General features: G+C 66.0%; 99 protein-coding genes and 1 tRNA gene. 41 read left to right on the top strand and 59 right to left on the bottom strand.

Features of this window, described 5'->3' with window-relative positions; all coding sequences use genetic code 11:
- Both M3I56_RS21755 and M3I56_RS21760 read right to left on the bottom strand, forming a co-directional pair.
- Nucleotides 1-262: GIY-YIG nuclease family protein (locus M3I56_RS21755; protein ID WP_254355769.1), on the bottom strand; the 262-nt coding region annotated here is incomplete at its 3' end.
- Nucleotides 263-333: 71 nt separating this feature from the next.
- Nucleotides 334-1506 carry a GNAT family N-acetyltransferase gene (locus M3I56_RS21760; protein WP_254355770.1) on the bottom strand — a complete coding sequence of 391 codons (1173 nt, stop codon included), beginning with the start codon at nucleotides 1504-1506 and terminating at the stop codon, nucleotides 334-336.
- A gap of 218 nt (nucleotides 1507-1724) precedes the next feature.
- Between M3I56_RS21760 and M3I56_RS21765 the strand changes: the two genes are divergently transcribed.
- Both M3I56_RS21765 and M3I56_RS21770 read left to right on the top strand, forming a co-directional pair.
- Nucleotides 1725-3836 carry an NAD(+) synthase gene (locus M3I56_RS21765; RefSeq protein WP_254355838.1) on the top strand — a complete coding sequence of 704 codons (2112 nt, stop codon included), beginning with the start codon at nucleotides 1725-1727 and terminating at the stop codon, nucleotides 3834-3836.
- Between the two features lie 76 nt (nucleotides 3837-3912).
- Nucleotides 3913-4251, top strand: a complete 339-nt coding sequence (locus M3I56_RS21770) for a P-II family nitrogen regulator (RefSeq protein WP_028207721.1) — start codon at nucleotides 3913-3915, stop codon at nucleotides 4249-4251.
- Between the two features lie 202 nt (nucleotides 4252-4453).
- Here the strand turns inward: M3I56_RS21770 and M3I56_RS21775 are convergent, their stop codons facing one another.
- The 5 genes from M3I56_RS21775 to M3I56_RS21795 all read right to left on the bottom strand — a co-directional run bounded on the left by M3I56_RS21775 (nucleotide 4454) and on the right by M3I56_RS21795 (nucleotide 9488).
- Nucleotides 4454-5629, bottom strand: a complete 1176-nt coding sequence (locus M3I56_RS21775; protein WP_254355771.1) for a porin — start codon at nucleotides 5627-5629, stop codon at nucleotides 4454-4456.
- A gap of 579 nt (nucleotides 5630-6208) precedes the next feature.
- A complete protein-coding gene (locus M3I56_RS21780) occupies nucleotides 6209-6991 on the bottom strand; it encodes an ABC transporter ATP-binding protein (protein ID WP_254355772.1) in 783 nt (260 codons plus the stop codon).
- A gap of 30 nt (nucleotides 6992-7021) precedes the next feature.
- Complete coding sequence (locus M3I56_RS21785; protein WP_028210520.1) at nucleotides 7022-7744, bottom strand: ABC transporter permease; 723 nt, start codon at nucleotides 7742-7744, stop codon at nucleotides 7022-7024.
- Between the two features lie 19 nt (nucleotides 7745-7763).
- Entirely contained in the window at nucleotides 7764-8453 is a 690-nt protein-coding gene (locus M3I56_RS21790) for an ABC transporter permease (protein WP_028207717.1), read from the bottom strand.
- Nucleotides 8454-8711: 258 nt separating this feature from the next.
- On the bottom strand, nucleotides 8712-9488 hold the full coding sequence (locus M3I56_RS21795) for an ABC transporter substrate-binding protein (protein WP_254355839.1): 777 nt from the start codon (nucleotides 9486-9488) through the stop codon (nucleotides 8712-8714).
- 434 nt (nucleotides 9489-9922) lie between these two features.
- On the opposite strand from M3I56_RS21795, the gene M3I56_RS21800 reads away from it, so the two are divergent.
- Complete coding sequence (locus M3I56_RS21800) at nucleotides 9923-10621, top strand: pirin family protein (protein WP_042271642.1); 699 nt, start codon at nucleotides 9923-9925, stop codon at nucleotides 10619-10621.
- 94 nt (nucleotides 10622-10715) lie between these two features.
- Here M3I56_RS21800 and M3I56_RS21805 read toward each other — a convergent pair whose 3' ends face one another.
- The gene (locus M3I56_RS21805) at nucleotides 10716-11285 is read right to left on the bottom strand and encodes a periplasmic heavy metal sensor (protein WP_254355773.1); all 570 of its coding nucleotides are present in this window, start codon (nucleotides 11283-11285) and stop codon (nucleotides 10716-10718) included.
- Nucleotides 11286-11518: 233 nt separating this feature from the next.
- Here M3I56_RS21805 and M3I56_RS21810 point away from each other — a divergent pair, with 233 nt between their 5' ends.
- The gene (locus M3I56_RS21810; RefSeq protein ID WP_028207713.1) at nucleotides 11519-12250 is read left to right on the top strand and encodes a response regulator; all 732 of its coding nucleotides are present in this window, start codon (nucleotides 11519-11521) and stop codon (nucleotides 12248-12250) included.
- Entirely contained in the window at nucleotides 12234-13550 is a 1317-nt protein-coding gene (locus M3I56_RS21815; protein ID WP_254355774.1) for an ATP-binding protein, read from the top strand. Before M3I56_RS21810 ends, M3I56_RS21815 begins: the two co-directional genes overlap by 17 nt.
- A 157-nt stretch (nucleotides 13551-13707) precedes the next feature.
- On the opposite strand, the gene M3I56_RS21820 is transcribed toward M3I56_RS21815, so the two are convergent.
- Both M3I56_RS21820 and M3I56_RS21825 read right to left on the bottom strand, forming a co-directional pair.
- The gene (locus M3I56_RS21820) at nucleotides 13708-13974 is read right to left on the bottom strand and encodes a hypothetical protein (protein ID WP_028207711.1); all 267 of its coding nucleotides are present in this window, start codon (nucleotides 13972-13974) and stop codon (nucleotides 13708-13710) included.
- A 177-nt stretch (nucleotides 13975-14151) separates the two neighbouring features.
- A complete protein-coding gene (locus tag M3I56_RS21825) occupies nucleotides 14152-15831 on the bottom strand; it encodes a diguanylate cyclase (protein WP_254355775.1) in 1680 nt (559 codons plus the stop codon).
- Nucleotides 15832-16593: 762 nt separating this feature from the next.
- On the opposite strand from M3I56_RS21825, the gene M3I56_RS21830 reads away from it, so the two are divergent.
- Both M3I56_RS21830 and M3I56_RS21835 read left to right on the top strand, forming a co-directional pair.
- Nucleotides 16594-18357, top strand: a complete 1764-nt coding sequence (locus tag M3I56_RS21830) for an ABC transporter permease subunit (RefSeq protein ID WP_254355776.1) — start codon at nucleotides 16594-16596, stop codon at nucleotides 18355-18357.
- A 40-nt stretch (nucleotides 18358-18397) separates the two neighbouring features.
- On the top strand, nucleotides 18398-19747 hold the full coding sequence (locus tag M3I56_RS21835) for an AAA-associated domain-containing protein (RefSeq protein ID WP_028205789.1): 1350 nt from the start codon (nucleotides 18398-18400) through the stop codon (nucleotides 19745-19747).
- A gap of 78 nt (nucleotides 19748-19825) precedes the next feature.
- Here the strand turns inward: M3I56_RS21835 and M3I56_RS21840 are convergent, their stop codons facing one another.
- From M3I56_RS21840 to M3I56_RS21850, 3 genes are all read right to left on the bottom strand, one after another.
- Entirely contained in the window at nucleotides 19826-20383 is a 558-nt protein-coding gene (locus tag M3I56_RS21840; RefSeq protein WP_254355840.1) for a hypothetical protein, read from the bottom strand.
- Nucleotides 20384-20388: 5 nt separating this feature from the next.
- On the bottom strand, nucleotides 20389-20901 hold the full coding sequence (locus M3I56_RS21845; protein ID WP_254355777.1) for a hypothetical protein: 513 nt from the start codon (nucleotides 20899-20901) through the stop codon (nucleotides 20389-20391).
- Between the two features lie 341 nt (nucleotides 20902-21242).
- Nucleotides 21243-22325, bottom strand: a complete 1083-nt coding sequence (locus M3I56_RS21850) for a sigma-54-dependent Fis family transcriptional regulator (protein ID WP_254355778.1) — start codon at nucleotides 22323-22325, stop codon at nucleotides 21243-21245.
- Nucleotides 22326-22714: 389 nt separating this feature from the next.
- On the opposite strand from M3I56_RS21850, the gene M3I56_RS21855 reads away from it, so the two are divergent.
- The 5 genes from M3I56_RS21855 to otsA all read left to right on the top strand — a co-directional run bounded on the left by M3I56_RS21855 (nucleotide 22715) and on the right by otsA (nucleotide 27119).
- Entirely contained in the window at nucleotides 22715-23032 is a 318-nt protein-coding gene (locus M3I56_RS21855) for a hypothetical protein (RefSeq protein ID WP_254355779.1), read from the top strand.
- Between the two features lie 307 nt (nucleotides 23033-23339).
- Nucleotides 23340-24725 (top strand): sigma-54 dependent transcriptional regulator, encoded by a 1386-nt coding sequence (locus tag M3I56_RS21860; RefSeq protein ID WP_133181918.1) that lies wholly within the window; start codon nucleotides 23340-23342, stop codon nucleotides 24723-24725.
- A gap of 91 nt (nucleotides 24726-24816) precedes the next feature.
- On the top strand, nucleotides 24817-25038 hold the full coding sequence (locus M3I56_RS21865; protein ID WP_254355780.1) for a hypothetical protein: 222 nt from the start codon (nucleotides 24817-24819) through the stop codon (nucleotides 25036-25038).
- Between the two features lie 163 nt (nucleotides 25039-25201).
- A complete protein-coding gene (locus M3I56_RS21870) occupies nucleotides 25202-25423 on the top strand; it encodes a hypothetical protein (RefSeq protein WP_254355781.1) in 222 nt (73 codons plus the stop codon).
- Nucleotides 25424-25646: 223 nt separating this feature from the next.
- On the top strand, nucleotides 25647-27119 hold the full coding sequence (otsA, locus tag M3I56_RS21875) for an alpha,alpha-trehalose-phosphate synthase (UDP-forming) (protein ID WP_254355782.1): 1473 nt from the start codon (nucleotides 25647-25649) through the stop codon (nucleotides 27117-27119).
- A 154-nt stretch (nucleotides 27120-27273) separates the two neighbouring features.
- Here the strand turns inward: otsA and M3I56_RS21880 are convergent, their stop codons facing one another.
- The 9 genes from M3I56_RS21880 to M3I56_RS21920 form a co-directional block, all read right to left on the bottom strand.
- Nucleotides 27274-27864 carry a hypothetical protein gene (locus M3I56_RS21880; protein WP_028205783.1) on the bottom strand — a complete coding sequence of 197 codons (591 nt, stop codon included), beginning with the start codon at nucleotides 27862-27864 and terminating at the stop codon, nucleotides 27274-27276.
- A gap of 110 nt (nucleotides 27865-27974) precedes the next feature.
- Nucleotides 27975-29381: an MFS transporter gene (locus M3I56_RS21885; protein ID WP_254355783.1), complete on the bottom strand. Its 1407-nt coding sequence runs from the start codon at nucleotides 29379-29381 to the stop codon at nucleotides 27975-27977.
- A gap of 81 nt (nucleotides 29382-29462) precedes the next feature.
- Nucleotides 29463-29966 (bottom strand): YbhB/YbcL family Raf kinase inhibitor-like protein, encoded by a 504-nt coding sequence (locus M3I56_RS21890; RefSeq protein ID WP_254336616.1) that lies wholly within the window; start codon nucleotides 29964-29966, stop codon nucleotides 29463-29465.
- Nucleotides 29967-30152: 186 nt separating this feature from the next.
- On the bottom strand, nucleotides 30153-30602 hold the full coding sequence (locus M3I56_RS21895; protein ID WP_254355784.1) for a very short patch repair endonuclease: 450 nt from the start codon (nucleotides 30600-30602) through the stop codon (nucleotides 30153-30155).
- Between the two features lie 39 nt (nucleotides 30603-30641).
- Entirely contained in the window at nucleotides 30642-31991 is a 1350-nt protein-coding gene (dcm, locus tag M3I56_RS21900) for a DNA (cytosine-5-)-methyltransferase (RefSeq protein ID WP_309249177.1), read from the bottom strand.
- 139 nt (nucleotides 31992-32130) lie between these two features.
- Nucleotides 32131-32430, bottom strand: coding sequence for a hypothetical protein (locus M3I56_RS21905; protein WP_254355785.1), 300 nt, complete (start codon nucleotides 32428-32430; stop codon nucleotides 32131-32133).
- 82 nt (nucleotides 32431-32512) lie between these two features.
- Nucleotides 32513-32785, bottom strand: a complete 273-nt coding sequence (locus tag M3I56_RS21910) for a hypothetical protein (protein ID WP_254336612.1) — start codon at nucleotides 32783-32785, stop codon at nucleotides 32513-32515.
- 116 nt (nucleotides 32786-32901) lie between these two features.
- Nucleotides 32902-32976: transfer RNA gene (locus M3I56_RS21915), tRNA-Arg, on the bottom strand.
- Nucleotides 32977-33161: 185 nt separating this feature from the next.
- A complete protein-coding gene (locus M3I56_RS21920) occupies nucleotides 33162-33344 on the bottom strand; it encodes a rubredoxin (RefSeq protein WP_254355786.1) in 183 nt (60 codons plus the stop codon).
- A gap of 275 nt (nucleotides 33345-33619) precedes the next feature.
- Here M3I56_RS21920 and M3I56_RS21925 point away from each other — a divergent pair, with 275 nt between their 5' ends.
- Nucleotides 33620-35548, top strand: a complete 1929-nt coding sequence (locus M3I56_RS21925) for an ATP-binding cassette domain-containing protein (protein ID WP_254355787.1) — start codon at nucleotides 33620-33622, stop codon at nucleotides 35546-35548.
- A 34-nt stretch (nucleotides 35549-35582) separates the two neighbouring features.
- Here the strand turns inward: M3I56_RS21925 and M3I56_RS21930 are convergent, their stop codons facing one another.
- Together M3I56_RS21930 and M3I56_RS21935 are read right to left on the bottom strand one after the other, a co-directional pair.
- Entirely contained in the window at nucleotides 35583-35936 is a 354-nt protein-coding gene (locus tag M3I56_RS21930) for a DUF86 domain-containing protein (protein WP_254355788.1), read from the bottom strand.
- Complete coding sequence (locus tag M3I56_RS21935; RefSeq protein ID WP_028205775.1) at nucleotides 35933-36223, bottom strand: nucleotidyltransferase family protein; 291 nt, start codon at nucleotides 36221-36223, stop codon at nucleotides 35933-35935. Before M3I56_RS21935 ends, M3I56_RS21930 begins: the two co-directional genes overlap by 4 nt.
- Before the next feature lie 343 nt (nucleotides 36224-36566).
- Between M3I56_RS21935 and M3I56_RS21940 the strand changes: the two genes are divergently transcribed.
- The 3 genes from M3I56_RS21940 (at nucleotide 36567) to M3I56_RS21950 (ending at nucleotide 41467) form a co-directional block, all read left to right on the top strand.
- On the top strand, nucleotides 36567-38558 hold the full coding sequence (locus M3I56_RS21940; protein ID WP_254355789.1) for a DNA topoisomerase IV subunit B: 1992 nt from the start codon (nucleotides 36567-36569) through the stop codon (nucleotides 38556-38558).
- A gap of 39 nt (nucleotides 38559-38597) precedes the next feature.
- Nucleotides 38598-40913, top strand: coding sequence for a DNA topoisomerase IV subunit A (gene parC / locus M3I56_RS21945; RefSeq protein ID WP_254355790.1), 2316 nt, complete (start codon nucleotides 38598-38600; stop codon nucleotides 40911-40913).
- Nucleotides 40914-41008: 95 nt separating this feature from the next.
- Nucleotides 41009-41467 carry a CopD family protein gene (locus tag M3I56_RS21950; protein WP_028205772.1) on the top strand — a complete coding sequence of 153 codons (459 nt, stop codon included), beginning with the start codon at nucleotides 41009-41011 and terminating at the stop codon, nucleotides 41465-41467.
- Nucleotides 41468-41506: 39 nt separating this feature from the next.
- Here M3I56_RS21950 and M3I56_RS21955 read toward each other — a convergent pair whose 3' ends face one another.
- Entirely contained in the window at nucleotides 41507-42457 is a 951-nt protein-coding gene (locus M3I56_RS21955) for a LysR family transcriptional regulator (protein ID WP_254355791.1), read from the bottom strand.
- Nucleotides 42458-42608: 151 nt separating this feature from the next.
- Here M3I56_RS21955 and M3I56_RS21960 point away from each other — a divergent pair, with 151 nt between their 5' ends.
- Genes M3I56_RS21960 through M3I56_RS21970 form a run of 3 tightly spaced genes read left to right on the top strand, consistent with a single transcriptional unit; the run spans nucleotide 42609 to nucleotide 46286 of the window.
- A complete protein-coding gene (locus M3I56_RS21960; RefSeq protein ID WP_254355792.1) occupies nucleotides 42609-43931 on the top strand; it encodes an MFS transporter in 1323 nt (440 codons plus the stop codon).
- 43 nt (nucleotides 43932-43974) lie between these two features.
- The gene (locus M3I56_RS21965; RefSeq protein ID WP_254355793.1) at nucleotides 43975-45240 is read left to right on the top strand and encodes a Zn-dependent hydrolase; all 1266 of its coding nucleotides are present in this window, start codon (nucleotides 43975-43977) and stop codon (nucleotides 45238-45240) included.
- A gap of 23 nt (nucleotides 45241-45263) precedes the next feature.
- Entirely contained in the window at nucleotides 45264-46286 is a 1023-nt protein-coding gene (locus M3I56_RS21970) for a histone deacetylase family protein (protein WP_254355794.1), read from the top strand.
- Between the two features lie 20 nt (nucleotides 46287-46306).
- On the opposite strand, the gene M3I56_RS21975 is transcribed toward M3I56_RS21970, so the two are convergent.
- The 7 genes from M3I56_RS21975 to M3I56_RS22005 form a co-directional block, all read right to left on the bottom strand.
- Complete coding sequence (locus M3I56_RS21975) at nucleotides 46307-47512, bottom strand: chromate transporter (RefSeq protein WP_254355795.1); 1206 nt, start codon at nucleotides 47510-47512, stop codon at nucleotides 46307-46309.
- A gap of 111 nt (nucleotides 47513-47623) precedes the next feature.
- A complete protein-coding gene (locus M3I56_RS21980) occupies nucleotides 47624-49999 on the bottom strand; it encodes an EAL domain-containing protein (protein ID WP_254355796.1) in 2376 nt (791 codons plus the stop codon).
- A 349-nt stretch (nucleotides 50000-50348) separates the two neighbouring features.
- The gene (locus M3I56_RS21985) at nucleotides 50349-51227 is read right to left on the bottom strand and encodes a PhzF family phenazine biosynthesis protein (protein WP_254355797.1); all 879 of its coding nucleotides are present in this window, start codon (nucleotides 51225-51227) and stop codon (nucleotides 50349-50351) included.
- Between the two features lie 137 nt (nucleotides 51228-51364).
- Nucleotides 51365-51829, bottom strand: a complete 465-nt coding sequence (locus M3I56_RS21990; RefSeq protein ID WP_254336593.1) for a RidA family protein — start codon at nucleotides 51827-51829, stop codon at nucleotides 51365-51367.
- Between the two features lie 71 nt (nucleotides 51830-51900).
- Nucleotides 51901-53100, bottom strand: a complete 1200-nt coding sequence (locus M3I56_RS21995) for a PLP-dependent aminotransferase family protein (RefSeq protein ID WP_254355798.1) — start codon at nucleotides 53098-53100, stop codon at nucleotides 51901-51903.
- A 109-nt stretch (nucleotides 53101-53209) separates the two neighbouring features.
- On the bottom strand, nucleotides 53210-54115 hold the full coding sequence (locus M3I56_RS22000) for a DMT family transporter (RefSeq protein WP_254355799.1): 906 nt from the start codon (nucleotides 54113-54115) through the stop codon (nucleotides 53210-53212).
- A 22-nt stretch (nucleotides 54116-54137) separates the two neighbouring features.
- Nucleotides 54138-54833 carry a VOC family protein gene (locus tag M3I56_RS22005; protein ID WP_254355800.1) on the bottom strand — a complete coding sequence of 232 codons (696 nt, stop codon included), beginning with the start codon at nucleotides 54831-54833 and terminating at the stop codon, nucleotides 54138-54140.
- A gap of 194 nt (nucleotides 54834-55027) precedes the next feature.
- Here M3I56_RS22005 and M3I56_RS22010 point away from each other — a divergent pair, with 194 nt between their 5' ends.
- From M3I56_RS22010 to M3I56_RS22050, 9 genes are all read left to right on the top strand, one after another.
- A complete protein-coding gene (locus M3I56_RS22010) occupies nucleotides 55028-56524 on the top strand; it encodes a PLP-dependent aminotransferase family protein (protein ID WP_254355801.1) in 1497 nt (498 codons plus the stop codon).
- Nucleotides 56525-56656: 132 nt separating this feature from the next.
- Complete coding sequence (gene htpG / locus M3I56_RS22015; RefSeq protein ID WP_254355802.1) at nucleotides 56657-58570, top strand: molecular chaperone HtpG; 1914 nt, start codon at nucleotides 56657-56659, stop codon at nucleotides 58568-58570.
- 113 nt (nucleotides 58571-58683) lie between these two features.
- On the top strand, nucleotides 58684-59340 hold the full coding sequence (locus tag M3I56_RS22020) for a chorismate lyase (protein WP_254355803.1): 657 nt from the start codon (nucleotides 58684-58686) through the stop codon (nucleotides 59338-59340).
- 19 nt (nucleotides 59341-59359) lie between these two features.
- Nucleotides 59360-59911 (top strand): DNA-deoxyinosine glycosylase, encoded by a 552-nt coding sequence (locus M3I56_RS22025; protein ID WP_254355804.1) that lies wholly within the window; start codon nucleotides 59360-59362, stop codon nucleotides 59909-59911.
- Nucleotides 59912-59973: 62 nt separating this feature from the next.
- On the top strand, nucleotides 59974-60507 hold the full coding sequence (locus M3I56_RS22030) for an energy transducer TonB (RefSeq protein ID WP_254355805.1): 534 nt from the start codon (nucleotides 59974-59976) through the stop codon (nucleotides 60505-60507).
- A 130-nt stretch (nucleotides 60508-60637) separates the two neighbouring features.
- On the top strand, nucleotides 60638-61570 hold the full coding sequence (locus M3I56_RS22035) for a spermidine synthase (RefSeq protein ID WP_254355806.1): 933 nt from the start codon (nucleotides 60638-60640) through the stop codon (nucleotides 61568-61570).
- Nucleotides 61571-61884: 314 nt separating this feature from the next.
- The gene (locus tag M3I56_RS22040; protein ID WP_254336575.1) at nucleotides 61885-62121 is read left to right on the top strand and encodes a DUF3311 domain-containing protein; all 237 of its coding nucleotides are present in this window, start codon (nucleotides 61885-61887) and stop codon (nucleotides 62119-62121) included.
- Nucleotides 62118-63668 (top strand): monocarboxylate uptake permease MctP, encoded by a 1551-nt coding sequence (gene mctP / locus M3I56_RS22045; protein ID WP_254355807.1) that lies wholly within the window; start codon nucleotides 62118-62120, stop codon nucleotides 63666-63668. The genes M3I56_RS22040 and mctP overlap by 4 nt, the downstream gene beginning before the upstream one ends.
- A gap of 228 nt (nucleotides 63669-63896) precedes the next feature.
- Complete coding sequence (locus tag M3I56_RS22050; protein WP_254355841.1) at nucleotides 63897-65015, top strand: FUSC family protein; 1119 nt, start codon at nucleotides 63897-63899, stop codon at nucleotides 65013-65015.
- Between the two features lie 36 nt (nucleotides 65016-65051).
- On the opposite strand, the gene M3I56_RS22055 is transcribed toward M3I56_RS22050, so the two are convergent.
- From M3I56_RS22055 to M3I56_RS22075, 5 genes are all read right to left on the bottom strand, one after another.
- The gene (locus M3I56_RS22055; RefSeq protein ID WP_254355808.1) at nucleotides 65052-65477 is read right to left on the bottom strand and encodes a VOC family protein; all 426 of its coding nucleotides are present in this window, start codon (nucleotides 65475-65477) and stop codon (nucleotides 65052-65054) included.
- Between the two features lie 263 nt (nucleotides 65478-65740).
- Nucleotides 65741-66700 carry a transaldolase gene (gene tal / locus M3I56_RS22060; RefSeq protein WP_254355809.1) on the bottom strand — a complete coding sequence of 320 codons (960 nt, stop codon included), beginning with the start codon at nucleotides 66698-66700 and terminating at the stop codon, nucleotides 65741-65743.
- Nucleotides 66701-66998: 298 nt separating this feature from the next.
- On the bottom strand, nucleotides 66999-68234 hold the full coding sequence (locus M3I56_RS22065) for a benzoate/H(+) symporter BenE family transporter (RefSeq protein ID WP_254355810.1): 1236 nt from the start codon (nucleotides 68232-68234) through the stop codon (nucleotides 66999-67001).
- Between the two features lie 113 nt (nucleotides 68235-68347).
- The gene (locus tag M3I56_RS22070) at nucleotides 68348-69520 is read right to left on the bottom strand and encodes a VWA domain-containing protein (protein WP_028205747.1); all 1173 of its coding nucleotides are present in this window, start codon (nucleotides 69518-69520) and stop codon (nucleotides 68348-68350) included.
- Between the two features lie 34 nt (nucleotides 69521-69554).
- The gene (locus M3I56_RS22075; protein WP_158757322.1) at nucleotides 69555-70406 is read right to left on the bottom strand and encodes a MoxR family ATPase; all 852 of its coding nucleotides are present in this window, start codon (nucleotides 70404-70406) and stop codon (nucleotides 69555-69557) included.
- Nucleotides 70407-70824: 418 nt separating this feature from the next.
- Here M3I56_RS22075 and M3I56_RS22080 point away from each other — a divergent pair, with 418 nt between their 5' ends.
- Nucleotides 70825-71190, top strand: coding sequence for a c-type cytochrome (locus M3I56_RS22080; protein WP_254355811.1), 366 nt, complete (start codon nucleotides 70825-70827; stop codon nucleotides 71188-71190).
- Nucleotides 71191-71208: 18 nt separating this feature from the next.
- Nucleotides 71209-71604 (top strand): c-type cytochrome, encoded by a 396-nt coding sequence (locus M3I56_RS22085; protein WP_375541770.1) that lies wholly within the window; start codon nucleotides 71209-71211, stop codon nucleotides 71602-71604.
- A 130-nt stretch (nucleotides 71605-71734) separates the two neighbouring features.
- Here M3I56_RS22085 and M3I56_RS22090 read toward each other — a convergent pair whose 3' ends face one another.
- The 3 genes from M3I56_RS22090 to rsxB form a co-directional block, all read right to left on the bottom strand.
- Complete coding sequence (locus M3I56_RS22090) at nucleotides 71735-72169, bottom strand: DUF1841 family protein (RefSeq protein WP_254336556.1); 435 nt, start codon at nucleotides 72167-72169, stop codon at nucleotides 71735-71737.
- Between the two features lie 93 nt (nucleotides 72170-72262).
- Entirely contained in the window at nucleotides 72263-72907 is a 645-nt protein-coding gene (gene nth, locus M3I56_RS22095) for an endonuclease III (protein ID WP_254355812.1), read from the bottom strand.
- 35 nt (nucleotides 72908-72942) lie between these two features.
- On the bottom strand, nucleotides 72943-73788 hold the full coding sequence (gene rsxB, locus M3I56_RS22100) for an electron transport complex subunit RsxB (RefSeq protein WP_254355813.1): 846 nt from the start codon (nucleotides 73786-73788) through the stop codon (nucleotides 72943-72945).
- Between the two features lie 443 nt (nucleotides 73789-74231).
- On the opposite strand from rsxB, the gene M3I56_RS22105 reads away from it, so the two are divergent.
- A complete protein-coding gene (locus M3I56_RS22105; RefSeq protein WP_201693601.1) occupies nucleotides 74232-74864 on the top strand; it encodes a TetR family transcriptional regulator in 633 nt (210 codons plus the stop codon).
- 131 nt (nucleotides 74865-74995) lie between these two features.
- On the opposite strand, the gene M3I56_RS22110 is transcribed toward M3I56_RS22105, so the two are convergent.
- The 3 genes from M3I56_RS22110 to M3I56_RS22120 form a co-directional block, all read right to left on the bottom strand.
- Nucleotides 74996-76303 carry a polyhydroxyalkanoate depolymerase gene (locus M3I56_RS22110; RefSeq protein WP_254355814.1) on the bottom strand — a complete coding sequence of 436 codons (1308 nt, stop codon included), beginning with the start codon at nucleotides 76301-76303 and terminating at the stop codon, nucleotides 74996-74998.
- A 305-nt stretch (nucleotides 76304-76608) separates the two neighbouring features.
- Entirely contained in the window at nucleotides 76609-78471 is a 1863-nt protein-coding gene (locus M3I56_RS22115; protein WP_254355815.1) for a glycoside hydrolase family 15 protein, read from the bottom strand.
- Between the two features lie 176 nt (nucleotides 78472-78647).
- The gene (locus tag M3I56_RS22120) at nucleotides 78648-78797 is read right to left on the bottom strand and encodes a DUF3096 domain-containing protein (RefSeq protein ID WP_081771773.1); all 150 of its coding nucleotides are present in this window, start codon (nucleotides 78795-78797) and stop codon (nucleotides 78648-78650) included.
- A 373-nt stretch (nucleotides 78798-79170) separates the two neighbouring features.
- On the opposite strand from M3I56_RS22120, the gene M3I56_RS22125 reads away from it, so the two are divergent.
- The gene (locus tag M3I56_RS22125; RefSeq protein ID WP_375541771.1) at nucleotides 79171-80328 is read left to right on the top strand and encodes a lactonase family protein; all 1158 of its coding nucleotides are present in this window, start codon (nucleotides 79171-79173) and stop codon (nucleotides 80326-80328) included.
- A 54-nt stretch (nucleotides 80329-80382) separates the two neighbouring features.
- Here the strand turns inward: M3I56_RS22125 and M3I56_RS22130 are convergent, their stop codons facing one another.
- Nucleotides 80383-84855, bottom strand: coding sequence for a DNA translocase FtsK (locus M3I56_RS22130; RefSeq protein WP_254355817.1), 4473 nt, complete (start codon nucleotides 84853-84855; stop codon nucleotides 80383-80385).
- 211 nt (nucleotides 84856-85066) lie between these two features.
- Complete coding sequence (locus M3I56_RS22135; protein WP_375541772.1) at nucleotides 85067-85666, bottom strand: META domain-containing protein; 600 nt, start codon at nucleotides 85664-85666, stop codon at nucleotides 85067-85069.
- Between the two features lie 256 nt (nucleotides 85667-85922).
- Between M3I56_RS22135 and purT the strand changes: the two genes are divergently transcribed.
- The 5 genes from purT to M3I56_RS22160 all read left to right on the top strand — a co-directional run bounded on the left by purT (nucleotide 85923) and on the right by M3I56_RS22160 (nucleotide 92892).
- The gene (gene purT, locus M3I56_RS22140; RefSeq protein WP_254355818.1) at nucleotides 85923-87146 is read left to right on the top strand and encodes a formate-dependent phosphoribosylglycinamide formyltransferase; all 1224 of its coding nucleotides are present in this window, start codon (nucleotides 85923-85925) and stop codon (nucleotides 87144-87146) included.
- 50 nt (nucleotides 87147-87196) lie between these two features.
- Nucleotides 87197-87592, top strand: coding sequence for an MliC family protein (locus M3I56_RS22145; RefSeq protein WP_254355819.1), 396 nt, complete (start codon nucleotides 87197-87199; stop codon nucleotides 87590-87592).
- A gap of 115 nt (nucleotides 87593-87707) precedes the next feature.
- Nucleotides 87708-89354, top strand: a complete 1647-nt coding sequence (locus M3I56_RS22150) for an acetolactate synthase large subunit (RefSeq protein ID WP_254355820.1) — start codon at nucleotides 87708-87710, stop codon at nucleotides 89352-89354.
- Nucleotides 89355-89378: 24 nt separating this feature from the next.
- Entirely contained in the window at nucleotides 89379-90815 is a 1437-nt protein-coding gene (locus tag M3I56_RS22155; RefSeq protein ID WP_254355821.1) for an aldehyde dehydrogenase family protein, read from the top strand.
- A 598-nt stretch (nucleotides 90816-91413) separates the two neighbouring features.
- Nucleotides 91414-92892 carry a DEAD/DEAH box helicase gene (locus M3I56_RS22160; protein ID WP_254355822.1) on the top strand — a complete coding sequence of 493 codons (1479 nt, stop codon included), beginning with the start codon at nucleotides 91414-91416 and terminating at the stop codon, nucleotides 92890-92892.
- A 70-nt stretch (nucleotides 92893-92962) separates the two neighbouring features.
- On the opposite strand, the gene gluQRS is transcribed toward M3I56_RS22160, so the two are convergent.
- The gene (gene gluQRS / locus M3I56_RS22165; RefSeq protein ID WP_254355823.1) at nucleotides 92963-93913 is read right to left on the bottom strand and encodes a tRNA glutamyl-Q(34) synthetase GluQRS; all 951 of its coding nucleotides are present in this window, start codon (nucleotides 93911-93913) and stop codon (nucleotides 92963-92965) included.
- Between the two features lie 9 nt (nucleotides 93914-93922).
- Nucleotides 93923-94804: a sulfurtransferase gene (locus M3I56_RS22170; RefSeq protein ID WP_254355824.1), complete on the bottom strand. Its 882-nt coding sequence runs from the start codon at nucleotides 94802-94804 to the stop codon at nucleotides 93923-93925.
- 299 nt (nucleotides 94805-95103) lie between these two features.
- Between M3I56_RS22170 and dnaE the strand changes: the two genes are divergently transcribed.
- Entirely contained in the window at nucleotides 95104-98661 is a 3558-nt protein-coding gene (dnaE, locus tag M3I56_RS22175) for a DNA polymerase III subunit alpha (protein WP_254355825.1), read from the top strand.
- A 65-nt stretch (nucleotides 98662-98726) separates the two neighbouring features.
- Here dnaE and M3I56_RS22180 read toward each other — a convergent pair whose 3' ends face one another.
- Together M3I56_RS22180 and M3I56_RS22185 are read right to left on the bottom strand one after the other, a co-directional pair.
- Complete coding sequence (locus M3I56_RS22180) at nucleotides 98727-99560, bottom strand: glycosyltransferase family 2 protein (protein ID WP_254355826.1); 834 nt, start codon at nucleotides 99558-99560, stop codon at nucleotides 98727-98729.
- On the bottom strand, nucleotides 99557-100372 hold the full coding sequence (locus M3I56_RS22185; RefSeq protein ID WP_254355827.1) for a glycosyltransferase family 2 protein: 816 nt from the start codon (nucleotides 100370-100372) through the stop codon (nucleotides 99557-99559). Before M3I56_RS22185 ends, M3I56_RS22180 begins: the two co-directional genes overlap by 4 nt.
- A gap of 277 nt (nucleotides 100373-100649) precedes the next feature.
- Between M3I56_RS22185 and msbA the strand changes: the two genes are divergently transcribed.
- Nucleotides 100650-102434, top strand: coding sequence for a lipid A export permease/ATP-binding protein MsbA (msbA, locus tag M3I56_RS22190; protein ID WP_254355828.1), 1785 nt, complete (start codon nucleotides 100650-100652; stop codon nucleotides 102432-102434).
- Nucleotides 102435-102535: 101 nt separating this feature from the next.
- On the opposite strand, the gene M3I56_RS22195 is transcribed toward msbA, so the two are convergent.
- Nucleotides 102536-103618: a glycosyltransferase family 9 protein gene (locus M3I56_RS22195; protein WP_254355829.1), complete on the bottom strand. Its 1083-nt coding sequence runs from the start codon at nucleotides 103616-103618 to the stop codon at nucleotides 102536-102538.
- 377 nt (nucleotides 103619-103995) lie between these two features.
- Here M3I56_RS22195 and M3I56_RS22200 point away from each other — a divergent pair, with 377 nt between their 5' ends.
- A complete protein-coding gene (locus tag M3I56_RS22200) occupies nucleotides 103996-104922 on the top strand; it encodes a glycosyltransferase family 2 protein (RefSeq protein ID WP_254355830.1) in 927 nt (308 codons plus the stop codon).
- Between the two features lie 179 nt (nucleotides 104923-105101).
- Entirely contained in the window at nucleotides 105102-105419 is a 318-nt protein-coding gene (locus tag M3I56_RS22205; protein WP_254336519.1) for a DUF4148 domain-containing protein, read from the top strand.
- A 53-nt stretch (nucleotides 105420-105472) separates the two neighbouring features.
- Here the strand turns inward: M3I56_RS22205 and mnmH are convergent, their stop codons facing one another.
- From mnmH to M3I56_RS22250, 9 genes are all read right to left on the bottom strand, one after another.
- Nucleotides 105473-106573, bottom strand: a complete 1101-nt coding sequence (gene mnmH, locus M3I56_RS22210; RefSeq protein WP_254355831.1) for a tRNA 2-selenouridine(34) synthase MnmH — start codon at nucleotides 106571-106573, stop codon at nucleotides 105473-105475.
- Nucleotides 106574-106609: 36 nt separating this feature from the next.
- Nucleotides 106610-108079: a ribonuclease G gene (gene rng / locus M3I56_RS22215; RefSeq protein WP_028205722.1), complete on the bottom strand. Its 1470-nt coding sequence runs from the start codon at nucleotides 108077-108079 to the stop codon at nucleotides 106610-106612.
- A gap of 8 nt (nucleotides 108080-108087) precedes the next feature.
- Nucleotides 108088-108711, bottom strand: coding sequence for a nucleoside triphosphate pyrophosphatase (locus M3I56_RS22220; protein ID WP_254355832.1), 624 nt, complete (start codon nucleotides 108709-108711; stop codon nucleotides 108088-108090).
- Between the two features lie 125 nt (nucleotides 108712-108836).
- Nucleotides 108837-109307, bottom strand: coding sequence for a 23S rRNA (pseudouridine(1915)-N(3))-methyltransferase RlmH (gene rlmH, locus M3I56_RS22225; RefSeq protein ID WP_254355833.1), 471 nt, complete (start codon nucleotides 109305-109307; stop codon nucleotides 108837-108839).
- A gap of 36 nt (nucleotides 109308-109343) precedes the next feature.
- The gene (gene rsfS / locus M3I56_RS22230) at nucleotides 109344-109811 is read right to left on the bottom strand and encodes a ribosome silencing factor (protein ID WP_254355834.1); all 468 of its coding nucleotides are present in this window, start codon (nucleotides 109809-109811) and stop codon (nucleotides 109344-109346) included.
- A gap of 2 nt (nucleotides 109812-109813) precedes the next feature.
- Entirely contained in the window at nucleotides 109814-110542 is a 729-nt protein-coding gene (locus M3I56_RS22235; RefSeq protein ID WP_254355835.1) for a nicotinate-nucleotide adenylyltransferase, read from the bottom strand.
- A 4-nt stretch (nucleotides 110543-110546) separates the two neighbouring features.
- Nucleotides 110547-111482, bottom strand: a complete 936-nt coding sequence (gene hemF / locus M3I56_RS22240) for an oxygen-dependent coproporphyrinogen oxidase (RefSeq protein ID WP_254355836.1) — start codon at nucleotides 111480-111482, stop codon at nucleotides 110547-110549.
- 337 nt (nucleotides 111483-111819) lie between these two features.
- Nucleotides 111820-113094, bottom strand: a complete 1275-nt coding sequence (gene purD / locus M3I56_RS22245; protein WP_254355837.1) for a phosphoribosylamine--glycine ligase — start codon at nucleotides 113092-113094, stop codon at nucleotides 111820-111822.
- A 123-nt stretch (nucleotides 113095-113217) separates the two neighbouring features.
- On the bottom strand, nucleotides 113218-113946 hold the full coding sequence (locus tag M3I56_RS22250) for a YebC/PmpR family DNA-binding transcriptional regulator (RefSeq protein WP_028205715.1): 729 nt from the start codon (nucleotides 113944-113946) through the stop codon (nucleotides 113218-113220).
- Nucleotides 113947-114272: the final 326 nt, after the last annotated feature.

Here is a 114272-nt window from a genome sequence, read left to right on the forward strand (position 1 = left end):
GGACCGATTCGAGCGTGCGCGCGCCGGCCGCGAGCGCGCGCTTTTCGCGCGGGGTGAGGCGCTTCACCCAGTACTCGGCGCTCGAGGCGCGCGCCCGGTCGGCGAACTCGAATTGCGCGAGTACCTGTACCGGCTTGCGCGAGCGCGTGTAACGCGCGCCCGTGCCGCTCGCGTGCTGGGCGAAGCGGGCGGCGACGTCAATGGCGATGCCCGTGTAGACGCTGCCGTCGGCGCATTCGAGCATGTAGAGGAACCACGGCATAGTTCTGGAAGCGATGATCGTTATGGGCGAGCGTGTCTCAGGGCACGCACCGCGCGAGTTTTACGGCTGAGTCACGCTCGAAAAGGATTGCGCTCATTGAGCTCGTGCATGTAGGCGTGAATGTGGTTCGTCTCGCTTTCGAGAAAGCGCGCGACGGCATCGGAGAACGCGGGATGGGCGAGCCAGTGCGCCGAGCGCGTGGCGGTGGGCAGGAAACCGCGCGCCATCTTGTGTTCGCCTTGCGCGCCGCCTTCGAACACGTCGAGCTTTTCTTCGATGCAGAATTCGAGCGGCTGATAATACGCGGTCTCGAAGTGCAGGCAGGGCACGTGTTCGAGCGCGCCCCAGTAGCGGCCATAGAGCGTGCCGCCTCGACCGTTCTCACCGCGCTGCCAGACCACGAGCGAACTCGCGATCGGCTTGCCTTCGCGCTCGGCGATCACGAGCAGCAGATTCTCCGGCATCGTTTCGCCGATCATGCGGAAGAAGTCGAGATTCAGGTACGGCGAAGAGAAATGCTCGCGGTAGGTTTGCCGGTAGCAGCGGCTGAAAAAGCGCCACTCGGTGTCGCTGATGTCCTCGCCGCGCACGCGCCGCATCGTCACGCCCGCCTCGTGCACCTTGCGCCGTTCGGCGCGGATGTTCTTGCGCTTCTTCTGTTCGAGAGTCGAGAGGAAATCGTCGAAGTCGCGATAGCCGTCGTTGAGCCAGTGAAACTGCACGCCTTCGCGCTGCATCATGCCGAGGCCGGTCAGCGCCTCGGCGTCTTCGGCGGTCGGGAAGAGCACGTGCAGCGACGAGACGTCGGCCTGCTCGGCGAAGGCGAGCAGCGTTGCGGCCAGATGGCGGCGCGCGGTTGCGTCGGCGGCGATCAGACGTGTGCCTTGGACCGGCGTGAACGGCACGGCGCACAGGAGTTTCGGGTAGTACTCGAGGCCGTTGCGCTTGTATGCGTCGGCCCAGGCCCAGTCGAACACGTACTCGCCGTACGAGTGGCCCTTGAGATACACGGGCGCAGCGGCGGCGAGGCGGCCCGTGCGCGTGTCGGTGAGCGTGACGAATTGCGCGGCCCAGCCCTCGTTCGGCGTGGTGCAGCGCGTGGCGTCGAGCGCCGCGAGGAATTCGTGGCGCAAAAAGGGCGTAGGCTGCGCCTGGCGTGCGAGCAGCGCGTTCCATTCGGCGGCGCCGACCTCGGACAGTGAGCCGAGGATGCCCGTGCGATAATCGAAATGTTCCTGTTTCATGCGTGCCCGTTGGCGTGGGATGCGGCTTGGGTGTTTCAGCAGCGCCTGCCGCGGCAAACGGTCATGGTAAAGCAAACGTCCCGAGCGGGTGAGGACCGCCGCGCTTCGTGCAGCGGCGTCAGCCAGGCAGCATCGAGCGGTTTCAATGCGGCATCAAGCAGCCCGAACGTCAGAGCGCGCGCTTTCGTGCGCAGCGCGCCCGCCTCAAGGTTATCGAAATGAAAGAGCGCTTCTTCAATCTCTATACGCACGGCTTTGCGCGCGTGGCCGTGGGCGTGCCGCGCTGCCGTGTGGCCGATCCCGCATTCAACGCCAGCGAGACGCTCGCGCTCGCGCGCGCGGCCGCCGCGCAGGGCGCGGCGCTCGTCGCGTTCCCCGAGCTTGGGCTTTCGGCCTATACCTGCGACGACCTGTTCCATCAGCAAGCATTGCTCGACGCCTGCGAGCGCGCGCTCGCGCAGATCGTGGAAGCGTCGGCGGCGCTGCCGCTCGTGATGATCGTCGGGCTGCCGGTGCGCGCGGGGCATTCGCTCTTCAACTGCGCAGCGGTCGTGGCGGGCGGGCGTGTGGCGGGCGTCGTGCCAAAGAGCTTCCTGCCGAACTACGGCGAATTCTACGAGCCGCGCCAGTTCAGCGCCGCCGATAGTGCGAGCACCGACACCGTGCGCCTCGCCGGCGCGGACGTGCCGTTCGGCGCGTCCCTGCTGTTCGAGGTGCCGCAGGTCGCGGGTCTGCGTTTTCACGTGGAGATCTGCGAGGACGTCTGGGTGCCGATTCCGCCGTCGTCGTTCGCGGCGCTCGCGGGCGCTTCGGTGCTCGTCAATCTTTCGGCTTCGAACGTCGTGGTGGGCAAGGCGGGCTACCGGCAGCAACTGGTGTCCCAACAGTCCGCGCGCTGTCTCGCCGCGTATCTGTACACCTCGGCGGGCAAGGGTGAATCGACCACCGACATGGCCTGGGACGGCCACGCGCTCGTGTGCGAAAACGGCGAGCTGCTCGCCCAATCGGAGCGTTTCTCCGACGACTCGCACCTCATCTTCGCCGATGTCGATCTCGCGCGGCTGCAGCAGGAGCGCATCCGCCAGACCACGTTCGGCGATTCGATCCGCCGCCACGCCGATGAAGTCGCGAAGTTTCGCGTGATTTCGTGCGAGCTGGCGGGCGAGGGCGCATGGCAGCGCGAAACGCTTGCGCTCTCGCGCCGCGTGGAGCGCTTCCCCTACGTGCCGGCCGATCCGAAGCGGCGCGACGAGCGCTGCAACGAGGTCTACAACATCCAGGTGCAGGCGCTCGTGCAGCGGCTTTCGCAGGCGGGCATCAAGAAGGTGGTGATTGGCGTTTCGGGCGGGCTCGACTCCACGCATGCGCTGCTCGTCTGCGCGAAGGCGATGGATCGCCTCGGGCTGCCGCGCGCGAACATCCTCGCGTACACCATGCCGGGGTTTGCCACGAGCGAGCGCACGCTGCGCCAGGCGCGCGAACTGATGGCGCTCGTGGGCTGCATGGCGCGCGAAATCGATATTCGCCAGAGCTGCATGCAGATGCTCGAAGACCTCGGCCATCCGTACTCGGAAGGCAAGGAAAGCTACGACATCACTTTCGAAAACGTGCAGGCCGGCGAGCGCACGAATCACCTGTTCCGCCTCGCCAACTTCAATCACGCGATCGTGATCGGCACGGGCGATCTCTCCGAGCTTGCGCTCGGCTGGTGCACCTACGGGGTGGGCGATCACATGTCGCACTACAACGTGAATGCGAGCGTGCCGAAAACGCTCATCACGCACCTCGTGCGCTGGGTGGCCGAAACGGGCCAGATTGGCCAGAACGGGGAGAGCGGCCGCGACGTGCTCGAAGCGATTCTCGCCACCGACATCAGCCCGGAGCTGATCCCCGGCAAGTCCGATGGCGCGCCCGAGCAGAAAACCGAAAGCACGATCGGCCCCTACGAGCTGCAGGACTTCAACCTCTACTACACGCTGCGCTTTGGCTTCGCGCCTTCGAAGGTCGCGTTCCTCGCGCGCCACGCGTGGGGTGAGCGCGAGGCGGGCGCGTGGCCCGAGAACGCGAAGGTCGCACGCAATCAGTACGATCTCGCGTCGATCAAGCGCAATCTGCGCATTTTCCTCGACCGCTTCTTCCGCCAGAGCCAGTTCAAGCGCACCTGCATTCCGAATGCGCCGAAGGTCGGCTCGGGCGGCTCGCTGTCGCCGCGCGGCGACTGGCGCGCGCCAAGCGATTCGGAGTCGGTGGTCTGGCTCGCCGATCTGGAGCGCGTGCCCGATGAAGCGGGCGTGGCGAGCGCGGCGCCTGCGGGCAAGCCCTCGGCGTGAGCCCCGGCTGCACAGCGTAGAATCCCGATAGGTTCCGAAATTTTCCGACAAATCCGATAACGAGACGAGGTTCGCCATGAAACGCATTACTGCCGTGATCAAACCGTTCAAGCTCGACGAAGTGCGCGAGGCGCTCGCCGAAGTGGGCCTCACGGGCCTGACCGTCACCGAGGTCAAGGGCTTCGGCCGCCAGAAGGGCCACACGGAGCTTTACCGCGGCGCCGAATACGTGGTCGACTTCCTGCCGAAAGTGAAGATCGAGGTGGTGGTCGCGAGCGACCAGGCTGACCAGGTGATCGACGCGATCATCGGCGCGGCGCGCACCGGCAAGATCGGCGACGGCAAGATCTTCGTGACCGACGTGGAGCGCGTGATCCGCATCCGCACGGGCGAGGAAAACGAAGCGGCGGTTTGAGGCTGCGCGCTTTGCTGTGCCGGTCCCCGAGGTACACGAAGCACCTGATGCACCAATAGAAAAGGGGACGGCGCCGCTCGCGCGGCGGCCCGTCCCCAGCATAAAAAACGGTGCGATACCCTTTCGGACATCGCACCGATACGCGCCTCTCGCAGCAGCGTGAAAACGTCGATGTAGCTGTTCGTTCTACACTCGCTTCAAATTAGAACGAGTGCTGGATACCTGCGTACACGCCAACCTGGCTGTGGCCCGGAACCGGGTTGCCCGTGCTTGCAGCCGTACCGAAGTTATTGGCGTTCAGGCCGAAGTTGGCCGTCTTGCTGTTCTGCACCGTGCCTGCCTGGATGTCGAGCAGCGTGCGCTTGGACAGGTTGTACGAGCCGCCGATCGTGTACAGCGTGGCGTTGCCGCCACCGTTGTTCGCGTTCACGTGGTAGACCGCTGCGATCAGCGCCGCAGCCGGCGTCATTTGCCACGTCACACCGCCCCACTCGTGATCGAGCGTGGTCGGCTGGCCGATGATGCCCGGATTCATGCCCGACGAGCGGATGGCTTCGTAGCCGCCCTGAACCTTGAACGCGCCGAGGAACAGGTTGAACATGGCCATGTAATCGCGCGAGTAAGCGAATACGCCGTTGCCGTTACCTTGTGAGGTGGAGAGCGGCGTCTTCGTGCTGCCGTCCAGCGCGTTGTACAGGCCGCCGAGCTGACCATTGTTCGGATTGCGGATTTCATCATACAGGCCGCGGATCTGGAACAACGAGCTCGTGTAGGTCAGTTGCAGGCCAGCTTCGCGACCCGACGGCGTCGTGTTGTTGCCGTTCCAGTTCGTCGCGTTCGAGAACGCGTACTGGCCGTACACGTCAAAGCCGTACCAGTTTGGCGACTGGTACGAAATGTTGTTGCTCGATTGCGGCCAGTTGCGGCCACGGACCATCGAAGCCGACGACCAGTTCGACTGACCGAACGGGTCGAAGTCCCAAATGCCGTTGGAGATGAACAGCATGCGGCCAGCGAGCAGCGTACCGAACTGGTCGTTCGCGACACCGATAGTTGCCCAGCGATTCCAGAGCGAGCCGGCCGAGCCGAGCGAGCCGTTCGCGGTGCTGAAGCTGCCTTCCAGGTGGAACAGAACCTTGTTGCCTCCACCGATGTCTTCAACGCCCTTCATGCCCCAGAGGCTGGTGCCCCAGTAGCCGCTTTCGAGCTGAACCTGGCTGGAGCCGTGGGTGGCTTGACCATTTGCGCCGCTGCCGGCACCAATGCCGTTCATATATGCCACACCCATGTCCAGGCGGCCGTAGAGCGTGACGCTGCTTTGTGCATGCGCGATCACGCCAGCCGACATCAATGCTGCGGCGAGCAAAGCTTTCTTCATCTTCTCCTCCATACCCTGTCAAAGAGTCAACCTTAGTACTGCGAAAGACGTCCGTGCGCTTGGCGGCGCTGCGAACAGAAATCGTCGCGTAAGGGAGAATTACCCCGAGGACCGGCGTACGGGCTGGTGCCGCTGCATGACCCGGGCTGGGTCGTCTTGCAGGTCCCCTGGTTGACTGGCATCTCCCGTTCTTTTTGAAGTGAAACTACTTTTAATGAACTTTGTTTTGCTACTTTGGTTACTAATTTAGCAAAAAAGGTCCGCGCTGGCGAACTAATTCGTGCTCGCACCCCGGGATGTCGTCAAATTGCAATATGGTCTTCCTGGATGGTGGTCAGAGAGGGACTACAAACAGATCGAAAACCTTGCGGGACAAGGGACTCACGTCAATCGAACGGCTGAGTTCAGGATTGCCACTATTGACGGGAGATTTCACAAGGAGTAATGCGAAAAACGCCGTTTTTAGTCATAAACAGCCGGCTTTTCGAGGGTGAAAGACCCAAAAAGAAAAGGCGCTGTAAGCGCCTTGTAAAACTACTTTTACTACATCGCCGAAAGGCGGCGACCCTGCGAGTCGTCTTACTTGAGGCTGCCCGAAAGGAACTGGCGCAGGCGCTCGCTCTTCGGATTGGCGAAGACCTCGGCCGGCTGGCCTTCCTCTTCCACGAGCCCCTTGTGCAGGAACATGACGTGGTTGGAAACGTTGCGCGCGAAACCCATTTCGTGTGTGACCACGATCATCGTGCGGCCTTCCTCGGCGAGCTTCTGCATGACCTTGAGCACTTCGCCCACGAGCTCGGGGTCGAGCGCCGAAGTGGGCTCGTCGAACAGCATGACGTCGGGGTGCATGGCGAGCGCGCGGGCAATCGCCACACGCTGCTGCTGACCGCCCGAGAGGTGCGAGGGGTATTGCTTCTCCACGCGCGGCGCGAGACCGACCTTCTCCAGATAGGTGCGCGCGCGATCTTCGGCTTCCTTGCGCGACAAGCCCAGCACGTGCACGGGCGCCTCGATCACGTTCTCGAGCACCGACATGTGCGACCAGAGGTTGAAGTGCTGGAACACCATGGCGAGCTTGGTGCGCACGCGCTGGAGCTGCTTCGCGTCGGCGGGGTGAAGTGCGCCCGTGCGCTTGTCCGCGCGCGTGGCGACTTCCTCGCCATCCACCACGATGCGCCCGGCGTTGGGCTGCTCGAGGAAGTTGATGCAACGCAGCATCGTGCTCTTGCCCGATCCGGACGAGCCGATCACGCTGATCACGTCGCCGGCATTGGCTTTCAGGGACACGCCCTTGAGGACTTCGTTGTCGCCGTACTGCTTGTGGATGGAGTCGACAAACAGCTTCTGCTTCTGGGAGTTCATCAATTGACCTTTAAACACGCCCTCGCGGGCTCACTTGCCTTGCGGTCGCAGGTATGCGAGCCAGCGGCGCTCCGCGCGGCGGAACAGCCACACGAGCGTGAAAGAAATGATCAGGTACAACAGCGCGGCGATGCCAAACGCGCCGAACGACTGATACGTCGCCGAGTTCACGTCGCGCGCGATCTTCAGGATGTCCGGCACGGTGGCCGTGAAGGCCACGGTCGTTGCGTGCAGCATCAGAATGACTTCGTTGCTGTAGTAGGGCAGGGCGCGGCGCAGCGCCGAAGGCAGGATCACGCGCCGGTACAGCGTGAATTGCGACATGCCATAAGCGCGTGCGGCCTCGATCTCGCCATAGGGCGTGGCCTTGATCGCGCCCGCGAAGATTTCGGTGGTGTACGCGCAGGTGTTGAGCGTGAACGCCAGCAGCGTGCAGTTCATGCCGCTTCTGAAGAACGCGCTCGTCAGTTCGTGGTTGCGCACGATCTCGAGGCTGTATAGGCCCGTGTAGCACAGCAGGAGTTGCACGTAGAGCGGCGTGCCGCGGAAGATGTACGTGTAGAGCCACACGAGCCCGGCGAGCCACTTCTTCTTCGACACGCGGGCCACGGCGAGAGGCACCGAGAGGCAGAAGCCGAGCCCGATCGAGATGACGAGCAGCCACAGCGTGATGGCCACGCCGCTGAAATGGTAGCCGTCGGAAAAGAGATAGTTGCGCCAGTATTGCTGGATCAGTTGGACAAAGTCTTGCATGGTCTTGGCCTCGCGCGATTCAGAGATCCGCCTTGCGCACACCGGTGGAGTAGCGCTTGTCGAGATACATCAGCACGAAGTTGGAGACCGTGGTGATGACGAGATAGATCGCGCCGGCGAGCAGCGTGAAGAAGAAGAAGCGCAGCGTGCCCTTGCCGGCGTCCTGGCTTGCCTTCACGACGTCGGCGAGGCCGATGATCGAGACGAGCGCCGTGGACTTCACGAGCACCTGCCAGTTGTTGCCGATGCCGGGCAGCGCGAAGCGCATCATCTGCGGGAACATGATGCGCGTGAACACCTGCCAGCCCGTCATGCCGTAGGCGTGGCCCGCTTCGAGCTGGCCCCGCGGCACGGCGAGGAACGCGCCGCGGAACGTCTCGGTGAAGTACGCGCCGTAGATGAAGCCGAGCACGACCACGCCCGCCAGGAACGGATCGATGTCGATCTGATCCCAGCCGAGCATGTCGGTGAGGTTGTTCAGCCAGATCTGGATGCTGTAGAAGAGCAGCAGCATGAGCACGAGATCGGGCACGCCGCGAATGAGCGTGGTGTAGAGCGTGCCGGCGCCGTGCGCGACGCGGTTTTTGGAGAGCTTGGCCGCCGCGCCGATCAGCCCGAGCACGAACGAGAGCGCGAGCGACAGCACGGCGAGCTTGACGGTCTGCCAGGTGCCGGCGAGGATCAGCGGGCCGTAGCCTTGAAGAAACATGGGCAAGTCCTTGACGGTGCGCTTCTCACACCGCGAAAGGCGCGGCGCTTTTCTGCCGCGGTTCAAATCCGTTCATGGCCGCGCGGTTTCTAGCCTGGTCGCGCGCGGCCGATGCGATTGCGCTCGTGAGCGCGCCTGTGACTGTATACGAAGCCCGGTGGCGGTCTATCGGGGAGCCCCCGGGGCTTTTGATGTGTCGTGGCGCGAGGCGCGAGCGGTGGTGTCTCGTTGTTTATTTACCTGCGTATGCTTTCCCGTTCACTTGCCTTTGTAGATATCGAAGTCGAAGTACTGCTTCGCGATCTTCTCGAACGTGCCGTCGGCGTGAATCGCGACCAGCGCCGTGTTGAACTTCGCCTTGAGTTCGGCATCGTCCTTGCGCAGACCGATCGCGGTGCCGTCGCCGATCGTCGCCGGGTCTTCCACTTCCGGGCCCGCCCACGCGAAGCCCTTGCCGCGCGGCGTTTTCAGGAAGCCGAAATCCGCCTGGACCTCGTCTTGCAGCGTGGCGTCGAGGCGCCCGGCGATCAGATCCTGGTAGACCTGATCCTGATTCTGGTACGAGATCACGTTCACGCCCTGCGGCGCCCAGTGCGCCTTTGCGTACGCTTCCTGGGTCGAGCCCTGCTCGACGCCCACGTTCTTGCCCTTGAGCGAAGCCGGCGTGGGCAGAAGCGGCGAGCCCGTGCGCGCGAGCATGCGTGCGGGCGCATCGAACATCTTCGCGGAGTAGTCGATTCTCTGGGCGCGCTGCGGCGTGATGGTCAGCGACGACACGATCGCGTCGAACTTGCGGGCCTTGAGCGCGGGGATAATGCCGTCGAGGTCGTTTTCGACCCAGACGCACTTCACGTTCATGCGCGCGCACAGGGCTTTCGTGAGGTCGACATCAAAGCCGACGATCTGTCCGTTCGGCGCTTTGGATTCGAACGGCGCATAGCTGGCGTCCACGCCGATGCGCACGGTTTTCCACTCTTTGGCGGCGGCGCTGCCCGCGATCAGGGCGAGCGCCACGCACACTGCAAACTTCTTCATCATTCTCCTGTCGAGCCGGAGCGAGTGCTTTTTTAGCACTGACTCCGTCCCATGCACGACTGATACGGGTGGCGCGGCGCGGTAAGGGGCGCGCGACCGACGCAAGGCGGACCGGCTCGTGGCCGTTGGCCGCCATTCTAGGCGATCAAAAATGCGGGTCGGAAAGCGCGACGCGCTCCGGCCCCGGTGGCAGCGCGCGCTGGCGGGGCGGGGTCGCCGCCACGGGGTGTTCATCCCGAGCCATCAGGCTCGCGCTGGCCGAAAAGCGCGGTATTTTACCCGAAGCCGGAGGCCGTGCGGGTCTGACGCAGGGCGACGCTGGCAGCGCAGCCCATTGATGTTGCTGGCGAAACGATGCGGTGCGCCCCTGCCGATTGTGCAAGCGGGCCGCCGCCCTTACCTTGTGATATCGACATGATTGACCGGAGATTGCCATGCTGACTATCCGACGCGCCGACGAACGCGGCCACGCCAACCACGGCTGGCTCGACTCGTACCACAGCTTTTCGTTTGCTGACTATTTCGACGAAGCGCACATGCACTACGGTGCGCTGCGGGTGCTCAACGACGACCGTATCGCGGGCGGCCAGGGCTTCGGCGCGCACGGCCACCGCGACATGGAGATCGTGACCTATGTGCTTTCCGGCGCGCTCGCGCACCGCGACAGCATGGGCAACGGCTCGACCATCCGCCCCGGCGACGTGCAGCGCATGAGCGCAGGCACCGGCGTGATGCACAGCGAGTTCAACGGCTCGAAGGAAGAGGAAGCGCACCTGCTGCAGATCTGGCTGCTGCCGCGCGAGCGGGGCGGGGCGCCCGGCTACGAGGAAAAGCGTTTCGATGACGCCGACAAGCGCGGGCGGCTGCGCCTCGTCGCCTCGCCCGACGGGCGCGACGGCTCGGTGACCGTGCAGTCGGATGCCTCGATCTACGCGGCCCTCGTCGACGGCGAGGAGCGCGTCGAGTATGCGGTGCCCGCCGGGCGGCGCGTCTATCTGCATGTCGCGCGCGGCGCGCTGGACGTGAACGGTCAGCGCCTCGAAGCCGGCGATGCCGCGATGATCGAGGCCGAGGCGGGCGTCGCGCTCGCGAGGGGCGCAGCGGCCGAAGTGCTGCTGTTCGATCTCGCCTGAGCCTTTGGCCGAAGGCGGCCGGCGGTTGTCCGCGCCATGAAAAAAGCGCCGCGGGGTGCGAATCCCGCGGCGCTTTGTCACGTGTGTTGCGCGATTACTGCTGCGCGGCCGGTGCCGAAGCGCCGCCCTTGTGGTGCTGCTCCCAGCGCTCACGCATCTGTTCGTGGCGCTGCTCCATCTTCGCGAAGCGCTCCTTGATCGCCGTGCTCACGGTCGTCTTCTGCTGGTCGTTCAGGCCGTTGTAGAAGGCGAGCCACGCTTGCGTGGTTTGCTCGCGCAGCTGCTGGTTCTGCTGCTCGACCTGCTCGTGCGCCGTGTGCATGGCGTTCAGGTCGAGGATCGGCTGGTTCTTCATCGAATCGAACTGCTGCTTCATCTGTTCATGATTCTTGCGCATGGCCTGACCGTTCTGCTTCATCGTGTCGAGCGCGGCCTGCCACTGCTTTTCCTGCGCGGCGTTCAGGTTCAGCTTGTCGTGCAGATTCTTGAAGCCAAGCATGAAGTCGCCGTGCATGCCGGGGCCGCCATGCATGTCCGGAGCGCCGTGCATCATGCCGGGACCGCCCGGGGGCGGCGGGGTCTGGGCGTTGGCGGCGGTGGCGCCCACGGTGAGCGCGAGCGAGGCAGCGGCGATGGCGAGAAGGCGCGAAGTCGTCTTGTACATGGTGATGCTCCTGACAAATCCATGAGGGTTTTATCCGGTCTGGCGCGGCGCCCTGGAAAGTGGTGGCGCTCGCAACCGGTGTCCCTAGCGTATCGACCCGGCAGGCAGCGCGTGTTACGCGGCGGCCCGCCGAGATTACGCGACATTACACGCGCCTTTCGTGGTAACACCTCGTAACCCAGATGGAAGAGCTGTAAGCAAACGGCCCGTGCGCGCGCGTTACACTTCATCCCATGGCTACTCAAATCCTTGTCGTCGACGACGACCTCGAACTACGCGACCTCCTGCGCGACTATCTCGCGCGCCAGGGCATGGAAGTCTCGGTGCTGCACGACGCCGGCTCGCTGGAGCGGCGGCTCGAGCGCGAGCGCCCGGACCTGATCGTGCTCGACCTGATGATGCCGGGCGTGGACGGCCTGACCGCGCTGCGCAAGCTGCGCGCAGCCGGCGACGACATCCCCGTCATCATGCTCACGGCGCGCGCGGACGACGTGGACCGCATCGTCGGCCTCGAACTCGGCGCGGACGACTATCTCGGCAAGCCGTTCAACCCGCGCGAGCTGCTCGCGCGCGTGCAGGCCGTGCTGCGCCGGCGCCGCACGGTGCCTTCGGCGGCGGCGCCCGAGCAACGCGAGCCGTACGCGTTCGGCCGCTTCACGCTCGACTTCCAGTCGCGCACGCTGCAGCAGGAAGGCAAGCCCATCATGCTGTCGGGCAGCGAGTTCGCGCTCCTGAAGATTTTCGTGAACCACCCCATGCGCACGCTGACGCGCGAGCGCCTGCTGGAACTGCTGCACGGTCCCGAGTACGACGGCACCGACCGCGGCATCGACGTGCAGGTGTGGCGTCTGCGGCGCATTCTCGAAAGCGACCCGTCCACGCCGCGCTTTATTCAGACCGTACGCGGGCGCGGCTACGTGTTCGTTCCCGACGGCGAGCAGGGCAACCATGCGCCGGCCGGTTGATTCGCTGTTCGGGCGCCTCGCGGTCATCTTCATCGGCGTTCTGCTGGTGTCGCACGTCGCCTGGTTCACGCTCATGCGCGTCGAACACAATCAGATGCAAACGCGCTACGCCGTCGAGGAAGCGACCTTCCTCGTCGACGCGGTGCGCCAGCACGTCGAGCGCGAGCCCGACCAGCCGCTGCCGTCGCGCGTGCAACTCGTCGATCCGGCGAGTCCCGCCGTGCCGCCGGTCACCGAACGCATGCCCGAACCGCTGCGCCGTTTCATCGACGACGTGCGCGAGCGCATGCCGCCCGGCACCGACGTGCGCGTCGGGCCGCCCGGCGGGCCACCCACGCTTTGGGTGCGCGGGCCGCAGGACGCCCGCTGGATCGTCCTGCCGGGCCAGCCGCTGCGCATCATGCGGCCGCTCGACAAGTTTCTGCCCTGGGTCATCACTATTTTCGGCACCGCCGTGATCGCTGCGCTCGTGGCCGCGTGGATGCTGCAACAGCCGCTGAGCGCGCTCGCGCAGGCCGTCGGGCGCTTCGGCCGCGGCGAGCCCGTGCCGCCCGTGCCCGAACGCGGGCCGCGCGAGCTGCGTCAGCTCACGCTGGGTTTCAACCAGATGGTCAAGGAAGTCGAGCGCACCGAGAAAGACCGTGCTGTCATGCTGGCGGGCGTCGCGCACGATCTCAAGACGCCGCTTGCCCGGCTGCGGCTGCGCGCCGAAATGATGGACGAGCAAAAGGTGCGCGACGGCGTGGTGCGCGACGTCGAGTCGATGGCCCACATCGTCGACCAGTTTCTTGTGTTCGCGCACGACGGCGCCGATCGCAGCGAGCCCGTCGAGGTCGACGACCAGTGCGAGCGCATCGCGCGCAACCACCGCACGGCGAGCGGCGAGGCGATTGCGATCGAAACGCATCTGCGCGCGGGTCCGGAGTTTCGTCTGCCCGCGGCCACGCTCGAGCGCGTGGTCTCGAACCTGCTCGACAACGCGCATGCGTACGGCGCACCGCCGGTCGTGATCGAGAGCGAGCGCGGCCCGACGGGTTTCTCGCTCACTGTGCGCGACCACGGCAAGGGCATCCCCGATCAGGATCTGACGCAGGCGAGCCGGCCGTTCGTGCGCCTCGACCCTGCGCGCGGCGGCAACGGCCACAGCGGCCTCGGCCTCGCGATCGTCGAGCGGCTCGTGCGCCGCGCGGGCGGCGAGCTCTCGATCGGCAACGGCGAGAGCGGAGGGCTCGCGGTGCGCATGACGTTTGCGTTCGACGTGGTGGAGCGCACCATAACCGAAGCGGCGCAGATCTGGTAAGTCGCGTTGGAATTGCCTTGGCGGGAGCCCGCACCGAACGGGTGGGGCATGGCCGGATGCGCTTGACCTGGTACTGACGAGGTTGGACCGGACGTTCGGCCCGAAGGCGGCGCCAGAGCGACGCCAGGATCAGTCAGGTCAGGTTGGGCGCAGCCGCTCAGGCCGTGAAGAGCGTGTCGAGCGCGGCGGCGGCCTCGTTGTCCACCGTGTTGTAGGTCACGGTGTCGGCCTCGAAGATGTAGTGCGTGGTGTACTTGCCGAGGCGGGCAAGAATCTCTTCCTGAATCAGCTCGGGCGTGGCGTCGAGTTTCAGGTACCACGCGGTCGATGACAGGCGCGTCTGGAACGCGCCGTACTCGACCATCAACTGGTCGAACGCGAGCGCATCCTGATCGCGGCAGACAATGACCAGATTTCCCTTCATGCATGCCTCCAGATTTGTGCGGAACACCGAAGTGGCGCCGTTTGAGTCATGCGCACCGTATGGACTGGCGCGCACCGTTCATCCCATGATACCGCGCCTCGCCGGTTGAGCCTGGCGAGCCCCGCAGCCTCGTACGGGCATCCCTCGTGTGATCGACTGCGCAAGCTCGTTGCGCACTCACCAGGTCGGCGCCGCGGCGCGCGGCGGCACGACGCCCTCAGCCGTCATGGCCTCGCAACGGTCGCGCCCTGCCGCCTTCGCCATGTAGAGCGCGAGGTCGGCGCGGCTCATCAGACGCTCGGGCTGATCCTGCGCGGCCGCAAGTTCCGTCACGCCGATGCTCACGCTCACGCTCGCTTCCTCGGGCAGTTCCGCGCAAATGCGTTTGCCCACCTGCTCGCGCAGGCGGTCGAGCACGGCGAGGCCCGTGGCGAGCGAGGTTGCGGGCAGCAGGATGCCGAACTCCTCGCCGCCCAGACGGCCGACGGCGTCGTCGGCGCGCAGTTCGGCGCGACAGGTCTCCACGAAATGCTGTAGCGCGCGGTCGCCCGCCGGGTGGCCGAAGCGGTCGTTGATCTGCTTGAAGTAGTCGAGGTCGGCAATCGCCATGCACAGCGGTTTGCCTGCGGCGTAGGCCGCGTCGATCTCGCGGCGCAGCAGGTCGAGGAAGTAGCGCCGCGAGAGCGCGCCGGTCAGCGCGTCGTGGCGCGCCTCGGCGGCGAGCAGGGCGTTCGCGGCCTGCAGCTGCCCGGCGAGATCGCGGCTCGCATGGTGCAGACGCCGCTCGCGCACCCACGAGACCGAGATCACCGCCGCGAGCGCCGCCGTGCCCGCGAGCGTGAGGAAAATGAGAAGCCGGTCGCGCTGATGGTTCGCGATCAGCTCGGACCACGCATTGACCGGATCCACGAGATGCGCCGAGAGCCCGGAGTTCAGGCCGCCGCGCTGTTCGTAGAGGGCTGGCGCGCGTTGGCCCGGCAACGCGATCATTTGCGCGGCGTCGGCGCGCGGGATCCACGGCGCTTCGCTCAACGCGGTTTGCGATGCCGGGCCCAGCTCGAGCGGCGCGAAGCGCTCGCGCAGATAGGTGTTCACGCGGTCCACCGCGTTCATTTCGGCGACGTGCGAGCCCGGCAAGGCGCGTCCTTCGAGCGCGCTGTCGTGGGCCATGATGATGACGCCATTGTTGTCCGCGACGAAGGTGCCCGGGTGGGTCACCCAGTGGCGCAGCCGCGCGATGCTGACCTTCGCGACCACGGCGCCGACCAGCAGGCCGTCGTCATAGGCGGGCGCCGCGACGAAAATGCCGGGCTCGCCGCTTGCCGTGCCCACGCCGTAGGCTTCGGAGAACGCCCCGAGCAGCGTGTCGTTCAGATACGCGCGCGGACGCATGTCCACGCCGACGTAGGTGATTTTTTCGAGCGCATTGCTCGAGGCGATGCAGATGCCGTTGGCGTTGACGAGCCAGATCGCATCGAGCCCGGAGAAGCCCTGGGCGTCGTGGAGAAAGCGGTCGACCCCGGCGAGCGCCGGCACGCCTTGCAGCTCCTTGCGCCGCGCCAGTTCCGTCGAATCGCTCGACGCGGCATAATGCGCGGCCTCGGTAAGCGCCTGCTGGACGACGCGGGTCTCTGCCATCGTCGCCGGAATGGCGCGCGACATGGCGAGGTCGCTGGCGATCACTTCGGCCATGTTGTCCACGACCGAGCGCATCATCTGGCGCTGTGCGGCGAGCGCGGCCTCGAACTCCTGGCGGACCATGCGGTCCGCGAGCCAGTCGGCCGCCGCCCAGCAGACGAGCGCGACCACCACGACCCCGAGGGGTCCGGCTGCCTGACGCAAGAGTCTCCTGTTCATCGGCCTTCTGGTTCGTGAGTGGTAGTGAGGCGTGGGTATCGGCGCCCGTGGGCGTCGGTGCGCCACCGACGGAGCGTGTCGATTTTACCCCTCGAACGGGGCTGGCGAGCCCGCTCTCGAAGCGTCAGCGCGGCGTTGCAAGGCGGCGCGAGCGGGCGGCGGCGCGAGCGTGGATCGCTAACATGCAAGCCGCATGCCGTCAGCACGGCGATACACGGCGATGAGCGGGGTGGAGGGGGCGTAAGTGTGGACAGAGTGGTTTCGTGCGCGGGGTTCACGCGTGAGCCAGCGTGTGGCGCGCAAGCGACGCCCACTGGCGTTGGCGGCCTGAATGAGGCAGGAGCGGAGTCAGACGCGGCGTCGTTGTGTCATCAAGGCGTCATCGATGCGTCATCACGATGACGTGCACAAGCCGTTCGCGGCGCGTTCTGGAAGCTCTCCAGAAGGCCGGCGAAAGCGCCGCGAAAGCCCGCGTGGTCTGGTTTTCGCGGCCTACCGGACGCGGTTGTGAGTGTCATGAAGGTTGTAGTAGTGTCGTGCCGTTTCAGTCGAGGCAAGTCCAGTCGCCCGCCGCCAGTTGCGACTGCGCGTGCGGTGCGTACCACCGCGGCATCGTCGCCGTGTCATCAACGCCAACGAAATTCTGTGTCCATGCGCCTTGCCTTTGTCGATCCGCCATCCCCGCAGCATCTGCAACGCCTGTCCGGCGGCACGCACGCTATGTCGTCCGCCTTTCTGAAACCCGGCGCGGAGGGCGTCTGAATGGAGTTCAGCTTCAACCTGAACCGCACGGCCAACGCCTCGGCGTGGCGCGTGCTGCCGAACCGCTGGGACTTCGTGGCGTTCCCGCTGATGATCGGCCTGATCGCGATGGCGGCCGTGGGCTTTCACGAAACGATGGCGCCCATCGCCACGCTCAAGACCCAGGTCATCTCGCTCGATCCCGCGAACCTGCCCGAGTACGCCATGCGCACCACGCTGCGCATGCTCGCGGCGATGGTCGCTTCGCTGATCTTCACGCTCGTGTACGGCACGCTCGCGGCGAAGAGCCGGCGCGCGGGCCAGCTGCTCGTGCCGATTCTCGACATCCTGCAGTCGGTGCCGGTGCTCGGCTATATCTCGTTCACGGTCACGTTCTTTCTCGCGCTGTTTCCTTCGCGCGTGCTGGGGGCCGAGCTCGCGGCGATCTTCGCGATATTCACGAGCCAGGCCTGGAACATGACCTTCAGCTTCTACCAGTCGCTGCGCACGGTGCCGCGCGATCTGGATGAAGTCTCGCGCGGGTTCCACCTGACCGCATGGCAGCGCTTCTGGAAGCTCGAGGTGCCGTTCTCGATGCCAGGCCTCATCTGGAACATGATGATGTCGATGTCGGGCGGCTGGTTCTTCGTGGTGGCCTCCGAAGCGATCACGGTGGGCAACAACACGATTACGCTGCCCGGCGTTGGCGCGTATCTGGCCCAGGCGATCGCGGAAAAGAACCTGCACGCCGTGGGCTGGGTGATTCTCGCGATGATCGTGGTGATTCTCGCGTACGACCAGTTCCTGTTCCGCCCGCTCGTAGCGTGGGCCGACAAGTTCCGCATGGAAACCACGAGCTCGGGGGAAGCACCTGAGTCGTGGCTGCTCGACCTGATTCGCCGCACCCATCTCATTCATCAACTGCTCGTGCCGCTCGGCTGGCTCTTCGCCAAGGCAGCGCGCATGCCGATCCAGCTGCCGTCGTTTCCGAACGTGACGTTCGCGGCGCCCGTGGCGCGCGGCCGCGCCGGCTTGCGTGCACGCATCGGCGACGCCGTGTGGGCCGTGCTCGTGATCGCATTGACCGTGTTCGTGGTGTGGCGCGTGGTGGCCTTCGTGCGCACTGGCGTGACGCTCGACGAAGTGTGGCACGTGCTCGGTCTCGGCTTCATCACGCTCCTTCGCGTGCTGCTGCTGATCGCCATCGCTTCGGTGATCTGGGTGCCGCTCGGCGTGCTCATCGGCCTGCGCCCGGCGCTCGCCGAGAAGGTGCAGCCGCTCGCGCAGTTCCTCGCGGCGTTCCCGGCGAACCTGCTGTTCCCGGTGTTCGTGATCGTGATCGTGCGCTTTCACCTGAACCCTGACATCTGGCTGTCGCCGCTGATCGTCCTCGGCACCCAGTGGTATATCCTGTTCAACGTGATTGCAGGGGCCACCGCCTATCCGAACGACTACAAGGAAGCGGCGAAGAACTTCCGTATTCGTGGCTGGCAGTGGTGGCGTCAGGCTATGCTGCCGGGCATTTTCCCGTATTACGTGACCGGCGCCATCACGGCCTCGGGCGGCGCGTGGAACGCGAGTATCGTCGCGGAGTTCGTGCAGTGGGGCGACACGAAAGTCGTCGCGCACGGCCTGGGCGCCTACATCGCGCAGACGACGGCGGCCGGCGACTACCCGAAGATCATTCTCGGCATAGCCGTGATGTCGCTCTTCGTCACGCTGTTCAACCGCCTCCTGTGGCGCCCGCTGTACACGTATGCCGAGTCCCGTCTGCGGCTCGACTGATCGACGACTGATCGAACAACGAATGATCGAAGGTAACGCGATGCAAAATCCCAAGACGCTGAGCGCCGCGCACGGCGATGTGCAGACGGCCCCGAACCCGCCGCGCCTCGGCGAAGAAATTCTGAACGTGAAGGACGTGTGCCGGGGCTTCAACAAGTCCCAGGGCGAGCTGCTCGTGCTCGACGACGCCAACCTCCAGCTGCGCGAAGGCGAGATCGTCGGGCTGCTGGGCCGTTCGGGCTCGGGCAAGTCCACGCTGCTGCGCATCATCGCGGGCCTGATCTCGCCCACGTCGGGCGACGTCACCTGGCGCGGCAAGCCCCTCGAAGGGCCGGCCGAAGGCGTGGCGATGGTGTTCCAGACCTTCGCGCTGTTCCCGTGGCTCACCGTGCTGCAGAACGTGGAAGCTGGGCTTGAAGCCCAGGGTGTGGGCGCACGCGAGCGGCGCGAACGGGCGCTGGCGGCCATCGACCTGATCGGTCTGGACGGCTTCGAAAACGCGTATCCGCGTGAGCTTTCCGGCGGCATGCGCCAGCGCGTGGGTTTCGCGCGTGCGCTCGTGGTCGATCCCAATCTCATGCTGATGGACGAGCCGTTCTCGGCGCTCGACGTGCTGACCGCCGAAACGCTGCGTACCGATCTGCTCGACCTGTGGACGCAAGGCCGCTTGCCGATCAAGTCGATTCTGATCGTCACGCACAACATCGAGGAAGCGGTGTTCATGTGCGACCGCATTCTCGTGCTCTCGTCGAATCCGGGTCGCGTGGTGGCCGAGATCAAGGTGCCGTTCAAGCATCCGCGCAACCGTCTCGACCCGGTGTTCCGCAAGCTCGTGGACGACATCTACGCGAAGATGACCGCGCGCCAGACCGACGAGACCACCAAGAAGGGCCTCGAACTCGGCAGCTGGCTGCCGCGCGTGTCGACCAACCTGATGGCCGGTCTGATCGAAACGCTCGCGATGGCGCCATATCACGGCCGCGCCGACATGCCGGAGATCGCGCGCTCGCTGCATCTGGAAGTGGACGACCTGTTCCCGATCGCCGAAGTGCTGCAGAACCTCGGTTTCGCCGACGTGCGCGAAGGCGACGTGCTCCTCACGCCGCCCGCGCGCGTGTTCGCGGAGTTTGGCACGCAGGAGCGCAAGATGATGTTCGCCGAACATCTGCTGCGCCACGTGCCGCTCGCGGCGCGGATCAAGAAGGTGCTCAACGAGCGGCCGGGCCATCGCGCGCCGCGCGTGCGTTTCGAGCAGGAACTGGAGGACTTTCTCTCCGACGGCGCGGCGGAAGAAACACTCGACACCGTGATCGACTGGGGTCGTTATGGCGAGATCTTCTCGTATAACGACCAGTCGGAAATCTTCAGTCTCGAAGACGTGGAGTCCTGAGCGACACGCTGTTCGCAAGCATAAAAAACGGTCGCGGGGTGAGCTAATCCCGCGACCGTTTTTCGTTCAGGGACGACATTACTGGAGCGTACCCCAGCGCTCCACCGCAGGCTCGGCCGTGGCCCACTTCCAGCCCGACTGGTCCTGACAGGCGCTCGCGGTGAACCACTGCTCGGGCGCGTCGGCTTTCTCGCCGTCCTGCACCGAGAACACGAAGTCCTTGCAGAGCGTGAGGGCGTTGGCGAACGCGCGCGTCACGCGCACCTGGCCGTGGCCGTTCTCCACGGGCAACTCGTGCTTGATGCGCCAGATGTCCATGCCGCCCACGGGCAGGCGCCCGGCCGTCCTGGCGATCAGCGCCTGCTGGTCCGCGTGCATGCTCTTCATGAAGCGGCCGACGGCTTCGTCGGTGGCCGCCTGCACGGCAATGCCCACGCCGATGCCCACGGCAGGATTCGCCGTGACGATGCCGGTGGCCGCCGCCGCAGCGGCGCCGCTCGCCGCGCCGATCGACGAGCAGCCGCTCGCCGCGAGCGCGATGCCCGCGCAGAGCGCGGCCAGTGCGATGAGCTTCACGGGGCGAGCCGTCGACGCATCCTTTGCAACGCGCCGTGCGCGCTTCGCGCGCGCGTTCATGCCATTCATTGCAGCGCACCCCAACGCGCCGTGGCGGGTTCGGCCGAGGCCCACTTCCAGTTGTCGCCGTCACGGCACACCGAAGCGACGAAGAAGGCGCTCGAGGCGGCCTTGTCCTTCGTGGCCTCGTGATCGACGGAGAACACGATCTCCTTGCAGTCGAGCGCACCGCTGCTGATCGTGCGGCTCACCGTGACGCGGCCGTGCTCGTCGTCCTCGATCGGGAACGAGTGCGTGATCGACCATGGCGCGACCGCGCCGACTTCGAGCGGGCCCGCCGCGCGGGCGATGCTGTTCTGGGTGTTGGTGTGCACGACGCGCTCGGAGTACTGCACGCCGGCCTTCGCCGCGGCCACGGCGCCGAGGCCAATGCCGGTCGCCACGGCGGCGTTGCTCGTGACTTTCGAGGCGACCGCCGCGCCGGCGATACCGGCGCCCGTTTGTGCGCCTTCGGAGTAGAGCGAGCTGCAGGCCGAGCACGCGAGGCTCGCCACCGTGGCGAGCAGCGTGAGCGACATGACGCGTCGCCAGCGAGGATGAGCGCAAGGGAGCGGGGGCCCGCCGGCAATCGTTTCCATGACCGCCGCTGACACCGATGGCGCAACGCGCGCCCGTGCACTTCGTTCTTGCATGATGATTCCCTGCCGCTAGCCGGATGGCGCCGCATTGCGCGGATATCCAGCATGTTTTGCTTACTTAACGTGCTGCGGATTGTGCAGCACGGAATTGCTTACGGGGATAGGTAAAGTGCAAGGAATTGCAAAAGGGCGTGCACGGCAGGCCGATCTTTGATCGGCTTGCCGTGCCGCTTGCGCCTCGCCGCGCAACGAGCGTGCCGCAATCAGGCGGGGGCAGGGAATCAGGCTTCGTTCGAGTCCGGGTCGGTGGGCGCTTCGCTTTCGCCATCGTCGGCGCCGTAGCTCCCGAGCCGGTTGTAGAGCGTCTTGAGGCTCACGCCGAGCGTGCGCGCCGCGAGACGCTTGTCGCCACCGCAATACTTGAGCGTGCCGAGAATGATCTGCTTCTGCGCATCGGCGAGCGGTGTGCCGATCCAGACGCTCATGGCGTCGCCCTGGGTGACGGGCTTCTTCACGCGCGGCACCAGCTGCGGATGCGCGATCTCCACGACCTTTTCCGCGAGGATGAACGCGCGGTACACGGCGTTTTTCAGTTCGCGCACGTTGCCGGGCCACGACCAGTTACGCACGGTTTCGAGCGCGCGCTTGCTGAACGCCTTTTGCGAGCCTTCCTGGTTGTTCAGTTCGGTCAGGAAATGCTGCGCGAGCAGTTCGCGGTCGCGCTCACGTTCGCGCAGCGGCGGTGCGCGCAGCGGAAACACGGCGAGCCGGTACATCAGGTCCTCGCGCAGGCAGTTTTCCTTCACGGCCGTTACGGGGTCGCGGTTGGTGGCGGCGATGATGCGCACGTCGCCGCGAATCGCCTCGTTGCCGCCTACCGGAAAGTACTCGCCGGTTTCGAGCGCGCGTAGCAGCTTCACCTGATGCAGCAGCGACATCTCGGTGATTTCGTCGAGGAACAGCGTGCCGCCGCGCGCGTGCTCGAAGTGGCCGTCGCGCGCCTGCACGGCGCCCGTGAAGCTGCCTTTTTCGTGACCGAACAACTCGGCCTCGATCAGCTCGTCGGGAATTGCGCCGCAGTTGACCGCGATGAACGGACCGTCGCGGCGCTCGCTGTGCGCGTGGATCGTGCGGGCGATCAGCTCCTTGCCCGTGCCCGATTCGCCGACGATGAGCGCCGTAGCCTCGGTCACGGCCACGCGCTCGATCTGTGCATAAAGATCCAGCATGACGGCCGACGAGCCGTACAGCAGACCGTACGACTGTAGTCCCGCGACGCGCGCATCCGCGTCCGCTGCGGTATTTCCGTTGTTTTCGCTGTTGCGTTTGGTGGCGGCGGGCGAGCCCGGCTCGATTGACGCCATAGGGATGTTCGTCCTGCAAAGGTAGTGGGGGCGTTCACTTCTTCGCGCATCGGCATGCTTCTGCGCGTATCGGCGAACAGGCCCTGCGATCCGGGGCTGGCCGTCCAGGACAGGTGCGGAACTTGCCGCTCCGACGGCCGCGAGATTTGCGTCTTTGAGGTTGGCATCTCGCTAACGCGTAAGCATTTAACCACTGCCGCGCCTGACAGGGCAATGGACCTGTCCAGGCACACCGCGAGCGAGTGTGGCACGCATCGTGCTGCGGAACTTGAAGCGCCCGGCGCCGTCTGCATTGACAGGGGCGGCGCATCGGCCAACGCCCCGGGCGATGTCATTCGGGTCAACTCGCGTCTTCCGTCTTGGACGAGGCGTATCTGGGAGAGAGCGACATGTCGAAGAACCGCAGCGGTTTGGTAGGAACCCTGGTGACCGTCGGCGCGCTTGGCGCCATGGCGGGCATGCTGGCCTGGCGTTTCTCGCAGCGTCACCGCATGCAACGGCAAACTTTTTATCGTGACCTGAGCCGCTGGGAAGGCGAAGGTGGCTCGCTTGCCGATACCACGGACAGCAACGGACTGGGCCCGGAAATGGCCATGGCCGGGGGTGCCTCGGACTCACCGGGACATGGCAGGAAGGGCCGGATGACGAATGGTGTCAACGGCGCGAATGGCTCGGCTGGCATGCCGTGGCCGTTTCCGCATAGCTAGGCGGGCGGGGCGCGGGCCACGCGAGAGCCGTGCCCGCTAGTCTCGAATGAGTCTATAATAGTGATATCAACAACAATCGAGGTTCGGGCGGCCCGCGGTTGACGGTATTGTTGCCTGGATGTAGCAAAACCGCGCATATTGAGGCTTTTGCCGTCTTGGGCGTGCGTCCGACCGTTTCGTACTCCACTGCAGCGCAATCACGTGCGTCGCGACTTCCGCGGTGCCGGACAACGTTGTCCGGCGCGCTTGCGAAGGGCGCGGCGCTCGCGCTTTGGAGCCATTCACCTATCAAGGCTGACGAGACGCGATGCCACATGTATTGATTGTCGATGACGATGCGGAAACCCGCGAGGCGCTGGCGGCCGTGGTGAGCGAAGACGGGCTCACCACCGCGCAGGCAGGCGACCTGCGCGAGGCGCGCATCCAGCTCGTGCGGCAGACGCCGGACGTGGTCTTCACCGACCTGAAGCTGCCCGACGGCAGTGGCACCGACCTTTTCGAGGATCTCGACCCGCGCTCGGGCGTGGAACTCGTGGTCATCACCGGGCACGCGACGGTCGAGACGGCCGTCGATGCGCTCAAGTCCGGCGCGATCGATTACCTGGTCAAGCCGATCAATCTCCAGCGCGTGAAGGCGATCCTGAACCGCCTGCCGCGCGCGGGCGACCTCAAGGCCGAAATCGGCACGCTGCGCGGCGAGTTGCGCCGCATGGGGCGCTTCGGCCTGATGCTCGGCAATTCGCCGACCATGCAGGAGGTCTACGACCAGATCAGCCGGGTCGCGCCTACGCCCGCCTCGGTCATGCTGGTGGGCGAATCGGGCACCGGCAAGGAAGTGGCCGCGCAGACCATCCACCAGCTGAGCCTGCGTCGCAAGCACGAATTCCTCGCGGTGAACTGCGGCGCGATCTCGCCGAATCTGATCGAGTCCGAGATGTTCGGTCACGAGCGCGGCTCGTTTACGGGCGCCGACCGGCAGCACAAGGGCTATTTCGAGCGCGCCAACGGCGGCACGCTGTTCCTCGACGAAATCACCGAAATGCCGATCGAGCTGCAGGTGAAGCTGCTGCGCGTGCTCGAGACCGGCATGTTCATGCGCGTGGGCACGACCAAGGAAATCGAGACCGACGTGCGGCTGATCGCGGCGACCAACCGCGACCCGGAGCAGGCCGTCGCCGAAGGCAAGTTGCGTCTGGACCTTTATCACCGCCTGAACGTGTTTCCGATCAGCCTGCCGCCGCTGCGCGAGCGCGGCAAGGACGTCGAGCTGCTCGCCCAGGCGTTCCTCGACGAACTGAACGAGCGTCACGGCACGAAAAAGCAGTTTCCCGCGGCGGTGCGCGACATGCTGGCGGCCTACCCGTGGCCCGGCAACGTGCGCGAACTGAAGAACTACGTGCAGCGCGCGCACATCATGTCGGGCAACGACGGCGATTTCACGGCGACGGTGCCGCTGCAGATCTCGCTCTCGAAGCCGATTGCCGGCACGGCGGTGACGATCCCGTTCGGCACCTCGCTCGCCGACGCCGATCGCCAGCTCATTCTCGCGACGCTCGAGCAGTGCGGCGGCGTGAAGACGCGGGCGGCGGAAATCCTCGGCATCAGCCTGAAGACGCTCTATAACCGTCTTGTGGAGTACGGCAACGAAAGCGCCGGCAAGGGCGACGCGCCCGCGCGCGTAGCCGGCGTCTGAGCAGCATCCGCGAGCGCGTCTGCATGGTGCGCTCGCACGGCCGGTACGACGCTTGCAGTGTGAGTTTCGCGTCCATCATGAGGAGCGAAAGATGCCGAGCTGCAAATCCAGTGATGCCGTCCGCGTGAAGCCCTGGCTCGCGCATACCCCGAAGCCCGACGAACCGCCGCCGGATCAGCCCGGCGAGCCCGACGTGCCGCCCATCGGCGATCCGCCAGAGCCACCGGGTGAAGTGCCGCACGCGCGACTCCGATTCGACCCTTCGGTCTCCTCTCGATTTCATCGTTCGCGTGGCGCATTGCCCGCCACGTGAGCGTCTGCTCGCACGGCCCGCCGAAGCCATCAGCTGACCCTGACGGTTTTTATGTACTAGTTACAAAGGCTCCACCATTTTTACCGGCGAATTCACGCGGCGAACCCTAGACTATTAAAAAGCGCCACGGCCGCGTGGCCGCCTTCCCGCTGGAGGCATCGACATGAGACATCCTGCCTTGCGCCGCTCCGCACGTTACACGGGCAAGCGTGGCCCGCGCGATTCGCAAGAGAAAAGCAGTTCGCAACAGTCGGACGCGCCGGACCCCGCAGGCCAGAATCGCGCGGTGCCTGGCGTGCCGCCCGACGGCGAGCACAACCAAGGCGGGGCGCGGGCTGAGGGCATCGAGTACCAGCGCGATCTCGGCTCGGAACAGGACGCCTGATCCGCTTCGAACCGCCGTTCGCCGCGCGCTGTGTGCAGGCCGGTTTCCTGGCCTGACAGATCACCGGGGTATTCCGCACTTGCGTGCTTGCCGCGCGGAATTTGCTCGCGCGGCCGGTTGTGAGAATTGATTTTTGCTCCAGACCCTGCCGAACCGGCACGCGTCTTGCGTACGTACCTGAAGCATCGTCTTCGGACCCAACGAAACAGGAGGTAGAGCCGCAATGGGCAGACTGATCGTGGTATCGAATCGCGTTGCGCCGACCCAGGAGGGCCGTCCCGCAGCGGGCGGACTCGCAGTCGGCGTATTGGACGCGCTCAAGGAAACCGGCGGTGTGTGGTTCGGGTGGAGCGGCGAGACCGTCGCGGAGCCCTGCGCACCGGTCATCGAGCAGCAGGGCAGCGTCACCTACGCGACAGTGGGTCTCACCCGGCGTGACTATGACCAGTACTACAAGGGCTTCTCGAATACGACGCTCTGGCCGACGTTCCACTACCGCAACGACCTCGCGCGCTACGAGCGCCAGGAGTACGGCGGCTACCTGCGCGTGAACGTGTCGCTCGCGCGCCAGTTGCAGCCGCTCATCGAGCCCGACGACATCATCTGGGTGCATGACTATCACCTGATTCCGTTCGCGCGCTGCCTGCGCGATCTCGGGGTGAAGAACCCAATTGGCTTCTTCCTGCACATTCCGCTGCCGGTGCCCGAAGTCATGCGCTCGGTGCCGCCGCACGAAGAACTCATGAAGTTCATGTGCCACTACGACGTGGTCGGCTTCCAGACCGGCGCCGATCGCCAGGCGTTTCTCGACTACGTCGAGCGCGGCGGCCATGGCACGGCGAGCGACGACGGCATGGTCCACGCGTGGGACCGCTTCCTGAAGGTCGGGGCGTACCCCATCGGCATCTATCCGGACGCCATTGCCAAGGCCTCGTCGCAGTTCTCCGACCGCAAGGCCGTGCGCAGCCTGCGCGACGCCATGCGCGGACGCAAGCTGATCATGAGCGTGGACCGGCTCGATTATTCGAAGGGGCTCGCCGAGCGCTTCCAGGCGTTCGAGCGCCTGCTGCAGAACGGGCCGGGCTGGCATGGCCGTGTCTCGCTCCTGCAGATCGCGCCGCCAACGCGCTCCGACGTGCAGACCTACCAGACGATTCGCCGCAATCTCGAAGGCGAGGCGGGCCGCATCAACGGCCGTTTCGCGCAGCTCGACTGGACACCGATCCAGTACCTGAACCGCAAGTACGAGCGCAACCTGCTGATGGCGCTATTCCGCGAGGCGCAGGTGGGTTACGTGGCGCCGCTGCGCGACGGCATGAACCTCGTGGCGAAGGAATACGTGGCTTCGCAGAATCCCGACGATCCCGGCGTACTGGTGCTTTCGCAGTTCGCGGGCGCGGCGGAGCAAATGCCCGGTGCGCTGATCGTGAATCCCTACGACCTGAACCAGACGGCCGAGGCCCTGGAGCGCGCGCTCTCCATGCCGCACGCCGAGCGCGTCTCGCGCTACAACGACATGATGGTGTCGCTGCGCGAGAACAATCTTTCGGTGTGGCGCGATACGTTCCTCGCCGATCTGCGCAGCGTCGCGACGGCGGCTTCGGTCACGGCCAGGGCGCGCAACGCCGCGCCGGCGGGGAAAGCTTCGATGCAGACGCCCGCGCCCGAACAGGCGCAGGGTGCCGCGCGCGCGTAGCGACGCATCGGTGAGAGGCGAGGCGGCGTGCGTGCCGTCCCTGGCCGTCTAACGTTCTCTCGACGCAAATGGATCCACGCGGCGGCTCTTGGGCCGCCGCGTTTTTTTTGCATCCGCGTGATCGGCACGCGGCGATACGCGGCGCGGCGCGCGCTCAGATCCGCTGGCCGCTTGGCGCGGCGAACGGCATCGGCGGGCGGGTCGGATCGAAATCGGCCCAGTGTCCGTCGTGCCATTGGCCCGACGCGCACTCGATATCGGCGGCGCCACCGTCGCGCAGCAACTGCGCGGCGAGATCCTGGTTCTCGTAGCAGACATGCACCGAGAGCAGCACGCCGTCGCTGCGCGTCTCGCGATGCACCCTCTCGTGGTGGGCCGACATTTGCTGCGCAGCGGCTTTCGCCCCCACGCTCGCGCCGATGCGCGCGCCGATCCAGGCGCCCACGCCGGCCGCGATCACGACCGAAGGCAGCGCCGCCGAGAACGCGCTGAAAATCACCACGCCCGCCACGGCGCCCGCCACGGCGCCTGCGGTGATATTGCGGGTGTGATGCGGGTGCACTGCGGCGACCGTGGGCGGCGCGCCCATGGTTGTCCCCTGGACGCCATGGCGCGCATGCTGGCCGCGCGGATTGACGAAGAACAGGTTGACGTCTTCTTCGAGGAAGCCGCCCGCATACAGCTTTTCGGCGGCGGCTTCGGCGGCGGGAAAGGTCGTGAACCGACCGGCGACGATCAGTGACATGGGAAGCCCCCTTTGCCGGATCCGGCAGGTTGACTCGCCGGGCGCGGCCGCGAATGCGGCTCGCCCTGAATCCATGTTAGTGCCTGCGCACGCGCAGGGTTAGGCCGCTTTTAGCCTGGCGTGTGCGCCGCGGTGCCCGGCATCAGGCGCAGCAGGCTCACCACTGCCGCGACGGCGGCGAAGGCCGTCGCCACGTAGAGCGCCATGGTCGGCCCGTGTTGCGGTGCAACGCCGAAGATGAGCGCCACGAGCGCCGCGCCGAGCGTCTGCCCGGTGAGGCGCGCGGTGCCGAGCATGCCGCTCGCGCCGCCGCTGCGCTCGCGCGGCGCGGAAGAGAGGATCTGCCGGTTGTTGGGCGACTGGAACACGCCGAAGCCCACGCCGCACAACGCCATGCGCCAGCAGATATCGAACACCGTGGGATGCGCGCCGAGCGTGGCGAGCGAGAGCAGGCCGAGTGCGAAGAGCGCGAGTCCGATGCCGCCGAGCATGCCCGCTGGATAGCGGTCGGAGAGTGCACCCGAGAGCGGTGCGGCGCCGATGATGACGAGCGGCCAGGGGGTCATGAGGAGGCCCGTGTCGACCTGCGAGAAACCGAAGGTCTCCTGCAGCATGAAGGGCAGCGCCACGAACGCGAGCATTTGCGCGCAGAACGAGCAGACCGAGGTGCTGATCGACAGCGCGAAGACGGGGTTGGCGAGCAGATCGACGGGCAAGAGCGGCGCGGCCTGCGTGAGCTGGCGGCGCACGAAGAACCAGCCGATCACGATCGCGAGCACGAATTCGAGCGCGACGAGGCGATTGCTCTCGCCGTGGCCGAGGCCATCGACGGCAAAGATCAGGAGGCCGAACACGATGGCGTTGAGCACGGCGCTCAAATAGTCGTAGGGCGCGGGATGCCGCTCGTTCACGGGCAGCGCGCGCTGACCCAGCGCGAGCGCGGCGATGCCGATCGGTACGTTGATCGCAAAGAGCCAGGGCCACGGCGCGATGGCGAGCACGCCCGAGGCCAGCGTCGGCCCGACCGCGGAGGCGATCGCGACGACCATCGCGTTGATGGCGACGCCGCGACCGAGCTGCGCGCGCGGATAGATCATGCGTACGAGCGCGGTGTTCACGCTCATGATCCCCGCGCCGCCGAAGCCCTGCACCATGCGTGCGAACGCGAGTTCGGGCAGCGTGGTCGCCAGCGCGCAGCCGAGCGACGCGACGGTGAAGAGCACCATGCCGGCCAGATACACGCGCTTGTAGCCGATGCGGTCGCCGAGCGAGGCGAGCGGCAAGAGCGAGATGGTCACCGAAAGCTGATACGCGTTGACGATCCAGATCGAGCTGGCCGCGCTCGCATGAAGGTGCCGCGCGATGGTCGGCAACGCGACGTTGGCGATCGCGCCGTCGAGCACGGCGAGCGTGATGCCGAGCGCGACCACGAGGATTGCGTAGTAACGCTGTGGGAAGGGCAGGCCGGTTTCGATGTCGGCGGTGGAAGCGGCGGAGCGTTCGGAAAGCGTGGGCATCGACGGGAGAGGCGGCGCGCGATGGGCGCGCGCCGCCGGCTGGACCTTGTTTTCTGATGTTATCTGGCGTTCTCTGGCGGCTTATTTCAGTTCATAGAGCCCGACGTAAGTGGTCGAATCCACCTCGTTCAGATGCGTCATGAAGCGCGCCACCGCGTTCGTCGTTTCCGGCGTGACGGGCAGTTGCGCCGCCTTGAGCGCATGCACGCGGTAGATGTAGCGATGGGGTTTGTCGCCGCGCGGGGGCGCCGCGCCGCCGAAGCCGACCGTGCCATAGTCGTTGCGCACCTGCACGGCGCCTTGCGGGAGCAGGCTGCCGTCGGCCTTGCCAGCGTTGCGGGCGAGCGAGCGCACGTCGGGCGGAATGTTCACCACGACCCAGTGCCAGAAGCCGCTGCCCGTGGGCGCGTCCGGATCGTAGACGGTGAGCGCGAAGCTTTGCGTGTCGGCGGGCGGCTCGTCCCACTGCAGCGCGGGCGAGACGTTGTCGCCGTCGACACCGAAGGCCCGGTCGTCGAACTCCTGCGCCTTCGGCATGAAACCGTTGCTGGGAAAGTCATCGGACCAAAGTCGGAAATCAGCCATCGGGTGTCTCCTTCGCTTGGGATCGTGGGACGGTTGCGCCAGCACGTGTGACGCGTGAAGGTGGGTGCGAAGCCGGTCGATCGAGTTTATCACTGTGGGCTGTTCAAGCAGGGCCAGCTTCGCAGCCTGGCATGCGCGGCGCATCGGCTTGCGCTCACGCTTCGTGTGATGCCTGGCGAGGGCGCGTTATGAACGCGCCTCGAACCAGGCCGACGACTCGTCTTCGAGCCACGCGGCAAGGCGCTCGACGACCGCCTGCGGATCGTGCTGCGCACCACGCAACGCGCATTCCCAGACTACCGCCACGCGCCAGCCCTGGGCCGCGAGCGCGGCGAGTGCTTTGGCGTCGTTCAGACGGTTGCGCGCGATCTTCTCGCGCCAGAACTCGGGGCGCGTTTGTGGCCACTTGAAGAGCGTGCAGTTGTGGCCGTGCCAGAAGCAGCCGTGGACGAACACCACGGCGCGCCGGCGCGGCAGCACGATGTCGGGCCGGCCGGGCAGCTCGCGCACGTTCAGGCGAAAGCGAAAGCCGCGCCGGTGCAGCAGACTGCGGATCAGCTTTTCGGGCTTCGTGTTGCGAGCGCGTATGCCGGACATCATCCGGCTGCGCGTCGCGGTATCGACGACGTCCACCATCGTCTGTCGCCTCGCTTCGGTTGCCGCGGCGCGCGCCGGTCAGCGGCCTTCCGCCGTGGCCGTCGCCGCGTTGCGCGTGACGCGCGACGTGCGTGTCGTGCGCGTGGGGCGCGTTGTGTGCGCAACCGTGGGGACCGTCGTCGCGTCCGCACGCGGTGCTGCGTGCTGTGCGGTCAGCGACGCATCGAGATGCGGCATCATCGTGCGCGCGACTTCGCGCATCACCGGCATCACCACGCTGTTGCCGAACTGGCGGTACGCCTGGGTATCGCTCACCGGGATGCGGAAGGTGTCGGGCAGGCCCATCAGCCGCGCGCACTCGCGCGGCGTGAGGCGGCGCGGGCGCAATCCTTCGCCTTGATAGACGAGGATCTCCGAGCCGTCCTTGTGATAGCGCGCAGAAAGCGTGCGCGTGACGCTGTCGGGAAACGCGAGGCCGTAGCCGAAGCCGTTGCCGGCCGCGCGGTGCTTCTCGGCGTATTGCTGCAGATAGCCCCAGAGCCCCGGCGTGAGCGTGTACTTCGGCTGCACGCGGCGCGCGTCGTGATCGAAGAAGCGCTCGCCGTCCCACGGCAGCAGCGGCTCGCAGCCGTCGGTGCGGTGCAGGATCGTGGCGAGCCGCGGGCCTGCTTCCGGCAGTGCGAGCGCGTCCCATGAGAACGCCGCCGGCTCGCGAAAACCGACGATGATGATGCGTTCGCGATGCTGCGGCGTGAAATGGCGTCCGTCGATCACGCGATAGTGCACGTCATAGCCAAGCTCGTCGCGCAGCACCTGGAGGATCACGTCGAAGGTGCGGCCACGGTCGTGCGAGACCAGGTTCTTCACGTTCTCGAGCAAAAACGCAGCGGGCCGCTTCTCGGCGATGATGCGCGCAACGTCGAAGAACAACGTGCCCTGCGTGGTGCAGGCAAAGCCGTGCGGACGGCCAAGCGCGTTTTTCTTGCTCACGCCCGCGATCGAGAACGGCTGGCACGGAAAGCCCGCGAGCAGGACGTCGTGATCGGGTACGTCGGCGGCGTCCACGGCCGTAATGTCGCCGATGAACGGATGATTCTCGCCGTAGTTTTCCAGATAGGTCTTGCGCGAGAACGGATTCCATTCGCTCGTGAAGACGCACTCGCCGCCGTGTGCCTCGAAACCCTTGCGGATGCCGCCAATGCCGGCGAACAGGTCGATGAAGCGAAAGCGCGCTGCTGCGCCATTGGCGTGAGTGCCGCCTTGCAGCAACTCGCGCAGTGCGGCTTCGAGCATCGCGGGGCAGGGCGTTTCGCCTTTTTCCCAACGCCGCACGGTCTTCACGTCGCGGCCGACGTGTGTGGCGATCTGCTGTTGCGTGAAACGCTTGCGTGCCTGCTGGAGCAGGTCTCTCGGTTCGGCCGTGAGCACGGATGTCCTCGTTAGGGTATTTTTGCGGACATTATGACCGATGGTCGACCCGCGGCACCAGGAATTCCCGATGGGCGTGCGTAGACGAGCGCGGCGCTGGCGAATGCCTGCACGTGCGAGCGTCGAATCCAGGGAGAAGTCAGGAGTGTTGCGGGCCGGCGTTCGCCTGCTTCGCAAGGGCCGCGGAGGCGGAGGCGACGTTCAGCTCGTGCAGATCGAGGATGAGCAGCAGGCTGTCGATTTCACACAGCTGGCCCTTGTTCACGTGACCGGTGTCGAGCAGGCGGTGCAGGCGCTGGCGCCAGTAGAGCGCGGGGAGAATCGGACCGCCGAAGTCGCCGGCGAGCGACAGCGGCATCACGCGACGAATGTGCGCGATGTCCTGGTCGATGAGGGTCGACATCATATGGCCGGCGGGGAGGGGACGAGTGGTGTCCATGAAGGCCATTACGGCACTATTTTTCCCTTCTTTAGGGGGAGTTAACTCAGTACTTACCCCTAACTAGCTCGTCCGATGCCATTTATTCGGCAACCGGCGGCGTCGCGCCTTGCACCTGGGCCGCGCCTTCGAAGAAACGCCGCGTCGCTTCGAACGAGTTCAGCATCTGCTCGGGCCAGGGCGTTTGCAGCATCACGGCCTGGTGGTTCTCGAACGCCGCACCCAGTTGGCGGGCGAGTTCGGGCGAATTGAGGTGGCGCAGCAGCACGCTGACGGCGATGGCGGTGGCCTGACTGGCTCCTGCCGTCTGCAGTTCGGAGGCGGTGAGGGCGGCGACTTGCTTGTTGATGTCCATGGAAAATCTGCTCGGGAAAGAGGGGGCGCGAGTGCGCGAAAGAGACGGGACGGGGATCTGCGAACCGGTTGCGGCCTTCGCGGCCCGGCCTCCGCGGCTCGGCGTGGCCGAGCGGCTGGTCCCCCTGGCAGGAATCGAACCTGCATCTAGCGCTTAGGAGGCACTTGTTCTATCCATTGAACTACAGGGAGCGCGAGGTCGAGCATGGCTCCGTTCGATCGCCATGTTTCCCAAGTGACCCGTCATGGCGCGGAGCGGCGCACGAAGCGGTTCGCCCTTGCGGGTCCGAACTATATCGCGGCGCAGGGCCAAGAGTATAGCAAACGTGTTCGGGCGCGAAAATGACGCCCCGTTGGCTCCGTTGGAGTTGTCGTAATCAGAACTCGACGACGGCGAATTCTGACTTGGCCACGTCGCACAGCGGGCAGCGCCAGTCGTCGGGAATCTCCGCAAAGCGCGTGCCGGCGGCGATGCCTTCGTCGGGCAGACCCTCTTCCTCGTTGTAGATCCAGCCGCAGATCAGGCAGACCCAGCTCTTGTACTCGATTACTTCGCTCACAGCGTGTCCTTCGTCTAGTCGATTCGATGCGCAGCCCGTCATGCGGCCCTTTATCTGGAAGGCCGGGCGGCGCGGGCGACCTGGGATGTTACCGGAAAACGGCGCGCGTGCCGCTGCGCTAAGGGGAAGCTAAACGCGGAGGCCCGACCTGCGCGGGCCGACCTCCGCGGCCCGACCTGCGCGGCCCGACCTACGCGGCCCGGCCTGCGCGGCCCGGCCTGCGCGGCCCGGTACAATGCCCCCTTCAGGTCCACCGCACGCATCGCATTCCATCCATGTCGCTTTACACCATCACAGACGCGCAACTGGCGTTCGGCCACGTCGCGCTGCTCGACCACGCGGACTTTTCGCTTGAAGCCGGCGAGCGCGTTGGGCTGATTGGCCGCAACGGCGCGGGCAAGTCGTCGCTGCTCACGATCGTCGCCGATCTCGCGAAGCCCGACGACGGCCTCGTCACACGCCAGCAGACGCTTTCGACCGTCTACGTGCCGCAGGAGCCCGACTTCGACGCCGACGCCACGGTGTTCGATACCGTCGCCTCGGGCCTCGCCGACGTGCGCGCACTGCTCGACGAATACGACACGGTCGCGCACAAGCTCGCGGACACGCCCGAAGGCGCGGAACACGACGCGCTGCTCGCACGCATGAACACGCTGCAGTCGTCGCTCGATCACGCCGACGCCTGGAGCTGGCGCACGCGCGTGGCCACGACGCTCGCGCAGATCGGCCTCGAAGGCGACGCCCGCGTGGGCGCGCTCTCGGGCGGTATGCAAAAACGCGTGGCGCTCGCGCGCGCGCTCGTCGTGCAGCCCGATATCCTGCTGCTCGACGAACCGACCAACCACCTCGACTTCGACGGCATCCGCTGGCTCGAGGAACTGCTCGTGGCGCAGCGTTCGAGCCTGCTCTTCATCACCCACGACCGCGCGTTTCTCGACCGCGTGGCCACGCGCATCGTCGAACTCGATCGCGGCAAGCTGCTCTCGTATCCGGGCAACTTCTCGCAGTACCAGGAGCGCAAGGCGCAGCAGCTCGAAGTCGAGCGCGTGGAGAACGAGAAGTTCGACAAGCTGCTCGCGCAGGAAGAAGTGTGGATCCGCAAGGGCGTGGAGGCGCGCCGCACGCGCAGCGTCGGGCGCATCGCGCGCCTCGTGCAGATGCGCAACGAGCACGCCGAGCGCCGCAACGTGCAGGGCAACGTGAAGCTCGACGTGGCGCAGGGCGAGAAGTCCGGCAAGATCGTCGCTGAACTCGCTGACGTGACCAAGCGCTATGGCGGCCGCACGATCGTCGATACCTTCTCGTCGACGGTCATGCGCGGCGACAAGATCGGCTTCGTCGGTCCGAACGGCGCGGGCAAGACCACGCTGCTGAAGCTGATTCTCGGCGAGTTGACGCCCGACGAAGGCACGGTGCGCGTGGGCACGAACCTGCAGGTCGCGTACTTCGACCAGATGCGCGCGCAGCTCGACATGGAAAAGAGCCTTGCCGATACCATCAGCCCCGGCAGCGACTGGGTCGAGATCAACGGCGCGAAGAAGCACGTGATGAGCTATCTCGGCGACTTCCTGTTCGCGCCCGAGCGGGCTCGCTCACCCGTGAAGTCGCTTTCGGGCGGCGAGCGCAATCGCCTGCTGCTCGCGCGTTTGTTCGCGCGGCCCGCGAACGTGCTCGTGCTCGACGAACCGACCAACGACCTCGACATCCCGACGCTCGAACTGCTCGAAGAGTTGCTCACCGACTACGACGGCACCGTGCTGCTCGTCTCCCACGACCGCGCGTTTCTCGACAACGTGGTGACGTCGGTGATCGCGTCCGAGGGCGAAGGGCGCTGGCACGAGTACGTGGGCGGCTTCACGGACTGGCAGACGCAGAGCACCCGCGCGCAGGAGATTGCCGAGGCGCGCGCGCCGAAGGAAGCGGCGCCCGCGGCTGCCGCGCCCAAGGATAGCGCGGCCGGACGCAATGCCCAGCGCAGCGTGAAGCTTTCGTTCAAGGAACAGCGCGAGCTGGAGGAACTGCCCAAGCGTATCGAGGCGCTGGAGACCGAGCAGAAGACGATCGGCGCGAAGATCGAAGATGGGTCGATCTTTGCAAAGGACGCGCAGGAAGGCACGCGCCTGACTGAACGCTATGCGGCGATCGACGAGGAATTGCTCGTTGTGCTGGAGCGGTGGGAGGAGCTGGAGAGCAAGCGCAAGTGATGCGAGAGAAAGCGGCCTGATGAAGGCCGCTTTTTTATCTCGCCTTCAGGCTCAAGAGTTGCCGTTCCAGGTCGGGCAAGTCATGCTGAATCGTGCGCCAGACCACCTCGGTATTGATGGCGAAGTAACCGTGCGAGATGCGATTGCGCGTACCGTACATTTCCTGCCATGGAATTTCCGGATGCGAGTCGATGAAGCCGGGATCGTCCAGCATGATGTTTCGCGCCGCCTCACCGACGATTTCAAGGTTCCGCACGACGGCGTCAATGATCATCGGTGTGGCTTGAAACGATTCCAGTGAGACAGATGCGGTGTATTCGCGGACGCGCTCGATGGCCGTGAGGATGTGCTCGATGTAGTCGGATGTGCGTAGATCGTCCTTTTTCATACGGGCACGGCTTCCGCCATGGCGAGCAGCCGTATGCGCTCGGGCAGATCCTTCGGCGTGCGCACGTCGACCGGCACACCGAGCAGCGCCTCTAGCTGCGACTGAATGCGCGCAAGATCGAACAGCGAAGTCTGCGGCGTCGGATCGACGAGCAGATCGAGATCGCTGTCTTCGTCGTCCTCCTCGCGCGCCGACGAGCCGAACACGCGCGCATTCGTCGCGTGATGGCTCGCGACGATCGCGCGGATCTCGGCGCGGTGCGCGCGCAGCGCTTCGGATGGCCTCATGGCAGCTCCACACTCCCAAACAGGGCAACAGGCCCGATGAAATCGCGACGGCACTGCCCGTGCCATCCGCGGCTCATTCTACGCGACTCCCGCCCCCGTCCGCCCCTGGGCCGAACGGCCAACCCCCAAGCAAATTGCCGTGCGGGCCCAAATCAGTACAATACCTCGCGAATTCGAACAACTGCGCGAACCACCGCGCCGCCGCGAGCGCACCTGCCACCGCGGCGCGCAGCCGGTTCACCTCGTTGTTTCGTATCGGTTTTTTTGAACGCTCAACGCGTTTTCCCCGCAGATGTCCACAGGACCTGTGGACAAGCGCGCGGACAACCCCCTGTGGATCACCATGTCAACGAAGAAGTCCAACGCTGGAAACACTGGCTATAGCGAAGCGTCGATCAAGGTGCTCAAGGGCCTCGAGCCCGTCCGGCAGCGGCCGGGCATGTATACGCGCACCGAGAATCCGCTGCACATCATCCAGGAAGTCATCGACAACGCCTCGGACGAAGCGCTCGGCGGCTACGGCAAGCGCATCACCGTGACGCTGCACGCCGACCATTCCGTCTCCGTCGAGGACGACGGCCGCGGCATTCCGTTCGGCTTGCACCCCGACGAGAAGGTGCCCGTCGTCGAGATCGTCTTCACGCGCCTGCACGCGGGCGGCAAGTTCGACAAGGCCGCCGGCGGCGCCTACACCTTCTCGGGTGGCCTGCACGGCGTGGGCGTTTCGGTCACGAACGCGCTCTCGACACGCCTCGACGTCACTGTGTGGCGCGACGGCAAGGTCGCCGAAATCGGCTTCTCGGACGGCAACGTCACGAGGCCGCTCACCACGCGCAACGCCGCGCGCGACGAAAAGAAAACCGGCACGCGCGTGACCGCGTGGGCCGATCCCAAGTATTTCGATTCGCCCAACCTGCCGCTCGGCGAGCTGCAGCGTCTGTTGCGCTCGAAGGCCGTGCTGCTGCCCGGCGTCGAGGTCACGCTCGTGATCGAGAAGACCGGCGAGCGCCAGAGCTGGAAGTACGAAGACGGCCTGCGCGGCTATCTGCTCGAAGGCATGGGCGGCGCCGACCTGCTGATTCCGCTGTTCGAAGGCGAGCGCTACGCCGACGCGCGCACCACCGACGACACCTTCGCCGAAGGCGAGGGCGCCGCGTGGGTCGTGGCGTGGTGCGAGGAAGGCTCGCTCACGCGTGAGTCGTACGTGAACCTGATCCCGACGCCTGCGGGCGGCACGCACGAAAGCGGCCTGCGTGACGGTCTCTTCCAGGCCGTGAAGAGCTTCGTCGAATTGCACAATCTTCAGCCGAAAGGCGTGAAGCTCCTGCCCGAAGACGTCTTTGCGCGCGTCTCGTTCGTGCTCTCGGCCAAGGTGCTCGACCCGCAGTTCCAGGGGCAGATCAAGGAGCGCCTGAACAGCCGCGACGCCGTGAAGCTCGTTTCGTCGTTCTCGCGTCCGGCTCTGGAGCTGTGGCTCAACCAGCACGTCGAGCACGGCAAGAAGCTTGCCGACCTCGTCATCAAGCAGGCGCAGGCGCGCACGCGCGCGGGCCAGAAAGTCGAGAAGCGCAAGAGCTCGGGCGTGGCCGTGCTGCCCGGCAAGCTCACCGACTGCGAATCGACCGACATCGTGCGCAACGAACTCTTCCTCGTGGAGGGCGACTCGGCCGGCGGCTCCGCGAAGATGGGGCGCGACAAGGAGTACCAGGCCATCCTGCCGCTGCGCGGCAAGGTGCTCAACACGTGGGAGACCGAGCGCGACCGGCTCTTTGCGAACAACGAAGTGCACGATATTTCGGTGGCGATCGGCGTCGATCCGCACAGCCCCGACGAGACGGTCGATCTTTCGAATCTGCGCTACGGCAAGATCTGCATTCTTTCCGATGCCGACGTCGATGGCTCGCACATCCAGGTGCTGCTGCTCACGCTCTTCTTCAAGCATTTCCCGCAGCTCATCGAGCGCGGTCACGTGTGCGTGGCGCGCCCGCCGCTGTTCCGCGTGGATGCGCCCGCGCGCGGCAAGAAGCCCGCGCAGAAGCTCTATGCGCTCGACGAAGGCGAACTCGAAGCGATCCTCGACAAGCTACGCAAGGACGGTGTGCGCGAAACGCAATGGAGTATCAGCCGCTTCAAGGGTCTGGGCGAAATGAGCGCCGAGCAGCTTTGGGACACGACGATGAATCCGGACACGCGCCGCCTCTCGCCCATCGTGCTCGGCGACCTCGACTACGAGGCCACGGTCGCGCGCATGACGATGCTCATGGGCAAGGGCGAAGCGGCTTCGCGCCGTTCGTGGCTCGAGGAGAAGGGCAACGAAGTCGAAGCGGATATCTGATACGCGCAGGCGCACACACGATTACGGACTGATTGAAACATGGACGATCTCTTTGCTGAAGTGACGGACGCCCCGAACGGCGACACGCTCACGCTCGGCCACTACGCGGAACGCGCCTATCTCGACTACGCGGTGAGCGTGGTGAAGGGCCGCGCGCTGCCCGACGTCTGCGACGGCCAGAAGCCGGTGCAGCGGCGCATTCTCTTCGCGATGAACGAAATGGGTCTCGGCGACAACGCCAAGCCCGTGAAATCGGCGCGCGTGGTGGGCGACGTGCTCGGCAAGTACCACCCGCACGGCGACCAGTCGGCCTACGACGCGCTCGTGCGCCTCGCCCAGGACTTCTCGATGCGCTACCCGCTCATCGACGGCCAGGGCAATTTCGGCTCGCGCGACGGCGACGGCGCGGCGGCCATGCGCTACACCGAAGCGCGCTTGACGCCCATCGCGAAGCTCTTGCTCGACGAAATCGACATGGGCACCGTCGATTTCATGCCGAACTACGACGGCTCGTTCCAGGAGCCTAAGACGCTGCCCGCGCGCCTGCCCATGCTGCTGCTCAACGGCGCGTCGGGGATCGCGGTGGGTCTCGCAACCGAAATTCCTTCGCATAACCTGCGCGAAGTTGCGGCGGCGGCCGTGGCGATGATCCGCAATCCGAAGATCTCGCATGCGGAGCTCATGGAGAAAGTGCCGGGACCGGACTTCCCGGGCGGCGGCCAGATCATTTCGAGCGAGGCGGAAATCGCGGCGGCCTACGAGTCGGGCCGCGGTAGCCTCAAGGTGCGCGCGCGCTGGAAGATCGAGGACCTCGCGCGCGGCCAGTGGCAACTCGTGGTGACCGAGCTGCCGCCGAACACCTCGGGCCAGAAGGTGCTCGAAGAGATCGAAGAGCTCACCAACCCGAAGCTCAAGCTCGGCAAGAAGACGCTCACGCCCGAGCAGTTGCAGAACAAGCAGACCATGCTCGGCTTGCTCGACGCCGTGCGCGACGAGTCGGGCAAGGACGCGCCAGTGCGTCTCGTGTTCGAGCCGAAGACGAGCCGCATCGACCAGGCCGAGTTCGTCAATTCGTTGCTCGCGAACACGAGCCTCGAATCGAACGCCTCCTTGAATCTCGTGATGATCGGCTCGGATGGCCGTCCGCGTCAGAAGGGCATCAGCGAGATTCTGGGCGAGTGGATCGGTTTCCGTTTCGCCACCGTCACGCGCCGCACGCAGCATCGTCTCACCAAGGTCGACGACCGCATCCATATCCTCGAAGGGCGGATGATCGTCTTCCTCAATATCGACGAGGTCATCCGCATCATCCGCGAGTCGGACGAGCCCAAGAGCGCGCTGATGAGCGCGTTCGGACTCTCCGAGCGCCAGGCCGAGGACATTCTTGAAATCCGTCTGCGTCAGTTGGCGCGGCTCGAGAAGATCAAGATCGAGAAGGAACTCGCGGAACTGCGCGAAGAGAAGGCGAAGCTCGAAGAACTGCTCGCGAACGACTCGTCGATGAAGCGGCTCATCGTGAAGGAAATCGAAGCCGACGCGAAGCAATACGGCGACGATCGCCGCACGCTGATCCAGCAGGAAAAGCGCGCGAGCTTCGAAGCGCGCGTGGTGGACGAGCCGGTCACGGTCGTCGTCTCGCAGAAGGGCTGGGTGCGTGCGCTCAAGGGCCACGGGCTCGATACGCAAAGCTTCACGTTCAAGGCCGGCGACGGTCTCTATGCGGCTTTCCAGTGCCGCACGCCCGACACGCTCATCGCGTGGGGCAGCAATGGCCGCGTCTATTCCGTGTCGATTGCGAATCTGCCTGGCGGCCGCGGTGACGGTGTGCCGGTCACGTCGCTCATCGAACTCGAAGCGGGCACGCATCTGCTGCATTACTTCGCAGCGAATGCGGAACAGCAATTGCTGCTGGCGTCGAGCAACGGCTTTGGCTTCATCGCGAAGATCGGCGACATGGTGAGCCGCGTGAAGGCAGGCAAGGCGTTCATGACGATCGACGAGGGCTGTGTGCCGCTCGCGCCGATGCCGATGCTGCCCGACGCGCTGCAGGTGGCGTGTCTTTCGTCGAGCGGTCGTTTGCTGGTGTTCGGCCTCGACGAGATGAAGACGCTCTCCGGCGGCGGGCGTGGCGTCACGCTCATGCAGCTCGACGACAATGAGAAGCTCGTGCAGGCGCTCGCGATCAGCGCGGCGGGCGTCGTGCTCGTGGGCACGGGCCGCGGCGGCAAGGCGGCCGAGGACCTGATGGCGGGCGCGGTGCTGTCGCCCCAGATCGGCAAGCGCGCACGCAAGGGCCGCGCGCCGGACTCGAAGCTCAAGGTCGTGACGGAGATGCGTCCGGTGTTGCCGCGGTAAAAGAGCATATCCGGCGCGAATCGCGGTGCGGCATGGAATAATGCCGCGCACAACGGCTCGCGCCGCATAACGACACGTTACGAGGGAATTCAAGCATGGGCCACGCGATCGCAGTCGCGCTCTTTCTGCATCTGCTGGGTGTCGCCGTCTGGGTCGGCGGCATGATCTTCGCGCACTTCTGTTTGCGCCCGGCGCTCGAAGACCTGTCTCCGCAGTTGCGCCTGCCGCTCATCGAATCGGTGTTCGGCCGCTTCTTTAACTGGGTGGGCGTCTCGGTCATCGTGATCCTGCTGACCGGCGGCTTCCTGCTCATGCAGTTCGGCGGCGAGCATGCCACCTGGCAACTGCATGCCATGGCGGGCCTGGGCGTGCTGATGATGCTGATCTTCGGGCACATCCGCTTCGCCGTGTTTCCGCGCATTCGCCGCGCCGTGCAAGCGCAGAAGTGGCCCGACGGCGCGCGCGCCGTGGGCACCGTGCGCCGGCTCGTCGTCATCAATCTCGTGCTGGGTATCGTGACGATCGGCGTTGCGGTGCTCGCGCGCGGGTTCTAATCGTTTCTCCTGCAACGTTCGCGGCCCGCGCCAGAGGTTTTACAGGCGCTCCGCGAGCGCATGGCGCTGCATGCAGCGCTCCATCGCGTCGAAGAATGCTTCTTCGGCCGCATTGCGCTTGCGGTCGCGATGCCATAGCAAGTGGATATCGACGTCCACGAGCCCTTCCTCCGGCGGCAGCCGCCACAGGCGCTGCCGCGCCAGATCGTCCCGCACCGTATGCTCGGGCAGGCAGCCAATGCCGTAGCCCGCAAAGATCAGCCGCCGCACCTCGTCCAGACTCGGTGACGACGCCACGATCCGCCCCGTGAAGCCGCGCTGGTCGCGAAACACCGTAAGCGGCGAAAGGCTGTCGCCAATCTGGTCGCTCGTGAAGGAGACGAAATTCTCCGCGAGCAGGTCGTCCATCGTCAACTGCGAGAGCCCGAAGAGCCGGTGATGCCGGCCGCAGAACATCGCGTACCGCTGGCGCAGAAAGCAGCGCATGTCCAGCTTGTCAATGGGCGTGCGGCACAGGCTCAAGCCTGCGGTCGCCGTTTTCTGCAGCAGCGACGAGATGATGTCCGACGAGCGCATCACTTCGATCTGCAGATCGATGCGCGGGTAGGCCGTGTGGAATTCCGCGAGAAATTCGTCGTACACGCGCGACTCGATGCGGCTCACCGTGAGCAGGCGGATCGAGCCGGTGATGTCGGCGGTGCGTTCGTCTAGCCCGGTTTCGAGCTGCGAAATCGTCCCGTAGATGTCGCTGGCAATACGATAGACCTCCTCGCCGGCCTTGGTCGGCACGAACTGCGCGCCGCGGCGCTCGATCAGCTTGCGGCCGAGCGCGTCTTCGAGCCGCTTGAGCGCCTGGCTCACGGCCGGCTGCGTGACGTACAGGCGCGCGGCGGCGCGGCTCAGGCTGCGCTCCTGCATGATCGCGAGATAGGTGCGCAGCAGGTTCCAGTCGAGACGGTCGTTGAGAAAGCGGGTGGTGTCGGCGCGCATGGGCGGTCTCCCGGCGCGGTGGTGCGCCAATGGTATTAGTTGAATTTATGCGCTGAATAATAACGCGAAATTTGACTAATGATTTGTGGCTGGCGATAAAGCGTGCATGCAACACAAATTCATCCCAAACGCGCCTGAAGGAGACCGACGCATGGCTAACCCGCAGTCCAGCACCCGGCAACCGGTGCGCGCCGCCGCCGCGGCGTTCATCGGCACGATGATCGAGTGGTACGACTTCTACATTTACGCCACGGCCGCCGCGCTCGTTTTCGGCGAACTGTATTTCCCTTCTGAAGACCGCTTCGTGAGCACGATGGCGTCGTTCGCGACCTTCGCCGTCGGGTTCTTCGCGCGCCCGCTCGGCGGCCTGATCTTCGGCCACCTCGGCGACCGCATCGGCCGCAAGAAAGCGCTCATGACCACGCTGATGATGATGGGCGTCGCCACCGTCTGCGTCGGCCTGCTGCCTTCGTATGCGAGCGTGGGGATGCTCGCACCGGTGCTGCTCGTGCTGCTGCGCGTGGTGCAGGGCATCGCCGTGGGCGGCGAGTGGGGCGGCGCGGTGCTGATGGCGGGCGAGCACGCGCCCGAAGGCCGCCGCACGTTCTTCGCCTCGTTCGCGCAGTTGGGTTCGCCTGCGGGCCTGATTCTCTCGCTGCTCGCGTTCCGCACGGTCACATCGCTCGACAAAGCGGACTTTCTTTCCTGGGGCTGGCGTCTGCCGTTTCTCGTTTCGGCGGTGCTGCTCGTGGTCGGCATCATGATCCGGCTCGGCGTGAACGAGTCGCCCGAGTTCGAGAAGCTCAAAGACCAGCGCCGCACGCTCAAGCTGCCCGTCGCCGAAGTGTTCCGCTCGTCGTGGGGCCTCGTGTTGCTGTGCATCGGCGCGAATACCATCGGCATTGCGGGCGTGTACTTTACCAACACGTTCATGATCGCCTACACCACGCAGTACGTCGGCATCACGCGCTCGCTCATTCTCGACTGTCTGTTCGCGGTCGCGATCATCCAGTTCCTCGTGCAGCCGCTCGCCGCGTGGCTCGCCGAACGCATGGGCGGCGCGCGCTTCCTCAAGTGCGCGGCGCTCGCTGCGATGCTCTCGCCGTATCCGATGTTCGTGCTCGTGCAAAGCGGCAAGGTCGTGCCGATGGTGATCGGCATCGCGATCGCCGTGGTCTGCATGGCGAGCTTCTATTCGGTGATCGCGGGCTTCGTTTCCGGCGTGTTCCCTACGCGTGTGCGCTACTCCGCGATATCGCTCTCCTACCAGGTGTGCGGCGCGATCGCGGGCGGCCTCACGCCGCTCGTCGGTACGTGGCTCGCGCATCGCTATGTGGGGCAGTGGTGGCCGCTCGCCGCGTTCTATACGTGCCTCGCGGGCGTCTCGCTGCTGTGCATCGTCGCGCTCGACGCGCGCCGCCACCAGCATGCGCATGACGAGGTGGCCGCCGCCGAGGCGCTGAGCACGCGCTGATGTTGTGCACGTAATGAAGAGTTCGACTGAAATGGATGGACCGATGAAAGACCTTTTGCAGATCGACGGCCCGCGCCTGTGGGCGAGCCTCATGGAGATGGCGCGCATTGGCGCGACGGCGGGCGGCGGCGTGCGCCGCCTCGCGCTCACCGAGGAAGACCGGCGCGCCCGCGACCTGTTCGCACGCTGGTGCCGCGAGGCGGCCATGACGGTGTGGACCGACGAAGTGGGGAACCTGTTCGCGCGCCGCGCAGGCGATGACGCGCAGGCCGCACCCGTGCTGATGGGCAGCCATCTCGACACGCAGCCCGAAGGGGGCCGCTTCGACGGCGTATACGGCGTGCTCGCCGCGCTCGAAGTCGTCCGCGCGCTCAACGACGCGGGTGCGCGCACCGTGAAGCCGATCGAGATCTGCTCGTGGACCAACGAGGAGGGCGCGCGCTTCACGCCGGCGATGCTGGGCTCGGGGGTCTTCGCGGGCGCGATGACGCTCGCAGACGCCCTCGCGCGCACGGACGCCGAAGGCGTGACTCTCGGCGCCGCGCTCGACGCATGCGGCGCGCGCGGCGCGCGTGCCGTGCAAGGCGTGGCTGTCGACGCCTACTTCGAAGCCCATATCGAGCAGGGCCCGATTCTGGAGGCGAACGGCACGACCATCGGCGTCGTGACGGGCGGCCAGGCGATCCGCTGGTTCGACGTCAACGTAACGGGCGTGGCTGCGCACGCGGGCACGACGCCGATGCGCTATCGCAAGGATGCGTGGTTCGGCGCGGCGCAGATGTCTCTCGAGATCGAACGCACGATGGCGCGCTACGCCCCGCTCGGTCTGGTGACGATCGGCCAGGCGCAGATCGCCAACTCGTCGCGCAACACGATCGCGGCGAACCTGACGTTCACCGTCGATCTGCGCCATCCCGACGATGCGCAACTCGATGCGATGGAGCGCGACTTGCGCTCGCTATGCGCGGACGTGGCCGCGGCGCGCGGCCTCGACGTGCAGATCGCACATTGCTGGACGAGCGCCGCCACGCCGTTCGACGCGCAGTGCGTCGAACTGGTCGCGCAGGCAACGGCGCGCTTGGGCTATCCGCACGAGCGTATCGTGAGCGGGGCGGGCCACGACGCGATCCACCTCGCGCGCTACTGCCCGAGTGCGATGGTGTTCATTCCCTGCGTGGACGGTCTGTCGCACAACGAAGCCGAGGACGCGTTGCCGGCAGACGTCACCGCCGGCGCGAACGTGCTGCTCAACGCGGTCGCGGCGCGCGCGGGCGTGCGCCTGGCCGTTGCCGCCGACGCCGACGCGTAAAAGAAATAGAAGGAGAACTGAACATGAAAACCTGGTTTCACCCCGATCAGCTGCTGCATCATCCGCGCGGCTATTTCTCGCGCGGCCAGTTGCGTGAGCCGCAGGAAGTGCCGCAGCGCGCCGAGCATCTCGTCGCCGCGGCGCGCTCGCTTGGCTTCGACGTGCAGGCGCCCGCCGACTTCGGCACTGCGCCCATCGCCGCCGTGCACGACATGAACTATCTGCGCTTTCTCGAAGAAGCGCACACCGAATGGAAGCGCGTGCCCGAAGACTGGGGCGAAGAGGTGATGTCGAACATCTACGTGCGCGAGCCAAATCCGCTGCGCGGCGTGCTCGCGCAGGCGGCGCGCTATCTCGCGGATGGTAGCTGCCCCATTGGCGCGAACACCTGGCGTGCGGCCTACTGGTCGGCGCAAAGCGCGCTGGCGGCCGCCGCGTGCGTGAACGAGGGCGCGCGCGAGTCGTACGCGCTCTCGCGTCCGCCCGGCCATCATGCCCGTGCGGACGCGGCGGGAGGTTTCTGCTATCTGAACAACGCGGCCATCGCGGCGCAGTCGCTGCGCGGCCACTTCAAGCGCGTGGCGATCCTCGACACCGACATGCACCACGGCCAGGGCGTCCAGGAGATCTTCTACGGCCGCAGCGACGTGCTCTACATCTCGATCCACGGCGATCCGACCAACTTCTATCCCGTGGTCGCGGGCTACGAGGACGAGCGCGGCAACGGTGCGGGCGATGGCTACAACGTCAATCTGCCGATGCCGCATGGCGCATCCGAGGCCGACTTCTTCGAGCGCGTGGATGCGGCGCTGCGCGTGCTCGGGCGCTTCGAGCCGGACGCGCTCGTGCTGGCGCTCGGCTTCGACATCTACAAGGACGATCCGCAGTCGAAAGTCGCCGTGACCACTGAGGGCTTTGGCCGGCTCGGCACGGCGCTCGGCGCGCTCGGCCTGCCTTCGGTGATCGTGCAGGAAGGCGGCTATCACCTCGCAAGCCTCGAAGACAACGCGCGCGCGTTCTTCGGCGGTTTTACGGGAGCGCGCTGATCGGCGCGTGAACGCGCGCGTCAGGCGAGCAGCAGCCACGCCCCGCACGCGAGTCCTACCGTCGCGTAGACCGCGTAAGCGGGGAGCTTGAGCTTGCCGAAGCACATCGCCGAGAAGACGGCCGTCAGCAGATACGGCGGATGCAGCGGCACGTGCCGCGCGATGTGCCAGACGGCGATCGCGAGAAACGCGGTGGTCGCGGCGCGCAGCACGCGCATGGCGTGCTCGAAGCGCGGGTTCGCCTTCATGCGGTGCAGGTGCCGCCGCGCGAGGACGACGAGGCAGCCCGACGGCACGAACAGCGCGAGCGTGGCGACGAGCGCGCCGACCCAGCCATCGACGAGATAGCCGAAGAAGGGCACCACGTTCAGGAGCGGCCCGGGCGACAGCGGTGAGAGCGTGAACGCCAGCGTGAAGTCGTCGTTGGTGATGCCGACCGCGGGCGTGACGAACAGCGTTTTCAACACGGGCAGCGCCGAAAAGCCGCCGCCGAACAGCGTCATGCCTGCGCCTGCGAGACGCGGCCAGAGCAGCGCCGAGTCCAGCGGATGCGGCAGCGGCAGCGCGAACACGACGATCAGCGCGGCAAGCGCGGCGAGCAACTGCAGGTCGCGCCGCGTCACGCGCAATTCGAGCCGCTGCGAAGGCACGGGGCTCGCGAGCCAGCCCGCGGCAAATGCGGCGAGCAGAATCGCCACGTAGGCCGCGCCGCTCGCCGCGAGCGCGAGGGCCGCGCAGGCCGCGAGCGCCACGCCCCATTCGAGCGGGCCGCGCACGAGCGCACGCGTTTGCCGATACCAGGTCACGCCGATCAACATGGCGAGCACCACGCTGAAATGGTCGAGCAGCGTGCGCGAGGCGACCGCATGCACGAGCGGCGTGCGGTAGAAAATGGCGAACAGCGTCATCAGCGCGAAGAAGGGCAGCACGCTCGCCACGCCCGCGACCCAGGCGCCCGCGCGTCCGCGCAGCGCGTGGCCGAGTTGCACCGCGACGTTGCAGCCCACCGGCCCTGGCACCATCCAGGCGAGCGCGATCAGATCCGAGAACGCCGTTTGGGTGAGCCGCGCTTCGCGCTCCACGTAGTGCTGCTCGAGTTGCGCCATGAGCGCGAGGCCGCCCCATGAGACCGCGGACACGGTCAGCACGACGCGAAAGAGCGTCAAGAGCGGTTCGTGATGGTCGCGGATTGGCGCCGCGATCGCTTCGTCGGTGCGGGTTTGCATGGCTGCATCATGCGTGCGGAGGTCCGTGCGGGTCTGTGCGCGAAGGCACGCCGTTCGCGCAACTCACTGGAAAACGCGTGGACAATGCGCAACCTGCGCGCTGGCCTCGCGTCAGCGCGATTGCGGCGCGTCGCTCAGGCGCTCGTTGCGGCGATCTTCGCGTGCGGCTTGCGTGCCCGCCGGTTGCGTCGCGCTGCACACGCCGAAGCGTTCAATCAGCGCGGCCACGCCTTCCACCGGCACGGGGCGCGAGAACAGGAAGCCCTGCGCCTCGATCGGGCCGAGCGCGGAGAGCCACGCGATCTGCTCTTCGGTTTCGGTGCCCTCGACGACCACCGTGAGCCCGAGCGAGCGCGCGAGATTGACGATCGCCGAGACCATCACGCACACGCTGCGGTCCGCGGGAATGGCCTGCACGAAGGAGCGGTCGACCTTGAGCGTGTCGACGGCGAAGCGGTTCAGGTAGGAGAGCGACGAATAGCCGGTGCCGAAGTCGTCGAGCGCGACGCGCACGCCAAGGCGCTTCAACGCGAAGATCTTCTCCGATACCAGCTCGGGGTACTCCATCATCGCGGTTTCGGTGATCTCGAGTTCGAGCCGGTGCGCGGCAATGCCGGTCTCTTCGATTGCGCGCGCCACGGTCTCGTACAGGTCGCCGCGCCAGAACTGCACTGCCGAGATGTTGATGGCGAGCGTGAGCGACTCGTAGCCCTGCTGCTGCCACTGCGCGAGCTGCGCGCACGCGGTGCGGATCACGAAGTCGCCTACCGGCACGATGAGGCCCGTGGATTCGGCCACGGGAATGAATTCGCCTGCAGGAATGAGCCCGTATTGCGGGTGGTTCCAGCGCACCAGAGCCTCGAAGCCCGTGATGCAGCGCCGGCGCAGATCGATCTTCGGCTGGTAGGCGAGGAAGAGCTGGTCTTCGGCGAGCGCGACGCGCAGCTGCTGCTCCCACTTCATCAGGTGGTCGGCGCGGTGGGCGAGCTGCGGCGAGTAGAAGCGAAAGCAGTTGCGCCCGGCCTCCTTGGCGGCGTACATCGCGAGGTCGGCCTTCTTGAGCAGATCAATTTCGCTTTCGTGCGCGACCGCGAAGAGCGCGATGCCCGTGCTCGCGTGCAGCACGAAGGCGCTGCCGCGCACGTCGAACGGATGCGTGAACGCGGCGTTGGTGGCCTCGGCGAGCGCGATGGCGCGTTTTTCGATGTCGTCGCCCTTCACGATCACCACGAACTCGTCGCCGCCGATGCGCGCGAGCGTGCCCGCGCCGCCCACGGCGTCGGCGAGGCGCGCGGCGCTCATTTGCAGCACGATGTCGCCCGCGTTGTGGCCGAGCGTGTCGTTGACCGTCTTGAAGTTGTCGAGGTCGATGAAGAGGATGGCGAGCCGCCCGAGGTTGCCCGGCTGCGAGACTTCATGGCGCAGACGCTGCAGCGTGGCGTAGCGGTTGGGCAGGCCCGTGAGCAGGTCGTACTGCACGAGTTGCGACATCTCGCGCTCGCGCCCGAGCAGCTTGCCGATCAGTCCCGTGGCCACAGCGAAGAACGAGAGCATGGCGAGCGAGATGAACGTCGCCATCATCAGGTAGACGTCGCGCGTGTGGTTGTAGTCGGCGAATTCTTCGGACTGCGAGAGACCGACCAGCACGGCGAGCGGATAGCCGTCGATATGGCGGTACGAGACGATGCGCGTGACGTGATCGATCGGGTCGACGTAGGTGCCCGACACATGCTCGGAAATGGGATACACGCCGCTCGCGGAGAACGTGCTGTTCGCGCGCTCGGCGCTGCCCGTGCGGCGCGCGAGCACGGCGCCGCTGTCCGAGATCACGGCGATCACGCCGTCACGGCCGATCGCGGCGTTGTTGTAGAAGTCGCTCGTGAAGTAGCTCGGGTCTTCCGAGACCACCACCACGCCCGCGAACGAGCCGTCCGGGTGATTGAGGCGGCGCGTCATCTGCAGGGTCCAGTGGCCGGACACGCGGCCGAGCACCGGCTTGCTGATATAGAGCTGGTCGTCGTTCTCGTGCTCGTGCACCTTGAAGTGCTCGCGGTCCGAGAGGTCGATGGGCTTGGGATTCGGGTCGGCCGTGTTGGCGACGAGCGTGCCGTGCTCGTCGATGATCGACACCTGCACGAGCGAGTCGCTCTGCACCACGCCCTTTTCGACCGTGCTCCCGAGATCGAAGCGGCCCGGCGATTTTTCGAACTCGTACTTCACGAAGCGCGTGATCTGGTCGACCTGGTGGATCGCCTTGACGGTGTGCTGTTCGAGCGCCGCCGAGAGGATCGCCGCCGAGGCCGTGGCTTCGCGCAGGGTCGCTTCCTTCTCGACCGACAGACGCGTGAAGATGACCGCCCACAGCAGCACGAGCACCAGAACGCCGAGCAGCGGAATGGCGAGCAGCGCGCGCGGACGCGTGTATGCCGGGCCGGGCGCGTTGCGCAGGTTCGAATCGCGCGAGAACGGACCCCGGTTGGTGCTCATTGCGGCCGCCGTAGGCGCGTGAGCTCACACCGCGGATGCGGCGGCCAGAACGGCAATGATGCGCTCGGTTGAATCGGCGGCATGAATAACGGATGGCAGGGGAATACGCGCGTTGCGCGCGAGCAATGAACGCCGGACGCGGCATGCGTCCAATGTTTCGATATTACTGGTTGGGGAATGATTAAGGAAGCTGTGGTCCCTCGGGTATACGCGAGGGTCGCCTCAACACGCACGCGATGCCCATGTGCGGTGCATAGATGGGAGGCGGTGCATCGCGGACGATGCCGCGTGCATGAGTTTGGGCGAGGCTGGCGTGCGGGGCGACTTGAGCAGGCAGGCGCTCAGCCGCTTAGCCGATCCGGCAGGTCCCGTCGACGACCGTCACCGAATGGCCGCCAATCCAGATCTGTTTCGCCGCATCGTCATATTCGACGCGCACGCGCCCGTCGCGCCCGAGTGCCGTGCCTTGACGCACCGTATAGCGCGCGCCCGGACGCCGGTTCTGCTGTTCCAGCAGCATGGCGATGGCGGCGTTCGCGCTGCCGGTGACGGGGTCTTCGCCCTTGCCCAGGCCGGTCATGAGGCAGCGCACTTCAAAGGTTGCAGGGCCATCGGCCTCATGCGGGCCGTAGGCGGCCACGCCGTGTGCGCCCACGCTCGCGGCAACTGCTTCGATCGCCTCGTAGTCGACGTCGAGCGCGAGCACCGCTTGCGCCGACGCGAGGCGCACGATGAGCCACGGCGCGCCGTTGTCGACGCCGCAGGGCGCCGCCGTGAAATCGATGGCGTCCGGGCGCAGCGCCGCGCGCAATGCGTCGAACTGCGCTGGGGCGAGCGGCGTCACGCGCGCGGGCGGCGCGGCGAAGGCCCATGCACCGTCCTCCGCGGCGGCCAGATCGATGAGACCGGCGCCGCATTCCTGCACGAGTCGGCCGGGCGTCTTCGGCGTGCGGCCGCTTTCGAGAAATGCGTGCGCCGTGCCAAGCGTTGGATGACCCGCGAAGGGCAGCTCGCCCTGGGTCGTGAAGATGCGCACGCGATAGTCGGCGCGCGCGTGGGTGGGGGCGAGCAGGAAACTGGTTTCCGAGAGATTCGTCCAGCGCGCGATGGCCTGCATCTCATCGCCGCTCAAGCCGTCGGCATCGAACACCACGGCGAGCGGGTTGCCCTTGAAGGGTACCGACGTGAAGACGTCGACCTGTTTGAAGCGGACGCTGTGCTGGGTCATGGCGGGACGATCGTGGCAGGGGGAGGACCGACGCATGAGGCTGCGCCAGGTTGCGCGAAGGCACATCAGAATAATGCGAGAACGTGCGCGGACCTCGATGCAGGTCCGCGCACGTTACCCAAGCTCGCTGATGTTGCTTACTCGACTTCGGCGATCAGCTCGATCTCGACGCATGCGCCAAGCGGAATCTGCGCGACGCCGAAGGCCGAGCGCGCGTGCTTGCCCTTCTCGCCGAATACGTCGGCGATCAGCTCCGAAGCGCCGTTCGTGACGACGTGCTGCTCGGTGAAGGTGAGCGTCGAGTTCACGAGGCTCATGAGCTTGACTACGCGCTTGACCTTGTTGAGGTCGCCCGTGTGGGTGTGCAGCGTGGCGAGCAGATCGATCGCGATCGATCGTGCGGCGGCCTTACCTTCCTCGGTCGTGAGCGACTCGCCCAGCTTGCCGGCCCACACCTTGCCGTCCTTCTTCGCGATGTGACCCGACAGGTACACCGTGTTGCCGCTCTGGGCGCTCATCACGTAGGCCGCGGCGGGCGCGCCTGCCTGGGGCAGGGTGATGCCGAGCTGTTCGAGACGGTCGTAGATGTTGATGTCAGCCATGATCAGGATTCCTCGTTCGGGTGTTGAGTCGGAAAAAACCTGGCGCTGCGCCAGGCGTGTCCAGGCATGCGTCAGGCGTGCGCGCGGATCAGGGCCGCGAGCTTCGCGACGCCTTCTTCGATCTTCGCGGGCGGTACCGTGACGAACGACAGGCGCAGCTTGTTGCGTTGCGGCTCGTCGGCAAAGAACGGCGCGCCGGGCACGAAGGCCACGTTCTGCGCGACGGCTTCGGCCAGCAGTTTCATGCTGTCGATGTTCGAGGGCAGCGTCACCCAGATGAACATGCCGCCTTCGGGGCGGTTCCAGCTCACGCCTTCGGGCATGTTGCGCTTGAGCGAGTCGAGCATCGCCTCGCACTGGTCGCGATAGAGTGTGCGCACCTTCGGGATGTGCGTGTCGAGGAAGCCGTCCTTCACCACCTCGTAGACGATACGCTGCGTGAAGCTCGGCGTGTGCAGGTCGGTGGCCTGCTTGGCCTGCACGAGCTTGAAGTGCAGGTCTTCGGGCGCAATGATGTAGCCCACGCGCAGGCCCGGGGCCAGGATCTTCGAGAACGAGCCCAGATGCACGACGTGCTCGGGCGCGAGTGAGTGCACCGTCGGCAACGGCTCGCCCGCGTAGAGCAGCGCACCGTAGGGGTCGTCTTCGATCACGGGGAAGGGCGAGTGTTTCGCGAATCCCGCGAGCGCCTGGCGGCGCTCGAGCGGCAGTCGGCGGCCCGTGGGGTTCTGGAAGTTCGGGATCGCGTAGAGCAGGCGCGCGCCGGCCGTGAGTTCGGGCGTGAGGCCCTCGGGCACGAGGCCCTTCTCGTCGGTCGGAACCTGGACGTACTTCGGCTCGTAAAGCGAGAACGACTGCAGCGCGCCGAGGTAGGTGGGCGTCTCGACGAGCACGGGGCTGTCGGGCGAGACCAGCACCTTGCCGATCAGGTCGAGCGCCTGCTGCGAACCCGTGGTGATGAGCACCTGCGAGGGACGCACTTTCACGCCGCCTACCGAGTGGCGTGCGGCGACCCATTCGCGCAGCGGCATATAGCCTTCGGTCGCGCTGTACTGGAGGGCGCCCGAGGGATCGTCGCGCAGGATGCGGTCGGCGGCGGCGCGCATTTCCTCGGCCGGGAAGCTGGCCGGCGCGGGCAGCCCGCCCGCGAACGAAATGACTTCGGGACGCTCGGTGACCTTCAGGATTTCGCGAATTGCCGAGCTGGTCAGCTTGATTGCACGCTCGGACAGTTGCCACGCGGGCGCGGCCTTGAGATCGCTCTGGTCCATGGGGTCTCCTTGTTGGGGTGGGGCGAGTGACAGAGTCAGTGGCGGCATGGGGCGCGATCACGCGCCGCCGGATGCCGCCGAAAACCTTTAATTATGACGCGAAACCGGCTCATGCGCGCGCTGGCGCCGGGGCCGTGCGGATCGCCGCGCGGCGACCCAGTACGACCGTGGCGATCACCGCGGCCGCGTAGAGCCACGCCGAGGGCGCGACCTGCTCGCCGAAAAAGAGCGCCGAGAACGCCATCGTGAAGAAAATCTGCAGCAGCTGCACCTGGCCCACGCGCGCCGTGCCGCCCATGGCGAGCCCCGCGTACCACGCGAAAAAGCCGATGAACTGCGAAAACAGCGTGACGTAGCCGAAGGCGAGCCAGGTCTTGAGCGCGACGGGGCCGGGATGCGCCACATGATGCGCCCAAGCGAGCCAGCCTACCGGCAGCGCGAGGAACGGCGCCGAGAGCACGAGCGCCCAGCAGATAACCTGCCAGCCGCCGAGCTGGCGGGCGAGGCGCGCACCTTCGGCGTAGCCGAGCGCGCCGATGCCCACGGCGATGAGCATCCACGCGTCGCCCGCGTGCAGCGAGCCGCCGCCCGCCTGGAGCGCGAACGCAATCACGAGCGCACTGCCGAGCAGCGCGCTGGCCCAGAACGCCTTCGAGGGGCGCTCATGCGAGAGCCAGGCGGCGTAAATCGCCACGGCGAGCGGCTGCAGCCCGTTGACGATGGCGCCGTGCGAGGCGGGCACGGTCTTCATCGCAAAGGCGGAAAAGACCGGAAACGCGACGATCACGCCAAGCGACACCACGGCGAGGCTCTTGACCTGCGGCCAGGTAGGCCATGTCTCCCGACGGATGGCGAGCAGCAGCGCGGCCGGCACGGCGGCGGCGAGCGCGCGGCCGAGGCCATTCAAAAGCGGGTGGAATTCGGCGACGACGATGCGCGTCATCGGCAGCGTCAGGCTGAAGATCATGACGCCGATGAGGCCGAGCAGCATGCCTTGGGTTTCGCGTGCTTTCATGCGGGACTTTGCGCTCGACGGATCAGCGTGCCGGCGCGCCGAGCGTGCGCGGACCGGACGGAGTTTCGAACTGCGCGACGAGCGCGGGCGAGAGGGCTTCCTCCACGGCGATCAGATGCGCCGCGCCGAGCCACTGTAACTGCTCGCGCGCCGCCTGCGCCTCTGGGTGAAAGCCAGTGAGCGAGGTGAGCGCGATGCCGGTATCGGCCAGCACCTGCGACGGGTGATGCGCCGTGTCCCACTGGATTAGCGACGGCAGAATGCCGTCGCCCGCGCCTTGCCAGGCCGGGAACGTGCCGTTCTCCGGCACCGTGAGTTGCCACGAGAAGTCGCCGCGCGTCATCGGCACGAGTTCGGGAATGCGCTGGGGATACTGCTCGCGCCAGCGCGCGAGGTTTTTCGGCGGATCGACGCGCGCGACCCAATGCGCGAGGTACGGCCCCTGTTCGATGCGCGCCTGAACGGCAGGGTCGTCGAGCGCGAAGAGGCGCGCGCGGGCGCCATGGCTTGTTCCGCTCTTCGCCGCCGGATCGACCGCGATGACTTCCAGATACGCGCCGCCCCACAGCCCCAGCAGACGGTTGTGCGTGCGCATGAGCGGGTGCGCGCCGCCGCCCGTGGGCGCGACGCCGAGCGCGTCGCTCACGTACTGCACGCCTTCTTCCAGCGTGCGCGCGGCAACGACGAGGTGATCGAGGCGAAGCGGCGAGGCGTTCATGTGCGGGCGATCGGAGCCAGAGATTTCCAGGGGCCGGAAGGAAGAGGGCAGGAGCGCGCGCCTGAACAGTGTGCTGACGCCTCTACCGAATCCTTACCGGTACGCATGCGATCAAATGTACCGGTATGGCTGCAGACAGTAACGGTACAATCGGCCCGATAGTGCTCTGTACAGTTCGAGTCCAGGGAGTCCTCATGTCCTCCGTACCGCTAGACCAGATTCCCGCCCCGCACGACGCGGCCACGCTCACGCTAGTCGACCAGCTCGTGCAGTGGGGCCGCCGCCGCATCGAGGAGCGCGTGTTCCGCGCCGGCATGCGCATGCCGTCCATCCGCAAGCTCGCGCTCGACAAGGGCGTGTCGCGCTTTACCGTCGTCGAGGCGTACGAGCGTCTGGTCGCGCAGGGCTACCTCGACTCGCGGCGCGGTTCCGGTTTCTACGTGCGCGAGCGGCTGGCGCTCGTGGCGGGCGGCGAACGCCAGCCGCTGACGGCGGGCGCTGCGGCGCGCGCCGACGCGGTTGCCGCTCCCGCGCCGCCCACCATCGACGTGGTCTGGCTGCTGCGCAACATGCTTCATACGTCCACGCGGCCAGAAAAAGGGCCGGGTCTGGGCTATCTGCCCGCGCGCTGGCTTGACGGCGAACTGCTGACCGGAGCGATGCGCTCGCTTGCCCGCCAGAGCGGCACGCAACTGCTCGGCTTCGGCTCGCCGCAAGGCTTCCTGCCGCTGCGCCAGCAACTTCAGACGCGCATGGCGGAACTCGAGATCGGCGCGACGCCCGACCAGATCGTGCTCGTTTCGGGCGTCACCCAGGCGATCGACCTGCTTGCGCGCATCTACGTGCAGCCCGGCGACACGGTGATCGTGGGCGACCCCGCGTGGTTCCAGATGTTCGGGCGCTTCGCCTCGCAGGGCGCGCGGCTCGTCGGCATGCCGTACACGCCCGAAGGGCCGGACCTCGACGCGCTCGAAGCGCTGGTCGAGACCTGGCGTCCGAAAATGCTCGTCATCAATTCGGTGCTGCAAAACCCCACGGGCACCTCGCTGTCCGCCGCGCAGGCGTTCCGCATTCTGCGGCTTGCCGAACAGTACGACTTCATCGTCGTGGAAGACGATATCTACGGCGACCTGTGCCCGGCGGGCTATCCGGCCACGCGCCTCGCGAGCCTCGACCAGCTTCGCCGCGTGATCTACCTCGGCAGCTTTTCGAAGACGCTCGCGCCGAACCTGCGTGTGGGCTATATCGCGAGCGCGCGCGACGTAGCGCAGGCCGTGGCGGACCAGAAGATGCTCGTCGGCATGACGAGCCCGGAGCTCAACGAGCGCGTGCTCTACCGCGTGCTCACGGAGGGCCACTACCGGCGTCACGTGGAGCGCCTGCGCGGGCGGCTGGATGGCGTGCGCGACAAGGCCGCGCGCATGCTGGAGCGCGCCGGCTTGCGCCTCTTCGCGGCGCCGGGCGCCGGTATGTTCCTGTGGGCGGACACCGGCGTCGACGCGGACGCGCTCACCGCGGCGGGCCACGAAGCGGGCTTCCTGCTCACGCCGGGGAGCCTGTTCTCGCCGCACCAGTCGCCGACCACGTGGATGCGCTTCAACATCGCCAACTGCGGCGACCCGGTGCTGCCCGCGTTCCTCGCCGACTATCTCGAAGGCGTGGCCCGGCGCGGCGGCGGCGCGCAAGCGTGAATTCGTGGGCGGCGGCTCTTGAAACCGGCGCCGTCTGTCCCCAAGTGAGCGGGCAGCGCGCCGCGATTCGACTGTAAACTCGCGGCCACAAATTTGTCAGACGTGAACTGTAACGAAAGAGGACTCTCGACCATGGCACAAGAAACCATGAGCTTCCAGGCAGAAGTGAAACAGCTTCTGCACCTGATGATCCATTCGCTGTACAGCAACAAGGAAATCTTCCTGCGTGAGCTGATCTCGAACGCATCGGACGCGGCGGACAAGCTGCGCTTCGAGGCGATCGCGAACAGCGCGCTTTATGAGAACGATCCGAACCTGCGCATCCGCGTGGGCTTCGATAAGGAAGCGCGCACCATCACGATCGACGACAACGGCATCGGCATGAGCCACGACGAAGCCGTGTCGCACCTCGGTACGATCGCACGCTCGGGCACGAAGGAATTCTTCGGCAAGCTCTCGGGCGACCAGCAGAAGGACGCGGCGCTGATCGGCCAGTTCGGCGTGGGCTTCTATTCGGGCTTCATCGTCGCGGACAAGATCACCGTGGAAAGCCGCCGCGCGGGCCTGTCGGCCGCCGAAGGCGTGCGCTGGACGAGCGCGGGCGAGGGCGAGTTCGCCGTCGAGACGATCGAGCGCGAGCAGCGCGGCACGACGATCACGCTGCATCTGCGCGAAGGCGAGGAAGAGCTGCTTTCCGCATGGAAGATCAAGTCGATCATCCAGAAGTATTCGGATCACGTCGGCCTGCCCATCGAGATGAAGAAGGAAGAATGGGACGCCGAAAAGAGCGAGATGGTCACGCAGGACGAGTACGAGACCATCAACCAGGCGAGCGCGCTGTGGACGCGTTCGAAGAGCGAGATCAGCGACGAGCAGTATCAGCAGTTCTATCAGCACCTCGCGCACGACCACCAGAATCCGCTCGCGTGGACGCATAACCGGGTGGAAGGCCGCAGCGAATATACGCAGCTCCTTTACGTGCCGTCGCATGCGCCGTTCGACCTGTGGAACCGCGATCACAAGAGCGGTCTGAAGCTTTACGTGAAGCGCGTGTTCATCATGGACGACGCCGAGCAACTGCTGCCGAACTATCTGCGCTTCGTGAAGGGCGTGGTCGATTCGAGCGATCTGCCGCTCAACGTCTCGCGCGAAATCCTCCAGGAAAGCCGCGACGTGAAGGCGATTCGCGACGGCGTGACCAAGCGCGTGCTCTCGATGCTCGAAGAGATGGCGAATGCTGTTATGGACGCCGAAGCCAGCGAAGAGGACAAGGCGAAGTACACGACGTTCTGGACCGAATTCGGCCAGGTGCTCAAGGAAGGCATTGGCGAGGATCACGCCAATCGCGAGCGCGTGGCGAAGCTCGCGCGCTTCGCGTCCACACACAACGACACGAACGAGCAGACCGTAGCGCTCGCCGACTACGTTGCGCGCATGAAGCCCGAGCAGACGAAAATCTACTACGTCACCGCCGACACGTGGCAAGCCGCAAAGAACAGCCCGCACCTCGAGGTGTTCCGCAAGAAGGGCGTGGAAGTGCTGCTCCTCACGGACCGCGTGGACGAGTGGATGCTGTCGTTCCTGAACGAGTTCGACGGCAAGCCGCTCGCGAGCGTAGCGCGCGGCGACCTCGACCTCGGCGCGCTCAACGACGAGGAAAAGCAGCAGCAGGAGAAGGTGAGCGAAGCACTCAAGCCGCTCGTCGAGCACATGAAGGAAGCGCTCAAGGACAAGGCCAAGGACGTGCGCCTCACCTTCCGCCTGACCGATTCGCCCTCGTGCCTCGTGGCCGACGAAGGCGACATGAGCGGCTACCTGCAGCGCATGCTGAAGGCGGCGGGACAACAGGCGCCGCAGATGCAGCCGATCCTCGAAGTGAACCCGGAGCACCCGCTCGTGAAGGCGCTGCGTACCGATAGCGCGGACTTTGGCGACTGGTGCAATCTCCTGTTCGATCAGGCGTTGCTGGCGGAAGGCGGTGCGCTCGAAGATCCGGCCAGCTTCGTGAAGCGTACGAACGCGTTGCTGATTGCCCGCGCCGGCTAAAGCGCGCGGCAACGCAAGACCGAAACCCCTTGCGGCTACCCGCTGCAAGGGGTTTTTCTTTGGTCCGCCGCGCTCGTAGCGAACTGAAATCCTCGCAGCCTATAATGCGCGCCATGCCTCTTCGATTCGATGCTGCTAACGCGCATTGGCGCGTCAAGCCCTTGCCCGCCTTGAGCGCCGACCAGAAGGACTGGCTCACGCGCGGCGGTTCGCTCACGGCGCATTTGCGCACGCTCGGCCGCGTCGTTGTGCGGGTCACGCGCGAAGCCGTGGATATGCCCTGGTCCGACGAATGCGACGCGCTTGGCCTCGCACCGCGCGAGCGCGCGTGGGTGCGCGAGATCGTGCTCGAAGTCGACGGCGTGCCGTTCGTCGCCGCGCACAGCGTGACGCCGCTCGCCGCGAGTCAAGGCGTGTGGCAGGCCATGCGCCGCTTGCGCACGCGGCCGCTCGCGGAACTCCTCTATAGCGATAGCGGCGTCGCGCGCTCCGCGCTCGTAAGCCGACGCGTCGGCGCGCGGCATCCGCTCTACACACTCGCGGCGCGCGAGATGATGGTCGCGGCGAAGCACGCGCAGCATGCGTTCGTCGCGCGCCGCTCGGTATTCGAGCGCGCAGGCGCGCCGCTGCTCGTGACCGAATGCATGCTGCCCGCGCTGTGGTCGCGCCTTGCAAGCGGTCCGCTCACCCCGGAAACCGGCGTGCATCTCGGACGCGAACGCGGCCCGCTCGATCACACCGCTTCGCGCGCGCATCACGCGCCGCGATGAACGTGCTGCATCCGTTGCCATGACCTTCAAGCGCTGCTTCGATCCCGTCGTCGATGCACGCACGCGCGTGCTCGTCCTCGGCAGCTTGCCTGGCGAGGCGTCGCTCGCGCATCAGCAGTACTACGCGCATAAGCAGAACAAGTTCTGGCATCTCGTGGGCGAGGTGCTCGGCGAGGATCTCGTTGCGATGGCATACGAAGCGCGGCTACAAACGCTGCGCGCGCATCGCGTGGGCCTGTGGGACGTCGTGGCGCAGGCGCGCCGCGAGGGCAGTCTCGATGGCGATATCCGCGATCACGAGGGCAACGATCTCGTCGCGCTTATCGAGCGCCTGCCCGCCCTCGAAGCGATCGCGTTCAACGGCGGCACGGCGGCGCGCATCGGCGAGCGCATTCTTGGCGCGCATGTGCGGCCCACGACAATTCTGCGCCTGCCTTCCAGCAGTCCTGCGTATGCGTCGATGAACTTCGCGGCGAAACTCGTGCAATGGCGCGCATTGGGCACGTTCACAAGCGACCCCGATGCGCGTATGAGCGCTGGCGCACACAGACGTAAGCGCGCTGCAACTTAGCCGCGCTAGCATGGTCCCGCGCACGCCGAGGTGCGCCCGCACCACCGGGACACGAGACCAAAATGAACAAGAAACGCCTGCCCCTGATCGCTTTACCCATGACGCTCATGCTGGGCGCCTGCGCTTCGGACGACGTATCGCAAGTGGGGCCGCACGTGCGCCCTTCGCCACAGATGGTCATGAACCGTTGTCTCGCGGCCGTCGCGACGCCGGGTTTCGCGCCGCCCACGGAAACCACCTTGAGCGCCTGGCAATGGAAGCGCTACGTGAGTTGCAAGCTCGGCGGCAACATGTTCGCCAATCCGAAGAAAATACCGATGGATACGGAAGCCATCGTATCGATCCGTGCGGCATCGGATGGCTCCATCGTTTCGGTGAAGCTACTGCGTTCGAGCGGCAACGATGACTACGACGAGGCCGTCGAGCGCGCGATCGACGCCGCCGCGCCGCTGCCTGCCGTACCCCAAGCGCTGCACATTGCGCGGATCGACATGCATTTCCATCCCGTGCGCGTCAATCCGCTGGCGTTGCAGCCGGGGCAGCCCGGAATCGATGGCGCACGCAACAGTGCGGGGCGTTCAGACGACAGCCATTGACGCGCGCCGCGTGCGGGCCAGGCGCTCGAAATGCCTGCCAAATCTGGCCCGAAGCGCCGCGAATGCTATGCTCTCGGTCGCCTGAGCAAATGCACCTGCATTTGCGCCCCCACAGCAAGCGATTTTCCACATGACGACTCTCATCAAGCGCGCCTCCGCCGAGGCCCGCGCATTCAAGCAAACCGGCCACGCGACGCAATCGGGCGAGACAGCGAGCCAGACCGCCAAGGTCACGAAGCGCCCGCGCCGCGCCGCCGCTGCCGCCGACGACCTCGACAACGCCCCGGTCATCGAAGCGCCGCGCAAGCCGCGTTTCGCGCCGGTCACGTTCTCGGAAGAGAACGGTGTGCGCTATCTGCACTTCGGCACGGAGTGGGTACAGGGCGCGATGCGTCTTGCGAAGCCGCTGCACGTCGAACTGGAATACGCGCAGCAGATGATGGCCTGGCTGCTGTTCCTCGCCACGCCCGAGCGCATCGTGCAACTGGGCTTGGGCGCCGCCGCGCTCACCAAGTTCGCGCACCGCTATCTGCGCCCCGCGAAGGTCGAGGCGATCGAGCTGAATCCGGCGGTCGTGGTGGCCGCGCGCACGATGTTCGAGCTGCCGTACGACGACGCGCGCCTCACCGTGCGCGAGCTCGACGCGTGGGACTTCGTGCAGGACCGCGCCAATCACGGCACCATCGGCGCGCTGCAGATCGACGTGTACGACGCGACCGCGCGCGGTCCGGTGCTCGACAGCGTGGCGTTCTACCGCGCCGTGCGCGCGTGCCTGACCGAAGCCGGCGTCGCGACGATCAACCTGTTCGGTGACCACCCGAGCTTCGTGCGCAACATGAAGCGGCTGAACGAAGCCTTCGAAGGCCGCGTGATCGCGCTGCCCGAAGTGCACGAAGGCAATCGCGTGGCGCTCGCGTTCTCGGGCCCGGCGCTCGAAGTCACCTTCGATGCGCTCGAAAAGCGCGCGCGCCTGCTCGAAAGCAAGCTCGGCCTGCCGGCGCACCAGTGGGTGAAGGCGCTGCGCGAATCGAGCGGCCAGCACGGCGCGACATTCTCGATCTGATCCGCGCGAACGGCGGTAACGCCGTTGCGGCACAGAAAACCGGCTTCAGGGGCGTCCCAGGGCCGGTTTTTTTTCGCCTGCATAGCGCATTTCCGGGCAATTATCGGGACATGGCGCAAGCCGTTGGCTCTTGACAACGCCGTGCAAATTGGGGTCCGCCCTGCTTGACCGTGTGGCGTGGCCCCGATACTCTTTTCAGCGCTTTCGGGGACCTTGCGGACTATCCGTGCGCGAGGCCAACGGCCGCCTCACGCCGGGCGGCGGACCGCGAACAAAGCAAGGCCGCATAACTACATAAGCAACGAGGAGACGTCATGGCTCACGACGCCGACGCCGGAAAATCAAGCAAGCATTGGCTATGGCTTTTGCTGCTGCCCTGGATTGCGATGATCTGGGTGCCGTCTTACAACAAGATCGAGCCCACTCTGTGGGACTTCCCGTTTTTCTACTGGTATCAGCTTCTCTGGGTGCTGATCAGCGCTGTCATTACCGCGCTCGTCTACTTCAAGACGAAGACCCGCAGCAAGGGCGATGCAGGGGGCGCGCAATGAACGTCACAGCAACCGTTGTCTTTATTCTGTTCTTCCTCGGCGTCACGGTTCTCGGCTTCTTCGCCGCAAACTGGCGCAAGGGCGACCTCGCGCATCTCGAAGAGTGGGGCCTCGGCGGCCGCCGCTTCGGCACGATCGTCACGTGGTTCCTGCTCGGCGGTGACCTTTACACTGCGTACACCTTCGTCGCCGTGCCGGCGCTCGTGTTCGGTGCGGGCGCAATGGGTTTCTTCGCGCTGCCGTACACGATCCTGATCTATCCGTTCGCGTTCGTCGTGTTCCCGAAGCTCTGGGCTGTCGCGAAGCGCCATCAATACGTCACCTCGGCCGATTTCGTGAGCGCGCGCTATGGCAGCCGCATGCTCGCGCTCGCCATCGCCGTGACGGGCATCGTCGCGACCATGCCGTATATCGCGCTGCAGCTGGTGGGTATCGAAGTGGTGATTGGCGCACTCGGCTTCGACACGACGGGCTTTGTCGGCGACCTGCCGCTCATCATCGCGTTCGCGATTCTCGCCGCGTACACGTACACGTCGGGCCTGCGCGCGCCGGCCATGATCGCGGTGGTGAAGGACATCCTCATCTACATCACGATCATCGTTGCGATCATCGTGATTCCCGCGCAGATGGGCGGCTTCGGCCACATCTTCAGCGCGGTGCCGCCGGCCAAGCTGCTGCTCAAGTCGCCGGATGCCACGAGTTTGAACGGCTATAGCGCCTACGCGACACTCGCGGTGGGGTCGGCGCTCGCGCTGTTCCTGTACCCGCACTCGGTCACCGCTATTCTGTCGTCGTCGTCGGGCAACACCATCCGCCGCAACATGGCGATGCTGCCCGCGTACTCGCTGGTGCTCGGTCTGCTCGCGCTGCTCGGCTACATGGCGCTCGCCGCGGGCGTGAAGGACATGCCGGAATTCGTGCCGTACTTCAAGGCCTTCGGTCCGAACTTCGCGGTGCCGGCGCTGTTCCTGCACTTCTTCCCGTCGTGGTTCGTGGGCGTGGCGTTCGCGGCCATCGGCATCGGCGCGCTGGTACCGGCTGCGATCATGTCGATTGCAGCGGCCAACCTCTACACGCGCAACATCCACAAGGAGTTCATCAACCGCAACATGAATCACGAGCAGGAGACCAACATCGCCAAGCTGGTCTCGCTGATCGTGAAGGTCGGCGCGGTGGCGTTCATCCTGGGCCTGCCGCTCACGTACGCGATCCAGCTGCAGCTGCTCGGCGGCATCTGGATCATCCAGACGCTGCCCGCCATCGTGCTCGGCCTCTACACGCGCATGCTCGACTATCGCGGCCTGCTGGTGGGCTGGGCGGTGGGCATCGCGACCGGCACGTGGATGGCCATTTCGCTCAAGCTCGCAGGCTCGATCTTCACGATCCACCTGTTCGGCATCGCGATTCCGGGCTACGCCGCGGTGTGGTCGCTGATCGTGAACCTCGTGGTCTCGGTCGTCGTGTCGGCGCTCGTGCATGTCGTCGGCATGCAAAAGGGCGCGGATCGCACGCGTCCGGAAGATTATCTCGACGTTGTCGAGGGCTGATCCGCTCATGCCCGGCGCATGCCGCCGGGCTTGCGCAGGGCTTGTTTTTTACCCAATGCCCGCAACGCACAGTTGCGGGCATTTGTTTTTCTGGTGCACGATGATTGCTGATCCGGCTCACGTTCAGCCCGTGCCATGGCCTCATCCCAAACCGAATCCCGTTCCCGACGCGGGCGCAGCGGCGCGCAACGCCTGCGCCCGCCGCGCCGCCGTTCGCGCCTCGCGCGCATGTGGCGCGCGTTGACCTCCCCGTACTACCGCTACCGCAACGCCAAGGTGATACACAGCGTACGCGTGGGTCTGGCCATGCTCGCCTCGATTCTCGCGACGTCGGGCATCCATATTCCGCACGGCATCTGGGCCTCGGTCACGCTGCTCGTCGTGATCGGCGGGCTGCAGCACCAGGGCAACATCCGCAAGAAGGCCGCCGAACGCGCGCTCGGCACGCTGCTCGGCGCCGTGATCGGGCTCGTGCTCATCGTCGTGCAGGCCATTACTGGTTCCGTGTGGCTCACCTACGTGCTGATGTCGCTCGTCGCCGCCGTGTGCGGCTACTACGCTATCGGCAAGCCGGGCTACGTCGCGCTGCTGGCCGCCATCACCATGTGCATCGTCGCGGGGCACGGCGACAACCTCATCGATACGGGACTCTGGCGCACGCTCAATGTGATTCTCGGCATCGTCATCGCGCTCGTGTTTTCGTTTGCCTTGCCCCTGCACGCGACGTATTCGTGGCGCTACAGCCTTGCCGACAATCTGCGCGAATGCGCGCGCGTGTACGCGCAGGTGGCGGGCGGCGTGCACGTCGATGCCGACGAGCAGGTGCAGACCTTCGTGCGCCTGAATGCACGGCTCGTGCAACTGCGCGCGCTGATGCCCTCGGTCGCCAAGGAGATCGGCGTGCCGCTCGCGCGGCTCGAGCAGGTGCAGCGCCTGCATCGCTCGCTCCTGAGCGCGCTGGAGATGCTCTGCACGGGCACGGGCAGCTACGAGCAGGCACTCGTGCGCGTAGCGTTCGCAGAGCGCAGCGAGACCGTGCGCCGTGCGCTGCTCGCCACGGCACGGGCGCTGCGTTTCGGCGGCGGGCGTCACCCCGAGGCGGCGCAGCAGGCGCTGCGCACGGTTGCGGCACAGGTGGTGGAGGGGAGTGGCGAGGGCGACATGGCGGGCGAGGCCGTCCATGGAAGTATGCAGGCGCAGCCGCAGGGCTGCCCCGAGCCGCGGATGCAGGGGCCCTACTGGCTTAGCCTGCGTGTGGAGGAGCAGGTGGAGCGCCTGCGCGCGCTGCTCCTCGAAACCGAGCCGCGCTGGAACATCGAGCGCGCCGCGACGCACCGCATGGTGTGACGCCGGGCGCGCTTCTCCAGTTGTTACGCCGGTGGATCAGGCGGGTTGCTCGTGCGGCGCGGAGACCATCCACGGCACGCCGAACTTGTCGCTCAGCATGCCGAAGCCGGGCGACCAGAAGGTCTTCTGAAACGGCATCGTGACCGTGCCGCCTTTGGCCAGCGCGTTGAAATAGCGTTCGGCGGTGGCGATGTCGGACCCGGTCAGCGAGACGCCAAAGCCGAGGAACTTGTCGTTCTGCGTCATGCAGCCGCCGTCGGACACCATGATCTGCGCGTCGCCGATCTGGAGCGTCGCGTGCATGATTTTTTCGGCGAATTCGGGCGGCATGGGGCGCGCGGGGTCCGGCGGCGCTTCCTTGAAGCGCATCTTCATCACTTCCTTCGCGCCGAGCGCTTCGCCATAAAACGCGATCGCTTCGTCGCAATTGCCGGGGTAGAAGAGATAGGGCTGGATTTGCATCGTCGGTTTCCTTGCGGACGGGACGTTGGCCGGCCTGTTTCGTGCGAGGGTGTGCACGGGGCCGGATCGTGCGGCGGGTCGCGCCGCTGCCCTGATTCTAGGCGCGCGCGAAGGCGCGACCGAGTGGTGTGTCATCAGGGTTTGCGAGAGGGCGGACGGGAACGGCGGTTGCCGGGCGGCCTGTCAAACAAAGGGCCGCACATGCGGCATGTGCGGCCCTGGTCATCGATACTTCGATGCGCTCTGCAGGGAGCGCAGGCGCATTACTTCGCGCGCAATTCCTCGATCATCTTTTCGAGCTTGATCGCGTCTGCGGCGAACGCGCGGATGCCTTCAGCGAGCTTCTCGGTCGCCATGGCGTCGTCGTTGAGCTGGAAGCGGAACGACGGCTCGTCCACGGCCACGCGCTCGATCTTCGCGTCCTTGAACGCTTCCGGCGAAAGCTTGCGTTCGACCTTCTCGTTGCTGTCGTGGAGCTTCTGCAGCAAGTCCGGGCTGATGGTGAGCAGGTCGCAGCCGGCCAGCTCGACGATCTGGCTCGTGTTGCGGAAACTCGCGCCCATCACCTCGGTGTTGTGGCCGAACTTCTTGTAGTACGCGTAGATCTTGCGCACCGACTGCACGCCCGGGTCGTTCGCGCCGCCGTCCTTCGCGTCGTCCCAGTCGGCGCCCTTGGCCTTCTTGTACCAGTCGTAGATGCGGCCCACGAACGGCGAGATCAGCTGCGCGCCCGCTTCGGCGCACGCGGCGGCCTGCGCGAGCGAGAACAGCAGCGTCATGTTGCAGTGGATGCCGTCCTTTTGCAGCACTTCGGCGGCGCGAATGCCTTCCCAGGTCGAGGCGAGCTTGATCAGCACGCGCTCGCGCCCGATGCCGGCCTGCTTGTACAGGTCGATGATGTGGTGCGCCTTGTCGATCGACTTTTTCGTGTCGAACGAGAGGCGGGCATCGACTTCGGTCGAGACGCGGCCCGGAATGATCTTGAGGATTTCGGTGCCGAACGCGATCAGCAGATGGTCGATGATCGACTCGAGCGATTCGCTCGCGTGATCGCGCACGGTTTTTTCGAGCAGCGGACGGTACTCGGCTTTCTGGACCGCCTTGAGGATCAGCGACGGGTTGGTCGTCGCGTCCCGCGGCTTGTACTGCACGAATTGCTGGAAGTCGCCCGTATCGGCGACGACGGTGGTGTACTGCTTGAGCTGGTCGAGTGCGGTAGTCATGTCAGGCCCTGTGGGCGCGTGCGCGCCTGCATCGGTGAGAGTTGAACGGCCGGTGCGCTTCAGGCGTGAACCTGGGGCGCGCCGGGCGGAACGAAAAAGACGCTGCGCCGTTCCGGCCCGGCCCGCGCCGATTGGGCGGGAAGCCGGGTGGGGCGCATCTTGCCGCGCGTCTGGGCGCAGCTCACATCGTCATTTTATGGCGGAAACGCGTGGCGTTGCGTTTCACGCGGGCAGGGCGTATGCCAGACGCGCCGCACACACCATGCCAGCGGTGTTGGCAGGCGCTCGCGGCGGCGGCTTACACGGGGCAAGCGCGCCGCGCGTTCAGCACGAACTGCGTGATGACACCCGCCACGAGCCCCCAGAACGCCGCGCCGATGGAGAGCAGCGTGAGCCCGGAGGCGGTCACCATGAAGGTGATGAGCGCGGCTTCGCGCTCCTTCGGGTTCTGCATGGCGTTGGTGAGGCCGCTCATGATCGAGCCGAACAGCGCGAGCGCCGCGATCGACACCACGAGCGCCTGCGGGAACGCCGCGAACAGCGCCGCGATGGTCGCGCCGAAGGTGCCGGCGATCAGGTAGAAGATGCCGCACCACACGGCCGCCATATAGCGCTTCGTGCGGTCTTCGTGGGCGTGCGGGCCGGTGCAGATCGCCGCCGTGATGGCCGCGAGGTTCACGCCGTGCGAGCCGAACGGCGCGAGCACGAGCGAGGCCAAGCCGGTGGTGGCGATGAGCGGCGAGGAGGGCGCCGCCGTGTGGCCGTAGCCGTCGGCGCGCAGGACGGCGATGCCGGGCACGTTCTGCGAGGCCATCGCCACGACGAAGAGCGGAATGCCGATGCTCACCACCGCCGTGAGCGAGAAAGCCGGCATCGTGAACACGGGCCTCGCCACCGCCACGCGGAAGTGGCTGAAGTCGAGCAGCCCGAGCATGGCGGCGGCGGCGATGCCGATCACGAGCGTTGCGACGATCGCATAGCGCGGCACGAAGCGCTTCACGACCAGATAGCCGAAGAACATCGTGAGCACGAGCGGCGTCTGCACCTGCGCGGCGTGGAAGATCTCGATGCCGATCTCGAACAGGATGCCCGCGAGCAGCGCCGCCGCGATGCCCGCGGGAACGCGCTTCATGAGTGTGTCGAACCAGCCGGTGAGGCCCACGGCCGTGAGCAGCACGGCGCAGACGAGATAGGCGCCGATCGCCTCGGCATAAGGCACGTGCGGCAGCGAGCTGATAAGCAGCGCCGCGCCGGGCGTGGACCACGCGATCACGATGGGCGCGCGGAACCACAGTGACAGGCCGATGGTGGTCAAGGCCATGCCGATGGAAAGCGCCCAGATCCACGAGGAGATCTGCGCGTCGGACAGATGCGCGGCCTGGCCGGCCTGAAACATCAGCACGAGCGAGCTGGTGTAGCCGGTCATCATCGCGACGAAGCCGGCCACGATCGTGGCGACCGAGGTGTCGGCGAAGGGCCGCAGTGGCCCCGGCCTGAATGTCGCTGGCAGGTCGGGGGAAGAGGGGGTGGTCATGCGGGTGGTCTCCAGATTTTGCGTAGGTATGACGGCATCGGGCGGCGCGGCCTGAAGACACCCTCAGGCACGCGCCGCCTCGAGAAAGCGGAAAAGGGCGGGAGTGCTGGCGCCTATTTGCTCAGCACGCGCATGGCCGTTTCGAGCCCGGCGACGGTGAGCGGGTACATGCGGTGGCCGAGAATCTCGCGGATGACCGACACCGACTGGCGGTACTCCCATAGTCGCTCGGGCTCGGGGTTGAGCCAGGCGAAGTGCGGGAACTGGTCGGCAAGGCGGCGCAGCCACACGGCGCCCGCTTCGGGGTTGTTGTACTCGACCGAGCCGCCCGGCTGCAGCACCTCGTACGGGCTCATCGTGGCGTCGCCCACGAAAATGAGCTTGTAGTCGGGCGTGAACTTGTGCAGCAGGTCCCACGTGGGCGTGCGCTCGGCGTGGCGGCGGCGGTTGTTCTTCCACAGGTAGTCGTAGACACAGTTGTGGAAGTAGTAGAACTCCAGATGCTTGAATTCGGCTTTTGCCGCCGAAAACAGTTCTTCCGTGCGCTTGATGTGATCGTCCATCGAGCCGCCCACGTCGAGCAGCATCAGCACTTTCACGTTGTTGTGGCGCTCCGGCACCATCTTGAGGTCGAGCCAGCCCGCGTTCGCCGCGGTGCTGCGGATCGTGTCGCCGAGATCGAGTTCTTCCGCCGCGCCTTCGCGCGCGAAGCGGCGCAGGCGGCGCAACGCGACCTTGATGTTGCGCGTGCCGATTTCGACCTGGTCGTCGTAGTCGCGGTACGCGCGCGCGTCCCACACTTTGACGGCGCTGCGCTGGCCGCCTTCGCCGCCAATGCGGATGCCTTCGGGGTTATAGCCGCCGTGGCCGAAGGGCGACGTGCCGCCCGTGCCGATCCACTTGCTGCCGCCCTCGTGGCGCTCCTTCTGTTCTTCGAAGAGCTCTTTGAGGCGCTCCATGAGCTTGTCGAGGCCGCCCATCGCTTCGATCTGCGCGCGCTGTTCGGGCGTGAAGTCGCGCTCCAGCCGCTTCTTGAGCCAGTCCTCGGGAATCTCGAAGGCCAGTTCCGACTTCTTCTCGATGCCGCGAAAATACGCGCCGAACGCCTGATCGAAGCGGTCGAAGTACTGCTCGTCCTTCACGAGCGTCATGCGCGCGAGGTAGTAGAAGTCGTCGAGCGAGGGCGCGATCACGCGCGCCTTGAGCGCTTCGACGAGCGTGAGGTACTCCTTCACGGAAACCGGCAGCTTCGCGTCGCGCAGCGTGTAGAAGAAGTCGATCAGCATGCGGTGTCTCCGGCGTTCGCGCGCGGGGTTCCTGTCAACGGTTGTGGCGGTTCATGTAGATGAGGCGCTCGAACAGCGTCATGTCCTGCTCGTTCTTGAGCAGCGCGCCGGCAAGCGGCGGCATGGACTTCGAGCCGTCGGCCGCGCGCAGCGCCGAGGGCGGAATCTCTTCGGCGAGCAGGAGCTTGAGCCAGTCGAGCAGTTCCGACGTCGAAGGCTTTTTCTTCAGGCCCGCGACGTTGCGCAGTTCGAAGAAGCTTTCCATGGCCGCGTTGAGCAATTCCTTGCGGATGCCCGGATAGTGCACCTCGACGATGCGCTGCATCGTCGCCGGATCGGGAAAACTGATGTAGTGGAAGAAGCAGCGGCGCAGGAAAGCGTCGGGCAGTTCCTTCTCGTTGTTCGACGTGATGATGACGAGCGGACGCTGTTTCGCCTTGATGAGTTGGCGCGTCTCGTAGACATAGAACTCCATGCGGTCGAGTTCGCGCAAGAGGTCGTTCGGGAACTCGATGTCGGCCTTGTCGATTTCGTCGATGAGCAGCACGCTTTGCTCCTCCGACTCGAACGCCTGCCACAGCACGCCTTTGACGATGTAGTTGGCGATGTCCTTCACGCGTTCGTCGCCGAGCTGCGAGTCGCGCAGGCGCGAGACCGCGTCGTACTCGTAGAGCCCTTGCTGCGCCTTCGTGGTGGACTTGATGTGCCACTGCATGAGCGGCATACCCAGCGCCGCGGCCACTTCTTCGGCCAGCATGGTCTTGCCCGTGCCGGGCTCGCCCTTGATCAGCAGGGGCCGCTTGAGCGTGATCGCGGCATTGACCGCAAGCTTGAGGTCGTCGGTGGCGACGTATTGCGATGAGCCTTCGAAACGCGTGGCGCGCATGGTGAATCCGCTCGCTGGGAAAAAAGCCCAGTATAAGTCAGATGGGGTGTTGCGTCGGCGCGCCACCGCGTATCGTTGGGTCCGCTCTTTGGGGCACGGTCGCAAGCGCTGCCAGACGTCTCGCGACGGCGCGCGGCGAGTCCGTTGCGCGTGCCAGGGTTCCTCCGGGTTGTCTGCGGGCGAGCCGCCGCGCGAGGGCGCTGCGTGGCCGTTGCGGGCCTGTTGCAAGGCCTTGCCAGGCGCTCCAGGGCCCGCCAGGCGTGGCGCGGCCGGTGGACGGCCAGCGCGGCGTCGCGGTATACTCGGACCGATTTTTTTCGGCCTGCACGGCGACCCCAAAAGTAAAACAGCAGTAATGCGGCGCAGGCCGTGGCCTGCGGTTCGGGCGTTCGAATCCCCTCAAGCCAGGTTGGATGCTATGAAAAAAATTGTCGGCAAGCACGTCATCACGGGCGCAATCACCATGCTGGCGTGCTTCGCGGTCACGGCTCACGCGGACATCGTGGGCAATGCGAAGGCGGGTCAGGACAAAGTGGCGATGTGTATCGGCTGTCATGGTATTCCCGACTACCGCACCGCTTACCCCCAGGTCTACCACGTGCCCATTCTGGGCGGCCAGAACGCGCAGTACATCATGAACGCGTTGCTCGCCTACAAGAAGGGCGACCGGCATTTCGAGACGATGCACGCGATCGCGTCCTCGCTCACGGAACAGGACATCGCCGACATCGCGGCCTACTATGCGTCGCAAACGGCCGCGTCGAAAGACAATCCGAATAAATAACCGGCAGGTGGAGAATCCATGAACAAGCCCTACACGGCTATGCCTTCGTTTGCCGGTGCAACCATCAAGCTCGCGGGCGCCGGGCTCGCACTGGCCGCCGCGCTCGCGCTCAATCCCGCGCACGCGGCCGACGCCTCCAACGGCAAGGTCCTCGCCGACAGCCACAACTGCGCAGCCTGTCACGGTCCGGGCCTGAACAAACCCGTGAGCCCCGAATATCCGAAGCTCGCCGGCCAGCACGCCGACTATATCTACTGGGCGCTGCGGCAGTACCAGATGGGCACCAGCAATCCGCACCTCGGCCGCAACAATCCGATCATGCAGGCGCAGGTGCAGAGCCTTTCGCAGAGCGATATGAAGGATCTCGCCGCGTATATCGAGTCGCTCGGCGGCGACCTCGTCAACAAGAAGTAAGCGTGAACGCGGCGCGCGCCATGCGTGCCGCATCATGTGAAACACCCCGCGTGGGCCTCGTTTTCGGCGAGGCGTTCGCGGGGTGCTTTTTTTGCGGCCTTATTTCTTTCAGATGTGCTTCAGTCGCGAGTCAATCGCGAGATGCGCGGCGCTCGATGCGCATGAGATAGGCGTCGGTGTCGGGCGGCGTGTTCGTGCGTTGCGCTTCCCAGATCGTTTCGCCCAGGCACTCCATGATCGCGTGCTGCGCGTCGTGCGTGGATCCGAGACGTGCCGCGAGGCGGTCGTGCGCGGCGCGGATGCCGGGCGGCTGGTCGATCGAAAGCTGCTCGCTGATCGCAAGATGCATTGACAGATGCAGGAACGGATTGCTCTGGCCGCGCTCGGGCGAATAGTCCTGGGCGGCGGCCGCATCGGCGTCGGTTAGTTCGGCGTGATATTCGGGGTGCTCGACGATCCAGTCGGCGGCGATCGCCTCGAGCGGCGTGAGGATTTCGCCCGCGCGCTGCTTGCGCCAGGTCTCGGTGAAAAAGTGGCGGACTTCGTCGCGGCTAGGATTGAACATCTTGAGTCGGTCGTATTGGTGAGGCGCTAAATCGCGCAGCGTCGTGCTGCGATGCCTGAATCGAACATTTTACGCCCGGACGCTCGCGCTCGCTCAGAGCTCCGGCGGCGCCGTCTTCGGCTTGAACTCGCACAGCGGCTCGATCACGCAATGCCAGCATTCGGGTCGGCGCGCCTTGCACACATAGCGCCCGTGGAGGATGAGCCAGTGATGCGCGTCCTGGCGGAACTCGGGCGGCGTGAATTTTTCGAGCGCGGTTTCGACGGCACGCACGTCCTTGCCGGGAGCGAGTCCCGTTCGGTTCGCAACCCGAAAGATATGCGTGTCGACGGCAATCGTCGGCTGGCCGAAGGCCGTGTTGAGCACGACGTTCGCGGTCTTGCGGCCAACGCCGGGCAACGCTTCGAGCGCCTCGCGCGTCGGCGGCACCTCGCTGCCGTATTGCTCGATGAGAATGTGGCACGTCGCAATGACGTTCTTGGCCTTGGTGCGATAAAGGCCGATCGTCTTGATGTAATCGGCCACCCCTTCCTCGCCCAGCGCGAGCACCGCTTCCGGCGTGTTGGCGACCGGAAACATCCGGCGCATGGCCTTGTTCACCGAAACGTCGGTGGCCTGCGCGGAGAGCATCACGGCGATCAGGAGTTCGAACGGCGTGTTGAATTCCAGCTCGGTAGTGGGGTGCGGATTGAGGCTTTGCAGCGTTTCGTAGATGGCGCGGCGCTTGGTGGCGTTCATGCTCGTTGTGCGTGGAGCCTTTGCGTTGCGGAGCGCTATCGCGCGGATTTGTCGTCGTCGGGCGGTGAGTCCGATGTGCTCGACTCGATACCAATACGCTTGCGGCGCGCCTCGGCGGCATCGATCTGCGCCTGCACGTCGGCGCTTACGTGCTCGACGTTGCGCGGTCCCACACCCTGTTCGGCCAATTCCGCCTTCTTGCGGCGCGCACGTTCGAGCGCGGCCTGGATGATCGCTTTCTTCTTCGCTTCGGCATCGTCGGCGGGGGCGCTTGCGGGCTGCGTGGCGGCGTCTTGCTGCACTTGGGGCGCCTGGGCCTGCGGCGCACTCGTGGCGGCGCGGCGAGCCGCGGCGCGCGCCTCGGCCGCATTGCGTTCGGCGACCTGGCGCGCGGCGCGCCGGTCATGCCGCACGCGGGCTTCGTCGGCCTGCTGCTGCGTCCACGCGTCCCAGCCGGTCGCTTCGCCCGTAACGGGAATCATTGCGATGCAGTCGACCGGGCAGGGCGCGACGCACAGGTCGCAACCCGTGCACTGATCCTTGACGATGGTGTGCATCTGCTTGGGCGCGCCCACGATCGCGTCGACGGGACATGCTTGCATGCACAGCGTGCAGCCGATGCACAGTTGTTCGTCGATGAACGCCACCGGACGCGCACGCTCCACGCCGTTGTCCGGATTGATCGGGATGATGGGTTTGCCGAGCAGTTTCGCGAGGCGCTCAACGCCTTCCAGGCCGCCGGGCGGGCATTGGTTGTAATTGGCGGTGCCGGCGGCGACGGCTTCGGCATAGGGTCGGCAGCCGTCATAGCCGCACTTCGTGCATTGGGTCTGGGGCAGCAGATCTTCAATGCGATCTGCAAGTGTTTTGGGATCGTTCACGTTCGCTACATCGGGGCGGGGCGGGCGGTGGCGTGACCTCGGGCGCGCAGGGCTTCGCACCGGGCCTTAAGGGGCGCACACGCACAGCGCCAAAGCCTGCATTATCGCCGATTTCCCGCATTGCCATCGGCGGGCCATGTGCCATAATCAAAGCGCTTAATGCGGAGCACCGGGCAGTCCAGGGGAAATCAATAGACGTAAGCGGTACATGTCGGGCACGGCAGGCAACGTGCTTCGCACGAGGCAGACAGGGGAAGAACGATGTCGGCTCGCAACGACATCAAACAAACAAGAAGGAACGCAAGACCGTAGGTCGGAGGGTGTCTGTCCATTAACCTGGCGCGCCCCGCACAACGTTGTCGATACCAGGGCGAGGAGAGGCCCGGCGCAGTCTTGCCCGACAACGCAAACCGGACAACGCGGCTTAACGAGATCCTGCCACCATGAATCAGCCAAAAATCAAAAGAGATCCTGAAGGCACCCGCCGCCGCATTCTGCTCGCCGCGGCGGAAGAATTCGCCAATGGCGGCCTGTTCGGCGCACGCGTCGACCAGATCGCGCGACGCGCGGAAACCAATGAGCGCATGCTCTATTACTACTTCGGCAGCAAGGAGCAACTATTCACGGCGGTCCTCGAGCACGCATTCGGCGCGCTCAATGAAGCCGAGCGCGCGCTCGATCTCTCGGGGCTCGCGCCCGTCGAGGCGATCACGCGGCTCGCGCATTTCGTGTGGGACTACTATCGCGACAATCCCGAACTACTGCGGCTCGTGAACAACGAGAATCTGCACGAGGCGCGATATATGCAGAAGTCCACACGAATTCGCGAGATGATCTCGCCGATCGTGGCGACGCTCGGTTCGATTCTCACGCGCGGTGAATCCGCGGGACTGTTTCGCCCCAGCATCGATCCGCTGCGCCTCTATGTGACGCTTTCGGGCATGGGCTACTACATCGTATCGAACCGCTACACGCTCAACGCCACGCTCGGTCGCGACTTCAGCACGACTGCCGAACGTGCGGAAATCATTCAGCTCAACACGGAGATGTTGCTCGCGTATCTCATGCGCAAGTAGCGCACGAGTCGCACGCGGAGAACGCGCAAGATCGTTTCACGCTCCACAAATGCCGCGCGCCGTCCTGGGACGGCGCGCGGATTTTGCTGCTGGCATGGACTGCCTGTGCTCGAGTGAAGCGCAAGCCTTTGTCAGGCGACAGCGTCCTGAGCGGAGCGGCCGCGGGCAGGCGCTTCCTTGCTCGCGTGGCCGGCGGCCTGCTGGTGCTGGCGGATGAAGTCGCGCAGTTGCGGGTAGATGATCGTGCGCCAGCGGCGGCCCGAGAAGATGCCGTAGTGGCCGCATTTCTCGGCAGTCAGATGATGCTTGTTCGCCTCGGCAATGCCCGTGCACAGATCGTGCGCGGCGCGCGTCTGCCCCGCGCCCGAAATGTCGTCGAGTTCGCCTTCGATCGTGAACAGCGCCGTGTCGCGAATGTCCTGCGGACGCACACGCTCGCCGGCCACATCCCACGTGCCTTCAGCGAGGCTGAAATCCTGGAACACGGTGCGGATGGTTTCGAGGTAATACTCGGCGGCCATGTCGAGCACCGCATTGTATTCGTCGTAGAACTGGCGATGTGCTTCGGCGTCCTCTTCGTCGCCGCGCAGCAGGCTCTTGTAGAAGTCCCAGTGCGCGGTAGTGTGACGGCCCGGATTCATCGCGACGAAACCCGCGTGCTGCAGGAAGCCAGGATACACCTCGCGACCTTCGCCCGGATAGTTCGCCGGCACGGGGTGGATCACGTTGTTCGCAAACCAGTCGAGCGAATGTTCGGTGGCGAGCGAGTTGACGGCGGTGGGGCTGCGGCGCGCGTCGATCGGGCCGCCCATCATCGTCATCGTGAGCGGCGTGTCCTCGCCGCGGCTCGCCATCAGCGAGATGGCCGCGAGCACGGGCACCGTAGGCTGGCAAACCGACAGCACGTGCAGATTCTTCGCGCCGATATGGCGGATGAATTCCTGGATATACGCAACGTAGTCGTCGAGATGGAACGGACCGGCTTCGAGCGGCACCATGCGCGCGTCGACCCAGTCGGTGATGTACACCTTGTGGTCCTGCAGCAGCGTGCGCACGGTATCGCGCAGGAGCGTGGCGTGATGGCCCGAGAGCGGCGCGCACACGAGCACGGCAGGCTCGTCCTTGAGCGCGGCCACGGCGCCGGAGTCGTCGGCATAGCGCTTGAAGCGCAGCAGGCGGCAAAACGGCTTCTCGATGATGGTCTGCTCGACGATCGGAATATTGAAGCCGTCCTTCACGATCTGGCGAAGGTTGAACTCGGGCTTCTCGTAGTCCTTGCCAAGGCGATAGAGCAGTTCGTAGCCTGCGGCGAAGCGCGTGGCGCCTGGCACGAGTGAAAACGGGCTCGTCGGGTTCGAGAACGATTTCGAGGCGGCCTGGGCCCAGGCGGTCAGCGGGCTGAGCAACGCGCGCTGGAATTCACGGATTTGATAGAGCATGGGCGCTCCGGCATCTTCAAGGAGCGGTTCGCACCCGGGTCGCGCGCGGATGAGGCGCGGAGCAGATGCGGGCCGGCAAGGTTGGTCGGTCAGTCAGGTTGTTTATCGGCCGCCGCCCGGAGGGCTTTAGCGCGGGCACACCCGCATGCGTTCGCAGCTCGTGACTGTAAGCGCGCTGCAAGGCGGCACACGCGTTTCGCCCCGTTGCCAGGCGACGCGGACGGCACTATTGCGTCCGGCTGTTGTGCAACGCAGCATCCCTAGTGTACCCCAGCCCGCGAAAACGTCCAGGCGCTTTCGAACATTCACGATGCGGATACAACAGCCGGCTCGGCCGACGCGCCGTCGACCGCGGGATGTCCCGTTTCCTTCGCCATTTCCTGTTCGTGCCGCATGAGGTTCAGGCCCGTATGCACGAGTGCCACATGCGAGAACGCCTGCGGAAAATTGCCGACCAGGCGCCCCGCAATGGGGTCATATTCCTCGGCGAGCAATCCCACGTCGTTAGCGAGCGAAAGCAGGCGCTCGTACATGCGGCGTGCGTCGTCCATGCGGCCTTGCAGGGCCAGGTTGTCGACCATCCAGAAGCTGCACGCAAGGAAGGTGCCTTCGCCCGGCGGCAGTCCATCGTTGAATTCGGTGGTGCGGTAGCGCATCACAAAACCTTCACACATGAGATCGCGCTCGATCGCCGCGACGGTACCGGCGATACGCGGATCTGCCGCGGGCAGGAAGCCGACCAGCGGCATCAGCAGCAGGCTCGCGTCGAGATCGGTGCCGCCGTAGATCTGCGTGAAGGAATTCAGATCCTTGTTGAAGCTGCGCTCGCAAATGGTCGCGTGGATCGTCGAGCGCAGTTCGCGCCAGTGATCGAGCGGCCCGGGCAGCTCGAATTTCTCCGCCGACTTGATCGCGCGGTCGAAGGCGACCCACGCCATCACTTTCGAGAACGTGAAATGCTGGCGGCCGCCGCGCGTTTCCCAGATGCCCTCATCGGGCTTGGTCCAGATCGTTTCCAGGTGTTCGAGCATCGCGCACTGGATCGACCATGCGGTGTCGTCGGCCTGCAAGCCGCCCACGCGCGCGAGGTGCAGCGCGTTCATCACTTCGCCGTACACGTCGAGCTGCAGCTGGCCGACCGCGTTGTTGCCCACGCGCACCGGTTTCGCGCCTTCGTAGCCGGGCAGCCAGTCGAGTTCGAATTCGGGCAGCCGGCGCTCGCCGGCGAGCCCGTACATGATCTGCAACTGTGAGGGCGAGCCTGCCATCACACGGCCCAGCCAGGCGCGCCAGGCTCGCGCCTCGTCGTAGTAGCCGCCGCGCATCATCGCGAGGAGCGTGATGGTCGCGTCGCGCAGCCAGCAGTAGCGGTAGTCCCAGTTGCGCGTGCCGCCCAGCTGTTCGGGCAGCGACGTGGTGGGCGCCGCGACGATGCCGCCGGTGGGCTCGTAGGCCAGCGCCTTGAGCGTGATGAGCGAGCGGCGGATGGGTTCGGCCCAGCGGCCTTCCACGGTGCTGCGCGAGGCCCATTCGGTCCAGAAGTTCTCCGTGCGCGCAAGCGCCGTGAACGGGTCGCGCGGCGGCGGCAGACGCAAGTGCGAGGCCGCATACGAAAGCGAGAACGGCACGCGTTCGCCTTCCTTCACATCGAACTGCGCCACCGTGTGCATGTTCTCGCCCTCGAGGTCGACAGGCGTGCGCAGCACGACGGTGTCCGGGCCCACCGTGGCCTTGATGCCGCTCTCGTAGGTGAGGCGGCTCACCCACGGCACCGAAAAGCCGTAGTCGAAGCGCAGCACGAGCTGGCTTTCCATGCGCACGGTGCCGCGCCGGCCCACGACGATGCGCACGAGTTCGGACCAGCCGTTGCCGGGCGGCATGAAGTCGATCAGCGTCACGGCGCCATCGGGCGTTTCGAAGTCGGTTTCGAGGATCAGCGTGTCGCCGCGATAACGGCGCGTGGTCTTGATCTCGACTTTCGCGCCATCTTCGGGCTGCGCGGGCGCAATGAGCCAGCGGCCGTTTTCCTCGGTGCCGAGGAGGGCGGCGAAGCAGGCGCCGGAGTCGAAGCGCGGCCAGCAGAGCCAGTCGATGGATCCAGTGCGGGAAACGAGCGCGGCCGTGTGGCCGTCGCCGATCAATGCGTAGTCTTCAATGGGTGCGGGCATAGTAAGCAGATTGACAGCGTTGCTCGAAAACGAAAGCCGCTTGCCGCAGCGGTGCGGCGTGCACGCACAAGAGTAGTGGCAGCGGGGCCGCCAGCGCAATGCGTTTTGCGCGGCAGCACGCGCAAATACTCATCTCGCCTGTGTCAACAAACGCCGTCGAGCGTGACCTGAACGGGTCACAGATGCCCGCCCACGCCGAAAAGCCCGATGACCCCGATGATGATCAGGTACAGCGCGACGATGTAATTGAGCAGACGCGGCACGGCGAGAATCAGAATGCCTGCGATGAGCGCGACGAGCGGCCCGATGGCGACGTGAATGTTCATGACGGCTCCCTGGTTGCGGCGGGTTTCGAACCTTTGCGTAGATGCCTTTGTTGCTCGTTGTTGCTTCGACTTTGGCCTGGACGCGTCGCTGCGCGCTTGCGGGGCGGGCGCTCGCGACCTCTCTTATACTGGGCCGGTGTCCCATGTATCAGACGAAAGCGAGACGAATACGGTCGGCGTGGCGACGAGGGCCGACCCGCTCCCCTGCATCGACAAGAAAAAGGAGGTCGACATGTTCCTTCGCCGTGCCGCCGCAAACGCCGTGCCTGTGCCCTCCCGGTCATCTGCCGATTCAGGTAGCCTGTCCCGATCGCGCCGCACTGAGCGCCGACCCGCCCATCTCCTCAACCTGTTCGTCAAAGGTGTTGTCATCATGGCTTCCGTCGCCGCGACGCAGGCGTTCGCGCAATCCGCATCCACGACCGCGCCCGCGGGCGGTGTCTACAACCTGATCGTCGGCACGTATACGGGCGGCAAGAGCGAGGGCCTCTACGTCTATCACTTCGATACGCAGACGGGCGATATGCAGCCGGTCAGCGTGGCGAAGACGGTGAACCCGTCGTTTCTCGTCGTGAGCAAGGACAACCGCTTCGTCTACGCGGTAAACGAACTGCCGGGCGACAACGGTCCCGCCAGCCTGCGCGGCGACGTGAGCGCGTTCGACTTCGACGCCGCAAGCGGTCAGCTCACGTTTCTCAACAAGGTGTCGGCGCAGGGCAACGATCCGTGCTACCTGAGCCTCTCGCCGGATGGGCGCTATCTCTTCGTGGCGAATTACTCGGTCGCCGCCGACCCGGGCGGTAGCTTCGCAGTCCTGCCCGTGCAGCAGGACGGCAAGCTGGGCGAGTCCGTGCTCACCGTGCATCACGAGGGCGGCGGCCCCGTGAAGGGGCGTCAGGACAACGCGCACGTGCATTCGACGGTGTTTTCGCCGGATGGGCACTATCTCTTCACGCAGGATCTCGGCACCGACAAGCTCTGGACGTATCTCTACACGCCGGACGGCAGCCGCGGCCTGGTGAGCCCCACCGAGTGGCGTTATACCGATGTGAAGTCAGGCAGTGGTCCGCGTCATCTGATCTTCGGCAATGACGGCCGTCATGCGTATCTCACGAGCGAACTGGCCGCCACCGTGACGGTGTTTGCGTATCACGATGGCCACATGAAGCTGGAGCAAGTGGAGAAACTCGCGGAGCCGGGCTTCAAGGGAACGCAGGGCGCGGCGGCGCTGCATCTGTCGCCGGACGGCAAGTTCCTCTACGTTTCCAATCGCGGCGACGCCAACGATATTTCGATCTTTGCCGTCGATGGCGATAGCGGCAAGCTCAAGCGCGTGGGGCGCCAGTCGAGCCTCGGCAAGTCGCCGCGCGAGTTCGCGATCGATCCGACCGGGCAGTGGCTGATCGTCGGCAACCAGAACAGCGATACCGCCTACGTGTTCCGCCGCGATCAGCAGACGGGTTTGCTCGAGCCGAACCCGAAGCGCATCGACATCGGCTCGCCGGTCGATTTCAAGTTCGTCGCGCAATAGTCGAGCCATAGCGTCTCGAGATGACGCAAGAAGGCGCGAGGCGCGCCTTCTTCCTTACTCGCCCTGGCCGCCGCCGGGCGCGAGCACTTCGCGGCTGCCGTTGATGCCCATCGGCGAAACGAGTCCCGCCGTTTCCATCTGTTCGACCAGACGCGCGGCGCGGTTGTAGCCGATGCGCAGTTGCCGCTGCACCGACGAGATCGACGCGCGCCGCGTGCGCACGACGAACGAGACCGCCTCGTCGTAGAGCGGGTCGGCTTCGGCGTCGGGCGAGTCGCCGAACAGGTCCTGCGGCGCGCCTTCGGAAGCCGGGCCGTCGAGTATGCCTTCGACGTACTCGGGCTCGCCGAACTGCTTCAGATACTCCACGACCGCGTGGACTTCCTCGTCGGCGACGAATGCGCCGTGCACGCGCTGCGGATACCCGGTGCCCGGCGGCAGGAACAGCATGTCGCCCTGGCCGAGCAGCGACTCAGCGCCCATCTGGTCGAGAATCGTGCGCGAGTCGATCTTCGACGACACCTGGAACGCCACCCGCGTCGGAATATTCGCCTTGATGAGACCCGTGATGACGTCCACCGAAGGACGCTGGGTCGCGAGAATCAGGTGGATGCCGGCGGCGCGCGCCTTCTGGGCGAGACGCGCGATCAATTCTTCGATCTTCTTGCCCGCGACCATCATGAGGTCGGCGAGTTCGTCGATCACGACCACGATCATCGGCAGCGGCGAGAGCGGCTCGGGGGCTTCCGGCGTGAGCGAGAACGGGTTGCCGATCTTCTTTTCGTTCGCTTCGGCGTCGCGGATCTTCTGGTTGAAGCCCGCGAGGTTGCGCACGCCCACCGCCGACATCAGCCGGTAGCGCTTCTCCATTTCGCCCACGCACCAGTTGAGCGCGTTGGCGGCGAGCTTCATGTCGGTCACGACCGGCGCGAGCAGATGCGGAATGCCTTCGTACACGGAAAGCTCGAGCATCTTCGGATCGATCATGATGAGCCGCACGTCCTCTGGCGTCGCCTTGTAGAGGAGCGACAGGATCATCGCGTTGATCGCGACCGACTTGCCCGAACCGGTCGTGCCCGCCACGAGCATGTGCGGCGCCTTGGCGAGATCGGTGACGATCGGATGGCCGACGATGTCCTTGCCCATCGCAATCGTGAGCTTCGACTGCGAGCGATGGTACGGCGCCGATTCGAGGATCTCCGAGAGGCGGATCATCTGGCGGCGGGCGTTCGGCAGTTCGAGGCCCATGCAGGTCTTGCCGGGGATCGTTTCGACCACGCGGATCGACGTGAGGCCGAGACCGCGCGAGAGATCCTTCATGAGGCCGACGATCTGGCTGCCGCGCACGCCGAGCGCGGGGTCCACTTCGAAGCGCGTGATGACCGGGCCCGCCGAGGCGCCGACCACCGTCACGGGGACCTTGAACTCCTGGAGACGCTGCTCGATGAGCTGACTCGTTTCGGCGAGCTTCTGCTCGGAGACAGGCTCGATCTCGGACGATGCGCGCTCGAGCAGATCGAGCCCGGGCAGTTCGACTGCCGATGCGCTGAGCGGCTCGAACACGAAGGACGTGGGCGCGTGGCCGCGCACGGGAGCGCGCTGGACTGCGGGCTCGGGGGCTTCGACCGCTTCGGGGGCTTCGATGGCTTCTGATACGGACTCGAAGTCGTGCCTCGCGGCGCTCGGCTCGGTCGCGATGGCGGGGTAGGGCGCCGCAATCGGGGCGGCGATCGACGTAGCGGGCTGCGCGCGATTCGGCGTGAGCGTGGCCTCGGCAACTGCGGGACGGCTTTCCGGCTGCGATTCGGCAACCCACGGCGGCGTTGCTGCGGGTGCGCGCGCTTGCGCTGCGGGCAGGGGCGTCGCCTCGAAAGCCGCTGCCCGGGTTGCCGGCGCGCCGGGTGCCGGCAAGGCCTCAGCGGCTTCGTTCGCAACGCCTTGCCCTTCATCCATCGACGCGGGGTGCTCGTCGACGCCGGCGGATTCGCTGCGCGCGACGGGCGCGAAAGCATTGCTCGCCTTCTGCTCGGCCACAGGCGATGGCGCTGCGTCGAACGGCGTCGCGGGAGCCGCGTGCGCAACCGTCGGCGCGACGTGTGCAGGCGTCGCGCGCGCAGAGGTTTCGAACGTGCTGCCGTACGTGCCGTACGCCGATTCGTCGCGGGCCGCCGTCGACGCCGGATCGACCACTACGTCGGCGCGGGTGCTTGCTTCGAGCGGTTGCGCGCTAACGGGCGCTGCGTGCTGAGCAGGCGTCGCGGCGGCGTCGGGTTGCGCCTCGCGGGCAACGCGGGGGAAGTGCACGATGTTCGACGCGGCCGATGTGTCGAGCTGGTCGTGTGCTTCGTGTGCTTCATGCGCTTCGGCCGGAGCGGGTTGCTCGGCCTGCGCGGTTGCCGCGACCGGCGTTTGCGTCGCTGCTGGCGCTGGCGCGGTTGCCACAACAGGAGAAATTGCTACGGCCGGCGCAGGTGCCTGCTCCTGCACCGTCGATGGGCTGAACGTGAAGAACGGTTCGGCGGCGTGCGTTTCGGCGGGAGCGGCGGCCGACGGTTCGTCGTCGAGCAGGATCCACGGCATGCCGTGATCCAGCGTTGGCCACGGCGAGGGCGTTGCAGCTTCCTCCGCCGCTGCTTGCACAGGTTCGACGCGCGTTGCCTCGTCCGAGGCGTTTTGCGTGGCTTCGACCGCATGGGCCGGCATCGATTGCCAGGCAGTCGGTGCAGTCGTGTAGCCGGCGCTGACCCAATTCGGCTCGGACGATACCGGGCTCTGAGCCGCGGCAGGGTAGGGGGCAGCGTGTGTAGCTGGCGTCACGCCTGACGTCGTGTCGTGCGGTTGCGGTGCGGCGTGCGCTTCCTCGAACGATTGCACACCCGGGTTTGATGCAACGTAGTCACCGTCCTGCTGCGTGACCGGAGCGGACGTCGTTTCCAGCGACCCGCCTGAAAGCGTCACCGGCAGCGCCGCCGTCGCGAGGTCCGGCGATGCGCTCGGGAATTGTCCGTGCGTTTGTTCCTCGCCCGTGAGCGCGCCCGCTTCGTCCAGGGTGCGGCGTGCGAGGCTCGCGCCGGCGAGCGTCGTCCAGCGTGCGGCGTTCTCTTCGATCGAGCGCAACGTTTCGAGCACGCTCATCGAGAGCGGCGCCTCCGCCTGCGGGGCGCTGGTGGGCGCGGGGCGCGAGTAGGCGGGCGTCGCGGGCGGTGTTTCGGCCAGATGCGAGCCGAACGGCGCCGCGCGCGGCGTACCCATGGGCGGGCGAGGGTTCACGCGCGCGGGCTGCCCCTGCCAGACGTACGGTTTCGGCGGCTTCGCGACGCGCGGCGGCGCGGCGGCCGCAGCGCGTGCTGCCGTGCTGCCCGCCGCGGGCGGCGGTGCCGTGCGGCGCGGCATGACGGGTTGTGCGAACGGCGAAGTCAACGGATCGAGCGGTGCCGGCATCGTGCCGAACGCGGCACTGCGCGCGGCGGCCGCGGCTGCGGCGGCGCCGGCCGCGAGCGGCGCGCCGTGCACCGCCGCCGAAGCCGAAGCCGTGCGCGCACCCGCGCCCGTCATCGCGGCGGCCATGGCCGGCCGAGTGTGAGCCGTCTCTGCCCGCCACGGCGCATTGGGTTGCGCAGGGACGCCCTGCGCCCCATGCATACCCGCCACGTCCTGCACCGCGCTCGCACCGCGCGCCGGCTGGCGGCGCGCGTCGCCGAGCGGCGCGCCTGGCGGCAACGGCGCGCGCGGCGCCTCCATCGCTGCCCGCGACGCACCCGCAGGCGGCGTTTGCACCGGCGCACGCGTGCCGCGCAGCCAGTCGGCGGCCGCGGTCGGCTCGGTGCGCGCCCATGCCGCGGAGGGATCGGCGGGACCACGGAAGCCCGGTTCGGCACGCCACGACGCAGGATCCGCAAACGCGTCCTGTGCGGTGGCAGCGGCCGACGCTGCGCCGAATCCCGTGGCCATCGCGCCGGCTGTGCGCGGGTTATCGCGACCCTCGCGCGCGTCACGCGCCGGCGGGCGCCAGATCGTCGGCCGTTTGCGTCGCGCGCTGTCGCCAGGCATCGGCGCATTGAAGGTGGCGGCGCTATGCGCGGGAAGTCCCTCTTCGGCCGCGGCGCGGCGGTTGCGCCGTTCGCGGCGCGGGCTGTCTTCGGTCTCACGCGCGGCGCGGATGTTCAGGCCGAGCCCGAGCGAGATATCGGCCCAGGCGAGGAATTCGCGCCAATGGAAGTCGAGCAGCCACGGCAAGCTCACGAGGAAGAGCGCCGTCATCGCGAGCGGCGCGGCCACGTGGCCGATGAGCTTGCCGAGCCCGCCCGAAAGCGCGTGGCCGAGCGCGTCGAAACCGGCGATGTCGATTAGCGTCGCCTCGAGCGCGCAGCTCGCCACGAGCACGCCGACGAAGCCGAGCCAGAGCCGGATCGTGCCCGGGCCGCGCAGCCCCGCGCCGCCCGGCAGCACGGACTTGACGAGACGCCAGATCAGAGGGATGAACCAGACGGCCGAAACGCCGAACCAGCCAGGAACTACCGTGTGCATGCCGAAGATGTACGTAGAGAAGGTGTGCGACGTGTGGAGTGTAACCGCTCGGCCCCTGCGCGCCGCCATCCACTTGAGGGCGGTGTTGCGCGCGGCACGGCAGGCGTTGCGCGCCCGACACGCCAAAGACCTTGCGCGCGCCGCTTTGGTTCGCGCGCAACAAAAAAAGCGCCGCGCCGGGCAAGGGCGCGGCGGCTCATGCGCGCAGCGTTCACTGCGCCGGTTTGGCTTCGGAGGCGGGCGTCGGGGCCGGCTCGGCGCCCTGCTCGCCGAACGTCAGGCGGTCGCCGTTTTCGAGCACGAGAAAGAGCGATTGCGGATGGCGCATCTGTACGCCCGAGCGCGCGATATGCGAGAGCGCTTCCAGATAAGCGCCCTCGATATCGCCGCCCGCGCCGATGCAGGCCATGCGCGTGCCGCCGAGCTGGCTGAACGATAGCAGGCCGTTCTTGAGCGTATAGGCGCCGAAATAGCGGTTGCAGCCCGAGAAGCCGCTTGCGCGGCGCTGGCCGCTCTCGGTCGAGAGGTCGAGCGTGATCGGGCGAGCGTCGGGGTTTTCGGTGTTGCCGGCATCGGCGTCGCGGCCCGGCAGGGCGCGCATCGTGCCGTCGGCGCGCTTCCATTCCACGAGCTGCCAGTGCGTGTTGTCGAGCAGCTGCGTCGTGGCGGGGTTGAACGGATCGGGTAGCGGCGCGGAGGCGTCCGTATGCACGGGCAGCTTGCACGCGCACACCAGCAGGGCCGCAGCGAGCATCGCCGTGCGCGAGGTCAGTTTTCGCGCGAATACGCCTCGGGCAGGGCGCAGGCGCATCTTCACGCGCGGACTCTGGCTCGGTGCCTGGCTCGGCGTCTGGCTCGCCGTCTGGCTATTAGGCATCGCATCGTTCCTCGTAATCGACGAAGGCGTAAGCGTAACGCACCGCGCTGCAGCATGCGAGCGCAAACGTGCGTACGCCGCGCCTGAAGCGGGCGGCCGGCCACGGCCCAAAGCGCCTCGCCACGGCAAGTCCGCGTGTTAACATCGGCGCTCTTACGCATTTGCGCCATACCGCCATTCTGGAGACATCATGCAAACCGGCCCCCGCATCGGCACGCCGCTTTCCGCTTCCGCCACCCGTGTCATGCTGCTCGGCGCGGGCGAGCTTGGCAAGGAAGTGATCATCGCGCTGCAGCGTCTCGGCGTTGAGGTGATCGCCGTCGATCGTTACGAAAACGCGCCGGGCCATCAGGTCGCGCATCGCGCGCACGTGATCGACATGGCCGATCCCAAGGCGCTGCGCGCGCTCATCGACGCCGAACGCCCCCATCTCGTCGTGCCCGAAATCGAAGCGATCGCCACCGACGCGCTCGCCGCCGTCGAGGCCGAGGGTGTCGCCGAGGTGATCCCTACTGCGCGCGCCGCGCAGCTCACGATGAACCGCGAGGGCATCCGCCGCCTCGCCGCCGAGGAACTCGGCCTCGCCACCTCGCCCTATGCGTTCGCCGATTCGCTCGACGAGCTGAAGGCGGGCGTCGCCAAGGTCGGCTATCCATGCGTGGTGAAGCCGGTGATGTCGTCGTCGGGCAAGGGGCAGTCGGTCGTGCGCAGCGACGCCGACGTCGAGCGCGCCTGGGAATATGCGCTGGCGGGCGGCCGCGTGAACCGCGGGCGCGTGATCGTCGAGGGCTTCATCAACTTCGACTACGAAATCACGCAGCTCACCGTGCGCGCGATCGACCCGGCCAGCGGCCAGGTGCAGACGTATTTCTGCGATCCGATCGGCCACCTCCAGGTGGACGGCGACTACGTCGAATCATGGCAGCCGCAGCCGATGAGCGCGAAGGCGCTCGAGCGCTCGCGCGAAATCTCGCACAAGGTGACCGAGGCGCTGGGCGGCCGCGGTCTCTTCGGCGTCGAGCTGTTCGTGCGCGGCGACGAGGTGTGGTTCTCGGAAGTGAGCCCGCGCCCCCACGACACGGGGCTCGTCACGCTGGCGTCGCAGCGCTTCTCCGAGTTCGAACTGCATGCGCGCGCGATTCTCGGCCTGCCTGTCGATACGACGGCGCGCGGTCCGGGCGCTTCGGCCGTGATCTACGGCGGCATGGACGCGCGCGGCATCGCGTTCGAAGGCGTTGCACAAGCGCTGGCCGTGCCGGGCGCGGATTTGCGCCTCTTCGGCAAGCCCGAGAGCTTCGTGAAGCGCCGCATGGGCGTCGCGCTCGCCACGGGCGCCGACACCGACGAGGCCCGCTCGCGCGCCCGCGAAGCGGCCGCGGCGGTGCGTCCGGTGCCGGGCGACGCCGCACAGTGAGCCTGCGGCGCGGGGCCGGCGCAACGCCAACGCAACCCACGGAGAACACGATGATCGATGCTCGAAGCGGTGCAATCCGGCTGGCGGCTGCGTGCGGTCTCGCCGCCGCGCTGCACGTGGGCGCCGCGAATGCGGCAAATGCGGCGGCCCCGCTCGAAGTGCGTGACATCCAGGTGCAGTCGCGCCACACGTTCAGCTACACCTGCGCCAACAGCAAGACCTTCAAGGTCACCTATCTCAACGCGGCCAACGGCCAGAGCTTCGCGCTCGTGCCCGTGGCAGGCCGCAAGCTCCTTTTCGTCGGAGTGATCGCGGCCTCGGGCGTGAAGTACGTCGCCGACCGCTACACGTGGTGGACCAAGGGCCCTGGCGCGGATCTCTACGACGTCACGTCCGACGCGAGTCCGAAGCCGGTGCTCTCGGGCTGCGCGACGATCATGCGCTAACGCCGAACGCACGCTTCACGACACATTCCGCCTGGCGGGAGTAACCTGTCGGCCTGTTCGCGAAGGTCGGCTGCCGCCCGCGCCGTCGGCCACGCGCTTGCCAGCGAGGTGGTCGATGAAAGCATCGGATCTGTTCGTGAAGGCGCTCGAAGCCGAAGGCGTCGACTATGTGTTCGGTATTCCAGGGGAAGAGAACCTCGATCTGCTCGAATCGCTGCGGCGCTCGAAGATTCGTCTGATCGTCACGCGCCACGAGCAGGCCGCGGGCTTCATGGCCGCCACTTACGGACGGCTGACGGGCCGCACCGGCGTGTGTCTGGCCACGCTCGGGCCCGGCGCAACCAATTTCGTGACGGCCGCGGCCTACGCGCAGTTAGGCGGCATGCCCATGCTGATGGTCACGGGCCAGAAGCCCATCAAGTCGAGCAAGCAGGGCCATTTCCAGATCGTCGACGTGGTGCGCATGATGGAGCCGCTCACCAAATACGCACGCCAGATCGTCTCTATCGGCAATATTCCAGCGCTCGTGCGCGAGGCGTTTCGCCAGGCCGAGCAGGAGCGGCCCGGCGCCGTGCATCTCGAACTGCCCGAAGATGTGGCCGACGAGGAAGGCGACGGCAAGCCCATTCCCAAGAGCTTCAGCCGCCGGCCCGTGGCCGAGGAAAAGGCCGTCGCGCACGCGGTCGGGGCGATCTGCAAGGCGCGCCATCCGCTTCTCATGATCGGCGCGGGGGGCAATCGCAAAACCACGCGCAACGTGCTGCGCGAGTTCGTCGACGAAACCGGCATCCCGTTCTTCACCACGCAGATGGGCAAGGGCGTGATCGACGAGTCGCATCCGCTCTGGCTCGGCAACGCCACGCTGTCGGACGGCGACTTCGTGCACCGCGCGATCGAGCACGCCGACTGCATCATCAACGTCGGCCACGACGTGATCGAAAAGCCACCGTTCTTCATGCGCAGCGCGGAAGAGAAAACCGTCATCCACGTGAATTTTCTCGGCGCGGAAGTCGACCCCGTGTATTTCCCGCAGATCGAGGTGGTGGGCGACATCGCCAACGCCGTGTGGCAGCTCAAGGAAAGCCTGAAACCGCGCGAGCACGCGTGGGATTTCGCGCGCTTCGAGGAGATCAAGCGCCATTTCGAGGCGCATCTCGCCAAAGGCCAGCACGACGAGCGCTTTCCCATGTATCCGGTGCGGCTCGTGCACGACGTGTACGGCGCGATGCCCGAGGACGGCATCCTGTGCCTCGACAACGGCATGTACAAGATCTGGTTCGCGCGCTACTACCGCGCGCGTGAGCCCAATTCGATCCTGCTCGACAACGCGCTCGCCTCGATGGGTGCGGGGTTGCCCTCGGCCATTGCCACGAAGATCGTGCATCCGCAGCGCAAGGTCGTGGCGGTGTGCGGCGACGGCGGCTTCATGATGAATTCGCAGGAACTGGAGACGGCGGTGCGCCTGAAGCTCGATCTCGTCGTGCTGCTGTTGCGCGACGACGCGTTCGGCATGATCCGCTGGAAGCAGGAGAACATGAATTTCCCCGATTACGGGATGACGCTGCAGAACCCCGATTTCGTCGACTATGCGCAGAGCTACGGCGCGCATGGACACCGCGTGGGCTCGGCGGACCAACTCAAGCCGCTCGTCGAGCAGTGCCTGGCGCTTCCGGGCGTGCATGTGATCGACGTGCCCATCGACTATTCGGACAACGAGCGCGTGCTCAATCGCGACATCAAGCGCCTGAGCGCGCAGCTTTGACGCCGCACTTACGGAGAACCCGTCATGCTCAAACCGACTTATCCGTACTATCTGGCCAATGAGGCCGTCGCCGCCAACACCGACCTCGAAGTCACCGACAAATTCAGCGGCGAAGTCGCCACGCGCGTCGCGCTCGCCGACGCGAAAGCGATCGACAAAGCCATCGCGGCCGCCGAAGCCGCCATGCCCGCCATGCGCGCGTTCCCGCCGTACAAGCGCCAGGCCGTGATCGACCATTGCGTGGCGCGCTTTCGCGAGCGCTTCGACGAGCTGGCGATGGCGCTGTGCATCGAGGCGGGCAAGCCGATCAACGATTCGCGCGGCGAGGCCACGCGCCTGATCGACACGTTTCGCGTGGCCGCCGAAGAGAGCGTGCGCATCGACGGCGAGATCGTGAATCTCGAGATTTCGGCGCGCGCGAAGGGCTATCACGGCTACGTGAAGCGTGTGCCGATCGGGCCGTGCTCGTTCATCTCGCCGTTCAATTTCCCGCTCAATCTGGCTGCGCACAAAGTCGCGCCGGCGCTCGCCGCAGGCGTGCCGTTCGTGCTGAAGCCCGCGAGCCGCACGCCGGTGGGGGCGCTCATCATCGGCGAGGTGCTGGCGGAAACCGACCTGCCCAAGGGCGCGTTCTCGATCCTGCCCGCGCACCGCGACGGCGCCGACCTCTTCACCACCGACGAGCGCTTCAAGCTGCTCTCGTTCACGGGCTCGCCCGCGGTGGGCTGGGACCTCAAGAAGAAGGCCGGGAAGAAGAAGGTGGTGCTGGAACTCGGCGGCAATGCGGCGGCTATCGTCGACGGCGATCAGGGCGGCAAGCTCGATTACGTGGTCGATCGCCTGGCTTTCGGCGCGTACTACCAGTCGGGGCAGAGCTGCATCGGCGTGCAGCGCATTCTCGTGCACGCGTCGATTTACGACACGCTGCGCGAGAAACTCATCGCCAAGGTCAAGACGCTCAAGATGGGCGACCCGAAGGACGAGACGACCTTCGTCGGGCCGATGATCTCCGAGTCCGAGTCGAAGCGTCTGGCGGGCTGGATGGAGAGCGCGGTGCTCGCGGGTGCGAAGATCGTCGCGGGCGGCAAGGTGGACGGCGCGATGTTCGAGGCCACACTGCTCGAAGACGTGCGCCGCGACACCGACCTCTATCGCAAGGAGGCGTTCGGGCCGGTCGCGATCCTGGAGCGTTTCGACGACTTCGGCCGTGCGCTCGAGATCGTCAACGACAGCGATTTCGGCCTGCAGGCGGGTGTGTTCACGGATTCGCTCGCCAACGCGCATCGCGCGTGGGATGGGCTCGACGTGGGCGGCGTGGTGATCAACGACATTCCGTCATTTCGCGTCGATAACATGCCGTACGGCGGCGTGAAGGACTCGGGCCTCGGGCGCGAGGGCGTACGCTACGCGATCGAGGATATGACCGAACTGCGGCTGATGGTGATGCGCGAGACGTGGTGAGTGGTGAGCAGCGGGCTGGCGGAAAAAGGGTGCGATGCTTCGCCGTATGGCGCGCGGGTTTTCCTCGTGCGCCGTGTTGCAGAACGCATGGCCCGCTGCCATAGGGAGTTATGCCAAGGTGCTACAATACCGGCCTTTCGGCCCTTTGCGCCTGCCGCAAAGGGCGGGCAGAACGCCGGCAGCGAGCAGGCAGCAAGCGGGCAGCAAGCAGGCGGCAAGCAGGCAGCAAGCCGCCCCGAGGCTTGCTGGATCGGCCTGAAAAAGCCGATCGAGCCGTTAACATATCCGGTGCGCACGCCAGTCAATAGACGAGGACGGCGCCGGAACCATCTGGAATCGAGCGAGTCTGGCTGGGTTGAACCCGAGCGAGCGCGGCGATGCAGCCAGCGCCCCGTCCCCGGCAGATTGTCTCGTCGTCCCACGGGCCATCCCGGGCCATCCGTTTGCCGGGAAGCCCTCGCGGGCGTGTGTTCCGCCCGTCGCAGGAGGGCGCCTGACGTGTTGTCCGGCGCCTTTGCATCGACCTGCAATGCCCAGCAGTGACCATTTGAGGCGCTCCCGCGCCTTGCGCGAATAGCGCCTTTATAGCGAAGCCACCATGTCCGACACAGCCGTCACGCCCAGCACTGCGAACTTTGACCAATTTGGTCTGGCCCCCGAAATCCTCAGGGCCGTCAAGGAGCAGGGCTACACGACGCCCACGCCGATCCAGGCGGAGGCGATTCCCGTGGTGCTCACGGGCCGCGACGTGATGGGCGCCGCGCAAACGGGCACGGGCAAGACGGCGAGCTTCTCGCTGCCGATCCTGCAACGCCTCCTGCCGATGGCGAGCACGAGCGCTTCGCCCGCCCGCCATCCGGTGCGTGCGTTGATTCTCACGCCGACGCGCGAGCTGGCCGACCAGGTCGCCAACAACGTGCGCACCTACGCGCAGCACACGCCGCTGCGCAGCGCGGTGGTGTTCGGCGGCGTCGACATGAATCCGCAGTCCGACGAGCTGCGCCGCGGCGTGGAAATCCTGATTGCGACGCCTGGCCGCCTGCTCGACCACGTGCAGCAAAAGACCACGAACCTGGGTCAGGTGCAGATGCTCGTGCTGGACGAAGCCGACCGCATGCTCGACATGGGTTTCCTGCCCGACCTGCAGCGCATCCTGAACCTGCTGCCGAAGGAGCGCCAGACGCTGCTCTTCTCGGCCACGTTCTCGGGCGAGATCAAGAAGCTTGCCGCGACCTATCTGCGCACGCCGCAGACCATTGAGGTGGCGCGCAGCAACTCCACCGCGACCAACGTCACCCAGGTGGTGTACGAAGTCGCCGAGGGCGACAAGACCGGCGCGGTCGTTCAGCTGATCCGCGACCGGGGCCTGAAGCAGGTGATCGTGTTCTGCAACAGCAAGATCGGCGCGAGCCGTCTCGCACGCCAGATCGAAAAGCAGGGCATCGTTGCGTCCGCGATCCACGGCGACCGCACGCAGAGCGAGCGCATGCAGGCACTCGACGCCTTCAAGCGCGGCGAAATCGAAGCGCTCGTGGCGACCGACGTGGCCGCGCGCGGCCTCGACATTGTCGAGCTGCCCGCCGTCATCAACTTCGACCTGCCTTTCAACGCCGAAGACTACGTGCACCGTATCGGCCGCACCGGCCGCGCGGGCGCCTCGGGTGATGCGCTTTCGCTGTGCAGCCCGAACGAGAAGAAGCAACTCGCCGATATCGAGAAGCTCATCAAGCGTCCGCTGACCGTGGAGCGCCTCGTGGTCGACGTGCCGGTGCCGCATCACGAAAGTGGCGGCCGCCGCCGCGAGCGCGACGGCTACGAGAGCCGCGAAGGCCGCGGTGAGCGTGGCACGCACCGCCGGGCGGCCTCGTTCGAGCGCCCGCATCATCATCGATCGCAGCCGGTCGACGATTTTTTCCTGAAGCCCTACGAGCCCTCGGCGAGTGCGCGCAGCAAGGCGGAAGACAATCCCGCGAACGCCGCGCCGCAAAAACAGCAGTCGAAGCAGCCGCTCGCGGCGCTGCTGGGCGGCCTCGGGTCGTCGTGGCGCAACAAGCCGACGTCGTCTTCGTCGAGCTGAGTTTGAGCGCGAAATCATCGCGCAACGCAGAAAAAACGGCATGTCGCTCCTGGCGGCATGCCGTTTTTGTTTATGCGGCCGGCAATTGCGCGAGCCGCCGCTGCCACGCATCGATCGCGTCGAGCTGGAACGCTGCGAGCGTCGCGGGCGCGGGATCGTGCAAAACGAGGCCCAGGTGCCGCGCCGCGGCCATCAGCGCTTCCAGAGGGCGTGACGCATCGAGCGCCTGCGCCCCGGTCTGCTTCGAGAGCTTTTCTCCCTCCGCGTTCGTGACAACCGGCACATGCAGATACGCGGGCGTCGGCACGCCAAGACACTGCTGGAGCCAGATTTGCCGCGCCGTCGAGTCGAGCAGGTCCGCGCCGCGCACCACGTGCGTGATGCGCTGGTCGGCGTCGTCCACGACGACGGCCAGCTGGTAGGCCCATTGACCGTCCGCGCGCAGCAGCACGAAATCGCCGACTTCGGTTGCGAGGTTCTGGTGCTGCGCGCCTTGCCAGCGGTCGTCGAAGCGGATCAGTGCGGGATTGGCGTGCACGCCGGCAGCTTCGGCGTGGGGTTCGCCCGCAGCTTCCAGGTCAGGCACGCGCAGCCGCCATGCGCGTGCGGGCTTGCCGTGCAGGCCGTTGCGGCAGGTACCCGGATAGATCAGCGTGGTGTTGCGCTGGTGCGCGCGCAGTTGCGAATCGGCGATTTCCTTGCGTGTGCAGCCGCACGGGTAGACGTGGCCTAAGGCGATCAGCCGGTCGAGCGCCGCGCGGTACAGATCGATGCGGCGGCTCTGCCATTCGGGTGGTTCGTCGGCGTGAAAGCCGAAGGCCGCAAGCGTCGCGAGAATGTCCTCGACTGCACCCGGCACCGTGCGCGGGCCGTCGATGTCCTCCACGCGCACGAGCCACACGCCGCCATGCGCTCGCGCGTCGAGCCAGCTCGCGAGCGCCGAAACGAGCGAGCCGAAGTGCAGCGGGCCAGTGGGCGAGGGCGCGAAGCGCCCGCGATACCCTTGCGGCGTTGCGCTCACGCGCGCGGCTTAAGCGGCAGCCTGAGCTGCTGCATCCGTCGCGCTCGCGCGCTCCGGATGGCACGCCGGGCAGCTCTTGCCCGCTACGTAAAGCGGCGAAGCCTGCTCTTGCGGCGTCACGACGGCGCGGCACGCGAAGCACTGCACGGTGTCCGTCGGTTCGAGCCGCGGATTGAGCGCGGTGCGCTGGTCGAACACGAAGCAGTCGCCGGTGTAATGCGCGCCGCCCACTTCCTCGAAGTATTTGAGAATGCCGCCCTCGAGCTGGTACACGTGCTCGATGCCCACTTCCTTCATGTGGATGGCCGCCTTTTCGCAGCGAATGCCGCCCGTGCAGAACGACACGACCGTCTTGCCTTCGAGGTCGGCGCGGTTCGCCTCGATCACCCCGGGGAATTGGCTGAACTTGTCGATGCGGTAGTCGAGCGCCTTGTCGAACGTGCCGACGTCGATTTCGAACGCATTGCGCGTGTCGAGCATGACAACGGGGCGGCCTGCGTCGTCGAAGCCGCGGTCGAGCCACTCCTTGAGCACGACGGGCGCGACGGAAGGCGCGCGGCCTTTCTCGGGGCGGATCGCGGGCTTCTTCATCGTGATGATCTCGCGCTTCAGGCGCACGAGCATGCGGTTGAAGGGCCGCGTTTCGGAGAGACTTTCCTTGAACCGCAGCGTCGCGAACTTGCCCTCGAAGAGCGGATCGTGGTTGATGTAGTGCATGAAGGCGCGCACGTTGCCTTCATCGCCGGCAACGAACAGGTTAATGCCTTCCGGCGCGAGCAGGATCGTGCCCCGCAAATCGAGCGATTGGCAGCGCTCGAGCACGAGCGGACGCCACTCGGCGGCCTTGTCGAGCGTGGCGAACTGGTAAGCGGAAAGATTGAGGATACGCATGGTGCAACTGGAAAGGCGCCACAAATAGGCGCGTGAAACCGGAGCCGGGCGCGCATGCTGCCTGTCAACGTCGGGTCCGGACTGCGGGTCCCCCGCAAACGGAATTGGGGCAGGGCGCGCGGCGGGCGCAATCCGCTATTATCCCTCAATCGCGACTCGCGCCGCCTGCGGCGTAATCGTCATGCCGTGCGGCGGCCCTGCGCCCGCGCAAGGTCCTGGCCAGAGCGGTTGGGCCGCCCCGGCCAACATCACTTGCTCATGCGAGCGTGCGCCGAAAATCGCGTGCCCCTGAAGGTACAATGACGGCCATGTCAGATCCCCGCTTCGTCCATCTCCGCGTCCACTCCGAATTCTCGATTGCCGACGGCATCGTGCGCCTCGACGACCTCGTCAAGGCGGCGGCCAAAGACGGCCAGGGCGCGCTCGCGCTCACCGACCTCGGTAACGCATTCGGCCTCGTCCGTTTCTACACCGAAGCCCGCGGCAAAGGGGTCAAACCCATCGCCGGCTGCGACGTCTGGATCGCGAATCCCGCCGACCGCGACAAGCCGTCGCGCCTACTGCTGCTGGTGAAGAACAAGCGCGGCTACCTGAATTTGTGTGAACTGCTTTCCAAGGCGTGGCTCACGAACCAGTATCGCGGCCGCGCGGAAGTCGACGTCGCGTGGCTCGAAGAAGGGCTGGCCGAGGGCCTGCTCGCGATCTCGGGTGCGCAACAGGGCGATGTGGGTCTCGCGCTCGCGGCGGGCAATGCGGAAAGCGCGAAGCGCCATGCGCAGCGCTGGGCGAAGCTGTTTCCGAACGCGTATTACATCGAGTTGCAGCGCTGCGGTCAGCCCGGCGGCGAGCAGTATGTCGGGCAGGCGGTGGCGCTCGCGTCGCAACTGAAGCTGCCGGTGGTCGCGACGCACCCCATGCAGTTCATGACCGACGAGGAATACACCGCGCACGAAGCGCGCGTGTGCATCTCGGAAGGCGACATCCTCGCGAATCCGCGCCGCCAGAAGCGCTTCACGACCGATCAGCGTTTTCGCACGCAGGACGAAATGGCCGCGCTGTTCGCGGACATTCCTTCGGCAATCGCGAACACCATCGAAATCGCGAGGCGCTGCAATCTCACGCTCGAACTCGGCAAGCCGAAGCTGCCGCTGTTCCCGACGCCCGACGGCCTCTCGCTCGACGACTATCTCGTGCAGCTTTCGAGAGAAGGTCTCGAAAAGCGCCTCGTGCAGCTGTATCCGGACGAAGCCGAACGCGAGCAGGAACGCGCGCGCTACAACGAGCGGCTCGAATTCGAGTGCGGGACCATCATCAAGATGGGCTTTCCGGGCTACTTCCTGATCGTTGCGGACTTCATCAACTGGGCGAAAAACAACGGCGTGCCGGTGGGGCCGGGCCGGGGTTCGGGCGCGGGCTCGCTGGTCGCGTACGCGCTCGGCATTACCGATCTCGATCCGCTGCGCTACAACCTGCTGTTCGAGCGCTTCCTGAATCCGGAACGCGTGTCGATGCCCGACTTCGACATCGACTTCTGCCAGCACGGGCGCGACCGCGTCATTCAGTACGTGAAGGAGAAGTACGGCGCCGACGCGGTGTCGCAGATCGCCACCTTCGGCACCATGGCCGCGAAGGCCGCGGTGCGCGACATCGGCCGCGTGCTCGATCTCGGCTACAACTTCACCGACGGCGTCGCCAAGCTGATTCCGTTCAAGCCGGGCAAGCATGTCACCATCGCCGACGCGATGAAGGAAGAGCCGCTCCTGCAGGAGCGCTACGACAACGAAGACGAAGTGCACCAGCTGCTCGACCTCGCGCAGCTCGTGGAAGGTCTCACGCGTAACGTGGGCATGCACGCGGGCGGCGTGCTGATTGCACCGGGCAAGCTCACCGACTTCTGCCCGCTCTACACGCAGGGCGACGAAAGCGGCGTCGTGAGCCAGTACGACAAGGACGACGTGGAAGCCGTCGGCCTCGTGAAGTTCGACTTTCTGGGTCTGACCACGCTCACGATTCTCGACTGGGCCGAGCGCTATATCCGCATGCTCGATCCGTCGAAGAAAGACTGGTCGCTCGCCCAGGTGCCGCTCGACGACGCACCGTCGTTCCAGATCCTCAAGAAAGCGAATACGGTTGCCGTGTTCCAGCTGGAAAGCCGCGGCATGCAGGGCATGCTGAAGGACGCGCAGCCCGACCGCTTCGAGGACATCATCGCGCTCGTCGCCTTGTATCGTCCGGGCCCGATGGACTTGATCCCGAGCTTCTGCGCGCGTAAGCACGGCCGCGAAGTGGTGGAGTATCCCGATCCGCGTGTCGAACCTGTTCTGAAAGAGACCTACGGCATTATGGTCTACCAGGAGCAGGTGATGCAGATGGCGCAGATCATCGGCGGCTACTCGCTCGGCGGCGCGGACTTGCTGCGTCGCGCGATGGGCAAGAAGAAGCCCGAGGAAATGGCCCAGCACCGCGAGATCTTCGCGGAAGGCGCGGCGAAGAATGGCCTCACGCGCGAGAAGGCGGACGAGACCTTCGACTTGATGGAGAAGTTCGCGGGCTACGGCTTCAACAAGTCGCATGCCGCCGCTTACGCGCTCCTCGCTTATCACACAGCGTGGCTCAAGGCGCACCATCCGGCGGAATTCATGGCGGCGAATATGTCGCTCGCCATGGACGACACCGACAAGGTGAAGATCCTCTTCGAGGACTGCCTGACCAACAAGATGGTCGTGCTGCCGCCGGACGTGAATGCCTCGGCGTACCGCTTCGAGCCGGTGGCCGACGCCAGCGTGGCCGAAGGCAAGCGCTCGCGCACGATCCGCTACGGTCTCGGCGCGATCAAGGGCAGCGGCCAGAACGCCATCGAAGAAATCTTGCGTGCGCGTGAAGAGGGCGGTCCGTTCAAGGACCTGTTCGACTTCTGCGAGCGCATCGACCGTCGTCTCGTGAATCGCCGCACCATCGAAGCGATGATCCGCGCCGGCGCGTTCGACACGATTCACGCGAACCGTGCACAGTTGCTCGCGTCCGTGCCGATGGCGATGGAAGCCGCCGACCAGGCGAGCGCCAACGCCATGCAGGCCGGCCTCTTCGATATGGGCGACGCGCCGCTCGCCGCGCACGAACTGGTGGACGAGCCGGCGTGGGGCGAGAAGCGCAAGCTCCAGGAAGAGAAGGCGGCGCTGGGCTTCTACCTCTCGGGCCACCTGTTCGACGCCTACAAGGACGAAGTGCGCCGCTTCGTGCGCCAGAAGATCGGCGAGCTGAAGGAAGGGCGCGACAAGCTGATCGCGGGCGTGATCGCGTCGTTGCGCACGCAAATGACCCAGCGCGGCAAAATGCTGATCGCGCTGCTCGACGACGGCACCGGCCAGTGCGAAGTGACGGTCTTCAACGAGCAGTTCGAGGCGCACAAGGCGCTCTTCAAGGAAGACGAGTTGCTCGTCGTGCAGGGCGGGGCGCGCAATGACGCGTTCACGGGCGGCATTCGCTTCACCGTGGATACCGTGATGGATCTGGAGCGCGCGCGTAGCCGCTATGCGCAAGCCGTGAAGCTGCAGATGAACGGCAATGCCAATGCCGGCGCGCTGCGCACGGTGCTCGAAGCGTATCGCGCGAAGCCCGACGACTCGCTGCCGGCCCCTGCCACGGAAACGCGCGGCCGTGGCGGCTTCGGGCGCGATCGCGGCGAGCGCGCGCAAGCGGTCATTCCGAACGGGCTCGCGGTGCAGATCGCCTATCGCAACGATCGGGCGGAAGGCGAAGTGCGTCTGGGCGACGCCTGGCGCGTCAAGCCCACCGACGACCTGCTCGCCGCGCTGCGTGGCGAGTTCGCGGGCAGTGAAATCGAGATCGTGTACTGACGGGATCGGGCGGCATGGCAGTTTTCGCGCTGCCACGCCGTCGCGTCGTTCGGCGAAACGCCCGGTTACCTCGCGAGTTCGGCCAGACCGCGTTCGGCGCGCACGGTACCGTCCGCGATACGCACCTTGACCCTTTCCTCATTGGAGCTTGCCTGCGCGCGCGGTTGCTCGCGGTGCCACAGGTGAAAGATTTCCGTGGCATAGGCGCCGAGCTTGCGGTGCACGCCGCAATTGGCGAGCCGGGCCACGAAATCGGCGTCCTCGTGCCCCCAGCCGGTGAAGCTGGTGTCGAACCCGTTCACGCGCTCGATGTCGCTGCGCCAGGCGCTCATGTTGCAGCCCTTGATGCCGCGCCACTTGAACTGCTCGATCACGCGCCACTTGCGATCCGGCAGCTTGACGAAGAGGGGCGCGATCTTGTTGACGTGGCCGGCGAGGCGTTGCTGCATCCAGAAGCCGAAGCCCTGGTCCGCAAGCGGGATCGTCTGCGCGATCGCCTGCTGCGTGAGCGTTTCGTCGAGCAGGATGCGGCTGCCGGTGATGATGGCGTGTTCGCTTGCGAGCTGCCGATGGCGCGCAACGAAATCGTGCTGCGCGACGCAGTCGCCGTCGAGAAAGATCAGGTAATCGCCGCGAGCCTCCACGATGCCCTTGTTGCGGATTTCGGCGAGGCGAAAGCCGACGTCCGGGTGCCACACGTGCTCCATGCGCACCGGACTCGACGCCGCGCAGCGCTCTACGGTTGCGCGGGTCGCATCGGCCGAGCCGTCGTCGGCGACGATGATTTCATGGTGCGTGTCGGACTGCGCGTTCAGGCTGGCCAGCACACGTTCGAGCGCATCGGGCCGGTTATAGGTGCTGACGATCACCGAAATCAGCATGTCGCGACGCGCGCTCATCGGCTTTCCGGTGCGGCGTCGCGGGCTTTTGCGGCGGCGGACTGCTGTGTCTCGAGGAGCATGAGCTTCAGGTAGCGGTAGTAGGTGCCTTCGGCGTTGGAGATCGCCAGCACGAAGCCCATCTTGCCGTCGAGAAAGCCGCGCTGAATGATCCAGCTGCGCACAAAAGACCAGAAGCCGTGCAGCAGCGCCTTGCGCAGGCCGCCGCGCTTGCCGCGCGCCGCGCCCTGGGTCGCGCCGTAGGTCGAATAGCTGTCGATTTTCCCGAGCACTTCGGAGAAGTCGCGGAAGCTGTAGTGAATCAGCGCCTGAGCGAGCGTGCCGACGCGCGCCTCGGGCGCGGCGATCACGCGTTCGTGCACGAGATCGTTCGAGAAGCGCGCCGCGTCGCGGCGAAAGAGCCGCGTCACGTAGTCGGGCGACCAGCCGGAATGACGGATCCACTTGCCGCAGTAGTTCGATTGGCGAGGCACGCGGAACAGGTCGGCGCCCTTCGTCTTCACGCTTGCGAGAATCTCGTCGCGAAGGAGGGCGGAAACGCGTTCGTCGGCGTCGAGCGAGAGAATCCACGGGCCGCGGGCGGCGTCGAGCGCGCGCTGCTTTTGCGGGCCGAAACCGGGCCAGTCGGTTTCGACGACCGTCGCGCCGAACTCGCGGCAGATGGCCTGGGTGCCGTCCGTGCTGCCCGAATCGAGCACGACGATTTCGTAGACCCAGCCGTGCACGGAAGCAAGGCAGTCCCGAATATCGTGTGCTTCGTTTTTGACGATGACGATGACACTGATCGCATCGGGTTTGGCGCTGTCGTTCATCGGCGCTGGCTCGCGATGGCTGGAACAAGGTGAAGAGGGTGGGAAGGCCGGCTGGAGCCGGCCTCGCGTTCGAAGAGATCGCGCTGACGCCTGCTGCGCGCGCGTTCGTGCCCCGAAGCCGAATCGCTGAGTATATACAAAAACACCGGTGGCTACGAAACCGCTCGGGCGCCGACCCCGGCCGGGCGGATACATCGCCTCCTGGGCCGAACGTTTACAATGGCGTACCTGTTTGCCGGGGGGCGGGCAGACTACCCGCATTTTTTTCGAGGAAATTTTGGGCGAGAGATCAACCTTGAGCAAGCCGATCGGCTCCGACACCAAGTCGTCGCCGATCGTGATTGGTCGGCGGCTGTGGCCGTATGTGAAGCCGCTTATGTGGGTGCTCCTTGCAGGCGTGCTCGCGATGGCCGTGGTGGCCGCCACCGAAGCCGGCATTCCCGCGCTGCTCAAGCCACTGCTCGATCACGGCTTCGGCACGCGCGGCGATGCGAAAGCGAAGTGGCTGGTGCCCACCGCCGTCATCGGGCTGGCGCTCGTGCGCGGCCTCGCGCAATACGCGTCCGGTTACTTGCTGCAGTACGTGTCGAACCGCGTGCTGCTGGCGCTGCGGCTCAAGATGTTCGAGCGCATGATTCACGCGAGCGTCGGCTTCTTTCAGCGCGAAACCGCGAGTACGGTCATCAACGCGATCGTGTTCGAGGTCAACCAGATTCTCGGCGTGCTGCTCGGCGTGCTGGTCACGCTCGTGCGCGACTCGCTCACGGTGGTCTTCCTGCTCGGCTACCTGTTCTATCTGAACTGGCGGCTCACGTTGATCGTCGCAGTGCTGCTGCCGGCTATCGGCTGGCTCGTCAGCAAGATCAACCGGCGTCTGCGCCGGCTGAACCGCGAGCATCAGATGCTCACGAACGACCTGTCCTATATCGTCGAGGAGACCGTGGGCGGCTACAAGGTCGTCAAGGTTCACAACGGTGAGCGCTACGAAAAGGAGCGCTTCGGCGAAATGAGCCGCCGCCTGCGCGGCTACCAGATGCGCATGACAGTGTCGGGCGGGCTCGCGCAGCCGCTCACGCAGTTCCTCGCTTCGATCGCGCTGGCGATCGTCATCACCATTGCCGTTGTCCAGGCCTCGAACGACCAGACGACGGTTGGCGGCTTCGTGGCGTTCGTCACGTCGATGCTGCTCGTGATCTCGCCGCTCAAGCACCTGATCGACGTGAATCAGCCGCTGCAGCGCGGCATGACCGCGGCCGAGCTGATCTTCGGGCTGATCGACGAGCCGCCCGAGCCCGCGGGCGGCGGCTTGCCGCTCGAACGCGCGCGCGGCGAGGTGGAGTTCCGCGACGTGTCGTTCGCTTATGGGGCGAGCCATCGCGTGACGCTCGACCATGTGTCGTTCCGCATCAACCCCGGTGAAATGGTGGCGCTCGCCGGCCCGTCCGGCAGCGGCAAGACCACGCTCGTGAATCTGTTGCCGCGCTTTTTCGATCCGAGCGGCGGCCAGGTGATGGTCGACGGCGTATCGATCGCCGATTACGACGTGCATGCGCTGCGCAACCAGATCGCGATGGTGAGCCAGGACGTGGTGCTGTTCAACGACACGGTCGCGAACAACGTCGCCTATGGCCAGGCGGCCGACCGCGAGCGCGTGGAGCGCGCGCTGCGCGCCGCGAACCTGTGGGAGACGATCTCGGCGCTGCCCGAAGGCATGGAGACGCTGATCGGCGATAACGGCATGAAGTTCTCGGGTGGCCAGCGCCAGCGCCTGGCGATCGCCCGTGCGATCTACAAGGATGCGCCGATCCTGATTCTCGACGAGGCGACCTCGGCACTCGATTCGGAGTCGGAGCGCCACGTGCAGGCGGCGCTGGAAACGCTGATGCGCGGGCGCACGACGCTCGTGATCGCGCACCGCCTGTCGACGATCGAGCGCGCGAACCGCATCCTCGTGATGGATGGCGGCCACATCGTCGAATCCGGCACGCACCAGCAGCTGCTCGAGAAGGGCGGCATGTACGCGCACCTGCACAAGATCCAGTATCAGCAGAGCGCTGCCTGACCCTTCTGGGCGATGACGCGGCGCGCGAGTTCAGCCGCGCCGCGCTCATGAAGGCGCGCCGGCGCGCGGCATGGGCCTGAGCCGCTATATGTCTGGGGTGATCAGGCGGCGGCGGGCGCTGTCGCGGGAGCGCGAGCGGCGAGTTGGCGCAGCATCGCGCCAACGACTTGCGCGGGCGGGATGGTGTCCACGTTGCCGCTGCCCTGCAGGCCGATGGATCGGCAGGCTTGGGTCAAGCGCAGGTAGGGCGGCTCTTGATGCCGGAACAGTGAGACGCTGGGCGTTTGCGTGGTGTGGGCGACGTGCATCAGGCCGCCGTCCGCGCCGACGAACAGTTCTGCGTGCGCAACGATCTCGCGTGCCTGAAGGAACGCGAGCTTGCCGGTCAGCGAGCGGATGCGCACGTTGGCGCTCGCGCTCGCGCACAACTGCTCCGCGATTTGCGTGCCGTTGTCCGATCCGAGCACGACGATTTCCTTCGCGGCGCTCGCGTCGTCGTACTTGCTCAACAATTCGATGACTTCGGACCAGCGGTTGTAGGTGCGATCGGGGTCCACGCCACCCGCCGCGATGGCGATGAACGGACGCGCAGGCAAGAGGCCGCGCACCGACTCGCGTGTTGCCGGCTTGCTGGCGAGATAGGGCTTGCTGATCGCGGCGAGCGTGTCGGCGTCGTGGCCGAGCGAAAACACGTCGTTGACGCTCGCGAAGCTGAAGCGGGTCTGGTTGCGGTCGGGGCCGTTGAAGTAACGGAACAGGCCCGCGAACGGCAGCTTCGCGAAGTGCCGGGTCTTGATGCGAATCGAGGGCAGGTTGTACTCGGAGAGCAGGATCGCGTCGTAGCGGCTCGCGTCAACTTCGCCCGGGTCGCCGTAGACCTTGCCAAACACGTCGTCTTCGCTGAATAGCGGCGCCAGCGACGGCAGCGCGAGCAGATCGATGCGCACGCCCAGGTCCTTGAGCAGGGCGCGGCCGGCCATGTCCATCGTCGCGTCGCCGAAGTTGCGTTTGGCGTAGACCCACAGGATTCGCTGCGAAGGGTCCAGATGTGCCTGTTCGAGGCGCATCTGGCGGTGCGCCCTCAGAAGAAACTGCTTGTGCAGGTATTTCTTCGCGATCTTGATGCGGCTGGTGCTGCGAAGAAATGGCTCCGGCTCGTAAGGCACGCCCGCATAGGGGATCATGCAGGACCGGGAAACGGTCCGATCGAGCCAGCTTGCCGGCGAAACCCACGAAGTGTTTGAGTTGCTCTGCTGAAACACGGGTCTACTTGGTCTTCAAGATAACCTCTTATTATCACACGATAGTGGCCTGCGCGCTTCACGAAGAATGAGGGGCGGCTGAATTGGCGGGCACTGCGGGATACGAACTTCCGCGGCGGGTTCGGGTAAGAAGAATGTATGCGTACAATATCGCGTTTCTCGTCATGCTTCGCACCCAAAAAGCCGCGTAGTCAGGACGTGATGAGAGAACCCATTTTCCACGCGTCCATGCTGGCCGTTCTCGCGGCGAGCACGGAACGCACGGATGTCAAATCTGACCCTTTCTAGGGCAAACCTTCATGTTCAGTATTCTGATCCCGACCTGGAATAACCTGCCGTACCTCAAGATGTGCGTCGACAGCATCCGGCGCCATTCTTCGTTCGAGCACGAGATTCTCGTGCACGTCAACGACGGCAGCGACGGCACGCTCGACTGGGTCCGTGAACAGGGCATCCGCCATACGTGGAGCAAGGGGAACGTGGGTGTATGCCTCGCCGTGAACGACGTGGCGCGCCTCGCCACGACGGAGTGGATCCTGTTCATGAACGACGACATGTTCTGCACGCCCGGTTGGGATTCGGCCTTCGTCGACGCACTGCGCGAAATCGGCGAGGCGCCTGCCTATCTCGCCTCGCAGATCATCGAGCCGACCGACACCGGCAACGGCCTCGTGACGGTCGCCCACTTCGGCACGGGTCCTGCCGACTTCAACGAGGCGGGGCTGCTCGAATTCGCCGCGAAGATGAACACGGCCGACCGCAACGGCATCGCGCTGCAGCCGACCCTCGTGAGCCGCGAGCTTTGGCTGCGCGTGGGTGGCTATAGCATCGAATTCGGGCCGGGCATGAGCAGCGACGACGACTTTCTGATGAAGCTCTGGCTGGTCGGCTGCCGCACGTTCCGCTCGGTAGGCGCGAGCCGTATCTACCATTTCGGCTGCCGTACGACGGGACGCATACGCCGCAATCGCGGCGGCCGCGAATTCCTCCTGAAGTGGGGCGTGACGCAGCGCGATTTCAAGTACAACTACATGGCCCGCACGGCCGACGCCGCGCCGGGCATGCTTCCCAACGTGCCGCGGCCCAACTTCGTGAGCCGTCTCAAGCGGGTGATGTACGCGTTCGGCCTTTACCCGACCCAAGATCTCGAAGCGTGGGAGCCCGATTTGCCCGCGCAACTTCAGCACACCGCCTCGTTGACTCAAAACGCCACGCCGCGCCAGTAAGGGCGCAAACGCCGACGGCGCCCTTCGGCGCCGGATCGCGCGGACTTTGCCTCGAATTGGAACAGTGCCTTAGGATTCTAGGGGTTAACCCTAGTCAATCGTGAGCATACGATGCGTACATCGGTCGCATGCACATACCGTCGCACGTCGACCGCCTGATCCAACTGGAGGTCGTTTCCATGAAGTCCCTGATTCAAGCCGTTGCCGTCGCCGCCGCTCTTGCCGCTGCCGCTCTTCCCACCGCTTCGTTCGCGCAGTCGCACTCGACCATCACCCGCGCCCAGGTGCGCGCCGAACTCGTGCAGCTCCAGCAGGCGGGCTACCGCGTTGGCGATGGCGACAACGCCCACTATCCGGAAGCGATCCAGGCCGCCCAGGCGAAGGTAGCGGCGTTGAATGGTGCAAACAGCAGCTACGGCGGCGTGGCCAACGCCTCGCAATCGGGCGGCCGCGCCACGGTGTCGCCTGAAGACTGGAACGCGATGTACTCGCGCTAAGCCATCGCGGCGCGCGTGCTTTTTGTGAAGTGCGCGAAGGGGAAGGGGATACGTCAGACGGCGCGAGGCGCTTCGGCTTCGCTGCCCGCAGGTTCTGCGGCGTACGACGTTTCCTCCAGCAGCGCGAGCAGCGTGCGGGCTTGCACGAGCGTGTCGCCCGTCATCGGCTGGAACGCGAAGTGCAGCGATTTTTCCAGCTTCGCGAAGTTGCGCCGCGTGCTGCGCGTGTAGGCGGGATCGTAGTGCTGCGCGACGAGCGTCTCGTAAAGCTCCGCCCGTCGATCTTCGTCGAGCAGCTTGCACCACGATTCGATACGCTCGCGCCCGTGCAGCGGCGTGAGTTTGTTCAGTTGCTCGCGGAAATACGTACGGTCGTCGAACAAATGTCCGTACTCCTCGAGCAGCAAGTCGATACGTTCTTTGCGCGCGACATCGAGTACGACACAAGGCGCGCCGTGCAGACGTTCTACGAGCGCGGGCGGCAGCGTGATGATGCCGATGCGCCGGCTCTCGGCCTCGACAAACACGGGGCGCGTGGCGTCGAAGCCGCGCAGCGTCTGCACGAGCGCCGTGTCGAACGACTTCTGCGACGGCTGCGCTCGCATCGGCAGCGCGCCCAGCAACGAACCGCGATGCGCAGCGAGCCCTTCGAGATCGAGCATCTGCGCGTCGGCCCGTCCCAGCGCCTTTAACAGGCGCGTCTTGCCGCTCCCGGTCGGCCCGGCCAGCACGATATAGCGGAACCCTTCGGGCAACGTGCCAAGCGCCTGAACGACCGTGTGCCGATAGGCCTTGTAGCCGCCATCCAGTTGACGCGCGCGCCAGCCGATCATGTTGAACCAGGCCGTCATCGAGCCGGAACGCTTGCCGCCGCGCCAGCAGTAGATGAGCGGGCGCCAGTTGCGTGGACGGTCGGCGAACAGCGTGTCGAGATGCATGGCGATATTGCGCGCCACCATGGCCGCGCCCACGCGCGTCGCCTCGAAGGGCGAGTCCTTGTACATGGTCCCGACGATCACGCGCTCCTCGTTGCTGAGCACGGGCGCGTTGATCGCGCCGGGAACGTGGTCCTCGGCAAATTCGAGCGGCGTTCGTACGTCGACGATCTCGTCGAATTCGCCGATCTGTTCAATGGTGACGCGCTGGTGATTCAACTGCGATGCTCCGGTGATGCCTGCAACGGCGTCGCGCTACATGAGCACGATGTCGTACTGTTCCTGACTCAAATTCGACTCCACCTGCAGCGAAACCGGCTTGCCGATGAAGTCGATCAACATGGCGAGATGCTGCGACTCTTCCTCGAGAAAGAGGTCGATGACCTGCTGTGAAGCGACCACGCGAAACTCGCGCGGATTGAACTGCCGCGACTCGCGCAGAATTTCACGCAGCACGTCGTAGCAAACGGTGCGCGCGGTCTTCACCTGGCCCTTGCCGAGGCAAATCGGGCAAGGCTCGCACAGCACGTGCGCGAGCGATTCGCGCGTGCGCTTGCGCGTCATTTCCACGAGCCCCAGCTGCGAGAAGCCATTCACGGTCACGCGCGTGCGGTCGCGCGAAAGCGCCTTCTTCAGCTCCCCGAGCACCTGGTCGCGATGCTCGACGTTCTCCATGTCGATGAAATCGATGATGATCACGCCGCCCAGATTGCGCAGGCGCAATTGCCGCGCGATCGTATGCGCCGCTTCGAGATTGGTCTTGAAGATCGTGTCGTCGAAGTTGCGCGCGCCGACGTAGCCGCCCGTGTTCACATCGATGGTCGTCATCGCCTCGGTCTGGTCGATCACGAGGTAGCCGCCCGACTTGAGGTCCACGCGGCGCGAGAGCGCGCGCTGGATTTCGGCCTCGATGTTGTAGAGATCGAACAGCGGCCGCTCGCCCGAGTAGTGATGCAGCTTCGGCAGCACGGCGGGCGTGAATTCGGTGGCGAACTCGGTGAGCTTCTGGAACGTTTCGCGCGAATCGACCTGAATGCGCGAGGTCTCGTCGTTCACGAAGTCGCGCAGCACGCGCTGCGAGAGATTCAGGTCTTGATACAGCAGGCTCGTGGCGGGCACGCGCTGCGCCTGAGCGAGTATCGTCGCCCACGTTTTGCGCAGATACGCGACGTCCGCGGCAAGCTCTTCGCTCGTGGCGTCTTCGGCGATCGTGCGCACGATATAGCCGCCTTTTTCGTCGGCGGGCAGCACGGCCGTGAGGCGCGCGCGCACCGCTTCGCGCTCGGCCTCGCTCTCGATCTTCTGCGAGATGCCGATGTGCGGTTCCTGCGGCAAATAGACCAGCGTGCGGCCCGCAATGCTCACCTGCGTGGAAAGCCGGGCGCCCTTCGTGCCGATCGGATCCTTCACGACCTGCACCATGAGCGATTGCCCTTCGAACACGGTTTTTTCGATGGGCTGATGATGCACGGGCGCATGCGCTTCGCCGGCAATGCGCGGATGCCAGATATCGGCCACATGCAGGAACGCGGCGCGCTCGAGACCGATGTCGATGAACGCGGACTGCATGCCCGGCAGCACGCGCACGACCTTGCCGAGATAGACGTTGCCGACGCGCCCGCGTGACAGCGTGCGCTCGACGTGAAGCTCCTGTACTGCGCCTTGCTGGACCAATGCGACGCGCGTCTCCTGGGGCGTGACGTTGATCAGGATTTCTTCGTTCATGGTTTGTTCTAGAAGTCGATGCCCGCGGCGCGCAGGAGGGCGGCCGTTTCGAATAGTGGCAAACCCATGATACCCGAATAGGACCCGTCGATTCGCTCGACGAATTCCGCCGCCCGGCCCTGTATGCCGTATGCGCCGGCCTTGCCGAACGGCTCGCCGCTCGCCACGTAACGCGCGATCGCGGCGGGCATCGCAGGGGCAAAACGCACGTGCGAACGCGAGACCGTGACGGGCAGACAAACCCCTTCGGCATTGACGACGGCCACCGCGGTGAGCACTTCGTGCTCGCGTCCGGCGAGGCGCTCGAGCATCGCATAGGCTTCGGCTGCATCGTGCGGCTTGCCGAGAATATGGCCGTCGATGGAGACTGTGGTGTCGGCGGTGAGAATCGGCGCGTGCTGGTGCGCACCCGCGACGAGGCGCGCGCGGGCGGCGTCGGCTTTCGCGGCGCACACGCGCTCGACATAGACGGCGGCTTGCTCGCCGGGCAGCGCGGTTTCGAGCGCTTCGGCGTCTTCGTCGGGGCGCGGCAGCAGCAGCTCGAAGCGCACGCCGAGCTGTTGCAGCAGCTCCTGGCGGCGCGGGCTCTGCGAGGCGAGATAGACGAACGGATAGGGCGCGTTGGTGGGCATCGGAGCGTCTTTGTCGTTACGGACTTCGGGTTGACGTGCGCGCCTGCCATTCCGGGCTCAAGCGGGGGCGCAAGCGGGGCGCCGGCGCACGACGAAAAGCGGCGCGGGCGCGCTTTAAACCTGCATCACACGCGATGATAGGGGTGATTCTGCGTGATGGTCCACGCGCGGTAAAGCTGCTCGGCGAGCAGCACGCGCACCATCGCATGCGGCAGCGTGAGGGAGGACAGGCGCAAGAGCGTGTCGGCGCGCGACTTGAGTTCGGGGTCGAGGCCGTCTGCGCCACCGATCAGGAACGCCACGTCGCGGCCGTCCTGCTGCCACAGCGGCAGCGCCTTGGCGAGCTGCATCGTGGTCCAGTCGCGGCCGCGTTCGTCGAGCGCGACAATGCGCGCGTTCTTCGGCAGCGCGGCTTCGATGCGCGTGCGCTCGGCCGCCATGACGCTTTCGGCGGACCGGCCCGACGAACGCTGCTCGGGCTTCACCTCGCGCAGCTCGATGCGCAGCTCCGGCGGCATGCGCTTCGTATATTCCTCGAAGCCCTCGGCGATCCAGTCCGGCATCTTGTGGCCGACGGCGACGATATGCAGTTTCATCGTGCGGGTCGATTGTCGTTCGCGAACGCGCTGCGCTTACTTCGCGGTTTTACGCGCAGCGCTCTTGCGCGCGGGCTTCTTGACGGCCGGCGCGGCTTCTTCGTCTTCGTCCTCGTCGTCCATCGGCTCGCTCGGGCGCGCACCCACGAAGCCCGTATTGGCCGTGAGCTTCACGCGCACCGGCTTGTCGCCCCAGATTTCCTCGAGGTTGTAGTACTGGCGCAGCGCGGGCTGGAGGATGTGGACGACCGCGTCGCCGCAATCCACGAGCACCCATTCGCCGATGTCCTCACCTTCCGTGCTGATGATGTCGCCGCCCGCTTCCTTGACCTTCTCGCGCACGCTGTTGGCGAGCGCCTTGGTCTGGCGGTTCGAAGTGCCGCTCGCAACGACCACGCGGTCGAACAGCTCGGTCAGATGGCTCGTGTTGAAGACGCGGATGTCTTGTGCCTTGACGTCTTCGAGACCGTCGACGATGGCGCGTTGAAGTTTGCGGATGTCCATAGTTACCCGTGATGCAGATAGAGATGATGTTGAAGGATATAGTCCCACACGGCCGCGGGAAGCTTGTCGGCGGCGGTGCCGCGACGTTGCCCGCGTGCCACGCAGGCCGGCAGGTCGCGCCGGATTTCGGTCGCCGAAACGTCGAGCGCGAGCGTGTCGTCGACCAGCAGGTGCCCGTGCGGCGTGGTCGCAAGCGCGCCGGCGCCTGCACGGCGCGCGGCGGCTTCGCGCGCGACCTCGGGCGGCAGTGCGGAAAAATCGAAGCCCGGGCGGCTCGCCACGCCCAGATGCGCGAGCGCGAAAAGCTCGCGCCATTCGTGCCACGAATCGAGGTGCAGCAGTTGATCGGCGCCCATTAACAGCGTGAGCGCCGCTTTTGCGTTGCTCTCGCCGTTGACGTCGCGCCTCGCGCGCCAGCGGCGCAGCGTGTCGACCGTGTAGGTCGGGCCGTTGTGCTCGATCTCGTCGGCGTCCACCGTCACCGTCACGCCCGGCAGCGCGAGCGAGGCAGCGGCGGCACGCGTCATGGCGAGCCGATGCTGCGCCGCGGTAACGTCCGGCTTCTGCCACGGTTGCCCGGCAGGCAGCAGGATCAGTTCGTTGAGGCCCAGCACGCGAGCAAAATGGCGCGCGAGTGCGAGATGGCCCTCGTGGATCGGATCGAAGGTACCGCCGAGCAGCCCGACGCGCCGTTCGAGCGCGGTGGGCGGGACGGTGAAAGCTTGCGTCACGGCGTCAGACCCAGTCGCGCACGGGCAGGAAGTCGCTGTAGAGGCGCGCTTCCGGCGTGCCCGGCTGCGGCTGCCAGTCGTAGCGCCAGGTGGCGCCCGGTGGCATCGACATGAGGATCGATTCCGTGCGGCCGCCGCTTTGCAGGCCGAAATGCGTGCCGCGGTCGCAGACCAGATTGAATTCGACGTAGCGGCCGCGCCGGTACGCCTGGAATTCGCGTTCGGCTTCGCCATAGGGCGTTGCGCGGCGCTTTTCGATGACCGGCAGATACGCCTTCAGGAAACTGTCGCCCACGCTCCTGAGCATGGCGAACGCCTCGTCGAAGCCGCCGGCGGCGTAATCGTCAAAGAAAATCCCGCCCACGCCGCGCGCTTCGTTGCGGTGCTTCAGGAAAAAATACTCGTCGCACCAGCGCTTGAAGCGCGGGTACAGGTCCGCGCCATAGGGCGCGAGCGCGTCGCGGCACACGCCATGAAAGTGCTGCGCGTCTTCCTCGAAGCCGTAATAGGGCGTGAGATCCATGCCGCCGCCGAACCAGAACACCGGCGCCTCGCCCGCCTTGGTGGCGAGCAGCATGCGCACGTTCATATGCACGGTCGGGCAATACGGATTGCGCGGATGCAGCACGAGCGAGACGCCCATCGCCTCGAAGCCGCGGCCGTTGAGTTCGGGGCGCGCCGCCGTTGCCGAGGGCGGCAAGGCGTCGCCGGAAACGTCGGAAAAGCCGATGCCCCCGCGTTCGAAGAACTCGCCGCCTTCGATGATGCGCGTGCACCCGCCGCCGCGCAGCTTCTCGCCAGGCCCGCGTTGCCAGTTGTCGGTGGCGAACGGCTTGCCGTCGAACGCGCCGAGCGTGTCGGCGATCTGCGTCTGCAGGCCGGCCAGCCAGGCGCGGACGGCGGCGCTGTCGGGGTAGGCGCTGTTAGGGGTGTTGGTCATCGATGAAATGGGGACGGCAGCGCGCGGGCACTGGAATCGGTTATTCGTCGCGTTATTCGTTGGGTTATTCGGATAGACCGCCCGGGGCGGCCTGACAGCGGCAGTGTAGCGCCGATTGGTGCGACGCCCGGCGCCAACGGCGGCCGCGCGGGCTGCCTGTCGCGCGCGTTTCGGGCTGCTGCGCGGTGGATGGCGTTTCGGCGCGCAAGCGGCCAGACAAAAACGCCTGAGAGCGCCGTTGCGTAGCGGCCACGGCACGTAGCCAGGCGGGGCTCGCATAGCCGCCCGCTTCGTTTGGGGCCGCATCGAAGCAGGCGGCCCCAACCAGGCGCTGCGCTTACTGCTTGCGCCCCGCGGCGCGATAGCCGATGTCGTTGCGATACTGCATGCCGTCGAACGAGATGCGGTTCACGGTCTCGTACGCGACGTTCTGCGCGCTGCGCACCGAATCGGCGAGACCCACCACGCACAGCACGCGGCCGCCCGAGGTCAAGAGTTTGCCGTCCACCCTCTGCGTGCCCGCGTGGAACGTCACCGAATCGGCGGTCTCCGCAGGAATGTCACTGATGCGGTCGCCCTTGCGCGGCGTGTCCGGATAGTTGTGCGCCGCGAGCACGACGCCAAGCGCCGTGCGGCGGTCCCATTCGAGCTCGACCTGGTTGAGCGTGCCGGCAATGGCGTGCTCCACGACCTTCGAGAAGTCACCCTTCAGGCGTGCCATGATCGGCTGCGTTTCGGGGTCGCCCATGCGGCAGTTGAATTCGAGCGTCTTCGGGTTGCCCTGCGCGTCGATCATCAGACCGGCGTAGAGGAAGCCCGTGTAGCGGATGCCTTCCTTCTCCATGCCCGCCACGGTTGGCAGGATGATTTCGCGCATCACGCGTGCGTGCAACTGCGGCGTGACGATCGGCGCGGGCGAGTAGGCGCCCATGCCGCCCGTGTTCGGGCCCTGGTCGCCGTCTTGCAGGCGCTTGTGGTCCTGGCTCGAGGCGAGCGCGAGCACGTGCTTGCCGTCCACCATGACGATGAAGCTCGCTTCCTCGCCTGCGAGGAACTCCTCGATCACCACGCGCGCGCCGGCGTCGCCGAGCTTGTTGTCGGCGAGCATCATGTCGATGGCCTGGTGCGCTTCTTCCAGCGACATCGCCACGACCACGCCCTTGCCGGCTGCGAGGCCGTCGGCCTTGATGACGATGGGCGCGCCGTTCTTTTCGACGTAGGCGTGCGCGGCCGTGGCGTCCGAGAAGGTCTCGTAGGCGGCGGTCGGGATGTTGTGGCGCTTCATGAACGCCTTGGCGAAGTCCTTCGAGCTTTCGAGCTGCGCGGCTTCCTTCGACGGGCCGAACACCTTCAGGCCGCGCTGGCGAAACACGTTGACGATGCCGGCCGCGAGCGGCGCTTCCGGACCGACCACCGTCAGGGCGACGCCTTCGCGCTCGGCGAAATCGGCGAGCTCGTGGATATCCGTGATGTCGACGTTGGCAAGCCGCTCGTCCTGCGCGGTGCCACCGTTACCGGGTGCGACGTAGACGAGCTGCACGCGCGGCGCCTGCGCGAGCTTCCACGCCAGCGCATGTTCGCGGCCGCCAGAACCGACGACGAGTAACTTCATGAGAATCCCCGAAAGACCAAGACCAGAAACAGTTGCGGCCGGCGCACAGTGCGCCGGCCGTGAAAATCGCAAGCAGGAGGCGGGGCCAAAACAGACCTCGACGCGGCCTCCCGGGTCGACGCCTTATTCCTCGGCGATCGACGCGTTGGTGTACACGTCCTGGACATCGTCCAGGTTTTCGAGAGCGTCGAGCAGCTTTTGCATCTTCACGGCGTCGTCGCCCGTGAATTCGACCTCGTTCTGCGGCTTCATGGTGACTTCGGCCATTTCGGCCTTGAAGCCCGCGGCTTCGAGCGCGGTCTTGACCTTCGTGAAGTCGAACGGCGGGCAGACCACTTCGATCGAGCCGTCATCGTTCGTCACGACGTCGTCGGCGCCCGCTTCGAGCGCGGCGTTCATGAGTTCGTCTTCGGGCGTGCCCGGCGCGAACACGAACTGGCCGACGTGATCGAACATGAACGCGACCGAGCCGTCCGTGCCCATATTGCCGCCGAACTTCGAGAACGCGTGGCGCACTTCCGCGACCGTGCGGGTGCGGTTGTCGGTCATCGTGTCGACGATGACGGCCGCGCCGCCGATGCCGTAGCCTTCGTAGCGGATTTCCTCGTAGTTCGCGCCGTCCACGCCGCCCACACCGCGCTGGATGGCGCGGTTGATGTTGTCCTTGGGCATGTTGGCGTCGTACGCCTTGTCCACAGCCAGACGCAGGCGCGGGTTCGAGTCGATGTCGCCGCCGCCCATGCGCGCCGCGACCTGGATTTCCTTGATGAGCCGCGTCCAGACCTTGCCGCGCTTCGCGTCAGCAGCAGCCTTCTTGTGCTTGATGTTGGCCCATTTCGAATGACCCGCCATACCTTTCTCCGTCTCACGCGCCATGCGCGTGCAGTGTGCAATGTGCTGTTGTCGTTGCGATGTTCCCGGGCGCGGCCTTCGCGCGTCGTTCGCGCGGCGCGCGTGATTTTTGCGCGTGCCTCGCGCGTCACGCCCGCGTAGCACCACGTGCCGGCAGGACGGCACGCAGCGCCCGTTCAGGTGGATCTGAATTTTATCACGCCGGGACCGACCGGCTTCGCCTGCCTACGTAACGCAACGCCGGACGATGGCCGGTTACGCCGCCCGCAGGGGGTGCTAAGGGGGCGGCGTAACCGGCCATCGTCCGGCGTTGCGTTACGTAGGCA

The sequence above is a fragment of the Paraburkholderia sp. CNPSo 3281 genome (genome assembly GCF_024206515.1).
In the GTDB taxonomy this organism is placed as follows: domain Bacteria; phylum Pseudomonadota; class Gammaproteobacteria; order Burkholderiales; family Burkholderiaceae; genus Paraburkholderia; species Paraburkholderia nodosa.

Bases quoted from the DNA above. Each gene is read 5' to 3' on its own strand.
- M3I56_RS21760 (WP_254355770.1), bottom strand. From the start codon at position 1,506: ATGAAACAGGAACATTTCGATTATCGCACGGGCATCCTCGGCTCACTG.
- M3I56_RS21765 (WP_254355838.1), top strand. From the start codon at position 1,725: ATGAAAGAGCGCTTCTTCAATCTCTATACGCACGGCTTTGCGCGCGTG.
- M3I56_RS21770 (WP_028207721.1), top strand. From the start codon at position 3,913: ATGAAACGCATTACTGCCGTGATCAAACCGTTCAAGCTCGACGAAGTG.
- M3I56_RS21775 (WP_254355771.1), bottom strand. From the start codon at position 5,629: ATGAAGAAAGCTTTGCTCGCCGCAGCATTGATGTCGGCTGGCGTGATC.
- M3I56_RS21780 (WP_254355772.1), bottom strand. From the start codon at position 6,991: ATGAACTCCCAGAAGCAGAAGCTGTTTGTCGACTCCATCCACAAGCAG.
- M3I56_RS21785 (WP_028210520.1), bottom strand. From the start codon at position 7,744: ATGCAAGACTTTGTCCAACTGATCCAGCAATACTGGCGCAACTATCTC.
- M3I56_RS21790 (WP_028207717.1), bottom strand. From the start codon at position 8,453: ATGTTTCTTCAAGGCTACGGCCCGCTGATCCTCGCCGGCACCTGGCAG.
- M3I56_RS21795 (WP_254355839.1), bottom strand. From the start codon at position 9,488: ATGAAGAAGTTTGCAGTGTGCGTGGCGCTCGCCCTGATCGCGGGCAGC.
- M3I56_RS21800 (WP_042271642.1), top strand. From the start codon at position 9,923: ATGCTGACTATCCGACGCGCCGACGAACGCGGCCACGCCAACCACGGC.
- M3I56_RS21805 (WP_254355773.1), bottom strand. From the start codon at position 11,285: ATGTACAAGACGACTTCGCGCCTTCTCGCCATCGCCGCTGCCTCGCTC.
- M3I56_RS21810 (WP_028207713.1), top strand. From the start codon at position 11,519: ATGGCTACTCAAATCCTTGTCGTCGACGACGACCTCGAACTACGCGAC.
- M3I56_RS21815 (WP_254355774.1), top strand. From the start codon at position 12,234: ATGCGCCGGCCGGTTGATTCGCTGTTCGGGCGCCTCGCGGTCATCTTC.
- M3I56_RS21820 (WP_028207711.1), bottom strand. From the start codon at position 13,974: ATGAAGGGAAATCTGGTCATTGTCTGCCGCGATCAGGATGCGCTCGCG.
- M3I56_RS21825 (WP_254355775.1), bottom strand. From the start codon at position 15,831: ATGAACAGGAGACTCTTGCGTCAGGCAGCCGGACCCCTCGGGGTCGTG.
- M3I56_RS21830 (WP_254355776.1), top strand. From the start codon at position 16,594: ATGGAGTTCAGCTTCAACCTGAACCGCACGGCCAACGCCTCGGCGTGG.
- M3I56_RS21835 (WP_028205789.1), top strand. From the start codon at position 18,398: ATGCAAAATCCCAAGACGCTGAGCGCCGCGCACGGCGATGTGCAGACG.
- M3I56_RS21840 (WP_254355840.1), bottom strand. From the start codon at position 20,383: ATGAACGCGCGCGCGAAGCGCGCACGGCGCGTTGCAAAGGATGCGTCG.
- M3I56_RS21845 (WP_254355777.1), bottom strand. From the start codon at position 20,901: ATGTCGCTCACGCTGCTCGCCACGGTGGCGAGCCTCGCGTGCTCGGCC.
- M3I56_RS21850 (WP_254355778.1), bottom strand. From the start codon at position 22,325: ATGGCGTCAATCGAGCCGGGCTCGCCCGCCGCCACCAAACGCAACAGC.
- M3I56_RS21855 (WP_254355779.1), top strand. From the start codon at position 22,715: ATGTCGAAGAACCGCAGCGGTTTGGTAGGAACCCTGGTGACCGTCGGC.
- M3I56_RS21860 (WP_133181918.1), top strand. From the start codon at position 23,340: ATGCCACATGTATTGATTGTCGATGACGATGCGGAAACCCGCGAGGCG.
- M3I56_RS21865 (WP_254355780.1), top strand. From the start codon at position 24,817: ATGCCGAGCTGCAAATCCAGTGATGCCGTCCGCGTGAAGCCCTGGCTC.
- M3I56_RS21870 (WP_254355781.1), top strand. From the start codon at position 25,202: ATGAGACATCCTGCCTTGCGCCGCTCCGCACGTTACACGGGCAAGCGT.
- otsA (WP_254355782.1), top strand. From the start codon at position 25,647: ATGGGCAGACTGATCGTGGTATCGAATCGCGTTGCGCCGACCCAGGAG.
- M3I56_RS21880 (WP_028205783.1), bottom strand. From the start codon at position 27,864: ATGTCACTGATCGTCGCCGGTCGGTTCACGACCTTTCCCGCCGCCGAA.
- M3I56_RS21885 (WP_254355783.1), bottom strand. From the start codon at position 29,381: ATGCCCACGCTTTCCGAACGCTCCGCCGCTTCCACCGCCGACATCGAA.
- M3I56_RS21890 (WP_254336616.1), bottom strand. From the start codon at position 29,966: ATGGCTGATTTCCGACTTTGGTCCGATGACTTTCCCAGCAACGGTTTC.
- M3I56_RS21895 (WP_254355784.1), bottom strand. From the start codon at position 30,602: ATGGTGGACGTCGTCGATACCGCGACGCGCAGCCGGATGATGTCCGGC.
- M3I56_RS21905 (WP_254355785.1), bottom strand. From the start codon at position 32,430: ATGGACACCACTCGTCCCCTCCCCGCCGGCCATATGATGTCGACCCTC.
- M3I56_RS21910 (WP_254336612.1), bottom strand. From the start codon at position 32,785: ATGGACATCAACAAGCAAGTCGCCGCCCTCACCGCCTCCGAACTGCAG.
- M3I56_RS21925 (WP_254355787.1), top strand. From the start codon at position 33,620: ATGTCGCTTTACACCATCACAGACGCGCAACTGGCGTTCGGCCACGTC.
- M3I56_RS21930 (WP_254355788.1), bottom strand. From the start codon at position 35,936: ATGAAAAAGGACGATCTACGCACATCCGACTACATCGAGCACATCCTC.
- M3I56_RS21935 (WP_028205775.1), bottom strand. From the start codon at position 36,223: ATGAGGCCATCCGAAGCGCTGCGCGCGCACCGCGCCGAGATCCGCGCG.
- M3I56_RS21940 (WP_254355789.1), top strand. From the start codon at position 36,567: ATGTCAACGAAGAAGTCCAACGCTGGAAACACTGGCTATAGCGAAGCG.
- parC (WP_254355790.1), top strand. From the start codon at position 38,598: ATGGACGATCTCTTTGCTGAAGTGACGGACGCCCCGAACGGCGACACG.
- M3I56_RS21950 (WP_028205772.1), top strand. From the start codon at position 41,009: ATGGGCCACGCGATCGCAGTCGCGCTCTTTCTGCATCTGCTGGGTGTC.
- M3I56_RS21955 (WP_254355791.1), bottom strand. From the start codon at position 42,457: ATGCGCGCCGACACCACCCGCTTTCTCAACGACCGTCTCGACTGGAAC.
- M3I56_RS21960 (WP_254355792.1), top strand. From the start codon at position 42,609: ATGGCTAACCCGCAGTCCAGCACCCGGCAACCGGTGCGCGCCGCCGCC.
- M3I56_RS21965 (WP_254355793.1), top strand. From the start codon at position 43,975: ATGAAAGACCTTTTGCAGATCGACGGCCCGCGCCTGTGGGCGAGCCTC.
- M3I56_RS21970 (WP_254355794.1), top strand. From the start codon at position 45,264: ATGAAAACCTGGTTTCACCCCGATCAGCTGCTGCATCATCCGCGCGGC.
- M3I56_RS21975 (WP_254355795.1), bottom strand. From the start codon at position 47,512: ATGCAAACCCGCACCGACGAAGCGATCGCGGCGCCAATCCGCGACCAT.
- M3I56_RS21980 (WP_254355796.1), bottom strand. From the start codon at position 49,999: ATGAGCACCAACCGGGGTCCGTTCTCGCGCGATTCGAACCTGCGCAAC.
- M3I56_RS21985 (WP_254355797.1), bottom strand. From the start codon at position 51,227: ATGACCCAGCACAGCGTCCGCTTCAAACAGGTCGACGTCTTCACGTCG.
- M3I56_RS21990 (WP_254336593.1), bottom strand. From the start codon at position 51,829: ATGGCTGACATCAACATCTACGACCGTCTCGAACAGCTCGGCATCACC.
- M3I56_RS21995 (WP_254355798.1), bottom strand. From the start codon at position 53,100: ATGGACCAGAGCGATCTCAAGGCCGCGCCCGCGTGGCAACTGTCCGAG.
- M3I56_RS22000 (WP_254355799.1), bottom strand. From the start codon at position 54,115: ATGAAAGCACGCGAAACCCAAGGCATGCTGCTCGGCCTCATCGGCGTC.
- M3I56_RS22005 (WP_254355800.1), bottom strand. From the start codon at position 54,833: ATGAACGCCTCGCCGCTTCGCCTCGATCACCTCGTCGTTGCCGCGCGC.
- M3I56_RS22010 (WP_254355801.1), top strand. From the start codon at position 55,028: ATGTCCTCCGTACCGCTAGACCAGATTCCCGCCCCGCACGACGCGGCC.
- htpG (WP_254355802.1), top strand. From the start codon at position 56,657: ATGGCACAAGAAACCATGAGCTTCCAGGCAGAAGTGAAACAGCTTCTG.
- M3I56_RS22020 (WP_254355803.1), top strand. From the start codon at position 58,684: ATGCCTCTTCGATTCGATGCTGCTAACGCGCATTGGCGCGTCAAGCCC.
- M3I56_RS22025 (WP_254355804.1), top strand. From the start codon at position 59,360: ATGACCTTCAAGCGCTGCTTCGATCCCGTCGTCGATGCACGCACGCGC.
- M3I56_RS22030 (WP_254355805.1), top strand. From the start codon at position 59,974: ATGAACAAGAAACGCCTGCCCCTGATCGCTTTACCCATGACGCTCATG.
- M3I56_RS22035 (WP_254355806.1), top strand. From the start codon at position 60,638: ATGACGACTCTCATCAAGCGCGCCTCCGCCGAGGCCCGCGCATTCAAG.
- M3I56_RS22040 (WP_254336575.1), top strand. From the start codon at position 61,885: ATGGCTCACGACGCCGACGCCGGAAAATCAAGCAAGCATTGGCTATGG.
- mctP (WP_254355807.1), top strand. From the start codon at position 62,118: ATGAACGTCACAGCAACCGTTGTCTTTATTCTGTTCTTCCTCGGCGTC.
- M3I56_RS22050 (WP_254355841.1), top strand. From the start codon at position 63,897: ATGTGGCGCGCGTTGACCTCCCCGTACTACCGCTACCGCAACGCCAAG.
- M3I56_RS22055 (WP_254355808.1), bottom strand. From the start codon at position 65,477: ATGCAAATCCAGCCCTATCTCTTCTACCCCGGCAATTGCGACGAAGCG.
- tal (WP_254355809.1), bottom strand. From the start codon at position 66,700: ATGACTACCGCACTCGACCAGCTCAAGCAGTACACCACCGTCGTCGCC.
- M3I56_RS22065 (WP_254355810.1), bottom strand. From the start codon at position 68,234: ATGACCACCCCCTCTTCCCCCGACCTGCCAGCGACATTCAGGCCGGGG.
- M3I56_RS22070 (WP_028205747.1), bottom strand. From the start codon at position 69,520: ATGCTGATCGACTTCTTCTACACGCTGCGCGACGCGAAGCTGCCGGTT.
- M3I56_RS22075 (WP_158757322.1), bottom strand. From the start codon at position 70,406: ATGCGCGCCACGCGTTTCGAAGGCTCATCGCAATACGTCGCCACCGAC.
- M3I56_RS22080 (WP_254355811.1), top strand. From the start codon at position 70,825: ATGAAAAAAATTGTCGGCAAGCACGTCATCACGGGCGCAATCACCATG.
- M3I56_RS22085 (WP_375541770.1), top strand. From the start codon at position 71,209: ATGAACAAGCCCTACACGGCTATGCCTTCGTTTGCCGGTGCAACCATC.
- M3I56_RS22090 (WP_254336556.1), bottom strand. From the start codon at position 72,169: ATGTTCAATCCTAGCCGCGACGAAGTCCGCCACTTTTTCACCGAGACC.
- nth (WP_254355812.1), bottom strand. From the start codon at position 72,907: ATGAACGCCACCAAGCGCCGCGCCATCTACGAAACGCTGCAAAGCCTC.
- M3I56_RS22105 (WP_201693601.1), top strand. From the start codon at position 74,232: ATGAATCAGCCAAAAATCAAAAGAGATCCTGAAGGCACCCGCCGCCGC.
- M3I56_RS22110 (WP_254355814.1), bottom strand. From the start codon at position 76,303: ATGCTCTATCAAATCCGTGAATTCCAGCGCGCGTTGCTCAGCCCGCTG.
- M3I56_RS22115 (WP_254355815.1), bottom strand. From the start codon at position 78,471: ATGCCCGCACCCATTGAAGACTACGCATTGATCGGCGACGGCCACACG.
- M3I56_RS22120 (WP_081771773.1), bottom strand. From the start codon at position 78,797: ATGAACATTCACGTCGCCATCGGGCCGCTCGTCGCGCTCATCGCAGGC.
- M3I56_RS22125 (WP_375541771.1), top strand. From the start codon at position 79,171: ATGGCTTCCGTCGCCGCGACGCAGGCGTTCGCGCAATCCGCATCCACG.
- M3I56_RS22130 (WP_254355817.1), bottom strand. From the start codon at position 84,855: ATGCACACGGTAGTTCCTGGCTGGTTCGGCGTTTCGGCCGTCTGGTTC.
- M3I56_RS22135 (WP_375541772.1), bottom strand. From the start codon at position 85,666: ATGCGCCTGCGCCCTGCCCGAGGCGTATTCGCGCGAAAACTGACCTCG.
- purT (WP_254355818.1), top strand. From the start codon at position 85,923: ATGCAAACCGGCCCCCGCATCGGCACGCCGCTTTCCGCTTCCGCCACC.
- M3I56_RS22145 (WP_254355819.1), top strand. From the start codon at position 87,197: ATGATCGATGCTCGAAGCGGTGCAATCCGGCTGGCGGCTGCGTGCGGT.
- M3I56_RS22150 (WP_254355820.1), top strand. From the start codon at position 87,708: ATGAAAGCATCGGATCTGTTCGTGAAGGCGCTCGAAGCCGAAGGCGTC.
- M3I56_RS22155 (WP_254355821.1), top strand. From the start codon at position 89,379: ATGCTCAAACCGACTTATCCGTACTATCTGGCCAATGAGGCCGTCGCC.
- M3I56_RS22160 (WP_254355822.1), top strand. From the start codon at position 91,414: ATGTCCGACACAGCCGTCACGCCCAGCACTGCGAACTTTGACCAATTT.
- M3I56_RS22170 (WP_254355824.1), bottom strand. From the start codon at position 94,804: ATGCGTATCCTCAATCTTTCCGCTTACCAGTTCGCCACGCTCGACAAG.
- dnaE (WP_254355825.1), top strand. From the start codon at position 95,104: ATGACGGCCATGTCAGATCCCCGCTTCGTCCATCTCCGCGTCCACTCC.
- M3I56_RS22180 (WP_254355826.1), bottom strand. From the start codon at position 99,560: ATGAGCGCGCGTCGCGACATGCTGATTTCGGTGATCGTCAGCACCTAT.
- M3I56_RS22185 (WP_254355827.1), bottom strand. From the start codon at position 100,372: ATGAACGACAGCGCCAAACCCGATGCGATCAGTGTCATCGTCATCGTC.
- M3I56_RS22195 (WP_254355829.1), bottom strand. From the start codon at position 103,618: ATGATCCCCTATGCGGGCGTGCCTTACGAGCCGGAGCCATTTCTTCGC.
- M3I56_RS22200 (WP_254355830.1), top strand. From the start codon at position 103,996: ATGTTCAGTATTCTGATCCCGACCTGGAATAACCTGCCGTACCTCAAG.
- M3I56_RS22205 (WP_254336519.1), top strand. From the start codon at position 105,102: ATGAAGTCCCTGATTCAAGCCGTTGCCGTCGCCGCCGCTCTTGCCGCT.
- rng (WP_028205722.1), bottom strand. From the start codon at position 108,079: ATGAACGAAGAAATCCTGATCAACGTCACGCCCCAGGAGACGCGCGTC.
- M3I56_RS22220 (WP_254355832.1), bottom strand. From the start codon at position 108,711: ATGCCCACCAACGCGCCCTATCCGTTCGTCTATCTCGCCTCGCAGAGC.
- rlmH (WP_254355833.1), bottom strand. From the start codon at position 109,307: ATGAAACTGCATATCGTCGCCGTCGGCCACAAGATGCCGGACTGGATC.
- rsfS (WP_254355834.1), bottom strand. From the start codon at position 109,811: ATGGACATCCGCAAACTTCAACGCGCCATCGTCGACGGTCTCGAAGAC.
- hemF (WP_254355836.1), bottom strand. From the start codon at position 111,482: ATGACCAACACCCCTAACAGCGCCTACCCCGACAGCGCCGCCGTCCGC.
- purD (WP_254355837.1), bottom strand. From the start codon at position 113,094: ATGAAGTTACTCGTCGTCGGTTCTGGCGGCCGCGAACATGCGCTGGCG.
- M3I56_RS22250 (WP_028205715.1), bottom strand. From the start codon at position 113,946: ATGGCGGGTCATTCGAAATGGGCCAACATCAAGCACAAGAAGGCTGCT.